Source organism: Domibacillus indicus (assembly GCF_023715895.1).
GTDB lineage: Bacteria > Bacillota > Bacilli > Bacillales > Domibacillaceae > Domibacillus > Domibacillus indicus_A.
Window position 1 is genome coordinate 457,361 of record NZ_JAMBOO010000002.1, and the last position, 107,758, is coordinate 565,118.

Below are 107,758 nucleotides of genomic sequence, written 5' to 3' on the forward strand. Positions count from 1 at the left end.
ATGTATCGACAAAATCGCCGTCTAAGTCTTCTTTGTTGGCAAACGCGATACAATGAGCAAGGCCGTGGATGACGCCTTCTTTTTCTTTAATGGCACGGAAGCATTCTTCAATCGCGGAATCATCTGTTACATCACATGGTAAAATGAACGGATCCTTTTGATTTTCAAGTGTTGCCGCCAGGTCACGAACGTTTTTTTCTAAACGATCGCCTGCATAAGTAAAAACAAGACGTGCTCCTGCTGCGTCCAGAGAGCGGGCAATTCCCCATGCAATGCTGCGCTTGTTGGCAACACCCATTACGACAAACGTTTTTCCTTCAAGTGAAAATAGCATAAATCCGTTCCTCCATTTATACAAGTTATTAGTACCTAGTGTTAATCTTATCATGATTGCCAAAAAAATCAACGAATATCAAGCCAGCTTTGCTCGGCTTTTAAATTTTCTCCAAACGGATTATACTAGTGCAGTAGACAAAAATGAATGGGGAGCGATTGAATGAAGCTGGATATTATCGGAGACATACACGGCTGTTTCGATGAGTTTCATATGCTTACGCATACGCTTGGATACAAATGGGACGAAGGTATCCCTATTCATCCGGATGGGCGGACGCTGGCTTTTGTCGGCGACTTAACCGACCGGGGCCCGGATTCGGTCCGGGTAATGGACGTTGTCTGCCGGCTGTTTGAAGAGCAAAATGCCCTTTTTGTGCCAGGCAACCACTGCAATAAGCTGTACCGGTATTTTCTTGGCAACAACGTTCAGGAAACACACGGACTGGAAACAACAGTGGCAGAGCTTGATTCCATGCCTGCCAATGAATACCGCCTGCTTAGAAAACGGTTCCTGTCTATGTATGAAGAGTCACCGCTCTATCACGTGCTTGAAGACCGGCGGCTTGTGATTGCTCACGCCGGGATACGTGCCGACTATATTGGCCGATTTGATGCGCGTGTAAAAACGTTTGTGCTTTACGGAGACATTACAGGTGAAAAACATCCGGATGGCTCCCCTGTCCGCCGCGACTGGGCAAAAAAGTACGTAGGAGATGCATATGTTGTGTACGGCCATACGCCTGTCAGCGCGCCGCGCGCGATCGGCAACACCATCAATATCGACACCGGCTGTGTATTTGGCGGCAAGCTGACCGCACTGCGCTGGCCGGAGCGTGAAATCCTATCGGTGGATTCCCAGCAGCCGCTCGTTCGAGAAAAATTCCGTTCATTCAGCGATGTTTCATAAAAAAACCCGGGTTCCATAGTGGAACCCGGTTTTTTCTATATAACCATATTTTTCATATCCATTGGCATGGGCATTGTAAGATCGACAGGCGCGCCTGTTACAGGATGGTGAAACGACAGCGATCCGCAGTGAAGTGCCTGCCTGTTTATACGGCTCCTGCTGCCTCCATATAAATCATCGCCTGCAAGCGGATGACCAACATGGGCAAGATGAACACGAATCTGGTGCGTCCGCCCGGTTTCCGGCTTAACAGCCACATGGGCAAAATCATCGTACTGCAGGATCACTTTGTAAACCGTCCGGGCATATTGGCCGTCCTCACGCACCATTCGTTCGATAATGCTGTCGTCCCGGCGGCCAATCGGCGCTTCCACAAAACCGGATGCCTGCTCAAAAACACCCTCCGCAAGTGCTTCATACTGACGGAACACCTTTTTTTGCTTTTGCATCTCAGACATTAAATGATGCACGTATCGGTTTTTCGCCGCAAGGACAATCCCTGATGTGTCGCGGTCCAGCCGGGTAACGACGTGTGCCGTTGCCTGCAGCCCCTGCTCCCTATACAGCCAGAGCAGGCCGGATGCAAGCGAGCCGGATGGATGCTCGCGGGACGGAATCGTGTTCATGCCCGCCGGCTTGGCGACAGCGATCAGCGCTTCATCCTCAAATAAAACCGGAAGATCGACCGGCTCCGCTTCGAGTCCGCCTGATGGTACTTCGGGCGGAAACACTACCCGTACGGCATCTCCTGCGGATAACACATGGCGGACATTTACTTCGCGGCCATTTACTTCAATCAGCCCGCCGGTAAATTTAATATCCGTTAAAGCACGCTTAGAGATCTCCTTTTGCGCTAAAAAGGTTCGGAGCAGTAGTCCATCCTCATCCGCAGTCCAGCACAATTCAAATGGCTTTCCATTAACTGCTGACAAAGGAATCATGCACCCTTTTCCAAAATGGGAACGGCCGGAAGCGGGCAAAACGGATTTTTTCTGTGGCAACACGATATTGAATGGATTTTACATCTTTATGCAAAATTGTTAAGTGATCAATGGTCACTAAAAAATCCGGCCGGTTAACCGGTTTTAAAATACACGTATGGTGAGCCGGCAAAATGAGCGGTGAGCCAACAGTCCGGAACACACGGTTGTTGATCGATGCCATTTCCGCCAGCTGCAGGGCACGGATTGACGGATGCAAAATAGCTCCGCCAAGCGCTTTATTGTAGGCTGTGCTGCCAGATGGCGTTGATACGCACAAGCCATCGCCGCGAAAACGCTCAAACTGCTCGCCGCGAATTTCCACATCCATTACGAGTGTTCCATCCACACTTTTGACGGTTGATTCATTCAAGGCCAAATAGCGTGTTTCTTTACCTCCATCCTGATAGCGGATAATCGCTTCAAGAAGTGGATATTCAATGATCTGATAGGGCGTCCGCGCAATGGCGATTACCAGCTTCTCAATTTCATCCGGTGTCCAGTCCGCATAAAAACCAAGATGCCCCGTATGTACCCCGACAAATGCCGTTTTATCAAGACGTCCATTATACCGGTGAAACGCGTAGAGAAGCGTTCCATCTCCGCCAACCGAAATGACGATATCCGGCTCGCTTTCATCGTATGTTAATTTAAAATCCGTCAGGTAATTACGGATTTTATGCATTAATGCATTGGACTTGGCGTCCCCTTTTGATGTAATCGCAAACTTCATTCTGCCTCACCCCTGCCGTTTAGTAGTCATTCTTTTTTCTTTGTGAAAAACAGCTGCGCTTCCTGGATCTCTTCTCGAATCAAGGACATTTCCTCGTCCAGCCGGAAAGCGGCCTCTGCCGCACGCTGCAGCCTTGTTTGAATTTCTTCCGGAAAATCGCCATTGTATTTATAATTCAGCGAATGCTCAATGGTCGCCCAGAAATTCATGGCAAGCGTTCTGATTTGAATTTCAGCGAGCAGCTTTCTTTCCCCGTGAATGGTCTGTACCGGATATTCAATGACTACATGATAGGATCTGTAGCCGCTTGGCTTTTTATGGGAAATATAATCTTTTTCTTCAACGATTTTAAAATCTTTCCGCTTGCGCAAAATCTCTACAACGATTTTAATATCATCCACAAACTGGCACATCATGCGCAGCCCGGCAATGTCCTGCATATCCTGCTGGATGCGTTCCCTTGGAATTCGTTTCGTTTCCATTTTATCTAAGATGCTTGGAACCGGCTTTACCCGTCCTGTCACAAATTCGATTGGTGAACGGTCGTCTTCCAGTGTAAACTGCTTGCGAATGCCGCGCAGCTTCACTTTTAATTCCTCTACCGCCTGCTTGTACGGTACTAAAAACTCATCCCAGTTGTCCATGCACGGTGTCCTCCATTAGCGCTGTTCGGCGAAAAAAACACGTTCCACTTTCTCTACCATTTCTTCGCCGTAGTTGCTGTTTCCTTCGATGTTGACAAGCAGATCGCTCATTTCCTCATGAAATGAGGCAAGCAGAAATGTACCGTCCGCTCCGGCTGCTTCAACCGGGTGTCCGCCGTCAATCGCTCTCTTTACTTCTTCCCACGTACTCTCGTGTACATATAGATAAACATAGCCCGGCTCTGCTTCCGCCAGATACACAAAAGCCGCGGCGTCTGAATCGGTAATCACCTGGGAGACCGGCTTTAAGTGTGTGACCTGTACCTCTTCCTCTGATAAAAGACGAAGCGTTTCGCCTGCCCATTCTGTTTTTGTAAAATGCCATTTCGTTCTCATTCTTCACTTCTCCTTTACAACAACCGTTCATTCAAAACTTCGTAAACATTTTACCACATTTTACTCTTTCAAACACGGTTCGAACAGGATACAATAAAAGAAGAACATTATGGAAAATGAGGCGGACACGATGAAGGAAGAAATTGAAATTGAATTTAAATGTGTGGTTACAAAAACACAGTTTGATCAGCTTGTCGCCGCTTTTAATCCAGGACCTTTTCAACAGCAGTCCAACCACTATTTTGATACACCAGATTTTTTGCTTAAAGAAGCCGGCGCCGCGCTTCGCATCCGTGAAAAGGGCGGACGAGCGGAAATGACGCTGAAAGAACCAGCAGATACAGGTCTTTTAGAATCAACGGTTTCATTATCACAACTTGAAGTGAAGGACGCCTTAGCCGGCACCCTTCCTGATAATAAAGTCATCAGCCGGGCGGCTGGCCGCGCTGGCGCGGCCGATTTCGCTCACTTTGGCACACTTTCAACAACACGGGCAGAGATGGCTTACGAAGGCGGCCTGCTCGTGTTTGACCATAGCACGTATCTCGGGCAGGAAGATTACGAGATTGAATATGAAGCAAAGGATGCTTCTGGAGAAGATGTTTTTTATCAGCTTTTGAAGAAATATGGCATCGACTACACACCGGCAGAAAATAAAATCCGCCGTTTCTATCACGCACTTACACAACATGGGGGAAACTAACAACGTGGATACAAACTTTTTCAACACGATGATCAACACGACTGTCGCTAAAGCCGCTGGAACAGGAACCACTTCTCCATTTTCTTCTGTCGCTGGGACAGGCAATGTGTTTGGCTCTATTTTGCAGCAGGCGCTTGCGCAGGGTCTTGAAATTATTCAAGCCGGGACCTCCGCTTCTGTAAGTGCCGCTTCTTCTGCAGCATCTGCACCAGCCCTCTTCACAAAAGCCGGCGCCGACATTGCAGCCGCACCTAAAACAGATTTTGATAATATCATTACTCGGGCTGCCGAGAAGTACAATGTTCCGAAAAAATTGATCCAATCTGTGATTAAACAGGAATCCAATTTTAACCCGAATGCCGTCAGCTACGCGGGCGCTTCAGGGCTTATGCAGTTAATGCCGGGCACTGCAAGCTACCTCGGTGTTAAAGATTCAATGAACCCAGAACAAAACGTATTTGGCGGAACGAAATATTTACGCCAAATGCTCGATATGTTTGATGGAGACATTTCCCTTGCGCTCGCTGCATATAATGCAGGGCCGGGCAACGTAAAGAAGTATGGCGGCATCCCGCCATTCAATGAAACACAAAACTATGTAAAAAAGATCACCGGCTACTACAATGCGTAGAGCCGGTTTTTTTAAAGAAAAGGAATGTTTTGGAGATATGCCCTCAATCCTATCATTTGTTTTATGTCGAAAGCCTTGTTAAAATGAAGATACATTACGAGGAAAAAGGAGTAACGTTTATGGCCGAGCAATCCAATGTTCCATACGACATCATTGGCGGGAAACAGCTTTCAGAACTGGTGGACGTTTTTTACAGCCGCGTTTCGCAGCATCCGGATCTTGCGCCGATTTTTCCCGACGATTTAACCGAAACTGCCCGAAAGCAGAAACAATTTCTAACTCAATTTCTAGGTGGACCAAGCCTTTATACAGATGAACACGGGCACCCGATGCTCCGGGCACGCCATTTGCCTTTCCCTATTACGCCAGCACGCGCAGAAGCCTGGCTGGAGTGCATGAATGCGGCAATGGATGATGTGCATTTAACCGGTGAATTGCGTGTTTTCTTTTTTGAACGACTTAAACAAACGGCGTTTCATATGGTGAACCAGCCGGATGATAAGGGTGATGCTTTGTGAATTCGATGCAACTGCCTGAACGTATTTGCTCTGCCCGGCAAAAGCCGCTCGAACTCTATGTATTTATTGATCCTTTGTGCCCGGATTGCTGGGCGCTCGACCCCCTTATTCGGAAGCTGCAAGTAGAATACGGCCATTATTTCAAGTTGAAGCAGGTATTAACCGGCAAGCTGACTGCCTTGAATACAGCTAAGCCTCTTCTTGCAGTCGAGCAAAGCGGGCTTGCCTGCGAGGAATCCGTCTGGGAGGAAGAGACTATCGAATCTCCTTTTCTTGCATCTATTGCCATCAAAGCAGCTGAGCTGCAAGGAAAACGGGCCGGCAGTAAGTTCCTCCGGAGAATCCAGGAGCAATTATTTTTAGATAAAGAGAATGTCGCAGATATAGCTGTGTTAACCCGCTGTGCTGAAGAGGCGGGGCTCGACAAAAGCGAGTTTTTAAATGATATTTATTCAGCTGGTGCCACAAAAGCCTTTCAAAGTGATTTAGCGGTCACATGTGAAATGGATGTGGACGAAGCGCCGACGATCGTATTTTTTAATGAACGCATTGAAGATGAAGGTATTAAAATTGCTGGCCTTTACTCCTATGATATTTACGTACAAATTTTGCAGGAAATTCTAGAAGAAATACCAGAACCGCTTGACCCGCCTTCACTTGAAGAATTTATGCAATACTTTCGCATTGCGGCTACAAGTGAAATAAGAGGCGTTTATGATTGGACCGACAGCCAGACAGAATGCGAAATGAAAAAACTGCTTCTGCAGCGAAAAGTCCGCAGGATCTATACGAAGCACGGCACTTTTTGGGAATATATTCAGTAAAAACGCCAGCATCGGATGCTGGTGTTTTTTTTGCATCCAAATAGAAAAAGCCCCGCCGAAGCGGAGCTCTTTCTTACGAACAAAGGGGATGGGAGAAATTTTTCACGGTCAAACAAAGGGGTATATGTTTGTTTGTGATCAACTTCACGACCTCATCGTACCATGTGTGGCACATTTTTTGCAAGGAATGACCCTTCAATTCACAAAATCGACATAATAATGGATTTGACAGCGTTAACTTACAAATTAACCCAGTAATTTCTCCATTTCATCCAGTGTTTCCTCAAACACACGGCAGGCTGCTTCAATTGGACCTGCTTCCGTCATATCAACGCCTGCACGCTTTAATACTTCAATTGGATCCGCAGAGCTTCCTGCTTTTAAGAACTCATTAATGTACCGCTGGGCAGCCGGCTCGCCATCTTTTAAAATTTGTGAAGACAGCGCAATCGCTGCACTTAAGCCCGTCGCATACTGATATACGTAATAGTTATAATAGAAATGCGGAATGCGTGCCCATTCAAGTGCAATTTCTTCATCAATAACCATATCATCACCGAAATACTTTTTATTCAGTGCGTAATAAGCTTCACTTAAGCCGTCTGCTGTCAGTGCTTCTCCCTTTTGCGCTTTTTCATGAATCAGGTGTTCAAATTCTGCAAACATCGTCTGGCGAAAAATCGTGCCGCGGAATGTTTCAAGAAAATGATTCAGCAAGTAAATGCGTTTTTTCTCATCGTCTGTTGCTTTCAGCAAATAATCATTTAAAATGGATTCATTGCACGTAGAAGCCACTTCTGCCACGAAAATAGAGTAGTCCCCATAAATATACGGCTGGCTCGCACGTGTATAATAGCTGTGAATGCTGTGCCCAAATTCATGAGCAAGTGTAAACAAATTGTTTACATTATCCTGCCAGTTCATCAGAACGTAAGGATTTGTGCCATAAGCACCGGAGGAGTAAGCCCCGCTTCTTTTTCCTTTATTCTCCACTACATCGACCCAGCGGCTTTCTAACCCTGTCGTTAAAATCTCGATGTATTCTTTTCCGAGCGGCTGTAAACCTTTTTGAAGAAGATCTTTCGCTTCGTCATACGTTACATCAAACTTGCCTTCTGCTACAAGCGGCGTATACAAATCGTACATATGCAGTTCATCAAGACCAAGTACCCGCTTGCGCAGCGCCACATAACGGTGAAGCAGCGGCAGATTTTTGTTAATGGTAGCCACTAAATTGTCGTATACCTCTTCAGGAATATGATTACGTGACAGTGCTGCCTCTCGCGCGCTGTTATAATGGCGTACACTTGCAGAAAAATTATCCCGTTTCACCTGGCCGGATAGCGTGGAAGCAAATGTATTTTTAAATTTTCCATAGGTGGCATACACGGCTTTAAAAGCTTCCTCTCGAACACGGCGGTCCGATGACTCAAGAAACCGCACGTAGTTGCCGTGTGTAATTTGTACACTTTCTCCGTTTTCATCCTGGATAACCGGAAATTCCAGGTCAGCATTATTCAGCATTCCAAATGTTGCACTCGATGAGCCTAATACATCTGATGCCTGCGCCAGTAAATTCTCTTCTGTTGCAGACAGAACATGCGGACGCTGCTTATTTAAGTCATCCAGCACTTTCTTGTACAATTGGAGCGGCTCATGGGATGCGACAAACCCGTTTACTTTTTCTTCGTCAATCGACAAAATTTCAGGATCGGCAAACGAAAGCGCTCCTGCAATTTGCGTATACAGCATTTTAGCCCGGTCATTCATGCCCTGGTAATGGGCGTTTTGAGTATCTTCATCGTAGCGCATATGCGCATACGTATATAGACGGCCCATCCGCTCAAGCAGAACATCCTGCCAGGAGAAAAAGGCATACATCTGCTCTGCACTTTCATCAAGGGTCCCTCTATAGGAAGAGGCTTCTCCTGCAAGTGTCTGAAGCGCTTTAAATTCCTTCTCCCACTCTTCATCCGTTACAAAAATATCTTCAAGACGCCATTTCAGCTCCTCCGGCACCTCAGAACGTGCCGGAAGCTGTTTTACTGCATTTTCTGCCATCTCCAAAAACCTCCTTTTATGTATATAACCATTCTCCTTCCTTATTATATAATCCTTTGTTTTTCATCTCAAAAAATCAGCTTGTCTAAAACAGTCTCCCCGAATACCTCTGTAAAGGCTTTTTCTTTTTCCAGCTTCACACCGAGCGAAGGGCTGTCCAAAGAAAGCGGATTTCTGATTACATCCAACAGCGCGGCATATTCTACAGCGGCCATCTCCGGTGTTTTTCCGCTGGCAAGCGGCAACGGCTGCTCTTTTATATGTCCAAGCTCGATTCGGCGTCGAATAATTTCTTTAGCCGGACGCTTCTCCAGCTCCAGCAAAAGATAAAACTGCCATTCAATCGGATGATTCCGAATCGCTATGCTGCTGCGGACAGGAAGCCCGATGTGTTCCGGCAGCAAATAAGGATTACGGCCGGATGCATAAACCGCTTGAAGAAAAGGGTGCCGCTGCCCCCGGTCAAACTAGCAGGTCTGATCGATCCATTTCCGCCTGTAATCAAAAAAGGTATTCAGGTCAGATACATCTCTTTCGCTGCCCGAAGCGGACGGAGGAAACGCCATGTCTTGAATAGGAATAAAGCGCTGGTGTGCTGCACAAAGTGTTACCGTAAGCGGAGTGATGTTTTTATATAACGTAAATCCTTTTCGTTCAGGGTCATACGACAAAAAATAAAAGCCCAGCTGAGGGTGAAAACGCAAAAACAGCCGCTGAAAAGGCGTCAGCTTTACGCAGCTCCCTTTCCGCTCAACCGGCTTGCCGCCATATATCCAAAACGGAATCATTCCACGCGCTGTATACTTCTCTGTCCGCTCCTTAAATAAAGCAGCGGAAATCGAAGAACACTGAAACTCAACCGCTATATTTCCTGTTAAAATGTCCGGGCGCTGATCTCCGCCTGGCAGACATGCTTCCAATTCTGCTTCTGCTGTTTGGGTAATCCATTGAAATAAGTCTGCTTTTCCGGTTAAATGCCTGGGAGATTCGTGTTCTGAAAATGATTGGCATAAAGTGTGGGAAATGTGGGCAAAATGTGGAATGTTAACATTCCCTGCTTTAATCATGACAGGGCTGCCACATTGCGGGCAGTAATGCGGAGTATTTTTTAAACGAAGAGCTAGTGACTTGGCTTCTGTCCCGGCCAATACGACCGGCTTTCCTTGTCGATTCACTGCCGACAGCATACAGATATCCTCTCCTTTCATTTTATACGATTCGACAAGCGGGAGGTCACTTCCTTTTTTTTGCAAAAAAAAGCATCCTCTTGACATGTCAAGAGGACGCTGGTTATGAAAAGTATTGACGAACGGTTTCGAATACATTTTCAGGCATGATGCATTTTCCGTATTCCTGAAGTGTATGGATCGTCATGCGGGATTCATGCGTATATTCAAGCAGAATGCTGAGCGCATCGTCAATTTCTTCTTCCTGGAAACGATCGTCCGCGAACTCAACAAACAGATAATAACGATTTTCGTGCGCATACAAGGAAGTGGTCAAGTAATCGAGACCGCCGCGATTGCTAAGCGCGATAACGTCTTCAAAATCACGGAATGCAAGAACAAAATCAAGCGGCGCATCGTCTTCTTCTGAACGGTCAAAATGTTCATCAAGCAAGTCTTCGATCTGCCCATTTACATCCATTTTATCGCTTGTAAATGGCAGTTCCAGACGCTGTCCGTCTTTTGTCAGATTTGCCTGGGTAACCAAAATTTCCAAACCTTTATCAAGTGCATGCACTTGAATCCAAAGAGGCCCATCCACTGTAAAATCTTCTTCATCGTGGACTTCCTCCATCATATCCCAGAACAGTTCTTCGCTGCGTTCCCGGTTGTACCAGATTTCCTCGCGGTCAAAGCCCCGTTCTTCTATATCAACATATGATATGAAAAACTTCACCGTGTTATCATTAATGCGTTCAATTTCCATTATGCGGTCTCTCCCTTCCATTTAGAGGGTTCACAGGGGTGCGGAAACATATCCCCATCCCTTCTTTATATTGTATGATAAACAAGGCGTAAATGAAAACAGAAAGACTTAGGTGTCTGCACATTCTAACTGAATTTTCTGCGTTCTTCAAGCTAAAACGGTTAAAAAAAATAAAAAATTCCTGCATACCGGGCAGGAATTTTTCTTTGTCAATTAGTTAACCATACGTTGTGCTTCAAGCAGCTGGAAAGTACGAACTTTCCGCGGTAAGAAACGACGAATTTCATCTTCGTTATAACCAACTTGCAGGCGCTTTTCATCCATAATAATTGGACGACGAAGCAATCCTGGGTTTTGGCGGATCAATTCAAACAAATCTTGAAGTGGAAGTGTTTCAAGATCAACATTCAATTTTTGGAAAATTTTCGAACGTGTTGAAATGATTTCATCCGTTCCGTCCTCCGTCATACGCAAAATTTCTTTGATCTCGTCAATGCTTAACGGCTCTGAGAAAATATTGCGTTCCACGTAAGGAATTTCGTGTTCCTCTAACCACGCTTTTGCTTTTCGGCATGAGGTGCAGCTTGGTGATGTGTATAGTGTAACCATTCCTCATTCACACTCCTTAAATAAAATATATAATACCTGTCAATTTGAGGAATCGAACGTTCATGGAGATTTCATAGATAAGTGAAACTCCTCAACAACCGGCTACATATGTATTATACCACGAAATGACAGCCAATTGAATATCGTTTTCAGTTGTATCAACAATTATCTTTTACTTACAAATACATTGTACCCGGTGAATGTGTCAACTAAACGTCAAAGCTGCACCTTTTTAAACTTTTTGTGAGGATTCAAACGGCTCAAGAATATTCTCACGCTCTTCTTTATCTATAAAGGAAAGGGTTTCGCTTACCGGTGCAAAAGGAGCTCCGTAAATTTCTTTGTCTTTATACTTATGAATATCACGATATGTCCGAACCATCGCTTCGTAAATATCTTCCTCATCTGCCCCGCTTGGGCTCCAATAAAGAATTTCCATCACCGTTTCCCGGCCGGTCGCAAGCGAACGCCGGCGGTAGCCGATTTTAGAAGCATGTTCAAATCCTTCACGGGCATAGAAGCGAAGTCTTTTTTCTGTATCCGTATCCTCATATTGAACCGGTTCAACCTCAAGAATGACCGGTTTGTTTTTCGACTTTAATCCATTAATCAGTTTTTTGCCTAGTCCCTGTCCCCTTGCTTGTTTGGACACAAAAAGATAGTCGACAAAAACAAACCCGTCAAACTCTACATAAATGAGTACGTGGTTCGGACCTTCATCTTTATGGTAAACATCGCCGCGTTCAGCGAGCAGTACATCGATTTGTTCTTTTGCCTTCATTTCTTCAATCGGAAAATATTGATTCAACTTTTCATACCAGTTCATGCATGTCTCCTTTGCTTACCTATATTAAGTGCTTCTTATATAATATAGACCGTTTTTTAACGCTTAAACCTATAATTTAAAAAAGCGGCCGCTTATCGGGCCGCTTCGTAGCTTTTTTGAAATTGATTCAATTCTTTTTCTGAACAGTAAACAAAATGACCCGGCGCCACCTCACGCATTTCCACCCGATCATCCGCTCCGTACTGATGAACATCCGGTGAGTACACTTTTCGTACTCTGCTGCGCTCATAGTCTGGATCCGGAAGTGGAATAGCGGACAGTAATGATTTTGTGTATGGATGCAGCGGATTTTTATATAGCACCTCACTCGGCGCAAGCTCCACCAGCTTACCGAAGTACATGACGCCAATTCGATCGGAAATATATTTCACCATTGACAGGTCGTGTGCAATAAACAAATACGTTAACCCTTTTTCTTTTTGAAGCTTTTTCATTAAGTTGACCACTTGTGCTTGGATGGATACATCCAGTGCGGAAATAGGTTCATCAGCAATAATAAAATCAGGCTCCACCGCAAGCGCACGAGCGATACCGAGACGCTGGCGCTGGCCGCCTGAAAATTCATGCGGATACCGGTTGGCATGCTCCCTGTTTAACCCAACTGTTTCAAGCAGTTCGTATACTTTTTTCATACGCTCTTCTTTCGACTTGGCTAACCCATGAATATCGATGCCTTCCGCAATAATATCTGATACTTTCATACGTGGATTCAATGAAGCATAAGGGTCTTGAAAAATCATCTGCATCTTTCGGTTAAACTGCATAAGTTCTTTTCGCGATTTTTTACCGTGCACATCCTGTCCGTTAAAGAGCACCTGGCCGCCTGTAGCGTCATACAGCCGGATCATCGTGCGTCCGGTTGTAGACTTTCCGCATCCAGACTCTCCGACAAGACCTAACGTTTCACCTTTGTAAATGTCAAAGCTAATATCGTCAACCGCTTTAACCATATTTGGTTTTCCTTCATTAAAGTATTGCTTTAATCCTTTTATTTCGAGAAGCTTTTCCATTACATTCCCTCCCCGGCCAGCACAGGCTTATCATAATTTCCCGGCATGGAGCGGCGCTGCATTTTTACGATTTCTGGCGGTTCAACCTTTGGTGCCTGTTCATGCAGCAGCCACGATTTCACAAAATGTGTATCTGATACTTGATAAAGCGGCGGCTCCTGTTCAAAATCAATCGCCATTGCGTAGTCGCTTCTAAGAGCAAATGCATCGCCTTTTGGTGGATTGATTAAATCCGGCGGGGTGCCCGGAATAGCCCGAAGTTCTGCTTCATGATCCGTATCCGGACTTGGCATGGAAGACAGAAGTCCCCATGTATATGGATGCCTCGGATCGTAAAAAATTTCATCAACGGTTCCCGTTTCTACAATCTGCCCGCCATACATCACGGCAACACGGTCCGCAACATTCGCCACAACACCAAGATCATGCGTAATAAAAATAATCGCTGTATCGATTTTCTTTTGAAGCTCCTTCATCAATTCTAAAATTTGAGCTTGTATCGTTACATCAAGAGCTGTTGTTGGTTCATCCGCAATCAATACTTTTGGATTGCAGGCGAGTGCAATGGCAATCACGATCCGCTGGCGCTGCCCGCCTGAAAATTGGTGGGGAAACTGCTTCATACGCATTTCTGGATTTTGCAGCCCAACAAGTGTCAGTAATTCGGCCGCCCGCTTGTACGCGTCCTCTTTACTCATTTTTTGATGCTTGATCAGCGGCTCCATAATTTGTTTGCCAATTTTCATCGTCGGATTCAATGAAGTCATCGGATCCTGAAAGATCATTGATATTTCCTTACCGCGAATTTTCTCCATTTCTTTTTCGGTCAGCTCGGAAAGGTCGCGTCCTCCAAACCAAATCTGCCCTTCTTTAATGCGGCCCGGCGGATTTGGAATAAGCCTCATGAGCGCTTTTGTGGTAACCGATTTCCCGGAGCCGGATTCACCGACAATGGCCAGTGTTTCTCCTTTCTCAAGGTGAAACTCCACTCCCCGCACCGCTCTTACCTCTCCTGCATGCAAATCAAATGAAACGTGTAAGTTTTTAACATCTAACACTTTCTCCATAAAAATGCCTCCTTTCTATTTATTTTTTCATTTGCGGATCCAGGGCATCGCGAAGTCCGTCTGCAAGCAGGTTAAAGCTTAAAATCAGCAAGCTGATAATAACAGATGGAATAATCAGCATATGCGGATACATCTGCATTGATTTAAAGCCGTCATTGACCAATGAGCCAAGCGAGGCTTCCGGCGGTGCAATCCCAAGACCGATAAAGCTCAAAAAGGCTTCGGTAAAAATAGCGGTTGGAATGGTAAACATCGTTGTAACGATAATCGGTCCGACCACATTTGGCATTAAATGCTTCCATATTAAACGGCCGCCTGAAGCACCGAGTGTTCTTGAAGCTAATACATACTCCTGGTTTTTCAGCTTTAAAAACTGCCCGCGTACAATCCGCGCCATGTTTACCCAGCCAGTGATGACCATGGCCATCGTGATGGAGAGAATACCTGGTTCAAATACGAGAATAAACAGGATAACCACAATCAGCTGCGGAATCCCCATTAAAATTTCAATAATTCGCTGCATTACATTGTCCAGGCGGCCGCCATAGTACCCGGAAATACCGCCATATGCAATACCGATTAACAGGTCAATGACTGCTGCCAGCACGCCAATGTAGATAGAGATGCGCGTGCCATACCAGGCGCGTGTCCATAAATCCCGCCCGAGGTCGTCTGTCCCGAACCAGTAATACTCTTTTACGCCTTTTGATTCATACACATCAAAGCCATCTTTATCGCGTCCATCAAACGGAAGCCAATGAACATTTTCGAGCGCTGCAATTTTTGGAGGCAGCTTAGCATGCTGAATATTTTGCTGTTTGTATGTGTAACCGCTCATCGACGGCCCGATAATTGCCATCAAGACAATTAACGCAATCAGCACCAGTCCGAAGATGGCACCCTTGTTGCTGCGAAGGCGCAGCCATGCATCATACCAGAAGTTTAAGCTTGGGCGGCCCATTTTTTCTGCTTCATGTGCGCGCGAACCTTGAATTTCAAATAGTTTTGGTTCCATTTGACTCATTTCCGTCCACCTCCACTTACACGAATGCGCGGATCCACTACGCCATAGAGTACATCAACAATAAAAACAACGACTACAAACAGCACACTATAAAATAAAGTGGTCCCCATAATAACAGTAAAATCATTTGTATTAATGGAGCGAACAAACTGATCACCCACTCCTGGTATCGCAAAAATACGCTCAATAACCAGCGAGCCAGTCATGATATTAACAGCAAGCGGTCCAAGCAGTGTAATAATGGGAATAAGGGCATTCCGAATGGCATGCTTGATCATAATCGACGGTGCACTGACCCCTTTTGCGCGTGCTAGTGTAATGTAGTCAGAATTTAAAATTTCCAACAGCTCCGAGCGCATATAACGTGCGACTGTAGCAATAACAAATACAGATAGCGCCAAAGTCGGCATAATCGTGTATTCAAAGCCTTCCCACGAAGCAACCGGCAGCCACTGCCATTGAACACCAACGAAATATTGGAGAAGGCCGGCGAACACAAATGAAGGAATCGAAATGCCAAGCACGGCGATCGTCGTCGCCGCGTAGTCGATTATGGTGTTGTGTTTTAGGGCTGAAATCACTCCAAGCAGGATACCAATAACGGTACCGAATATGATCGCTTGAAATCCGAGTTCTGCTGACGGCCCAATGCGTTCGCCGATCATTTGGGAAACCGGCCGATTATCATATGCAAACGACAAACCTAAGTCCCCTTTCAGCAAATTGGTCATGTAATTCACGTATTGAACAGGAACGGGGTCATTTAAGCCATATTTGTCTAAAATGATTTCCTGCTGCTCTGGAGATAATTTTTCCTGATTGGTAAGTGGCGAGCCAGGGAGGAGTTTCATTAAGAAGAAAGTGATCGTTGCGATAATAAACAGTGTCAGCACCATGTAAAAAAGTCTTTTTAATGTGTATTTCACCATGACTAGTCCCTCCTTCACTTTATTTTTTTAACAGGTAAAAAGAGAGCAGGCCCGCTTGCACCTGCCCTCCTCTGCTTACTTAACGCGTAACCTCTGCCCATTTCAATGAGTAATCTGGTCCGAATTTGTGATAGACGATTCCCTCCACATCCGGGTTGGTTAAATAAGCGCGTGCACGCTGATAAATTGGCGCAATAGCTGCGTCTTCAAGCATCAATTTTTCAACTTCAACAAGAGCATCCCAACGCGCCTGTTCGTCCGTTAGAAGTGTTGTTTTTGCTTGCTGAACAAGCTTGTCCACTTGTGGGTTTGAATAACCTGACTGGTTATGCGCACCTTCTGTTACATACATATCCAGGTACGTCATTGGATCTGGATAGTCAGGACCCCAGCCTGATAAAGACATTTCATAATCCATCGCCGTTTCAAGGTCAAGTTTTTGTTTAAATGGCTGCAATTTAATATTTACGGTTAGACCTTCAAGATTTGATTCAAGCTGTTCTTTTAAATATTCTGTTACTTTCTTTGACAAGTCATCGTCATAACTTAAAAGCTCAAGCTCAACCGTATCCTGTCCAATTGCTTTTTTTGCTTTTTCCCAATGCTCTTTTGCTGCATCAATGTCAGTTTCTAGATACGTACCTGCCGTTTCACGGAAATCTTTTCCGTCTGGGCCTTGAACAAATTCAGCCGGCACAAAATAATCCGCCGGTACAGAACCGTTATTTAACAGTGTATCTGTAATGCCTGTTTTGTCATAAGCCATGGCGATCGCTTTGCGCGCATCTACGTTTTTCAAGACGTCATTCGTTGTCTGGTTTAAACGGAGGAAGAAAACAGATGCTTCTTTTACGGTCTGGAAGCCTTCCTGCTCTTTGTATTTATCTACAAACTCAGATGAAAGCTTGACGCGATCCAATTCGCCGCTTTCATATAAATTCACATCCGTTTGTGTGTCTTTCACAATTTTTGTATTAATAGTTTCAAGCTTTACAGTATCTGCATCCCAATATTCAGGATTCTTTTTCATTACGAAACGGTCTTCATGCTTCCATTGAGCAAGTGTGAAAGGACCATTGTAAAGAACTGTATTGGCTTCAAGTCCATATTGATCGCCCTGCTCCGTCACGAACGCTTCATTTTGCGGAAGGAATGTAGCAAACGTCAGTAATTCTTTAAAATATGGAACTGGATTCTCTAATTGGATTTCAAGCGTTTTTTCATCGATGGCTTTTACACCCAATTCTTCCGGCTTCATTTTTCCGGTATTGACGGCCTGTGCATTTTTCAAGTCATACATGATATACGCATACTCTGCAGCTGTATCCGGATTTAATGCTTTACGCCATGCATAAACGAAATCATTGGCTGTGACAGGCTCACCGTTGGACCATTTCGCGTCCCGAAGTTTCACTGTCCACGTTCTACCGTCTTCGCTGATTTGCGGCTCCCCTTCTGCCATCCCCTCTACCGCTTTGTCGCCTTCACCGAGACGATAAAGCCCTTCCATAACACTATCCATTACAGCAAATGAAACAGCATCTGTGGCGAGAGCAGAGTCCATGTTCGGGATATCCTGCGTTTCTGATAAATTCAGTACATTTTCTTTCCCGCCGCCATCGTCAGATGTCTGACCACTGTTACCGGAATCGGACGAGCCGCCGCTACAAGCTGCGAGCACTGCACTGACTGCAAGCATCAAAACAAGGAAAATCGAAAGCTTTTTCTTGTGCATAGATGAATGCCTCCCCTTTTATAATATTTTGACCTTCCTAAGAATTCAGAAGATTTGTTAATATTATATACTGTCAATTCACTTTATTGCAATAACTTATTTACGTTTTATTTACAACCATTACATAAATTTAATAGTTTAGTGAAACAAAAAAAGCGCTCCAAAGAGCGCTTTTCCTTCAATCTATCCTATGAATCACTTACATTCCCATAGTAATTTTTAACTATATTGCTTTATAAATATAATATGTTTTGTATAATATACACAATGAAACATAACCGATTTATTTATAATCGAGTATATTCTTTATACTTTTTTACCTGATTTACGGAAGGAGTAAACATAAATGGGAAAAAATATTTTTTTAGCTTTTGTTCTTTTGGCAGGTTCACTTTTTTACAGTTTAACGAAGCCTTCCCATCTGATCGCTTTTGTAAATGCTGCTTTTATGGGCGGATTGTTTTTCTTTATCATAGGGGCAAGCATGCTGGTATTTGGAAAAGGATTTTTTAATGGCATTAGTTTTGGATTCAAACAGCTGCGCACCTCTTCAAAAGAAGGCGCTTATACAGCACGGTTTGATGACTTGGACAAAACGGGCGCACCCCATGAAGAATACAAAAAGCGTACATTCTCAAAATGGACCCTTCCACTTCTGTTAACTGGAGGTGCCGCTGCTCTTTTGACCCTGCTTTCTTCTTATTTCCTGTCATCTTGAATATTCAGTTTGTTTTATTTATAATGGAACACATATCAAGATGAAACGAAGTGAAGTGGACTAATGATGAAAACAATTTTTTCCGGCATTCAGCCAAGCGGCTCTGTTACATTGGGTAATTATATCGGCGCTATGCGGCAGTTTGTCGAATTACAGGAAGACTATGACTGCTTTTTTTGTATTGTAGACCAGCATGCCATTACCGTTCAGCAGGACCGCCTCGCGCTGCGCAAAAATATCCGCAGCCTGGCGGCGCTTTACGTGGCTATAGGCCTTGATCCTTCTAAAGCAACCCTATTTATCCAATCAGAAGTGCCTGCTCATGCACAGGCGGGCTGGATGCTTCAGTGTGTCTCTTACATCGGAGAGCTGGAGCGAATGACACAATTTAAAGACAAATCTGCAGGTAAAGAAGCGGTATCAGCCGGACTTCTTACATATCCTCCTCTCATGGCAGCGGATATCCTGCTTTACGGCACTGACCTGGTGCCGGTTGGCGAAGATCAAAAGCAGCACCTTGAGCTGACACGCGATTTGGCGGAGCGGTTTAACCGAAAATACAATGATATTTTCACGATTCCTGAAGTGCGTATTCCGAAAGAAGGCGCACGGGTCATGTCTCTGCAGGAACCAACGAAAAAAATGAGTAAATCCGATCCAAACCAAAAAGCATTTATTACGCTTTTGGATGAACCGAAGCAAATCGAGAAAAAAATCAAAAGTGCCGTAACCGATTCGGAAGGCGTAGTAAAGTACGACAAGGAAAACAAGCCTGGCATCTCAAACCTTCTGTCTATTTACTCAGCACTTGAAGGAATTTCGGTTGCGGATCTTGAACAGCAGTTTAGCGGAAAAGGCTATGGGGACTTTAAACAGGCAGCAGCCGATGTTGTCATCAAGCATTTAGCACCGATTCAGGAACGCTACTATGCATTAATCGAGTCTGATGAGCTAGACCAGATCCTAGACGAAGGCGCTGAAAAAGCCCGCTTTAGAGCCGGTAAAATGCTTAAAAAAATGGAAAATGCGATGGGTCTCGGCCGCAAACGCAAATAAAAAACGTTCCGGTTTATACCGGAACGTTTTTTATTTGCTTGTTACGACTTTCATTTCCTGCTCATACATTTTTTCAAAGAACGGGCGCCCTTTAATCATCTGGGCACACAGCTGTTCATGTGCAGAAGTCCAGCCGATTACAACTGATTCACTAAACATTTTCACTGCGGATGTCCAATCCATCTGCCGGATAATTTCATATTTTGCCGGCTTCCACTCTGTGAGCCAGTACTTCAACGCCGGCTCATGGTCGGATTCAATAAGCTGATCAACAGCCATTAACAGAAGCGTTTTTAGCTGCCGCTCTTTTCTTGTTAACCCAATCATCCATTCCGGCGCCGGCTCTGAAAGGCTGTATGTTTTTTCAGCCATATCCGGGAAGTAAAATGGTTCTGCCGGATGGCAGTCGGCCATTTCCCGGACAATTAACTCATGCTGAGGCATAATGCGGCTTTTTTTAATTGGCACCCGATATCCATTTGTATCAACAGCCATTGTCCGGTCTCCATCTGAAACAATAAAGCAGTACTCCATCATTTCACGTTTGCTTCCTTTACGGATAAACGCTTTGCTTTCTACTTTCTGCAGCAGCTCTTCCGGCAATTCACAAAGAGTTTTTTCAAAGAAATCCATTGCATTTTTACGTAAAATTAAAACCGGTACTTGATCAAGCAGCATCATCCCGTCGTCTTTACGCCATTCGTGATACGGGCATACATTGCATCCATTTTCTTCTCCTTCGAACCAGTTCACCCACACATCATGAAGGTACAGCATCAAATTCCTCCTTGATTACCGTTTTATGGGTTCATTATCGACACGTTTTTGTTACTTTATTCAATAAAACCGAAAAACATGAGCAGCCAGCCGACGAAAAATAAATAGCATTCCGGCCGGCGAATCGTAAAGGAAATGTATTCAGGCCATGTCATGCCTGCAGCAAGTAAATTCAAATACATAATAAAACTAATCCCGCCTGCTACGGCCAGGCCAAAGCCGGTTAAAAAAAGAACGAGTTTCATTCTATCACGCCCCCGCTGCTTGTCCTTCATGTATATGCAAAAATGAGCAAAAAAAAACAGGCCGAGGCCTGTTTTTTTAATCGTTGTATTGTTTCAGCACAATTGTCGCGTTATGTCCACCGAATCCAAGCGAGTTGCTCATCGCTGCGCGGACTTCACTTTTACGTGCTTCGTTCGGCACATAATCAAGGTCACATTCCGGATCCGGGTTTTGCAGATTGATTGTTGGCGGAAGTGTGTTTTCCTGAATGGCAAGCGCAGTAAAAATGGCTTCGACACCGCCAGCCGCACCAAGCAGGTGGCCCGTCATTGATTTTGTTGAAGAAACAGCCAATTGTTTGGCATGATCGCCAAAAACGGTTTTAATCGCCGCTGTTTCAAACTTATCGTTGTACGGCGTGCTTGTTCCATGTGCATTGATATAGTCGATATCAGATGGGGCAAGACCTGCATCATCAAGCGCCATTTTCATGGCACGAGAACCGCCTTCTCCTTCCGGTGCCGGTGCTGTAATATGGTGAGCATCGCCGGTTGAACCATAACCGACAATCTCAGCATAAATGTGAGCGCCGCGGGCTTTTGCATGTTCTAATTCCTCGAGGACCACAATACCTGCCCCTTCACCGATTACAAATCCGTCGCGTTCAGCATCAAACGGCCGGCTTGCTGTAGCCGGATCTGGATTTGTGGACAGCGCTGTGTTCGCACAAAATCCTGCAACCGACATTTGCGTAATCGGCGCTTCTGTTCCACCTGAAATCATCGCATCGGCATCGCCGCGCTGAATAACTTTAAAGGCATCTCCAATGGAGTTTGTTCCTGTTGCACAAGCTGTTACGGTACACGAGTTTACCCCTTTTGCTCCCAGGTAAATCGAGACTTGGCCCGCGGCCATATCCGGAATCATCATTGGGACGAAAAACGGGCTGACCCGGCGGTAGCCGCGTTCTAAAAATGTTTTATACTGTGTTTCAAACGTCTCCATGCCGCCGATGCCCGAACCGACCCAGACACCGATGCGCGGCGCATTTTCTTCTGTAATTTCGAGCTTCGCATCTGCTACCGCCATTTTAGCCGCCGCAACGGCAAATTGTGTAAAGCGGTCCATTTTGCGTGCTTCTTTTTTTTCTATAAACTGCTCCGGCTCAAAATCACGGATTTCAGCCGCCACTTTAGCAGGATAGTCATCTGCATTCAGGCGGGTCATCGGCTTAATGCCGCTTTTTCCTGCTGTAATACTACTCCAAGCTTCTTCTACTGTATTTCCAACCGGTGAAACAATGCCTAGACCGGTAATCACTACTCTTCGTTTTTCCACATTTTTCACCTCTTTATTAAATTGCTGTTAACGTCCCCATCTCATTGCAATGGCGCCCCACGTTAATCCTCCCCCGAAACCGACCATGACAATCACATCGTCATCTTTTACCCGCCCGTTTTCAAGCTCTTCTACCATTGTGAGCGGAATGGATGCAGATGATGTATTGCCAAACTGGTTCACGGTTACAGACATTTTTTCCGGAGGCAGTCCAAGGCGCTCCCGTGCCGATTCCATGATACGAATATTGGCTTGATGCGGCATAAGAAAATCAACATCTTCTTTTTGAAGACCCGCTTTTTCAATTACACTTATAGAGGATTCTCCCATTTGGCGAACGGCAAATTTAAACACTTCACGGCCATTCATTTTAACATATTTGTCTTCATACAAGTGCTTGCCGCCGCGTCCGTCAGCTCCAAGCTCAAAAGATAAAATTCCGCGTCCTTCTGATACCGGTCCAAGAACAGCAGCTCCTGCCCCGTCTCCAAACAGCACAGCGGTATTCCGGTCTTCCCAGTCAATCAAATTCGACAGCTTTTCTGCGCCAATAACGAGTACATGTTTGTATGCACCTGTTTCGATAAACTGTTTTCCCGTAATGATACCATACATAAACCCGGCACACGCAGCACTAATATCCATAGCGGCTGCATTGACTGCCCCAATTTCGTGCTGAATTTCACACGAAACAGATGGAAAGCTGTGATCCGGTGTAACCGTTGCTGTAATAATCAAATCTATTTCTTCTGGATGAATGCCTGCATGTTCAATGGCTTTTTGAGCTGCTTTTGCTGCCATATGGACGGTGCCGACTTCATCTCCCGCAATGCGGCGTTCCTCGATGCCTGTGCGGGTACGAATCCATTCGTCAGAAGTCTCCATTCTTTTTTCAAGATCGAAGTTTGTAATCACTTGATCCGGAATGTAACGTCCCATTCCCCATATTCCAGCGTTCAAAAAACGCACCTTCTTTCAACCGCATATTGTGATAGCAATTATTATGACTTGGTACTAATTTTACTGAAAAACACCCTTAAATGCAACGTCTAAAACGCCTAAATAGGAAAAAGCGAATTCCGCCTAGTGGGAACCCGCTTTCATTTTAATGCTTTTCAACTGGCTCGTCCGGAATCAATTTGATCACGATCACAAGCAGAATGGTCAGGACAACAGCAACGAAAACACCTGTTTCAAAGTGAAATGGCGCTCCGTTCATTGAAGAAACTACATACACGACCATTTCAGATAGCAAGAACGTCCAGACGAACATCATGATATACTGCATAGGGCAGCCTCCTTTGCTTCTTTTTATGTACTCTGTTCATAATAGTAGCATATTTATCGGCTCGTGCGCGCAAAAAGTGTTTCTTTTTCTTGACGATTTGCGCAGATTGAATAAAATGAAGGAAAGAACTGGCTGAAGCCAAAAAGGAGAACCTATAATGGAAAAAAATATGGAATTTATGCAAATCGCAATGAAATACCTGCCGGAAGCCCAGCAGAAAATGCAGGAAGCCGGCATTGAGTTTTCACCTGCAATGGCAGAGCCGTTTTTTGGCTTGTTTATGAAAGTCATGCAGGAAGCTTACGATCTGGGTAAAAAAGAAGCCTTGCTTGAAGAATAAAGAAATCCGCTGCATGTAAAATGTAGAAATGCGGCTATGTTCATGTTTTTAACATAAAGAAAGGGCGTCTTATAAGCCGGAAAACCGGCTTATAAGACAAGCCCTTTTTTTATGGCTGTACACAGCATGCGCCGGACATATTCTTGTTCACGAAAGCCGAAAAAAGATATTCCGGCCATCCTTGGCCCTTATCGCTTCAGGCAAGGTGACACTTCATCTTATTTCACAACAAGTTCGCCATTCACTACATCAACGACAGCTTCAGTTCCTGGCAAAACCGTTCCAGCAATAATCGCCCGGGCTGCCTGCGTCTCGATATTACGCTGAACAAACCGCTTAAGCGGCCGCGCACCGAAAACAGGATCATACCCTTCCTCTGCAATTTTCTCTTTTGCCGCTTCTGTTATCTGAAGTGTAACACCGCGCTCAAGCAGGCGTTCCGCCAACCCTTCAAGCACTTTGCCGGCGATACCTTTTAAGTTTTCGCGTGTAAGCGGCTTGAAAAGAACAATGTCATCTACCCGGTTTAAAAATTCCGGACGGAAATGGCTGCGCAGCTGCGCCATTACATTGTTTTTTGCTTCTTCTGGAATCTCTCCTTCTCCACCCGCTTCAAGCAGGAAGGATGAACCAATATTTGAAGTCATAATGACCACTGTATTTTTGCAGTCAATCATGCGGCCTTGAGAATCTGTAATGCGGCCGTCATCAAGCATCTGCAGCAAAATATTAAACACATCTGGGTGCGCTTTTTCCACTTCATCAAGCAGCACGACAGAATATGGACGGCGCCGGATCGCTTCGGTAAGCTGTCCGCCCTCTTCATAGCCAACGTATCCCGGAGGGGCGCCGACAAGTCTCGACACCGAATGCTTCTCCATATATTCAGACATATCAAGGCGGATCATCTGGTCCTCGCTGTCGAATAAAACATCGGCGAGTGTTTTAGCAAGTTCTGTTTTTCCAACGCCGGTCGGACCAAGAAACAGAAACGAACCAATCGGCCGATTCGGATCTTTAATACCTGCCCGTGCCCGCAGAACAGCATCGCTCACAAGAGACACGGCTTCATCCTGGCCAATTACCCGCTCGTGCAGAATGTCTTCAAGGCGAAGCAGTTTCTCACGCTCTCCTTCCACAAGCTTTGTTACCGGAATGCCGGTCCACCGGGCGACGATAGAAGCAATTTCTTCTTCTGTTACTTCTTCTCGCAGCAGACGGTCGTCTTTTTCAGACGAAGCGGCCGATTCAAGGGCAGCCAGCTCTTTTTCCACTGCCGGAATTCGACCGTGGCGCAGTTCGGCTGCCCGGTTTAAATCATATCTGCTTTCCGCATCCTCAAGCTCGCGGCGAAGCCGGTCCAGCTCCTCCCGCTTGTCTTTGACGCTCATAATGGCTTCTTTTTCACTCATCCACTGGGCCTTCATCGCATCAGCCTGCTCTTTTAAGTCGGCCAGTTCCCTTTGAATCTGCTCAAGACGCGCTGCGCTTTCACGGTCTTTTTCTTTTTGAAGGGCCGCTTCTTCAATTTCAAGCTGCATAACCCGGCGCATCACGGCGTCAAGTTCAGACGGCATAGAATCAATTTCGGTCCGAATCATCGCGCACGCTTCATCCACCAGGTCAATCGCTTTGTCAGGCAAAAAGCGGTCCGTAATATACCGATTTGATAATGTTGCCGCGGCTACAAGCGCCCGGTCATGAATATTTACACCGTGATGAATTTCAAACCGCTCTTTTAAGCCGCGCAGGATGGAAATCGCATCTTCAATAGTTGGTTCAGAGACGAGCACGGGCTGAAACCGGCGCTCTAAAGCCGGGTCTTTTTCAATATATTGGCGGTGTTCATCCAGTGTAGTGGCACCGATACAGTGCAGCTCTCCCCGCGCAAGCATCGGCTTCAGCATATTGCCGGCATCCATCGACCCTTCTGTTTTACCTGCACCGACAATGGTATGAATTTCGTCAATAAATAGGAGAATGCGTCCGTCGCTTTTTTTCACTTCATTCAAGACCGCTTTCAGCCGCTCTTCAAATTCCCCGCGAAATTTCGCGCCGGCAATGAGTGAGCTCATATCGAGTGAAAAAATAGTTTTGTCTTTTAAGCCATCCGGCACGTCTTTACGGACGATCCGCCAGGCAAGCCCTTCAACGATCGCTGTTTTTCCTGTGCCCGGCTCACCGATCAATACGGGATTGTTTTTTGTTTTCCGCGACAAAATACGGATCACATGGCGAATTTCCTCATCCCGTCCGATCACCGGGTCGATTTTTCCTGCTCGGACTTCTTCAACCAGATCCCGTCCGTATTTTGCTAATGCTTCGTAACCTGATTCCGGATTTTGTGTCGTCACTTTTTCATTCCCCCTTATTTCATGAATAGCCTCCAAAACGGCGTTCTCTGGCACGTTTTCCTGCTTCATAAAATCGGCTGTTTTCGTACCGGCTGAAAAGATCGCAGCGGCCATATGTTCAACCGATAAGTATGCATCTTCCCACTTTTTTTGCATCTCAGCCGCTCGTTGAAACCATGTATTCAGCCCGCCTGACAAGTAAGCACCGTATTGCACGTTTCCTGACACAGCAGGCTTTAGCTGGATTTCCTTTTGGACAAACTTAAGAAAGGCGGCTTTTGATAGGCCGGCGCGTTCAAAAATGCGGCTGAACAGGCCATCTTCTTTTGAAAGCAGCGCTGTCAGCATATGTACGGTATCCACGTCTGAATGGTTTCGTTCAACCGCGCTCTGCTGGGCAGCTGCCAGTGCTTCCTGCATTGTATACGTCATTTGTTCCATGTTCATATGCTTCAAAACCTCCTTGACCTTTTTTGACCTTTTGTTTCATTTTAAAATATCCTCCCCTTTTACGCAAAGAAAACGACATGAAAGAAGCGTATTTACTGCCAGACAAACAAGCTCCATCCAAGTTTACCCTTTTTCTGGCTTTCTTTTTGAATAAAAGTTTGCTCTCTTAAAGAATGCAGAATCAGGTTGAAACGTTGTAACATCCTGTTTTTCCCGTTAAAATAGTAGAAAAAGAGGTGAATACCGTGGCGTTTGAACCCGCTCTTGCACAAGCACTGGAGCAGTTATTTTCAGAAGAGCGGAAAGTACGTTCTTTTCAAAAAGGAGCCTATCTTTTCCAAGAGGGTGAGCCTGCTGATGATATTTTCTGGCTTCGCTCCGGAAAAGTACAAGTGGGCAAGATTGTGCCGGATGGGCGCGAGCTGACGATCCGCGTATCAAAAAAACAGGACATGCTTATCGAAATGACCCTGTTTGAAGAAGAAGCTGTTTATATGATGAATGCAAAAGCACTGGAATACGGGGAAGCCTGGACGGTTCCACGCCGTTTTTTAGAAAAGCTTTTATCCTCAAAGCCGGAATTGATGGTTTACTGGCTCCGTTACACACAAACTGAGCATTTGCGGACTCAGTCCAAGCTGCGTGATCTCGTACTGAACGGGAAAAAAGGCGGCGTTTATTCTACTCTCATCCGGATGGGCAATACGTTTGGCAAACAAACAGAAGACGGCCTTTTTCTTGATGTACCCTTGACCAATCAGGAAATGGCCAATTTATGCGGAACATCCCGGGAAGTTGTTAACCGCCTTCTCGCTCAGCTGAAAAAAGAAGGCGTCATTAAAATGAAACGAAACCAGATTACACTTTGTGATCTTGATTATTTAAAACGTGAAATCAACTGTGAAAATTGCCCGATTGATATTTGCCAAATCGATTAAAAAAGAAGGTTCCGTAACGGAACCTTTTCAGATTGTAGACAAGTAAAATCTTTTGCCAAAGAACCTCTTTATTTTTTCCTGCAAGGAGTCGGAAGGTTCAAATAAGAGCCGATAAGGCGGCGGGCGCACGGCTTCTCCTATCGGCTCTTTTTAAGAAGCGATGTTCCCGAAAAGTCTGCTGCCCGATTTCGGCTGTGAAAGTTTTCATAAAAAAAGACTGACGACAAAGTCGTCAGTCTCAGAAGGCTCCATAATGGAACCTTCTTTTTTACTGAATGCCTAAAGCGATTTTCGCGTAGCGTGACATCATATCACGTGACCAAACTGGCGTCCAGACGATATTTGTTTCAACGTCCGTTACTTCTGGAATATCAGAAAGCGCTGCTTTTACCTGGTCAACGATCACGCCGGCAAGCGGGCATCCCATCGATGTTAATGTCATCGTAACCGTTGTTTTTCCAGCCTCATCCATATCTACATCGTACACAAGCCCGAGATTCACAATATCAATGCCCAGCTCCGGGTCAACAACCTGTTCAAGCGCACCCATAATATTTTCTTTTAAATCCTGATCCATGTAAAACACTCCTTTCAATGTATGCGTATAGCTTTATCATAACAGACATTTCTTCGAATGATGAGTAAAAAGCCTGTTTCTTTGCAAACGGCACCCCAACCCTCTACACTGAAAGCAGAACCGACAAAGGAGTGACTCGCCTATATGGAAAAGCATTTAATCGTGTTAGACCTCGATGGTACGTTATTAACGGATCAAAAAACCATTTCCCCCCGTACAAAACGCACCCTTCAAAAAGCGATGGAGCACGGGCATGAAGTAATGATTGCCACAGGCCGCCCGTTCCGCTCAAGCGCTCCTTACTATGCGGAGCTCGGACTAACAACACCGATTGTCAATTTTAACGGCGCCTTCGTTCATCATCCCGGCAATCAAAAATGGGGCTTCTTTCACGAACCGATGGAGTTAAAAACCGCCATTGATATCGTTGAAGCATGCCATGATTTTGACTTTTACAATATTATCGCGGAAGTGCTCGATAACGTTTATTTTCATTATCATGATGAAAAGCTTATTGATGTTTTTAACATGGGCAATCCTGTAGTCACAACAGGTGACTTGCGCCAAAAGCTGACCGATCATCCAACAAGCATGCTGATTCATGCAACAGAAGAGCAGGTACCGGCTATCCGCCGCCATTTAAGCGATGTGCATGCAGAAGTGATTGACCACCGCCGCTGGGCCGCTCCGTGGCATGTGATTGAAATTGTCAAAAGCGGCTTAAGCAAAGCAGTCGGCTTAAAGCGTGTATCAGACTGGATCGGCATCCCGCCGGACCGGATTATTGCATTCGGTGATGAAGATAATGATCTTGAGATGATTGATTACGCCGGCACAGGTGTAGCGATGAGCAACGGTATTGATGCCTTGAAATCGATCGCCAATGACATTACCGCTTCAAACGAAGAAGACGGCATTGCGGTTTTCCTGGAAGAGCGCTTATCTTTAAAAACGTTCGCATAAAAAAGGCTTCTCAGCAAATTTGCTGAGAAGCCTTTTTTTACGATTGAGCTGCCCTTTTGCCGCGCTTCCATACCACATAAAGAAACAACACAAAGATAATCCAGACCGCTGACATAGCCGCAATAAAGGCATAATTTATGCCGGTTTTCTCCGCCAGTGCATAAATTTCCGCTTCCTCACGGTCAAGAATAATGGTAAATTCCCCATCTGCCGCACGCGACATGTCACCAGCAAGCAATCCTCTCAGCTCTTTGTTTTCATCCAGTTTAGAAGCTGGAATCGCAATGCTTTGTGTTTCGCTTGTGTTATTGATTGCCACAACAACTGTTTCATCCTCGTATTGCCGCTTAAACACCGTCATGCCGTTCCTATTAAAAATCGGCTCATAGGAACCACGTCTGAGCGCCGGGAGTTTCTGGCGTAAGGCTGCGATCTGCTTGATATAATCCACCAGCTCCTGGTCGGTACGGAAATTCATCAGTCCGTGCGCGTCCGGGCCGGTTTCTCCGTTTTGCGCGATTTCCGACCCATAAAAAACGGCTGGAGTTCCAGGAGATGTGTACAAATACGTAAGCGCCATCCGCCAGCGTGTGCCCGGAAACATATTTTCTTCCGCCATATCCCTTGTAAACCGGTCTGTTACGACAGAGTCTGTTAAATGAACCGTTTCCAACGGATGCTCCAGTATGTTTTCTTCCTGGAGAAGGAGCTCTTCTACCACATTCGAAGAGTGGTCTACTGTCGCAAACTGCTTGCGCAGCGGCTCCTGCATCCAGGAAGAAGTCACCGCATCAAGCCCGGCTTTTTCATAAGCGGCGGCTCCCTGTATGGTGGTTTCCGTCATTTCTCCTATTAAGTGCAAATTAGGCATAGCCTCATGAAAAGCGTTCCAAAAAGCAGGCTTTGCTGTGGAAGCATTGCTGAAAAAATACCCATCAATACCGGTCCGGCCGGCCAGCTTCACAGCTGCTTCTACAAGCGCCGCCTGTACATCTGGATTCTCTGTGTTTAAAAGAGCCATTTCGCCAAGCCAGTCCGGCTTCTGCAAAACAGAGACGTTTGTAAACCAGTTCTCTTTGCCGGCTTCACTTAGCCATACGTGCTTCGTGCTTACACGTACAGCCGGAAAATCCACTAAAACACGAATATTTTGTTTATGTGCACTGTCAACGAGTTCTTTTAACTGCTGCTCATTGCCAAATTGCGGGTTTAGCTTTGTGTAGTCCGTTATGCTGTAGCCATGGTAAGCACCCGCTTCGTTTTCAAACACAGGTGAAATCACGATTGACGTCATGCCCAGCTCTTTCAGATAATCAAGCTGATCTTGAATTCCTTTAAAGTCACCGCCCTGGTAAGCAGATGCATCATCATTATTCGTTTGTTTATCATTTGAACGATCCCCGTTCATAAACCGGTCGGTCATTAAAAAATACATCGTTTCATCCTGCCAGCCTTCCTTCTTTTCTTCGGCAGAAACCATACCTCCAGATAAAAGAAGAAGCGGAATGATAAGTGAAAGAAATTGTTTTCTCACTGCTCGTTTCCCCCTGCGCCAAAATGTCCCATCCTCATTTAGAGTACGCTTTTTCCCACATGACGTCAATGAAAGCAGGGATTGTTCAAGAAAACGACACGGTTCCATACCCGCTGTTTCTGAAATAAACGCGAGAATTTCTTTTGTTAAAACGGGAAACCACATACACAGCTGAAGCAAGCCTGCCTGGCCCCGCTCCAACAACTGCGATTCTTTTTGGCATAAACGCCACCCTCTCTTTTATATGAACAAATATTACACAAAAAACATACACAAGTGTCAGATTTGGCGCAGCTTTCGATATGTATATAAAAAATAACCGTCGCCCCTTTACGGGAATGACGGTTATCGGGGGGATGAACCCTCTTTTTCTTCTATTGGCACTAATTCACTTGCTTCCTGCGGGCCGGCTTTTTTCATATAAACTGAAACAGTCTGCACTGACACAAAAAACGAAACAAAAACAAGAATCCATAAAATCACGGGAAACACAAAGACGCCTCCTTTTCGTCATTATAACAAAAAAAAGCTGCGCTTTTTGCACGCAGCTCTTTCCATGGCTCTTTTATTAAGCAATGCCTGGGAGGGCAAAACCTAAAATAACCGTCAGAACAAGCACAATAAACGCGCCGGCCAAAACACCGCCGTTTTTTTTGCCTTTTTTCTTCCGTACGAGCGTCATTTCCATTAATCCGATTGTGACTATGCCTAAAAGCATTTTGATGCCATACAGGGCTTGATTCAAGCTGTCGAACGTGGTAAATAGCGCAAAGCCGGTAATTAAAATCAGCACATAAAACAGGCGAAGCCCCATATGTACACTGGTTGATGGCTTTCTTACTGCGATCAAAAACAGTACGAGCGCAATGACCCACGTTGTAATATGTACGTGTGTGGATTGTGTTAAAAAGTCCATAAAAGATCCCCTCCTTTTTCTTTCTTATTCTACCATACTACTCTTGAACGGTATTCGACAACGTTCCAACGCCCTCAACTGTAATTTCAACCGTATCTCCTTTTTGCAATGTACCTTTCGGCTCCATCGCAAATCCTACTCCCGCCGGTGTTCCCGTTGCGATAATATCGCCCGGCTCGAGTGTCATGCCTTTTGAAAGAACATGAATCACTTCATCAATAGGAAAAATAAAGTGAGAAGTGCTGGACTGCTGTCTTATTTCCCCATTTACCATCGTTTGAATCGCTAAATTGTGAGGATCGGCAATTTCATCTTTTGACACAATCCAGGGTCCTATCGGGCAGCTGCCATCCAGGCTTTTACCGATAAAAAACTGTTTATGGCGGCTTTGCAGATCGCGTGCGGTAATATCATTCAGCACAGTGTAGCCAAACACATAGTCAAATGCCTCTTCACGAGCAATTTCTTTTCCTTTTCTGCCGATAATAACAGCCAGTTCTCCTTCATAATCCAATGAATCGGTCAATGACTCATAAGCAGGAATAGGTGCTCTATGTGCACTGACTGCGGTCGGTGCTTTTGTAAAAATCATCGGATGCTCCGGTACACTTGCTTCTCCACCCATTTCAATGGCATGATCCCGATAGTTTTTCCCCACGCACATGACATTTTTAAGCGGGCGCGGGATAGGTGCCAGCCATTCAATAGATGCTTCTTCTACGGAAGGTACGGATTCCGGATTACGGCAGACAGATGCTAAAAACTGTTCTTCTTCAATGGCAGCCGCCAGCGTGATTGGGGCACCATTTATATCTGAAACAGCAGCTACTGCCTGTTTTTCTGCCAAATAAAAACCATACTTTTCTTTTCCCTCATGTTTAAAGCTCATCCACTTCATTTTCTCATCCCCTTTTTTCCGTAAGTAACAAACCGCCAGATGGCTTCCATCGGTCCGCGCTGAAACCGGCTCAGCCACAGCCCGGAAACCATTACTTGCAGGGCAAAAATAGTGACGCAAAGCAAAATGCCTGTCGTGACCGTAACCTGTCCGTAAAAACCGAGACCATATGCATAAAACAAAAGCGAACCGATCACCGACTGCATCAAATAGTTGGTCAGCGACATTTTACCGGCCTGTGCAAAGGGCAAAAGCAGCTTGGACGGACGAGTTAAGGTACACAAATAAACAACGAGCATCGCATAAGAAGCTGCAAGTACCGGGCCTCCAAGAGAATCCTGCACATACATATACGCTATATGACTTGGACCGAGCAGATGCGGAACACCTTTAAGCAGGAGCCCTGCCCCGAAAAAAAGTACAAACATCCGAAGTGTTTTTTTCGGATGAGCGGCCCATTTTTGGATAAGGCGCTGCTTGTATACCCCCGCGCCAATAAGTAAAAATGGAAAAATCGTCATTGTCTGAAACCCAAAGGCACCGTCAAAAATGTTATTGTTCGTCCAATCATGAATACGCTGCTCCGTTACCTCTGCGTACGACCCGCTTCCGTAGGCTGCAATCGAATCGGAGACAGAGGTAATATCCGTCCAAAACAAGGCATTATACGGGTCGGATTGAGCAGATACAAAAAGAAGCACGCTGAACAAAACAACTGGTACAAGCAGGAGAATAAGCCCCATTCGAAGAAGCGTTCCTGCGGAAAAACGCAGAAAAAACAAAAGCAAAAAGCCGCATACTGCGTAATTAAATAAAATGTCCCCCGGCCAAATAAAGATAGCGTGAGCAATACCTAAAATAAGCAAAAACGAAAAACGCCGCACGCCTGTCCAGGCAAATGTCCCCGTTCTCTCGAGCGCTTTTTCACGCTGCATAGCGGCGCCGAATCCAAACATAGCCGCAAAAATCGGATAAAAGCTCGCCTGCACAAGCACGTCAATCCAGGAAAACGCCAGTTTATCCTGAGGGGCTTCCCACCATTCATACGGGTTGTAATAAAAATAAGGAGAATGAAACGACAGCATATTCACAAGGAAAATACCGAAAAGAGAAATACCTCTCAAAATATCGATGGACGCAATCCGCGCCGTTTCATTCTGCTTTACAGACTGCAACCAATCACACCCTTTCCTTTTATGATTACTTGCTTATCATAACAGAAAAGGAACAATTTACGTATATTCCACTACATGGGCGCCATCTAAGAAAAAGACAAATTTCCCGTCAATTGGGCGCTTCCAAATTCGCTCGACCGCTTTGGCATAAAGCCCGATTTGTACGTTGTACCGCTTAGCCAGCACCGGCTTCGCTTCCTCGAAGCCGCCGGCAAAACGATCCGTGACCCGGTCTGTTTTATAGTCGAGTAAATACAAGCGGCCTTTGTATTCAAACAAGCAGTCAATAACACCTTGAATCAAAACAACTTCCTCGGATTCACCCAGACCTGCTTCACGTGCAGTCATGCCCATATTAAAAGGCAGTTCCCGCTGAACGTGATCAGCAGCGAGAAGCATTCTGCCCGGCTCGGTGGCAAAAAACGCCACAATCTCTCCCGCATCAACTGCTTCTGCCTGCTCAATCGTAAGCAGCTCTTTTCCGATCAATTCATCCAAAAGCCGTTCTACCGACACTTCAGATGGAGCGCGGTTTAAATCGATGTGCTGCATAACGGTATGAACGGCTGTCCCTATTTCTGCCGGTGACAGCTGCTTTTCCTGAACAAAGCGGGGACGGCGGAAAATAGGACGGCGGTAGGATCGGGCTGCTTCATTGGACGCTCCTTCACTGTAAATATCATTTGATCTTTTAAGGTCAGACACGGATTGTTTGGAACGGAGCCGGACGGCTTCAGGGAATTGGTATTCCCATGTCATCCGCTCTTTAATTTCTTCTTTTGCCGGTGACTGCTCTGGGGACGGCTTTCGTTCTTTCAATAAATCCAGCCAGGACTCTTCCTGCTCTTCACTTTCTGCATGGGAAGCAATAAGGCTTTCAGCCGCTGTAACCCTAAGTTGAAAGCGGGATGGATGATCTGCGAAAAACGGATGGCCGCCTTTCACGTCACTGTGCCGCATCAGTGCCGGGCCAATCCAGTCAATGTAAGAACCAGCCGAAGCCCGGACCGCGTCCCCGAGCAGCCGTGACGGGTGCTCTCCTGACAGTGCCCACGCCTCCATCTTTTTCTCTAATTTTTTCACGGACGCTGTGACGACCAGCCGTTCTTTTGCCCGGGTCATCGCCACATACAAGACGCGCATTTCTTCTGCCAGAAGCTCCAGCTTCTTTTTGCGCTGAAAAGCAAGCTGCACAAGCGACGGCCAGGCAATTCGTTTCTCGGGATTCATATATTTCACAGCAATGCCGTAATCCTTATCAAACAGCACACGCCCGTTTAAATCCATCATATTAAAACGGCGGCCGGCCGCTGCTGTAAATACAACAGGAAACTCCAGCCCTTTACTCGCATGAATCGTCATAATGCGGACGACGTCTTCCTGCTCAGATAAAGCACGCGCTGTGCCCAAATCATCTCCCCGCTCACGCATCCGCTCAATAAAGCGCAAAAAGCGAAACAGGCCGCGGAATGATGTTTCTTCGTACTGCCTTGCCCGGTCGTACAGAGCCCGCAAATTAGCCTGGCGCTGCTTTCCGCCCGGCATTCCACCCGCAAAAGCATAAAACTGTGTGTCGCGGTACAAGACCCAGATTAAATCAGACAGAGCGCCACTGCGCCCAATGGAGCGCCACGTCTCAAGTTTTTCCATAAATGGCGCTACTTTCTCCATTAACGCCGCATCGCCCCGGCCGTTTTCCATAAAAGCAAGCAGCGCTTCAAAGTAGCTTCCTTTTTTCGAAGCAAGCCGGATCGTAGCCATTTCATCTTCTGTACAGCGGACAATTGGCGAACGAAGCACGGCTGCAAGCGGAATATCCTGAAATGGATTATCGATAACATGGAGCAGCGACAGCATCACGGAAATTTCGGTCGCCCGGAAATAGCCGCCAGATGTATTGGCATAGACTGGGATGCCCGCATGCTTAAATTCTTCGATCATTTCTGGAACCCATGTAAGAGAGCGCATTAAAATGACGATATCCCGGTATTGAACCGGTCGCATGGAATTGGTTTTCGAATCCCAAATTGGATGTCCGGATTCGATCAGCTCTTTGATTTTTGAAGCAATGAAGCGGGATTCCAATTGAGACTGTTCTGCATCTTCACGGTCCATTTCGTCCCCGTCTGTTTCTTCCGGAGCGTCGCTGTCAATAATGGCTACTTCAATTGGATAATCTGCTTCCGGATAAGACGCCCCTAAAACAAGTGCTTCTTCTTCTCCATACTCGATTTCCCCTACTTCCGTTCCCATGATTTGCTCGAAAATATAGTTTGTTCCATCGAGCACTTCCCTGCGGCTGCGGAAATTACGAGATAAGCTGATTTTCAAGCCGGCATCTGCGCCTTCTGGATGAAAACGATTATACTTGCCAAGGAAAAGACCTGGCTCTGCGAGGCGAAAACGATAAATAGATTGTTTAACATCGCCTACCATAAAGAGATTGCCCGACTGTTCCTGATCATGGGAAACAAGGCGGACAATCGTTTCCTGAACCATGTTTACATCCTGGTATTCATCTACGAGTACTTCTTTAAAACGGCGCCGATAAGCCTGGGCTGCTTTAGAAGGCTGGCCGCCTTCCGTTAAAATAGCCAGCGCATAGTGCTCAAGATCGCTGAAATCTGTCAGGCCTTTTTCCCGCTTCGCTTCGGCATACCGGGCTGAAAACGTCAGAACAAGCTCGGACAATCGTTTCACAACTGGCTGCATTTCCGCCAAATCCTTCAGCCAGTTTTCAGGCTTCCGGCTAAAAAACGTGTCTTTTAATTCGGTTACTATTTTTTTCGCTCTGTCCCGAACACCTTTAGACCGCTCCTTCAGCTCTTCATCGTAGTCATCGCCTTTGCACGTTTTTAAAGTCGGAAATTTAACCGACTGAAATGCACTGTACCATTCCTCCCACGTTTTACACTCGAGCAGTGCGGTTACTATGGCGAGGTCTGCAGTGAAATTTTCTGCTCGCGGCAACGGACCGCCGGGCATTTCTGTCATTTCCAGCCCTTCGCGAAGCAGCGCCTCGGCACTTTGAAGCTGAAACCGAATATCTTTCTTCAATGGTTTTATAAAAGGAAGATTGTCAATTGCTTCAGCCGGTTCATATAAAGAAGGGAGTTCACTCAGCCAGCGTTCCGGATCTGGATGGGACCGCGCAAAATTAAATAATTGAATAACGGACTGCTGAAGCTCTACATCGCTTCTGTCTCCTGAAAAGGTATCAACCAATGCGAAAAAAGCTTCGTTGTCCGGGCGGGCATACTCTTCCTCAAGCAAATCCTCGAGTACTTCATCCCGAATCAGGACGGCTTCTGTATCGTCAGCGATACGAAAGCCTGGATCAATATCAATTAAATAGTAATACTTTCGAATAACCTCCAAACAAAAAGAATGGAGAGTAGAAATAGATGCTTTGTTTAATAATCGAAGCTGGCGGCGGAGCCGGCTTGAAGCAGGATCCTTTTCAATCTCTTCTTCCAGTGCTTCGCCGATCCGCTGCCGCATTTCTGCTGCTGCTGCATTGGTGAACGTGACAACTAAAAGCTCATCTACATCCACCGGTGCTTCCTGACGAATCATCTTTTGAATGATCCGTTCTACTAGAACAGCGGTTTTGCCAGAGCCGGCTGCCGCAGCGACCAGAATGTCGCTTCCTTCTGCATAAATCGCTTTCCACTGATCGTCCGTCCAGCGGGCTCCGTCCGGTTTTTCGGGAACTTTATAGCTGTTCATCGCTCTCCTCCTTCATCATTTGAATAATCTCTTCATTTTTTTTCGGCCGGATGATCCGGTAGTTGTTTTCATCCAGTGTATCGTCAAACTGGCATACCTGCCGGTAAGAACAAAATGTACATGGCGTTTTTTTATTGTAACGGTATGGCGTAATGTCCACGCGGCCGGATACAATGGCATTGCCCGCTTTTTCGTACAAGCCGCGGACATGCCCTCTCATCGCGCTGAACTCGCTGTCATCAGCTGTTTTTGAGCGTGCGGACAAGGAACCGTCTTTTTTAAAGCCCGCTGGAATAATCAGTGAGTCTCCTGTTTCAAGCTGCTTGTCCATTAAATGAATGGCCTCGTCTTCCTCCAGCACCAGCCCTTTCATTCGGAAGCTTTTCATCATTTCTTTTTCAATTTCATCAATCGTCATAAATTTTTTCGTATTTAAGAACGGATTGTGGACATGAAAATATAATACGCCCCCCGGCCGTGCTTTCGTGCCGGTTAAAAGCGGTGAATGCGTAACGACGATATCAAGGTACGTCAGCATCTGCATCGCAAAGCCATAGTAAATCTCGGTCATATCCACATCCCGTGTGCCGGATTTATAATCGATAACGCGTAAATACGTATCGTTCTCCCCATGCGCACGGTCAACCCGGTCAATACGGCCGGCAAGCGACATGCGTGCTCCATTTTTTAATTCAAAAACGAGCGGCGGCAGTTCAGAACGCGGTCCAAATGCAAGCTCAATCCCAAGCGGTGAAAACCCGCTTATTTTTGCTTGTTCACTTAAAACGGTTGAGGCACGGGCAATAATCTGCTCAAGCTTATTCTGAATATAAAGGTGCCGGTGGGAACTCATTAAAATACGATTTTGAAGCTTCGGAGCGAGCTCCTCTACTGCTGTTTTGGCAAACGTCCGGCATTGTTCCGGTGTAAGCTCCGGCCATTTCATCCCTCTTTTTTCTACTTCTTCTGCAATCCATTTGAGTGCACCATGGAAAAGGTCGCCAATATCTGGCGCTTCAAGACGGTACACAAGGCGGTCACGCAGCTTTAAGCCATGGCTGGCAAAATGGCTGAACGGACATGAGTGAAACGTCTCCATCCGCGAAACGCTGGCAATCATATCCGTTCCATACAAATCAAGGCTTGTTTGATCTTCCAACGGTGTTGTTTTATTTTCATAGGCGAGGCTATCAAGAACGAAGCCTGCTTTTTTTCTGCTGCTTTCCAGATACAGGTTATATACATCCCACCAAAATGGATAAACCGGGTATCCCCGCTTTTTCATTTGAAGCTGGGAGGTTAAATAAGACAAAGTCGGCTCCGGATGGCAAATGTATGCAAGCTGCTCCTCCGCCGGCAGATCAGCCGGATCGTTGGCAACGACTGTTTCCTCCATTTGTTCAAACCATTCCCGCATTCTTTTTAAATAAGGAGACGGCTGTAGGGACTTTCCTTCCGCATCCGCAATAGGCCATGAAACGTACAAGCGGTGTGATGGAACAGTAAAAGCCCGGTAAGCAATGAGTTCTTCATCAAGCAGTTTCGTTTTGCTGCCTGGTGCCACATGCATCCCGGAAGAAAGAAGCGCCTCTCTTTCTTCATCATCTAAAATGCCGTCCTCCATCTGACGAGCGGGAAAAACGCCATCATTCATGCCGACAATAAAAGTGGTATGAATATCGGCGAGTCTGGATTTATCCGGGTTGGCTACAATCACTTGATCGGCTGCCGGCGGCACAATCGAAAATTCAAGTGCTTCAAGCCCGGCATCGAGCACGGCAGCGAATTTTTTGGCATCCATTTCTTCACTGCCAGCTACCTCTGCATACTCATCGAGCATCCCGATTACCGCATCCCATGCCTGGTTGTGCTGTGCTGCTTCAGCCAGCTCACCGCGTTCCTCCGCTTCAATAGAGAGCTGCTCTATTTTCTGGGGTATATCCAGCTCTTCAATATACTGATAAAGAGCACGGCAGCATTCCATCGCATTTTTGGCGCGTTTCATCCGCTTTTCAAGCCGGAAAAGCGGCGCTGCAATCGTTTCTTTCATTACGTTTAAACGTTCTTCAAATGCCCGTTCCTCATCCGTCTGGGCAACAGCGGTAAATTCAAGTCCCATGTAACGGCGGTAGGTCCAGCGTTCGCCGTTCGTCCAGCGCTCGCCATAAATTCCATGAGCCAGCACATAGTTTTCAAGCAGGTCCATTCCGCGCCGGACCTGTTCGCGCGGCTGGTCAAATGAAAAAAGCAAATCGGTTTTAACTGCACGAAAAACTGCTTCGTAACGCCAGTTTCCGCCGATTACTTCCAATGAAGAACGAATAAGCTCAACGAGCGGATGATTAAGCATCGGTCTTTTTTGATCGATAAAAAACGGGATACTGTAGTCATCAAAGACGGTCTCGATAATAGACCGGTAGTCTTCCCCGTTTCGTGCAAGGAGCGCCATTTGCTTGTAACGCAGTCCTTCTGTGCGGGAAAGGCGGCGTATTTCACGCGCTGCTGCCTCAACCTCCGCCCGTCTGCTTGCCGCCTGCCAGAGAGTGGTGCCGCTGCTGTGGGCCAGGGCTCGTGCCGGACGTTTATCGAACTGCATTTCAAGATGAATAAGAGAAGCCTCTTTCTGGCGTTTATGGCCATACAGGATCAAATCTTTTTTTATATCGATTTCCTCTTCTGCCGCAATCCGATACAAATCATGATACGCACGTCCCGGCTGGCGGAACAAATGCGTGTCCTCGGGCGCCTCATCCCGGAACGGACGGTCAGTTGTCAGGGCAATCGTGACTTCATTGGCTGTTTTCATTAATACTCTTATTACGTCATATTCCTGCGGCGTAAAGCTGTGAAATCCATCTATATATATATCAGCTTCCCGCACATAAGACGAGGAAGCGGCCATTTGGGCAAGGAGCCTCAAATAATCCTCGGCATCTATATATTTGCCGGCAAGTGCGCGCTCATATGACGTATAAATCATTTGCAGGTCACTCAGTTTGTCTGCGAGAGCAGCCGGTACATGCTTGCGGTGCTCTTCCATTTCTTCAGGCACAATTAAATACTGGCGAAATTCTGTCAGCATCTGTTCAACCGTGCTGACAAACCCTGTTTTATCGGCTGCTTTTGCAAAAACGGCTAAATCTTGGCGGTTCTCTTCAATAATTTTTCGAATTAAGATATTGCGCCCGGCTGGCGTTATATGCTGCCTGCTCATGCCGCCTTCCTGCTGCAGAACACGCCAGGCAAGACGTGTCAGGCTGTATACCTGCGCCCGGATAATGCCGCCGACTTCCTGGTCAGACGCCAGGCGGTACTCTGACAAGAATGACATTTGCTCAGGTACAATATAAATAAGCGGCTTTCCGTCTGGCTGCCGGATAAGACGTTCTTTTATTTCATTTATAATATGCTCTGTTTTTCCCGAACCGGAACGTCCGATAATAAATTGTAAAGCCATCCGGATTCCTCCTTTTACTTCCTTTCAGTATAACAAAGATCATACGTTCGGTCAAAAGAACAAAATAAAAACGGCCCTTAGCCGTTTTTATTTTTGCAGACGCTTTTCCAATTGTTTTCCTGCTGCCCATAAAAGAGCAATCGCTGCGATAATAACAGCCGTTCTTCCCGGCTGATGAATAAGAGCGAAAAGATCGTGGCCGACGTAGCTGATCGTAAAAATCATGACAGTTTTTCCCGCCATAACGGCAAATAAATATTGAACCACACTAATATGAGACAGGCCCGCTACGATATTAACAATCGCAGAAGGCGTGAACGGGAAGCACAGCATCAAAAAAATGGGCGCAAAGCCATGCCTGTCCATCCAGTTCATCATTTGTGCAACCTGCTTGTTCCGCTGCAGGAAATGTAAAATACGCTGCTGTCCCAATCTTCTTACAAGCAAAAAAACAAGGAAAGACCCGGTGACGGCCCCTCCCCATGAAATTAAAAAGCCGAGCCAGAGCCCAAACGCATTTACATTTGCAAGAACAAAAGCAAAAAGCGGCAAGAAGGGCAGGAATGCTTCAAGCAGCGGAAGCAGGAAGCCCGGCAGCGGCCCAAATGACTCGTACCGCTGAATCCATTCCATAATATGATCTATTGAGAAATTCATTGACTTGTTCCCTTTCGTTATCCATCCTTGTTGTGCTCATTCCCTGTTTCGGGTATAAAAAAACGAAATGATATTTTCTTTTACACCGACAACATATTGAGCACGAGTGACTTTTTCGGTTTGTATAGAAGGTGAGCTGGCATTACCCCTTTCATAAAGTTCTTTTGTCATCATAATCTGATTATGAACAGCAAGAGGCGAGACCGGCACCATAATGGCTTGATCGTCTGTAAATGTTACTTTTGTTTGTTTTTTATCGATTTTTTCCAAGAATTTTAAATGGGAAAGTGTAATCCATATACATTCAGGTTTTAAATGAGAAATCGTCGGGAATAGATAAGTACCTTTCAAATGATCCACATTAACCGGAACTTTTCGATTGATGCCAAGGACTCTGGTAGACGCTTCTCTCCGGCCGTCATAGGTTGAAAGGTAGCGAATGCAGCTTTGCCGAATAATTTTCAGCGGCGTTTTCTTTATCATAACCGGTTCTTTGTTTTTTTCATACACTTTTGTGTATTCTCCAAAACGAATCGGTTCTAGGGAAAGAGTACGTTCATTGATAATATATTCGCTGTTTACATCATTCGGCTGGTTGTTCACTTGATCGACTCACCCGTTTCTTTCATTTATTTGAACGACTTTATTCTATCATTTAGCAGTAAAATTGTCCCATTTGCCACGAGAAATAATTTTCTAAAAATTTTAAACTTTCTGTTGATTAGTTGTTTGGAATCCCATATAATAAAAAAAAGGTATCTGAGGTGATTAAAAATGGAAAACAACAATTACTTTGCTGAGATGATGAAGTCCCCGATGCCCCGTGAAAAAGAAAAAACAGTAATGAGCGAATTTATTGACAGCTTTTTAAGCGATATTCTATACAAAAAAGAAAAAGCCGCATTAATGGAAAAAATCGATCTTTCACTTGATAAAGGCGACCGTTCCGCTTTTATTGCCCTATCTGATGAATTAAACCGTTTGGAGAAAACCTATCGCGCATCTTGATGCTTCCCTTCACACTGGTTTCCCCAAACGACAAAATCCCATACTTAACCTAAAAGCCCCCGTATCCTTCTAGATACGGGTGCTTTTGAGCGTGCATTTCCCCTCTCACATTGAAAAAACGGATAAAACCGTTAAAATTCCAATTGACCCAAGAACCGTAATAATAATGTTAGCGCCTGTAAACGCAAGAATAAAAGCTGCCGCTGTTCCAATTAAAGCAAAGGCCGTGTTTTCATGAAAGGTTAAAATTCCTGGAAAAATAAGCGCGCCTAGAGTAGCATACGGAACGTTCTGCAGTATTCCCTGCCAAAAAGAAGGCAGCTCTTTGCCTTTAAACAAAACAAATGGCAGCATCCGCGGAATATATGTTACGAGAGTCATCCCAATCACAATCGCCGCAATCGTTATACTCATTCTCTGCTCCCCTTTCTTTTGGCCTGGTCAGCTGCTTCAATACTGATCGCGGCAATAAGCGTCGACACAATAATAGACCAGCCGCTTGAAAGAGCATCCGAGTACGTAAAAACACAGTTTAATACCGCTGCAGTAGAAGCCAGCAGGACCGCTTTTGCGCTTTTTTTAAGCGACGGCACCAAAAGACCAATAAACATGGCGTATAAGGCAATGCCCATACTTTCCTGAACAACAGGCGGCATGGCACTTCCTGCCAGATAGCCGACTCCCGAGGCGAGCACCCAGCTGGAATAAGAAATAAGCACAAGACCTGCCATAAAAGAGGAATGAAGCGTTCCGCTTTTCATTGCCGCCACTGAAAATGTTTCATCTGTCACGCCAAAGGCATAAGCGGCTTTTTTCCAGAGAGGCTCTTCTTCCGCTTTTTCATTTAAAGCAGTTGACATTAGAAAGTGGCGGATGTTCAGAATAAAGGTCGTCAGCACAATTTCAAAAATCCCTGTGCCGATCGTGATCAAGCTTAAAGCTATATACTGAGCGGCTCCGGCAAAAACAAAGATGCTCAATGACATCGCCTCGGCCAATGTTAATCCCGCACTTTTAGCGAGCAGGCCATATGTAAGAGCTGCCGGCACATAACCAATGGCAATGCCTATGCCGGCTGCGAGCCCCTCTTTAAATTCGCTTTGCGCTGCCGCTGTTGTTTCCACTTCGTCCCCTCCATTTTCTCATTTTTCAACAAATTATACTCTTTTACGTGGAGTCCAACAATAAAAAAATGCGCCGGCAGCAGGCTGGCGCGTGTATTATCTCTGTTTTTCAATTTGTTTTTTAAGAGATCTTCTTAAAATTTTTCCAGTCGTGTTTTTCGGCAGCTCTTTTAAAAACTCTACGGATGATGGTACCTTATACGAAACAAGTCTTTCTTTGCAATATGTCCGGATCTCTTCTTCGGTTAGGGAATCTCCATGTTGAACAACAAAAGCGAGAACCGCTTCTCCATAATCGGGATCCGGGACACCAAGCACAGCGGCTTCCCTAATACCGGGGTGCTCATATAAGACTTCTTCTACTTCACGCGGATATACATTGTACCCGCCTACTAATATCAGATCTTTTTTCCGGTCTACAATATAAAAATAGCCTTCATCGTCCTGGCAGGCCAAATCCCCGGTATACAGCCAGCCGTCCCGAAGAACAGCCGCTGTTTCTTCCGGCATTTTATAATATCCTTTCATCACATTTGGCCCTCTCACAATCAATTCACCTACCTGGCCAAGTGCTATTTCTTCGCCGAGTTCATTGACGATTTTGTTTTCAACGTTCGGAATAGAGCAGCCAATCGAACCGGCTTTACGTGGACGGTCAAGCGGGTTAAAACAAGTAACCGGGCTTGCTTCTGACAGTCCGTACCCTTCTGAAACGCGCACATAAAATGTTTCCTCGAACTGCTTCAAAAGGGAGACAGGCATAGGCGCTCCGCCGGAGATACAAAGGCGAACAGACGAAAAATCAGCCGGTTGTGCCTTTGAATGCTGTATTAAAAAAGAATACATGGTCGGCACACCAGCAAACACAGTCGCTTTGTGTTCTTTAGCTGCCTGAAACACTTCTTTCGGGCTGAATGACGGCAGAATAATGATTTCGGCTCCGCAAATAAGAGGCGTATTCAGCATGACCGTTAAGCAAAAAATATGAAACATCGGCAGAGCGGTGATGACAATATCTGAATTCGTCATAGATAAGTATTCGGCAATATCCCTCGCATTTGAATATATATTTTTATGCGTCAGCATGACACCTTTCGGATGTCCGGTTGTACCAGATGTATATAAAATCACAGCTGTATCTGCTTCGCACAAATCAAGCCTGCAAAGGGGATTTCCACACTCAGCTAATTCAGAAAACGTTTTCAATTTTAAAGAAATAGAAAAATCCGGCTTATTAGGTTCATATGTAAAGGGATGATCAGATGTACAGAGAATAAACTGGCTGACAGACGGAAGTTCCTGATGCATACTCTCCATAACGGGAAGCAGCTTGTCCGTTGTCACAACTGCTTTTGTATCACTATTTTGTAAGATATAAAGCAATTCATTTTGTGTATAAGCTGGGTTGATTGGAACCACGATGAGACCCGCCCGCAGCGCCCCATACAATGAAACGATAAACTGCGGTGAATTGCCCAGCAATAAAGCAATGTGGTCTCCCTTTTGAAAACCAAGTGACTGCAGGCCGGCCGCAAATCGTGTAGCATTCTCGTTCAGCTCCCGATAAGTCGCAGACGTATTTAAAAATGCATATGCTCTTTTGTTCGCTTGAATAGACGCCATTTGTTCAAGTGCCCATGATACATTCACCGTTTCGTCCTCCCCCATGTCAAACAAATAACAAATCTGTTTTCTCTATTATATAAAACAACAAAAAAGCCGCAAGTGCGGCTTTTGGGCTGCCAGCAAATGCCCGCTTTCAATGTTGCCTGCCCACTGTGAATGCTCATGCCTCTAACCGCTTCCCATCCGGCAGCGTTCCTTGAAGGACAAGTGTTTTAAATCAGCCTGCTTTCTATATTTTAAAAACCAATTTCCAAGTTTTCTCTTGCGAGCATAATAGGGCCGCTAAATTCTTCGCCGGCTTCCTGGACAAGCTGATCAAGTTCTCCAAAGTGAGGCAAATGAGTCAGCACTAATGTTTTTACCTGTGCTTCCCTGGCAAGGATGCCGGCTTCCTGCGCTGTCATATGCCCGGCCGAAGAGCCATCCATTCCTTTATATAAGTTGCTTTCAGCAAGCAGTACATCTGCACCTTGTGCAAAAGATGCAAGCTCCCTTTGAAAGGCGGTATCCGCTGTATAGACCACCGTATCTGTTCCGTCTGTCATTTTGATGGCATAGCAGGGCGCCGGGTGATTTGTTTTGAAAAATGAAATCGAAAAAGGCCCGGTTTGAAGTATATCCGAAGGATTATAAGCAACGCCCTTCGTTATATTTTTGTACGTCAAGGTTTGGAATCCGTCTGCTTCATTATGTCCGTAAATAGCAAGAGGCTCTTCCCTCGTTTTACTTGTAAAAGAATCAATTAAAAGCGCATGCTGCAATACGCCAATATCCGCTACATGATCTGCGTGATAATGGGACAGAATAACAGCATTAAGATCTGCTGGCTTTAAATGATTTTGCAGTTTCGATAAAACAGCGCTGCCGCAGTCTACAAGCAGCTTGAAACCATCATGTTCAACCAGATATCCGCTGCTGGCCTCATTCGCTTTCGGAAAGCCGCCCCAGCAGCCTAGTACAGTTATATTCATGTATGTATGCTCCTTTCTTTTTTCATTGTATTCCCTTATTCCGAAAAAATAAAATAAATTTTCAGAAAACGGTTGACGATTTGGTTCTGTTATAATACACTGTTAATAACAAATCAATCAGTTATATAACAAAGGAGAGACAAACATGATCACAGACATCGTTGAATTTTTCAAAAACCTTCCGCCAAAACAATGCACAAGCTGCGGTTCTCATATCGAAGAACAGCATGACTGCTACAGCAATACATGCTCAACTTGCGCATCAAAGGATCTGTAACCCTGTCGCCTGCGTCATAAAAACCCCCTGCCTCAACCGGCAGGGGGTTTCATTTACGTTTTTATTGCGCTTCTTTACCCGGCTGAGCCGGCGTGGCAACATTGCCGACAGAAAAAGCCGATTTTGGCATTGTGTGCAGTCCTCGTGCTGTAACGTGCACCTGTACATAATAGACAGCTTCTTCGTTAAATGTTTTGGAAAGAGTATATACTCCATTTCCTTTTGAGACTGCATCGAGCATTTCGCTGTTTTCTTTATGTCCATCTTTCCAAATTTCATATTTTACTTCATCGGGATTATCAACTGGTTCTCCGTCTTCGGTAATGGTAGTAGAAACCGTGACTTCTTCGCCTGCATCCACTTTTTCCGGTACATGAAGAACAGCTTCAACCGGCTCGGGAAGCGGAGGCGGCTCGTTTTTTTCAGGTGCACAGGCGGCCAGCAACAATCCAAGCATCATCATGCATACTGCTTTCCAGTTCATGTTTCCTCTCCTTCTTCCATCAGCGCCGGCAGAGTAACCGTAACGGTTGTCCCTACTCCTGCTTCGCTTTGTATGTTAAGCTCTCCTCCATGGCGTTCAACAATCTGCTTCACAATCGACAAACCCAAACCTGATCCCCCGTCTTCACGGGTACGCGCTTTATTGATACGGTAAAATTGGTTTGTGACCTTCGGAATTTCTTCCTCAGGCATGCCGGCTCCAATATCACGAACGATCCATTTAACTTGATCTTTTTCTTGTCTGAGCGTAATGTAAATGGGCTTATTTTTTTGCGAATACCGCACCGCGTTGTCAATAATATTGGTCATCACTTGACTCAGCCTGTCTTCATCCCCATATACAATCGTTTCCTCGTCTATGTCAAGCGCAAAACGGTCATGCTTCAGCCGAAACGTGTCGACAGTCCGGTAAACAAGATCGGCAAGCGGAAGAAAGGTTTTTTCTATGTTCATTTTATTCGAATCGAGCCGGATTAATTCAAGCAGATCGTTTACAAGGCGCTCCATTCGGGCGGCCTCGCGCTGAATAATACTGAGCTGCTGTTCCGGGCGGCCGATACCGTTTATCATTGCTTCACTATAGCCCTTTATATAACTGAGCGGAGTACGAAGCTCATGTGAAACAGTTGCCAAAAATGTTTTCCGCTGTTCGTTTTCTTTTTGAATCGCTTCAGCCATTTCATTGAACGTACGCGCAAGCTGGCCAAACTCATCCTTTGATTCAGCCGGTACGCGTGCCATATAATCCCCTTTTGATAAGCGGACGGCCGCTCCTTTCATCTCTTCAAGCGGCTTGACTACATGGCGGGTCCACCTCATGCCTCCATACAGGAGAACAGCCGTCAGCAATGCAGCCCCCGCTGCCCAGAACAAGATCAGGCTCGACACAAGCTCTTCAATTCGTTCGAGGGGTATATACAAATAAAGAATGCCTTTTAACTGCTTGTCGTCCAAAAGTGGATAAATAACGGAAATAATCTGCCGGTCAAACCGCTCGGAATAACCGGTTTCTTCAATCATTTTATTTTCCAGCAGCTTTTCTCTTTCTTCCGGCCCGATCAGTGTTTCATAATCCGCTTCATATGGAATACAGGCAGCAAGCTCTCTCGGGTTATGTACGGCGAAAGCTTCAAATGGTGACTTTTCACTGAACCAGGCGACGCGCTCTACAAATGCAGCGTTCAATTCTCCTCCCTCATAATCGTCCGACAGGTTTTCTGCTGCGGCTTTCAGTTCGTCTTTAACGCTTTCTACATACAGCTTTTCATACAGCGTATAAGCGAGGCCAAATGCAGATCCAACCGCAAGAAGAACAAAAATAAACAGCGTCACCCACAGCTTTTTCCGAAATGTCATATTGTGCCGTCCACAAATTTATAGCCAATTCCCCAAACGGTTTCAATGGAGGCTCCTTCGTGCTTCAATTTCATCCGCAATGTTTTAATATGTGTATCTACTGTTCGGGTGCCGCCCCTGTACTCTGTTCCCCAGACGGTTTCAAGCAGTTCTTCCCGCGAAAAAATCCGCCCCCGGTTTTTTGCAAGAAGAACGAGCAAGTCAAATTCTTTCATTGTCAGCCCGACGGCTGTACCGTCTACCTTTACTGTCCGGGAATGAATATCGATCAAAAGAGTTTGATAGTGGATCGTTTCCCGTTTATCCGTCGAAGAGCCGAATCGCCGAAGCACTGCTTGAATACGGGCAGTCATTTCTCCAGGAGAAAAGGGCTTCACAATATAGTCATCTCCTCCAAGCGAAAAGGCGCGCACCTTGTCCCACTCTTCTCCGCGTGCGCTCAAAAAAATAATGGGGATGTCGCTGTAAGAACGGATGGCCTCGCACACGGCAAAACCATCGCGCCCGGGCATCATAATATCCAGCAGTATAAGGTCCGGCCGAAGCTCTTTTAATTTTTCTTCCGCTTCTTCTCCATTTAAAGCTGAGCTGACGGTGTACCCGGCATTTTCCAGATACATCGTGACCAAATCCACCATATCCTGCTCATCATCTACAACTAATAAATGCGTCATCTCATTCACCTTCTTCAACAAAAATCATAAATGGTCCTTTACCTATATTAATATTCTTGCGTTTTTCAAGTGTTTTTTCTTCATACAAAGAAAGTGTCCCGCTGTCATAGCCGGCTGAAAGAATCGTTTTTCCAAGTACGGCAATGGCGAATGGATTGGCCGGCGCGTCCGTTTGCGCCGCCAATTTTCTTTCGGGATCAAAAGCAAACAGCTTATTCGATCCATGGCTCGCGGCATACATAAACCCGCTTTTTGAAGCAAAAGCAATGGGCATGACCGGTGCATCTGCTGTTCCAGTTAATGAACCAGTTTCAAGTGAATAGACACGAATGGTTTCACCGGCACGAGCCCCAACCCCATGGCCGCCAACCCACAGCTCGTTTTTTTCTTTATTTACAGCTAAGCCAGTCGAAGACGTTGGGATGGCAAATTCCCGGGTAATGCGGTGTGTGTGTACATCCAATTCTGATAGTACCGTATCCCGGTAATTAATAATATACAATTTCCCTTTATATTCAAGCATGGTCATCGGGTAATGCCCCGTTCGTGTTTTTTGTGTTTCCCGGCCTTCGCTATTTAAAAAATGGACCGCTCCGTCTTCCTTTACTGAAAGCGCCACTTCATTTGTTTCTTTAACATAAGCCGCACCTGTCACTCCTTTTGGCACTTCCCACTCCGCAAGCTCTTTGCCCGTCTCAACCGAGTAAAGCCTGGCATGAGTAAGTTCTGTGCCGTACAAAAGCATTTTATCGTCAAACAGAAGACTGCCTGTGTATGGTTCGTCAAACGCCCACTCAGCAAGTATGGTCCCGTCGGGTGAGATAAAGGTTATGCCCGGCTCTTTAATGGTTAAAACAGCGGCAAACTTATCTGCATGAACCGGCTCAAATGCTGCGCGGCCGCAGCCGGCAAGCAGCAAAAGCATGACCAGTATAATACTCTTCACTTTTATGCGCCTCCCTGCTTTTCCTTTCATTATAGGGATTGGGTGTGAAATAAGTGTGAAGATTATTCGAAAAAGACGGCTGAAGCCGTCTCATGCTGCTTCAAGCCGCCCATACTGCTTTTTGTACTGGCCGCGGAAATACAAAGCAGTTACCGTTATATTAAACAGGGCAAATCCAATTAAAACAGCGGCATTCTGCCACATAAATGTATAATCGCCACTTGAAATAACGGCTCTAAACGCATTGATCGAATAAGCCATTGGCAAAAAGCTGGTCAAGTGCTGCAGTGCTTTCGGAATAAGCTCGAGCGGGAACGTTCCGCCGCTTGCTGTCAGCTGGCTGATCAAAATCAGCACTGCTACAAAACGGCCTGGATTGCCGAGGATCGTGGCCAGCATTTGAATGAGCGTCATAAAAGCAGCGCTCGCGATAAACGCCAATATAAAAAAGCGCGGTACGCTTTGCACATGCAAATGAAGCACACCGAGCAAAAAGATCGATGCAGCTGCTGCCTGACACGCACCGACAAGCAGAAAGATACCAAGCTTTCCACGAAACCAGGCAAGTCCGCTTTTCGGCTGCTCCGGCGTCTCTTTGAGCGGGAAAATAATCGTCAGCATAATCGCGCCAACAAACAAGCCGAGTGACAGCATATAAGGCGCCATGCCTGTTCCGTAGTTTGGCACTTTGTGTAAGGACTCTTTTTCTACCTGCACCGGTTCTGCCATCATATTATACGTATCATCATCAGCTTTCATATCTCCTGCTTCACCCGCTGCTTTTGACAATTCCGCCTCCAATTTTTTTGTTCCTTGTTCCAGATCAGCAGATCCTTTGGCGAGCTCCGCAGAACCATCAGCCAGCTTCCCTGCCCCGTCAGATAACTGATGGGACCCGCCGGCAAGCTCCGATAATCCAGTTGAGAGGTCACCCGCTCCTTTTGCCAGTGTATCGGCTCCTGATTTCGCTTCGGCTGTTTTTTCGGTCATCGTGTTTAATCCGGTTACGAGTGTCCCGCTGCCTGATTGAATATTTTTCGCGCCTTCATTTAGTGCAGCGGCTCCCGACTGGAGGTTCCCAAGACCCGCCTGCAGCTGCTGCTGGCCTTTTTGTATCTCTCCAAGTCCAGCCGATAATTCATCCAGCTTGCCAGGCATCGTCTGTGAAACTGATTTATTTAATTCCCGTGCTCCTGATCCAATCTGGCTGCTTCCACTTTGCAGCTCATCAACCCCCGCTGAAATGCCTTCATTCAACTTTTCCTGCTGCGCAGCCATTTTTGTTTGCATAGTAGCAATCTGTTCTTCCGTCATCACCTGTGATAACACCGGCAGCAGCTCATCCATTTGGGCTTTTTGCGCTGCACTGATTTGACTTTTCAACTTTGCTTCAAATTGATCCATGCCAGCGTTTAATTCATCTGCGCCTGAAGCAAGAGAAGCGGCTCCATCCGCCAGGGCTGGAACCTGTTCGCGAAATTGGTCTACGCCGCTTTTTGCAGCAGTGGTTCCGTCTATCAGCTTCGGCATACTGTCATTTGCTGATGCAAGACCGTCTTTAAGAGAAGCCGACCCGGCAGCAAGCTGATCGATGCCCGCCTGCAGATTCTGTCCTCCGTCTGCAAGCTTTGCCTGTCCGTCTGTAAGCTGACTAAGGCCGCTGGAAAGAGAAGCCGCTCCGCTTGCGACCTGCTTCGACCCTTCCGTTGCTTTGTCTACTCCCGAAGCAAACGAAACCGAATTATTCGCAAGATCGGCCAGATTTTTTTTCAATTCACTCGTCCCTTTTGTTATGTTCAGCGCGCCTTCGTCAAGCTTTTCGGCTCCTTTTCCAGCTTCTGTATAACCGTCTCCCATTTTCTTAACAGCGTCAAACATCGACTTTGCGTACGTTTTTGTGACGTCCTTTTGAATAGATGCCCGAATTTCTTTCATCGCAGACTGGCCAATTTGCGAGGAAACAAAATTGTAGCTTTCATTTGGCGTATAAATTAATTCAAGCTTTTCCGGTTTTGCATCCATTAACGTCGTAGCGTTTTGAGAGAAGTTTTCAGGTATTTCGATCATCATATAATATTCCTGCTGTTTTAAACCGTCGAGTGCTTCTTTTTTGGTGACGATGTGGAAATCAAAATCATTGCTTTTTTGGAGCTCTTTTTCGAGACCATCCCCAATATGAAGGCTTTCTCCTTCGTAATCCGCTCCCTTATCGTTATTGACAACTGCAACCGGCAGCTGATCCAAATGTCCGTATGGGTCCCAAAATGCCCATAAAAAAATACCGGAATACAAAAGTGGAATCAGCATAATGGCAATGATCGAAATGCGCAGCATTCGATTTTGGCCGATTTCTTTTATTTCTTTCCAAAACATATGATTACCTCCGTATTGACCAAATCGTTCATTTGGTCATTTTATTTCAAAAAGAAAGCCCCTTACCGGGACAATCCTTTAAATATAAACAGCTCAAACAGTTTAGCAATTTCTTCTTTTGACAGCGTGCGGCCGCGCCGCTCCCAGTCCGCTACGAGCGTAACATAAAGCTTCAGCATCACAAAAGCCGCTATCTCAGGATCCGTCTGCTCAATTTCATTTTTCTCCATCGCTTCTTTCGCTTTAGCGGCAATATAAGCGACAATGGCATCTTCCATTTTTTTTAATGCCTCGGCTGCTGCGGGTGTTCCCATTTCCTTTTCTTCCTGGAACAGCTTGATCGCAAGTTGATGCTTTGTGCGGAAAACAAGCATTTCAAACAGCGCCAGATGAACATTTTCCTGAAAGGAATGTGCCGGGTCAATGACGGCTTCTGCCGCTTCTTTCATTTCTTCGATCAATGTCACCCAAATATCTTGAAATAATTCATCTTTGTTTTTAAAAAAGGTATAAATAGTGCCTTTGCCGACATTGGCCAGTTTCGCCACCTGATCCATTGTGGTGGCCTTGTAGCCAAACATTGTAAACGATTTTGTTGCGGCTTCAATAACATCTTTTTTCCGTCCCGACGCCACTTCTCCACCTCTTTTTGACCAAAATAACAATTTGGTCATTTAGTTCTGATGCTTATTTTATGCTTCTCGTCTTTTCTTGTCAATAAAAAATCCCACCGAAGAACGGCGGGATAGATATTATAGTTTTCCTTCTTCCTTTAAGTGCTTCATAACTACAGCACCAAGCGCCTCAATAAATTCCGGACGGGCGTTCGGCATGGCTGGACGGTAGTATTCAGCACCAATTTCATCTGTAACAACCCGGCATTCATAGTCATTATCGTACAGCACTTCAAGATGATCCGCCACAAATCCGGCCGGCACATACATAAACGCTTTATAGCCGTTTTGCTTATATAAATCACGTGTTAAATCCTGAACATCCGGCCCAATCCATGGCTCCGGTGTATTGCCGGCACTTTGCCAGCCAACAGCATACTGCTCAACGCCCGCTGCGCCGGCAATTAAGTCGGCTGTTTCTTTCAGCTGCTGTGGATACGGATCACCCGCTGCAATGATTTTTTCCGGCAGGCTGTGCGCGGATACAATCAGTACAAAGTTCTTTCTTTCTTCCTCGCTCATCGTTTGAAGCGTCTCTTCAATTTGATCTGCCCAGTATTGAATAAATTTAGGCTCCTGATACCAGCTTTCAATTGACGTAATGGAAGGTCCGTTAATATTCGCTGACTCTTCAGCCGCCCGCTCATTATATGACTTCACACTAAACGTAGAAAAGTGCGGCGCCAATACGATTGAAACAGCTTCCTCAATGCCGTCCTGCTCCATTTGATGTACAGCATCTTCAATAAAAGGCTCGATGTGCTTTAAGCCAATATACAGCTTGAATTCGATTTCCTGCTGCATATTGTTTAAGAAATCTGTAAGCTTCTGCGCCTGCTCTTCGGTAATTTTAGCAAGCGGCGAAATACCGCCAATGGCTTCATAGCGGCTTCGCAAATCTTCCAGTGCTTCCTCTGACGGCTTGCGGCCGTGCCGGATATGCGTATAGTATCGTTCAATATCTTCTTCTTTATAAGGCGTTCCGTACGCCATCACAAGAAGGCCCATCTGTTTTTTAGTCATGCTGCTTCCACCTCGTTTGATTCATTGCTTCTTTTATCTAGTATGACATGAAAAAAAGATTCGTTAAAATAAATGGCTTATCGTGCTGTATATTCATGAACAAATGCCGTCAGACGCTTTAACGTATCCGGATTTACTTCCGGGAATACACCGTGCCCAAGATTGAAAATATGGCCCGGTGACGCCAGCCCCTGATCTAAAATCGCCTTCGTGCGCTCTTCAATGACTTCCCACGGAGCCAGTAAAATGGCAGGGTCCAGGTTCCCCTGCAATGTTTTAGTCAAGCCCATTTCCCTTGCTTCAGCGATTTGGGTGCGCCAGTCGAGTCCGACTACATCAAGCGGAAGGTCATGCCACTCTTTTGCTAAATGGCTCGCACCTACTCCAAACATAATCATCGGTACCCCTTCTGAACGAAGCTCGCTGAAAATCCGTTCCATCACCGGTTTAATAAACGTCCGGTAATCAGATACGTTTAGCGCACCTACCCACGAATCAAAAATCTGTATGGCTTTGGCGCCTGCTTTAACTTGGGAACGAACATATGTAATCGTCATGTCCGCCAGTTTATCCATAAGCGCGAACCATGCTTTTGGCTCCGCGTACATAAATGCTTTTGTTTTATTGTAGTTTTTGGATGGCCCGCCTTCGATCATATAACTGGCCAGCGTAAAAGGCGCACCGGCAAAACCAATTAACGGGACGTTCAACTGCTCTTCTGTCAGCAGCCGGATGGTCTCAAGCACATAAGGCACGTCGCTTTCCGGGTCGATCTCTCCAAGTTTTTCCACGTCTTGCAGCGAGCGGATCGGATTTGATATCACCGGGCCGATGCCAGATTTTATATCTACATCCACTCCAATAGACGGAAGCGGGGACATAATATCTTTATAAAGAATCGCTGCATCAACATCGTACTGCTCAACCGGCAGGCGTGTAACATACGCACAAATTTCCGGATGGTGTGTAATTTCAAACAGCGAATATTTTTCCTTCAGCTTCCGGTATTCCGGCTGTGAACGTCCTGCCTGGCGCATAAACCAGACAGGTGTATAGTCTGTTTTTTCTCCCCGTGCCGCTTTTAAAAATGTATCATTCAAATGCCTCATATGGATTGAGAGCCACCTTTCAACTATGACAGATTAGAATTACTATTATGTATTATAGCTTACAATATGGTACTTTTCACTAAAGAGGTGTACTGTTCGCAAATTTGCCAAAATAATGTGTGGAAATTGGAAAGAAGGGTACAAAAAAAGATATACTAGAACGTGAGGTGATTGGAGATGAATGTGTTTATTACAACCGGAACGTATGACTTTTTAAAAACCATCCAGAAAAAGCACAGTAAAGAAAATATTTTACTGATGGACGGTGCCCAGGGTGCGGCCCTTGTTCATGAAACAAGCGGCAAAACGGTTTTTTCAACCCCGCGCCGCTATGAAGTCGTGGATGCTTCTGGAGAACTGGTAAACCGCGGTTATGTTGTTTTAAACAATATCCCTGTAACGGACGAAGGCCGCCCTTTATTTGAACACCGCTTTAAAAACCGGGCAGGTGCGATTGAGAATCAGCCAGGATTTCTCTCAATTAGAGTTCTGCGCCCAATTAAATCAGATACGTACGTTATTTTTACACAATGGGAAGATTCGGCGTCGTTTGAAAATTGGAAATCCTCCCAGGCATTTAATGAAGCACACAAAAAGCGTGGTACCGAAGGCGGGCTTGATAAAAAGCCAAATATCTTTTCCGGTGAATCTTACGTAACAACCTTTACTATTCCAAACGAACAATAACAGCCAGGGGGTACCCCCTGGCTGTTACTATAGACAAAGTAAGAAAGCAGGCTGATTGAAAGCGGGCGTTTGCCGGCTGCCTGAGCCAGGGGTATCCCCTGGCTTCTTGCCGTTTTTATGCTTGAAGGCGGCGATTAAGCCGCTTGTTTAAGAAAAAAGCAATCAGCAGAAAAATTCCGCCGCCCAGCAGCCAGCCAGCTGCTACATCCGTTGCATAGTGGGCATGACCCGCTACCCGGCTGGCGCCTGCTAAAAAGGCAAGCAGCAGTGCAGCCGCATAAAAAGACGTGGTTTTTTTCACATATAAGCAAAGAAAGTAGGCCACAAACAAATAAAAAATAAGACCGATCATGGCATGGCCGCTGACAAAGCTGAACCCATCTTCTCCATGCGGAAAGGGCGGCCGCTCGCGGGCGACCCATTCTTTCAATGCTTTATTTAGTACATTTCCGAGCCCTACACCAATTAAAACGGCCGTCATACCTGCTATGTTTCGCTTCCAGAACAGAAACACAATAAGCAGAATAGCCCCTCCGCTTAAAACAGCTTGAGAGCCGAGCACGCTGAAATAGGCAAAAAAGGAATCTCCATCAAAAGCATCGAGCATGGCACGGTCGATGCCCGATGCCCAGCCGGAATCAAATCCCAACAATAAAACCGCAAATAAAATCAAACAAACTAAACTAATCCAGAGCAATCTCTACACCTCTGTATGTTTTTCAACAGTGTAGCATGACCAATGAACCAGTGCCATACAAAATCCTTTTTTAAAAGCGATTCATTTTTTTCAACCGACCTGGTGTGTATATCCAAACAAAGAAAAGCGTGAACGTAACAGACGCAGACAAAACAATAGCGCCTTCCAGCCATCCGCCTGAAAGAGCGGCAATGCCGAATACACCCGATTGAATCAGCAGTACACGCATCAACAAAAGCTGAAGTGCCCTTTGCTTTCCTTCTTCCCCTTGCGGATAAAGCTTCGGCCAGATCAGATAGCCGTGTTTGGCCCAAATAGGCAGTAATTGAAATCCGGTTAAGTACAAAAAGAGCAGCGCAGAAATGAGCTGAATCGGCAGCAGGCCACTTAAGGTGATAATCAATGCAGCGATCACAGTCAGCCGGACAAACAATCCAATATATTCATTCATCCGCACAAAGGTCCGGAAAAGCAGATACGTGTACGTGCCCTTTTCTGGTCCCGGCAGCAGGCCATCCAGCCAGGCACGGCGCTTTACCGTTCCACGCAAATGCGGCACATCTGTAAACATATTCGCCAGCCGGTAAAAAGCCGCCATTCTTTTTCCTTCAAGCTCAGCCAGCAGTTCCCATTTTAAAGGACGGTTTCCGAGCCGTCTTATATAAAACAGCCATAGCAGTCCAAGCAGCACAGCGGCACCGGCCCATACATACTTCGTTAAAAAAACAGCCGATAGAAAAGAGACGTTCAGCAGAAAACGAACTGCTATATCCATTGTTCGTGTTTGGCCTGTCAGCGTGTTTAACGCACGAAAACGACAAAATAAATTCCAGATCTTCGCGGCCAAAACAGCGCCTAAAAATACAAAAAAGTTTTCATATCCTGTTCCCGCGGCTTTTGCATACATCGGCATAGCAAATGCTAACAGCGCAATGAGTACATAGCTTTGTGCTGCAAAGCTCGTCCACACCGCTTTTTGAAAATAAGCTTTCAACTCACTTTCAAGCGGAAGCAGATACACTGTATCAGGCGGCTTTATATAGGTGTAAACGGGGCTCCAGGCAAGCACGGCACCGAGCACAGCCGCCATAATAAAAGGGGCCGGAAATGATTCATCAATGGTGCGTATCCAGCCGCTGTAATAATACAAAAGCGCCCCTAGCGCAAAAACGAGCACAAAAGCCAGATGATCATTAAACATATAACGTGTATACTTGCGGATTTCCGTATAATAAGCGGAAGCACGTTCTTTAAACAAATCGTTCGCTGAAAACTTCATAGTGCTGCTTCCTTCGTCAATTCTACATAAATATCATCCAGTGCAGCGCCCGGCATACTGAAATTACGACGCAGCTCTTCCATTGTGCCTTTCGCACGCACGTGCCCTTCATGTAAAATCACAAATCTGTCACAATACCTTTCCGCCGTCGCCAGGATGTGAGTGGACATTAAAATGCCCGCACCGCTTTTTTTCATGTTATCCATTAAATCGAGAAGCGAACGGATACCGAGCGGGTCAAGTCCTACAAACGGCTCGTCGATAATATAAAGCGCCGGCTCCGTTAAAAACGCGCCCATAATCATCACTTTCTGTTTCATTCCTTTTGAAAAGTGAGCCGGAAACCATTTCATCTTTGCATCCAGACGAAATTCTTTTAAAAGCGGGCCAATGCGTTTTTCATACTCTGCTTCTGATAAGCCATAAGCAGCGGCTGTTAACCGCATATGTTCCTCAAGTGTCAGCTCATCATAAAGCACCGGTGTTTCCGGTATAAATGAAAACTGGCGCCGGTACACGGATGGATTTTCTTCAAGAGTGCGCCCATTGATCGAAACGCTTCCTTTCGTCGGCTCCATTAAGCCAATAATATGCTTGATAGCTGTACTTTTACCGGCTCCGTTTAATCCGATCAGCCCGACAAGCTCGCCCTTGCCGACTTGAAATGAAACGTCGTGCAGTACTGGTTTCCGGGTATACCCTCCGGTAATATTTTCCACAGATAATAATGACATTCGAAAACGTCCTTTCTCCTCAAATCGTTACCCGTATCATATCAAAATTATCCCTTTTGCACATAGTTCCCTGCACCTGGAATGTATGCTACACTTTTCTTAGCCAATACATAAAAGGAGTGCTGAATCATGGACAACTGCATATTTTGTAAAATTATAAAAGGAGACATTCCGTCAGCAAAAGTATACGAAGACGAAAATGTCTATGCTTTTCTCGATATCAGCCAGGTAACAAAAGGCCATTCACTGGTGATCCCAAAAGCGCACCATGAAAATCTTTTCGAGCTTCATCCAGAAACAGCCGGCCCTTTCTTCGAATCGGTACAGAAAGTAGCGAAGGCCATTCAAGCTGCTTTCTCTCCTAAAGGGTTGAATTTATTAAACAACAACGGTGAAACAGCCGGACAGACGGTTTTCCATTACCATATGCACTTAATTCCACGTTACGGAACAGACGATGGCTTCCATCCTTCATTTAAAGAAAGTAATGGCCAGTACGATTTAGCGCAAATTGCTTCTTTGATCCATTCTCGCCTTTAAGAAGAAGCTGCTGACCTATGTTTGTCCGATTCTTTTTTCGGGAACGATAATTCATATATGTATGAATAGATACGAATAACATGACTAAAGAGGTGGAAAACATGAATAAGAAAGCCCTATTTGCAGGATTTGCAGCTGGACTTGCCGGCGGTGCGGCGGCAACGCTGTTGAATGCACCGGCAAGCGGACAGGAAACACGTAAAAATTTAAAAAACAAGCAAGTGTCCGCCAAGCTGGCTTCGATGGAAATCAAGGATAATGCCGGCCAGGTAAAAGAGTCCGTTAAGCGTCTTGTTCAAACAGCGAAACAGGAAGTGCCTGAAAAAGTAAATAGTTTAAAAACAAATGCGGCTCTTTGGAAAGAAAGTATTGAGCCAAATGTTAAAACACTTCAAAAAGAAATTTCCAATATTCAACATACCGTTGAAGACCTGCAGGAAACTCTGCCGCAGCCGCCGGGCTCAGGCAAATAAAATAAACGAAAAGGGAATTCCCTTTTCGTTTATTTTATTTTTCAGCTTATTCAAAAATTTTCGTTAATTTCCTCTTTCTATTTTTTTATTTTATTGGCATAATATAAAGCAATGAAATAATAGATTTGAGGTGGACGACATTCATAAAGCAAACGATTCTGCATCGACCCATCATTATACAATGAAAGAAGCATTTATGTTCAGCCAGCGGATGGCCCAGCTTTCAAAAGCGCTATGGAAAGCAGTCGAAAAAGACTGGCAGCGCTGGATTAAACCTTATGATTTAAATATTAACGAACACCATATTTTATGGATTGCTCATCATTTACAAGGGGCTTCTATCTCCGATGTGGCTAATTTCGGTGTTATGCATGTATCTACAGCGTTTAACTTCTCAAAAAAACTAGAAGAACGCGGTCTTTTGACGTTTTCTAAAAAAGAAGATGACAAACGAAATACATATATCGAAATTACGCCTGCCGGCCAAGAATTAATTTTTGATTTAATGGAGCAGTATGATCCTGAATCCAACCTCGTCTTCTCTGGTACTGCGCCGCTGCGTGAATTATTTGGAAAGTTCCCCGATATGGTTGAACTAATGGCGATTATTAGAAATATTTACGGGGATGATTTTATGAATATTTTCGAGACCTCTATTCACAATATCGAACGGGACTTCGATGAAGAAAACGGAGAGTTAAAGCGGGCTAAACGTTCACAGGCGTCCGAGTAAGCAGACTGCTGGCCGGATGCTTTTTAATGCGGGAAAAGCGGTTCGTTCTTTTTCTCCGGATCCGTTCAAACAAACAGTTCCCCGCTTTTTATCCTGATTGGTCCAGCCTGCCGCAGACGTCCTGGCCGGCCAATCTTAACACCCTGTTCTCTTTCAAAGCTGTTTCGCTTAAAGGAATCGTTTTTGATATGACCGTGTAAAAACCGCTGCCCGTCTATGCCAGCAAGGTTCTGCTTGAATTTCTTTCTGAGGAGCTTCGTCTTCTTCCCTCGATCATGCAATGATTAGGCATTAATGGAAGTACTGGTATCGAAATAAATGGATTCATAGAAGCATTATAAGCGGGTTCTATTTTCAATTTTTTCGACCTTTTGATATAGTTAAAGGTACAGAGCTTACAGAGGGGGCATCATATGGCGGCATTAATTATTACATTTATTCTTTTCTCCGTCTTTATTTTGTATCATATAAATCGAATGACAAACTTACTGTGTATTCAAAAGGAAATTCCGGAAGAGCGGCATGAAAAAATATTCCGGACCGTAAATATTTTAATGGTTATTTTACTTTGCTCTTCTTACATTGAAATATTATATGTATAGGCCTGTTCTTTTTCAGAAGACGGGTCTTTTCTTTTCCCAAGCCGGCAACTGTGTTATAGTTGTCTGTGGAATAGAGATTAAATGAACATTAGGGAGTTGTTTTTTGCATGAAGAAATGGGCATTGCCATTATCGCTTGCAGCAGGCGTGCTGGCGCTTTCCGGCTGTGGAAACAGTGAAGGAAACGTTATCGCTACATCAAAAGCTGGCGACGTAACGGACATGGAGCTTTACGCAGAAATGAAAGAAAAATACGGCCCGCAAATGGAACAGGCCCTGCAGGAACTAATGCAGAAAAAAGTTCTTTCCGACAAATATGAAGTAACGGATGAAGAGCTTGATAAAGAAGTGAAAACGGCAAAAGAACAGCTGGGCGACCAGTATGAAATGTTCTTGGCTCAATACGGACTTGATGAAGATGGCTTTAAAGAATTCCTAAAGCTCGAGCTTCTTCGTGAAAAAGCAGCGCTTGCCGATATAAAAGTAACGGATAAAGAAGTCAAAGAATATTACGATTCATGGCAGCCGGAAATTCAAGTCAGCCACATTCTTGTAGAAGATGAAGCCAAAGCAAAAGAAGTAAAGCAGAAATTGGCTGATGGCGGCGACTTTGCGGAACTTGCGAAAGAATATTCAACGGATACCGGATCTGCCGAAAATGGCGGCAGCCTTGGCTGGATCGACAATGCCGGCCGCGCGCAATTTGTACCTGAATTTACAAAAGCACTGAGCACTTTGAAAGTAAACCAAGTAAGTGAGCCGGTTAAATCAGATTACGGCTACCATATCATTAAAATTACGGATCAAAAAGAAAAAGCTTCATTTGAAAAAATGAAGAGCCAAATGACAGAAGAACTGAAAAAATCTAAAGTAGACTCTGCAGCGCTTCAAGAAAAGCTGGATAAAGTGATGAAAGACGCTGATGTAGAAGTGAAAGACGAAGACTTTAAAGGCGCTTTTGACACGGAAGACGCTACAACGACAGAGGAAACTCTTCCAACTGAAGAAGGAACCACAACAGAAGATACAACAAACAGCGATGCTGCTCAGACAGAAGAAGCAAAATAACAAAAAAGCACCCGTACGGGTGCTTTTTTCTTAATTCGAAAAGCGCGGCTTGTAAAAAGTTCGGTTATCCAGCGGAAAAATCCGTTCAGTAAACTCGCCCGGTTTCGTCCGTTCAAGCGCACGGTCGAGCATATTCATTTTAGCGTCAAGATTGTCAATGTAGTGAAGTATTTCCGCTTCTTTGATCATCGGAGGCTTCGGACTCCCCCATTCTGCTTTTCCATGATGAGACAGCACAATATGCTGAAGCACCATCACTTCTTCTCCTTCAATACCAAGCTCTTTTGCCATTTGGCCGATTTCATTGACCATAATGGAAATATGGCCGATTAAGTTCCCTTCTGCTGTGTACGTTGTTGCTACCGGTCCTGAAAGTTCAATGACCTTGCCAAGGTCATGTAAAATCACACCCGCATACAGCAAGTCGCGGTCAAGCGATGGATAAAGATCGGCAATGGATTTTGCCAGCTGCAGCATTGATACAACATGGTATGCAAGCCCAGAAACAAATTCGTGATGGTTTTTTGTTGCAGCCGGATACTCTAAAAACGGCTGATGGTATTTTTTCAACAGCGCGCGTGTAATACGCTGAATATGAGGATTTTTCATTTCAAAAATAAACTGGGTAATCGTTTCCGTCATCTCTTCCTGGCTGAGCGGTGCTGTTTCAACGAAGTCACCCGCATCCATTCCGTCCTGTGGAGAAGCTGGACGAATCTGCCGAAGCTTCAGCTGCATACGGCCCCGGTAATTTTGAATATCTCCCGCCACTTTTACGATCGTCTGCGGCGTATACATTTTGATCGTTTCTTCTTTTGCATCCCATAGCTTTGCTTCAATTTCTCCGCTTGTATCTTGAAGCATAAGCGTTAAATACGGATTTCCATTAACCGCTGTGCTTTTTACCGCTGAGCGGATCATCAGAAAGCAGTCAACACTTTCTCCTGCTTCATACTGTGTAATGCCTTTTCCCATTGCACCGTCCTCCTTATTCCCTGCATCGTTTCTTTCTATTATACCACAGATCATATGTTCTTTCTTGTTCCTGCCTCTTTTTTGTTTCATCCTTATTTTATACAATGATTGAAACAACATAAAGGGGGATTAAAGCTGAACATGTATAAGCTGACCGTCTTCGAAAAAAACGGAAAAAAGCTGCTCGATCAGTCCTTTGAAACGGATTCAGACGAAGCGGCAAAAACACACAGCTTTGAGCTGATTCAAAAGCTCGCCGGTGAGGATAAAACATATCGTTGTACGTCTTCGGACGGGAGATTGCTGCTTTTTCATACTGAGCAAGCAGAAAGCGCATTCAATTAATGAATGCGCCCTTTGTCCGCCGGTTAAATACCGGCTTTCTTTTTTCTAAAAATGCCGCTATCCCTTCTTGATGGTCGGTGCTTCTCCGCATTTTCAACTGCCCCTGCTTTTCAAGCTCTAACGTTTTTAACAGCTGCGGCCTGTTCATATCTGCCATAATTTTCTTTGTTTTGATCATGGCTTGAATAGGCTTTTGCTGTAATTCTTTAATTAAATATTCCACTTCTTTCCTAACAGTGCCAGGCGTGACAGAACGATCTGCCAGTCCGATCTCCGCTGCTTCCGCTCCGCTGATTACTTTGCCATCCCAAATGATTTTCTTGGCTTTTGCAGCACCAAGCCGGTTCTCAAGCATAAAATGCCCGCCTCCGTCTGGTATAAGACCCATTTCAATAAAATTCACAGCAAGCCTGGAATCCGTTTCGCATAAAACAAAATCCGCTGCCAAAGCAATGCTTAATGCAAGCCCAGCAGCTGCTCCATGAATCGCTGCGATCGTCAGCTTCGGCATGGTGTAAAAATAAAGGGCGATGTCTGAGATAAGTTCCATAACGGGCTCAAATGGCATTTCATTCGCTGCCGACAGCATTTCTTTTATGTCTCCGCCTGCTGAAAACACGGAGCCTGTCCCTGATAAAACGACTATATCCACATCATCATTCCGGCTGATTTCTTTTAAACAGCAACACAGCTCTTTCAGCATTTCCACGTTGAGGGCATTCAGCGCATTCGGACGATTCAAATCAATATAAGCTGTTTCGTGCTCAATGGAACAAAGTACGTATCTCATTTTGCCGCCTCCCCTTTTTCACTTTTATCATACCGAAAAGGCGCCAAAATTTGAAGTATTTTGAATAAACAGACGTTCCCTTTATAAAGGGAACGCTGACATAATCAAAGCCTGCAAAATGCCGATTAAGCCGCCAAGCAGAGCTCCGAGCCATGTAATCATTTTTAATTCGCGATGAGCAATTTCAAGAACAATTCTTTCAAGCCGTTCGGTTGAAAATGCTTCAATCTGGCTGCGGACAATGCTGTCAATTTTCAGCTTTTGCATGATAAAAGGAACGCGTTTTGCTGCTCTTGCCAGTCCTTCCTCCGCAAGCTTTGGGACAAAGTCATGTATAAGCTTGTTTTCATATGGCGCCAAATAAAGAGATACTGGCCGGTTCAATAATTCTGCTATATTAAGCTGATTTAAGATAAACACTTTCGTTTTTTGAAGCGCTTTTTCATCTGAAAAATGTTCAAGTACGTCTGACCATTTCCAGTCAATCATTCGTTCCCATTCGTTTTTCAGCATGGTATTGACCAAGTCTTTTGCTCCCGGACTTGTAAAAAACTTTACAATCTCCAGACGAATTTTTTCCTCAAGGGATGTATTGCCTACCACCATCCGAATCATGCTGCCGATTCGTCCCCATTCTGATAAAAAATCGTTTGTCATCCGTTTTACCCGGTGCCGTCCTTCATCACTGGAAAAATAATCGGCTCCTTTTGTTAAAAGGTATGATGAAATGTCGGGTATTTTTGCTTCTGCCCGGTCCAGCCACTCAGCCGGCAGTGATTCTTTAACAGGCTGATCTGTGTAAAAATCTTTTATATTTGTGTACTTTTCATCCACCCATTTTTGAAGATGTGCTTCTATTTTTGCCTCTGGCTGTGAAATGTGTGTTTTCTGAAAAATCTCAGCAATTGTTATCTCCGATCGAAGCCACTTTTTCGCCTCTGTCTGTACAACCGCCCCTATTTCTTCCCGGAATTCAGGTTCTATCATCTTTTGTTCAATACTGCTTGGAGTAAGCAGATGTTCATCCACCACTTTTCCAATCTGCCTGGCAAGCTCCGCTTTTCTTTTTGGAATCAATCCTGGCGTAAAGGGAACTCGCCATTTGCCAATGTAGTATTCCTTGTATGGCCGAAACAACATACGGATCGCTATAGCATTTGTTATACCGCCGATCAGCGCCCCAATTACACCCACAAACAATACCAGCCACAATATGCCCAACGTTTTCCCGCCTTTCTTTATAAAAAACGATGCCGTTCCATTGGGAGCCGGCATCGTTTTTTCATCTGCTTTTTACAATCATATTCACTGCTGCTTGAATGGCATCATCGGCTTTTTCGCCGTTTTCATGGGCACTACGAATACATGCTTCCAGGTTTTGCGCGACAATTAAGCCTATTGAACGGTCAACTGCGGAACGAATGGCGGAAAGCTGCGTGACAACTTCACGGCAGTCTTTGTCTTCCTCCACCATTTTCATAACTCCGCGCACTTGGCCTTCAATACGGCTTAGCCGATTTTTCACATCACGATTGTATGTTTTCATCGTCCATCTCCCCGTTCTGCTCTCCTTTTTACTTTATAAGCCAGTTTTTTTGTATCCATAGTATAGCACAGCCCTTTCCAAAACGCTTGCCACAGCCATTTTCCTTTAGTGGAAACAACTACCTACAAATATTACGGATAAAGAAAAGAGTTCAATCCATACTAGGATTACAATCAACAACGGGTCTTATCCGGCAGTCCGGACGATTTATCGTAGCGGTGCAACTCCGTTAGTACCCGGCCAATTAAAAAAAGGGAGATGAACAGTTATGGCAAACAACAACAGTTCTAACCAATTACTTGCACCAGGAGCACAACAAGCTATCGACCAAATGAAGTACGAAATCGCTTCTGAATTTGGTGTACAGCTAGGTGCTGACGCTACATCACGCGCTAACGGTTCAGTTGGTGGCGAAATCACAAAACGTTTGGTGCGCATGGCTGAACAGCAACTAAACGGCTTCCAAAAGTAATAGGGTAATGACCCAGCAATCCGCCTCAAATATTGAGGCGGATTGCTTTTTATTTCTTTTTCGGCAGATTTACCATTTTCGCCGGGTCAATCCACTGCTCATATTGCTCCTCGGTTACATAACCGGATGCAAGAGCGGCTTCTTTTAAAGTGGTTCCCTTTTGGTGAGCGGATTTCGCAATACTTGCTGCTTTTTCATAACCGATGTGCGGGTTTAAAGCCGTTACAAGCATCAGCGACTGCTCCATTAAAGATTGGATACGTCCCATATTCGCTTCAATACCGACTGCACATCGTTCATCAAATGAGACAATACCGTCAGCTAAAAGACGAATCGACTGCAGCGTATTATACACAATAACTGGCTTAAATACATTTAGTTCAAAGTTTCCCTGGCTCGCTGCAAATCCAACCGCAGCATCATTGCCAAATACCTGGACAGCAGCCATCGTCAGCGCTTCGCTCTGGGTCGGGTTTACCTTTCCAGGCATGATCGAGCTTCCCGGCTCATTCGCCGGAATCGTCAGCTCCCCAATACCGCTTCTCGGCCCGCTGGCAAGCCACCTTACATCATTGGCAATTTTCATTGCATCTGCTGCCAGTGCTTTTAATGCACCGTGAAAAAAAACAATTTCATCGTGGCTTGTCAGTGCATGAAATTTATTAGAAGACGAAATAAACGGATAGCCCGTTTGTTTTTCCAGCTGTTCGGCTGTTTTTTCACCAAATGATGGATGGGCATTAATACCGGTACCAACCGCTGTACCACCAATTGCCAGGTAAAGCAGCTCCCGCTGGGCCAGTTTAATCATATCGATACTGCGGACGATCATGTACCGCCAGCCGGATATTTCCTGCCCAAGAGATAAAGGTGTTGCATCCTGTAAATGGGTACGGCCGATTTTGATTACATCCATAAATGCTTTTTCTTTTTTCTTTAATGTTTTTTTAAATTGCTTTAGGGCCGGTTTTAAACGTTTTTCTGTTTCATCATACAAAGCAATATGCATGGCGGTCGGAAACGTGTCATTCGAACTCTGTGACATGTTTACATCATCATTTGGGTGAATAAATCCTTCTTTCCCTGCGATTTCAGAGGCGCGCCGTGCTACAACCTCATTTACGTTCATATTCGATTGCGTGCCGCTTCCGGTCTGCCAGACGACCAGCGGGAAATGCTCGGGACCAATATCACCATTCAGAATATCGTCACAAGCTGCCGAAATCGCACTCATTTTTTCTTCGGACAGCTTTTCAAGACTTTCGTTTACGATGGCAGCCGCTTTTTTTAAGTGAGCAAAGGCATAAATCATTTCTATTGGCATTTTTTCTGTGCCAATCGGAAAATTTTCTAAGCTCCGCTGTGTTTGTGCTCCCCAATATTTATCAGACGGAACCTGTATTTCACCGATCGTGTCACGCTCTACTCGGAATTCCATTATGTATCCCTCCTCAAAATTGTTCCTCCCTACACTTTTCCCGAATTTTCTTTCTTCATGCTCAGGAAATAAAAAAAAGCGTTCCGTCCTTACGAAACGCTTTTTTTATCAGTCGATTAATCCTTCTTCCTTTAAAAACTCTTCTGCTACTTCTTCATACTTTTTGCCATCAATATCAACCCGCTTATTTAACTCCTGCATCCGCTCATCATCAATTTTCCCGGCAAGCATATTTAATACTTTTTTAAGCTCTGGATGCTTTTCCAGCACTTCTCCGCGTACAACTGGAATCGCATAATAAGGAGGGAAGAATTGCTTGTCGTCTTTTAATACTTTTAAATTAAATGCCTGAACGCGTCCATCAGTTGTATAAGCATCCACCGCGTCTACTTCATTATTTTTAATGGCACTGTATATAATACCGCTGTCCAATGTTTCAGTAGAAGCAAAATTGAGTCCGTATACTTTTTGAAGACCCGGATAGCCATCAGCACGCTCTAGAAATTCGGGCTCTGAGCCGAAACGCATGTTTTTGGCATAAGGCTGAAGCTGGGAAATGGTCTCAATCCCATACCGCTTTGCATCCGCCTCGCGAATCGTGACAGAGTACGTATTATTGAATCCAATTGGGTCAAGCAGCTGCAGATCAAATTCCTGATCAAATCTTTTCTTTGTATAATTATATACGTCATCTGGGTTGTTGCTGTTTATTTTTTCTTTTAAGTAGTTAATCAAAATGGTTCCCGTATACTCAATCGAAAGATCGTATGAACCCTGTTTGAGGCCATTAAATACACCTGCTGATCCGCTAATAAAGGATTCATATTTCACATTTAGGTCCGTTTCTTCTTCAATTAATTTTCCATAAACATGAACGAGAATTTCCTGTTCCGTAAATGACTTTCCGGTAATAGTGATGGTATTATTCGACTGGCTTCCGGTAATAAACGGCCAGACAATCATCCCAACAAGCAGCAAAGCTGCTGTACCGGCAATTGCGTATATCATTCGACGGCTTCGCTTTCCTTTTTTCTGAAGTGCTTCAGTCGACGAATTGTACTCAATCCGCTTTAAGACAAAATCAAGAATAATGGCTATTAACGCTGCTGGAATGGCTCCTGCCAAAATAAGCCCAGAATTATAAGTTTGCAGGCCGCGGAAAATCAAATCGCCAAGACCGCCCGCACCAATCAGGCCTGCAATGGTCGCAACCCCGACAATTAATACCGCGGCAGTTCGCACTCCCCCCATAATCACTTTTAAAGCAAGGGGCAATTCTACCATCCATAATACTTGACGGCTTGTCATTCCCATTCCGACTCCAGCTTCAACTGTAGATCGATTAACACCCGTAATACCAAGATATGTATTTCTTAAAACAGGCAGCAGTCCATAAATCGTCAATGCAATAATTGCTGGTGCTTTTCCCGTGCCGATAAAAGGAACAAGAAATACGAGTAATGCTAAGCTGGGGATTGTTTGAAATATGGCCGTAATACCGATAATGGGCTCGGCAATTTTTTTATGGCGGGTTAGATAAATCCCTAGAGGGACGGATATGAGGATCGCAAGACCAATGGAAATCAATGATAAATATAAATGCTCAAGGATAAGCTGCCATATTTCAGCCCACCTTGTTTGGAACGCGTTTATTGTTTGTGTAATTAAACTAAATGTAAAAATAGGTCATCCCTTCCTCTTAAGCAAATTGATTTGATATATGGCGGACAATACTGGCACGATTAATAATTCCCTGTACCCGATTCTCCTCATCGGTCACAACAATGAAGCTGAGAGGAGACTGATTAATCATTTCGAGGGCTGTTTCCGGGTCTTCCAGATGGTTGATAACCGGCACTTTTACTTTTTCAATGCCGCCAAGCATTAATCCCTCATCTGCATAGGATCTTTGAAGATCCCAAATACCGACGACACCATGATAATGACGCTGGTTGTCAATAAGAATTAAACTGTCAACACGTTTTTGGCGCATTAATTTAAGTGCGGCAGCAATTCCTCGATCCGGTGAAACGGTAACAGGTGACGTCATTAACTGCTCAAGCGCTGGAAGAGACATCGAGTCTTGAATACGGTCTTCGCCGATAAATTGGCGGACAAACTCATTGGCTGGATGCCGCAAGATGCGCTCTGGTGTATCGAGCTGTACAACAACACCGTTTTGCATAATGCAAATCCGATCCGCAATTTTCAGTGCTTCATCCATATCGTGTGTAACAAACACAATGGTTTTTTTCATCTCACCTTGCAGCCGGACCAGCTCATCTTGCAGCTGCTCACGGCTGATGGGATCAAGTGCACTAAACGGTTCATCCATAAGGATAATACTTGGCTCCGCAGCCATTGCCCGAACTACGCCAATCCGCTGCTGCTGGCCGCCTGAAAGCTCAGCCGGATACCGGTCGCCAAAAACAGCTGGATCGAGTCCTACAAGCTTCATTAGTTGATTTACTTTCTCAGCATACTTTTCTTCTTCCCATTTTTTCAGCTTCGGTACAAGTCCAACATTTTCTTTAATCGTCATATGCGGCATTAAGCCGATTTGCTGAATGACATAACCGATATCCCGTCGAAGCTGCACAGGATTAATCTCCGAGATATTTTTCCCGTCAATTGTAATAGAGCCGCTTGATGGATCGATTAAACGGTTAATCATTTTCATCGTCGTAGTTTTTCCACAGCCACTAGGCCCGATTAATACAAAAAGCTCTCCTGTATGTATTTTTAAATTAATTTGTTTGAGTGCTTCAAATCCGTCTGGATATTTTTTTGCTACTTCCTTGAATTCAATCAAAATATACACCTCCCTGTATTTCCATTTCCCTATCTTGATATAGTAAAAACATAAAACGTTAATTTTTTTTCATTTTCTTTTCCTATGTTTAAGGTTGCTTGTCTATGGGAACTTTATACGTAACAAATCAAAGTACGAGGTGAACGGAATGTTAAGGACGATCTTAATGATTATTGGTGCCATTGTTGTCATATCATGGATTGTTTCCATGCTGTAATAAACAACAAAAAGACCTTTCCTAAATAGGAAAGGTCTTTTTGTTTTAGCTGTATTGCTTCCCGTATACTTTTTCTTCAAATTGGCGAATGCGTTCTTCAGCTGTTAACGTAACCGAGATCTCATCCCAGCCATTCAACAACATTTTCTTCCAGTAAGGATCGATGTCAAAGTGAGCTTTAAAGCCGCTGTCATCACTTACTGATTGCTCTTCAAGGTTAATATGAAGCTTAAAGCCTGGTGTAGAAGATTTTTGAAGCAGGGTTTCTACTTCCTCATCCGTCAGCTTTACGGCAAGAATTCCGTTTTTAACACTATTGTTGTAGAAGATGTCCGCGTAGCTCGGTGCAATAATAACGCGGAAGCCATAATCAAGCAAAGCCCACGGAGCATGCTCACGTGAAGAGCCGCATCCAAAGTTTTCACCGGCCACTAGAATTTCAGAATCCGCAAATTGCGGGTCATTTAAAATAAAATCCTCTCGTTTGCTGCCATCATCATCAAAACGCCAGTTGTAAAAAACAAATTGGCCAAAACCTTGACGCTCAATGCGCTTTAAAAACTGTTTCGGAATAATTTGATCCGTATCGATATTTGCCCGGTTAATTGGGCACACTGTTCCTGTAAATTGATTGATCGGTTCCATAACGGCTCCTCCTTCTTATTGGTTTACGCCTGCTAGTTCACGTACATCTGTAAAACGGCCCATAACCGCCGCAGCTGCCGCCATTGAAGGGCTGACAAGGTGCGTGCGGGCGCCGCTGCCTTGACGGCCTTCAAAATTACGGTTAGATGTAGAAGCACAGCGTTTGCCCGGAGGCACAATGTCATCATTCATAGCAAGGCACATTGAGCAGCCTGACTCACGCCACTCAAATCCGGCATTGATAAAAATTTGATCCAGTCCTTCTGCTTCCGCCTGCTGTTTAACCGTTTGAGAACCAGGAACAACAATAGCTGTTACATGATCCTGTACTTTGCGGCCTTTTGCCACTTCTGCAGCAGCACGCAAATCGCTTAAACGAGAGTTTGTGCAGGAACCAATAAATACATAATCAACCGGAATTTCAGTTAATTTCGTACCCGATTCAAGTCCCATATACTCAAGCGCATGGCGTACAGATTCTTTGTCCGCTTCTCGTTCAAAGTTATCCGGTGACGGAACAACACCTGAAATACCGCTGCCCATTGACGGATTCGTTCCCCATGTCATTTGCGGCTCAATTTCTGCAGTGTCGATTTCCAGCGTTTTGTCATATTCTGCACCTTCATCAGATGCAAGAGCAAGCCAATTTTTCGCTGCTTCTTCAAACTCTTCACCCTGCGGTGCATAACGGCGGCCGCGTAAATATTCAACGGTCGTCATATCCGGGCTGACAAGACCTGCACGTGCTCCGGCTTCGATGGACATGTTGCAGATTGTCATGCGCTCTTCCATAGAAAGAGAACGAATAGCTTCACCTGTGAATTCCATTACATAGCCTGTACCAGCATTTACACCAAACTTTGCAATAATCGCTAATATAATGTCTTTCGCTTGAACACCAAAACCAAGCTTGCCATTTACTTTAATTTGCAATGTTTTGGGCTTCTTTTGCCAAATCGTCTGGGTAGCAAGTACGTGTTCTACTTCACTTGTTCCGATACCGAAAGCAAGTGCACCAAACGCACCATGCGTTGATGTGTGGCTGTCGCCGCAGACGATTGTTTTGCCCGGCTGTGTAAGACCAAGCTGCGGTCCGATAACGTGCACAATCCCTTGGTCTGGGTGATCAATATCGGCTAATTCAATGCCGAACTCACGGCAGTTTTGTTTTAATGTTTCCATCTGTGTTTTGGAAATTGGGTCATTGACAATGTGGCGATTGATTGTTGGAACGTTGTGATCCATAGTGGCGTATGTTAAATCGGGCCGTCTGACACGGCGTCCGTTCATACGTAATCCTTCAAATGCCTGTGGTGATGTCACTTCGTGGACAAGATGCAAATCGATGTAGAGCAGATCCGGCTTCCCTTCTTCTCTGCTTACAACGTGATTTTCCCAAATTTTTTCGATAACCGTTTTTTTCGTCATTGTACAGCCCCCCTCTTATGTGCATTTTGATAAAAAACGAGGACCCCGCCTTCTTCTGCAAATGTTACAGAAGAAGGTTGAATCCACGTGGCGTTTGCTTTACATGTATACAACTTCGCCGGCCGATGCTGTTGTTTCTTCAGCGATGCGGCTTGTAACAAGCTCAATCATTTTATCTGTTCCTACCACTGTGCTGCCTTCCATTTGCAAGTCTGGTGTGCAATAGCCGTCATTTAAAACAGATTGCACAGCCCGCTCAATGGCTTCACCTTCAGCGCGCATATCCAGTGAATATTTCAGCATAAGAGCAGTGGACAGGATCATAGCCAGCGGATTGGCTTTGTTCTGGCCGGCAATATCTGGTGCCGAACCGTGAACCGGCTCATACAGCCCAAGGCCGCTTTCCGATAAACTTGCCGATGGCAGCATGCCAAGTGAACCTGTAATCATGGACGCTTCATCGCTTAAGATATCGCCGAATAAGTTTTCTGTTACGATAACGTCAAACTGGCCTGGACTAGAAATCAGCTTCATAGCTGCCGCATCAACGTACATATGGTCAACTGTAACCTCTGGATAGTCCGCTGCTTTTTCATTGACAATTTCACGCCACATCCGGCTCGACTCCAGCACGTTGGCTTTATCAACGGATGTAAGCCGCCCATCACGTGCTTTTGCGAATTCGAATGCTTTAATAACGATGCGCTCGATTTCCGCCCGTGTATATTGAAGAGTATCCACTACGACTTCGTTGTTTTCACCGCGGCGTTCGCTCGGTTTCCCGAAGTACAGGCCGCCCGTCAATTCACGCACGATGAGCATATTGACCTTTCCGGCAATTTCAGGCTTTAGCGGAGAAGATTGCACAAGCGTTTGGAATGATGGAATCGGACGCAGGTTGGCAAATAAGCCAAGCTCCTTCCGAATGGCAAGCAGGCCGCGCTCCGGGCGTTGGGCCGACGGCAGGCTGTCCCATTTAGGACCTCCTACCGCACCGAGCAAAATCGCGTCACTTTCTTTGGCAAGTGCCAGCGTTGATTCTGGCAGCGGCGTCCCGTGCGAATCAATTGCAGCACCCCCAATATCAGCGTATTCTATCTCAAATTCGTGGCCAAAGCGTTTACCGACTGCTTCAAGAGCAGACGCGGCACCTGATGCGATTTCCCGGCCGATTCCATCGCCCGGCAAAATGGCAATTTTCTTCTTCACGTAAATCCCTCCGTTGCTTGAAATAACTTCTTTAAACTAGTTGAAAAACGCTTAGTTTTTCACGCTTTCCGCTTTTTGGTTTTGCTTGATGAATGGCATTAGGGCACGAAGCTCTTTTCCGACTACTTCAAGCTGGTGCTCGCTTTCACGACGAGTAATGGCTGTAAACTCAGGACGGTTCAATTGGTTTTCTTGCAGCCAGCCTTTAGCGAACTTACCTGTTTGAATATCTGTTAATACGTCTTTCATGCGTGCTTTTGTTTCAGCTGTGATAACGCGTGGTCCTGATACGTAGTCACCCCATTGAGCTGTATCAGAGATTGAGTAGCGCATACCTGCAAGACCGCCTTCGTACATAAGGTCTACGATCAATTTCAATTCATGCAGGCACTCGAAGTAAGCAATTTCCGGCTGATATCCAGCTTCTACAAGCGTTTCAAAACCGGCTTTTACAAGCTCAGCTGTACCGCCGCAAAGAACGGCTTGCTCACCGAACAAATCTGTTTCTGTTTCTTCACGGAATGTTGTTTCCAAAATACCTGCACGGCCTGCCCCAACACCTTTAGCGTAAGCAAGAGCAATGTCTTTCGCTTGGCCTGTGTAGTCTTGGTAGATCGCGAACAATGCCGGTACACCAGCACCTTGCTCATACGTACGGCGAACTAAGTGGCCAGGACCTTTTGGTGCAGCAAGGAATACGTCTACGTTTGCAGGCGGTGTAATTTGGTTAAAATGAACGTTGAAGCCGTGAGCGAATGCAAGCGCGTTGCCTTCTTCTAATACTGGCTCGATTTCTTCTTTGTATACTGCTGTTTGATATTCATCTGGAAGAAGGATCATAATGATATCCGCTGCAGCACTTGCTTCGCGAACTGTTTTTACATCAAAGCCGTCAGCTGTTGCTTGATCAAATGATTTCCCTGGACGAAGACCTACTACAACATTTACGCCGCTTTCACGAAGGTTCAATGCATGTGCATGCCCTTGTGAACCGTAACCGATGATAGCTACTGTTTTGTTTGCAAGTACCGCTTCGTTGATGTCACCATTGTAATAAACTTTTGTCATTTTTTTCATCCTCCAAGATTGTTTTTTGTTTTTTATTTTAATTTAAAATAGAAACCTGTTTTGAGTCTGACACAAACCGCTGGGAACCGCGTTTAATCGCTGTTTGTCCCGTACGCGCCACTTCTTTGATGCCGTAAGGGCGAAGAAGTTCAATCATTGCTTCGATTTTCTCGAAGTTTCCGACAACTTGAATGGTCACACTGTCTCGTGCAACATCAATAATGGTCGCCCGGAATGGTTCAATGATTACGTTGATTTCAGCCCGCGTTTGCGGAGTGGTCATCACTTTTATAAGAGCAAGCTCGCGTGTAACAATTGCCTGTTCAGTAATGTCACTGACTTTTAACACGTCAATTTGCTTATGCAGCTGTTTGACAACTTGCTCTACCATGCGGTCGTCTTCCACTTGGACAACGAACGTCATTTTTGATACGCCTTCTGTTTCAGTCGCACCTACTGTAATGCTTTCAATATTAAATTGGCGGCGTGTAAACAGTCCGGCGATACGGTTTAAAACACCGCTTTGGTTCAACACAGTTGCTGTTACAATTCTTCTCATTGCGGTTTCACTCCGATCATTTCATGAAGTCCTTTGCCTGGTGCGATCATCGGATAAACCATTTCTTTCGGTTTAATGCGGCAATCGATCAATACAGGCTCGTTATCTGTCAGCGTTTCACGCATAACTTTTTCTGCTTCTTCCTCTGTTGTAACGACATAGCCGCGAATGCCATAAGCATCGGCCAGTTTAACAAAGTCCGGCTGAACCGGAATCAATGATTGAGAATACCGCTCTTCGTAGAATGTTTCCTGCCACTGGCGTACCATACCAAGCGCCTGGTTATTATAAATGACAATTTTAACCGGCAGCTTCAATTCTGCAACAAGTCCAAGCTCCTGCAAAGTCATTTGGAAGCCTGCGTCACCGGCTACCGCCACGACTGTTTTATCCGGCTTTGCAATTTGCGCGCCGATCGCAGATGGGAAACCAAAGCCCATTGTTCCAAGCCCGCCTGATGTTACCCATTGGTCTGGTTTTTTGAATCCGTAGTATTGTGCTGTCCACATCTGGTGCTGACCAACATCCGTTGTGACTACTGCATCTCCATTCGTTACATTATGAATAATGCGCATTAACGATTGAGGAGAGATGCCTTCCCCGCCTTCTGTATTCCAAAGCGGATTTTCTTCCTTGTCTTTTTGAAGCTTTTGGCGCCATTCTTCTGCCTGCGGCACTTCTAGATCAAGGCTGAGAATTTTTTTCAATGCTTCTCTTGCATCCGCTACGATTGGGATATGGGTCGGCACGTTTTTGCCAATCTCTGCCGGGTCGATATCAATATGCGCGACCGTTGCATTCGGAGCAAAATGAGCCAGATTTCCAGTTAAGCGGTCATCGAAGCGAGCGCCGATATTGATCAGCAGGTCTGCTTCATAAAGAGCTGTGTTGGCCGCGTATGTTCCGTGCATTCCGCCCATTCCAAGGAACAGTGAATGGTCAGCTGGAAATCCGCCAAGGCCAAGCAGTGTGTTTACAACCGGAATTTGCATTTTTTCGACAAATTCGAGCAATTCTTCAGATGCTTTTGCAAAAAGAACGCCTGCCCCTGCTAAAATAACCGGCTTTTTCGCTTTTGCGAGCGCACCACGAAGCTTTTTCACCTGCAGGCTGTTTGGTTTAAAGTTCGGCTGGTATCCCGGCAGATTCAGTTCATCTACAAATTCCGCATTTCCGATTGTCGTTGCAATGTCCTTTGGAATATCGATTAAAACAGGACCCGGACGGCCGGTTGTGGCAATATGAAAAGCTTCATGGACGATTCTTGGAAGATCTTCCATTGAGCGAACCTGATAGTTGTGTTTTGTAATTGGCATTGTAATACCGATTACATCGGCTTCCTGGAATGCATCTGATCCGATGACGCCAGTGGCTACCTGTCCTGTAAAGATCACAAGCGGCAGAGAATCCATCATGGCATCCGCAATACCCGTTACAAGGTTTGTTGCTCCAGGACCAGATGTGGCCAATACAACACCTGGTTTGCCAGAAACACGGGCATATCCTTCTGCTGCATGGATAGCCGCCTGCTCATGCCGGGCAAGAATGTGACGGATCGGGTTTTTATAAAGTGCATCATATAATGGAAGAACCGCACCGCCTGGATAACCAAACATCACTTCTACATTTTCATTTTTCAATGTTTCGACAAATAGGTCGGCACCATTCATTGGCTCTGTTCTTTTAACCGGTTCATTTTCAAATTTCAATTCCGGTGCTTTAGCATTTTGACTCATTTTTGATCTCCTCCAAATAATGGTTTATTGTCCGTATTGGCAAGAGGGTTCTTCTTTACAAAGGTACAAATACCCGTTTTAAAGCAAAAAGAAAAGTCCTTTCACGCCTGCGACTGCCGAAACAGCAACGCAGGGGTGAAAAGACTTCTCCTTTTCACGGTACCACCCTGATTCACGAATTTTCTTACAAAAATCCGCCTTATGAACCGATAATCGGCTCGTTTTGGTAACGGGTAGCTCAGCACCCGGCTTTTCCTACTGGATGACGTTCAGAAAAGCACTCAGAGGGGATGTCGCGATTAGGATGCACTCCCGGCTCTCAGCTATAACCGGTTCTCTGTGAAATGCAGTTCCTAACACTTTTTCCTCGTCAACGATTTATATGCAATACATATGTTAAATTTTCATAATTCCGCCGGTATTGGCAGAAGTAACAAGCTTAGAATAACGAGCAAGCCAGCCTTTTTTAATTTTCGGCTCCGGCTGTACAAAATCTGCACGGCGTGCTGCCAGCTCTTCTTCTGACAAGTCAACGTTCAGCGTACGATTTGTCAGGTCAATTTTGATTTTGTCGCCATTATGGATAAAAGCAATTGGTCCGCCTTCAGCTGCTTCTGGTGAAACGTGTCCGATTGAAATACCACGTGATGCACCAGAGAAACGGCCGTCTGTCATAAGCGCGACTTTTGTCGAAAGTCCACGGCCAGCGATCGCTGATGTTGGAGTCAGCATCTCCGGCATACCCGGTCCGCCTTTTGGCCCTTCATACCGGATTACGACGACGTGGCCTTCTCTAACGGTTCCATTATTGATGTTCTCAATAGCTTCTTCCTGCGAGTCAAATACGATCGCTTCTCCATCAAATGTTTTAATGGATGGATCAACGGCTCCTACTTTAATAACTCCGCCAAGCGGGGCAATATTTCCGTATAGAATGGAAAGGCCGCCGACTGGGCTGTATGGATCTTCTTTCGTCCGAATTACGTTTGTATTCGTGATATGGGCATCTTTAACATTTTCATAAACGGTTTTGCCCGTGATCGTCAAGCGATCGCCGTCAATGCCATTTTCAAGCTCGCACAGTTCACGGATAATCGCGCTGATGCCGCCTGCTTTATTAACATCATCCATTGTGTAATCTGATGCTGGACTTATTTTTGCCAAATATGGAATTCTATTGGCTACTTCATTTATACGATTTAAATCATACTCAATTTCTGCTTCATTTGCAATGGCTAATGTGTGAAGAACTGTATTTGTTGAACCGCCCATCGCCATATCAAGAGCAAAAGCATCATCAATCGCCCGTTCTGTTACGATGTCACGCGGTTTCAAATCATTTTCAATTGCGTTCATCAAGTATCCGACTGCTTCTTTAATTAAACGGTGACGTTCAGGACTAGTTGCCACAATCGTTGCGTTTCCAGGCGGTGTAAGCCCGAGCATTTCCATCAATGAGTTCATGGAATTAGCGGTAAACATCCCTGAACAAGACCCACAAGTCGGACAAGCATTCGACTCGATATCGAGCAGCTCTTCTGCTGACATTTTGCCGGAAAGGTGAGCTCCGACTCCTTCAAATACAGACGTCAGCGTTAATGGTTTCCCTGTTGAAGAAACGCCGCCTTCCATCGGTCCTCCTGACACAAACACAGCTGGTACGTTTGTCCGCACAGCGGCCATAAGCATACCTGGTGTAATTTTGTCACAGTTTGGAATGTAAAATACTCCGTCAAACCAATGCGCATTAATGACTGTTTCAGCTGAATCGGCAATCAGTTCGCGGCTTGGAAGAGAATAACGCATGCCAATATGGCCCATTGCGATACCGTCATCTACGCCGATTGTATTAAACTCGAACGGAACGCCGCCAGCTTCACGAATCTCTTTTTTTACGACTTCAGCAAATTTGTTTAAGTGAACGTGTCCTGGAATAATATCTATATAGGAATTACATACGCCGATAAATGGCTTATGTAAATCCGCCGTTTTTACACCAGCAGCATACAACAAGCTACGGTGCGGGGCACGTTCAACCCCTTTTTTAATCATATCACTGCGCATTGTATCTCCCCCATGATGACTTGCCTTTCAAATTGCCCAATAATCTGTAAGAATCATTTATTTAATCTGAAAATTAAGTTTATATTGTGGTCACAATAATACCGCTCTTTTCGACTTTGGTCAACACCTTTTCTGTCAAATTTTCTGACAAGACTAAATTATTTTTAAAGTTTCTTTTTTGTGAACGCTTCCCACTATGTATATGTAAAAAGCCAGGCGAATAATCATCCAGATTAGAACGGCAGAAAAATAAATGATTTGTTAGAGAATCTTTTTGTTTTTTGCATGCTAGAAGCGCGGGATGTTTTGGGCGCACGGGCTCGCTTTTGCATAGGGCAGGTATTGGATTCGTATCCGGCGTTATGCGGCTAAATCGGCTTGAACTGGCCTGCTAGTCCAATAGGTAGCTGCCCCTTTTCGACAATGGAAACATTCATAAAAAAAGACTGACGACAAAGTCGTCAGTCTTAGGCGGGATGAATAAACATCCGGCTTTCGTTTAAAACCATTCGTTCCATTTTTCTACGATTCCATCATACCAATGTTCCTCTTCGGGCTTTACATTGTCATCAATGGCGTCTACATCAAACGAAGTTTCTCCGATGTAAGGAAGAATCTTAGACACAACTTCACCAAATAGCGGTACAGCCCCGTCCGAACTGTTGGTTGTCATGTAATTTGTTTTACTTACTTCTTCTACGCCAACCCAGACAGCCCCTACCAGGTTCGGTGTGTATCCGACAAACCATTGGTCTTCAGTGCCGTCAATGCCTTCGATCGGCACTTGTGTAGAACCGGTTTTCCCGGCAATATCTACCCCATCTACCTGGGCGCGTTTGCCGGATCCCCTCTCTACTACCCCGAGAAGCATGGATGTCATTTCGTCTGTTACTTCTTTTGACGTTACTTTAACTTCCTTCGGCTCCCATTTTGGCTTGATTTCTCCTTCAGGGCCGATAATTTTTTGAATGAAAAATGTTTCTTTTCGAACACCGTCATTTGAAAATGCTGAATAGGCTTCAGCCATTTGAAGGGGGGACACACCTGGCGTAATATCACCAAGGGCTAACCCCAGCTTTGGATCTTTTGCCTCAAGGCCAAACCGCTCTAAGGAATTAACGCCTTTTGACAGGCCAATTTGGTCTAAGAGCCAGACGGCCGGCACGTTCGCTGACTTTTCAATCGCCCGGTACATTGGCATTTCTCCTTCATACGTATCACTGTAGTTAGACGGAGAATACGCACCTTCACCTTTTCCAAAAGACATTTTTTCATCCACCAGCATATCGGTCGGTTTATAGCCTTCTTCAAGAGCAGGCGTATATACAGCCAGCGGCTTGATGGTGGAGCCTGGTGACTTTTTCATCTGAGTAGCAAAGCTGAAGCCGCGGAAAACGTGTTCGCCCCGCCGGCCGACAACACCTAAAACGCCGCCGCTTTTCGGATCCATTAACACAGCCGCGCTTTGTGTATCTTCCCCGTTGACTGTTTGAGGGAAAACTGTACTGTTTTCATATACGTCTTCCAGCCCGGCCTGTACGTTTTGGTCCATCGCTGTATAAATATTGTAACCTTGCGACAGGAGATCGTCCTGCGTTAAACCGTAGCGTGAGATCGCTTCATTGATGACAGCATCGGCGTAATGAGCGTACTTTCCTTTCAGCGGATCACCGCTTGCATCCTCAAGCGTTACTTCTGTATTGGCAGCTTCGTCTGCTTCATTCTCGGTAAGATAACCGTATTTCACCATCTGATTTAACACAACCTGGCGGCGGTCGACTGCATTATCCATGCTGTCGATCGGATTGTAACGTGATGGCGCCTTTACCATTCCGGCAAGCATAGACGACTCCGCAAGAGTCAGCTCGGAAACGTCTTTTCCAAAATATTTTTTAGCTGCGTTTTGCACTCCCCAAGCTCCATTTCCGAAATAGCTTGTATTCAAGTACATTTCTAAAATCTCTTCTTTTTTGTATACTTTTTCAATCTCAATGGCGAGAAACAATTCTTCTATTTTCCGCCGGTATGTTTTTTCCGGCGACAGAAGCGCGTTTTTCGTCAGCTGCTGCGTCAGCGTGCTGGCTCCCTGTACCCTTGAACCTGCCATAAGGTTGGTAAAGGCAGCACGGAAAATGCCTTTTACGTCAAACCCGCCATGTTCGTAAAAACGATTGTCTTCCACTGCCACAATCGCTTCCTGCAGATGCTCCGGCATTTTTTCGATCGATACACTGTTCGTTCGGTTTGCAGAGAGCTTACTTGCTTTGTCTCCGTCTCTATCATAAATAATGGTTGACTGTGAGAGTCCTTGCTTTAATGTTTCCACGTCGGCGGATTTCATAAAATAAAAACCTGCACCAAGGCCTGCCAAAACAACGATTGCAGCAAGCAAAATAGCAATTTGGGTCAGGTGAAACTTTCGCCAGAGAGTTTGGATCATTCTCATAACTACTTTCATTTTGTTTGGTTCCCTTCTTTGTGATACATGCGGCCTTTTCTCATTTTAAGCACATTTCGCTAAATTGCAACGAATATGCTAAAACAGGCCCTGTTTTCTAGTACGGATGAGAGGCTCAAAAGTTACATGCCTTTTTTTGGTACATAAAGCAGCTATCTGGCTGTCTCCATAAAAAAACAAGCAGTGCGCACGGCCCTGCTTGCTTATTTTGAATCTATTTTCTTTTGCTCATCTGTATCGTCGTCGTCCATAACGTTTTTCATGCCGCGCTTAAATTCATGAAGCGTCTGGCCGGCGGCGCGTCCAAGCTGTGGCAATTTCTTCGGTCCAAATAACAACAAGGCGACAATCAAAATAATGGCAACTTCGCCAAATCCAAGGTTCATGTGTTTAGCCCCTTTTCTTTGTTGATATGTTTATTATAAAGGATAAACGGCCCTTTGAACGAAAAAAGAGAAACAGATTTGTGTCTATTTCCCTCTTTACTCGTTCCTATGCGCGGCCAACCGCTTGAAGGTTTCTGTTTTTTTCTGTTTCCCCAACGTACAGAGCGCATGCTGCATCACCTGTGATATTAACAGCCGTCCGTGTCATATCAAGCAGGCGGTCAATTCCGATAATTAAACCAATTCCCTCAACCGGCAGTCCGACACTACCAAGCACCATCGCCAGCATAATAAGCCCGACGCCGGGTACACCAGCTGTTCCAATGCTGGCCAAAACAGCTGTGAGAACGACAGTCGCCAGTTCCCCCATTGTAAGATCAATCCCATAAGCCTGGGCAATAAACATCGTTGCTACGCCCTGCATGATAGCGGTTCCATCCATATTAATGGTGGCGCCAAGCGGCTGTACAAATGAACTGATCGGCTCAGGCACTTTCAGATCTCTTTGGGCTACTTCCATGGAAACAGGCAGCGTCGCATTACTGCTTGATGTACTGAATGCGACTCCCATTGCCGGAGCAAACTTTTTAAAAAACCAAAGAGGATTTTTCTTCGCCAAGAAAGCAACGGTGCCCCCATATGTGATGGCGCTGTGGATAAACAATGCCGCTAATACAACAAGCATGTATGAGCCCATTGCCAGAATGGCATTCCAGCCTTGTGTGCCAATGGCTGTAGCAATTAAAGCAAAGGTTCCATATGGCGCAAACCGCATAACAAGCCCTACCAAATACATCATAATTTCATTTCCCTGATTCACTAAACTGAGGATGCCTTTTGTTTTTTCGCCAAGTGCAGTCAGGGCAAAGCCGATAAAAACGGCAAATACAATTAGCTGAAGCATATTTCCTTCTGCCATCGCGTTGATAGGATTTTTCGGAATAATATTCATAAGCGTTTCACTGACAGGCGGTGCTTCTTCTGCTGAGAACTCAGCGCCTGCCGTATCAAACTCTCCGGCTGCGCCCGGCTGAATCACAGCAGCAAGGGTCAAGCCGATGATAACCGCGATACACGTCGTAACTAAAAAATAGCCTATCGTCTTTGCACCAATACGACCCAGCTTTTGTGGATCGCCAAGACCTGCCGATCCAAGCACAATGGAAAAGAAAACAAGTGGTACAACAAGCATGTTGATCAGGCTCAGGAAAATCTGCCCGACCGGTACGAATAAATACGTATTCAGTACTTCAAATACATTTGGTGCAGTCAAGTTTAACAGGAGACCGACAATTGCTCCGAGGACAAGCGCTGCCACAATCTTGGTAGTTAAATTCATTTTTTTCATTTACTCACCCCTTTTTCACTGTGCAAATCCTTGCCTTTTTTCTACTAAAACCACGTAAAATAACAGCGGTATTTTAAGAAGTAACATACCACTCCTTTTAAAGATCTAAACCCCTGTTTTTATTCTTTGGTACCTTGTCGTTTTTACTTCTTTTTCGGTTAGCGCAAGTCTTTGGAACTATGCCTTAATATTCACTTTGTGCAACAAATTTTACAGGAGCGCTTATCATTATGAAAATCGGGGTATAAAAGAATATAACCACCACGTCAAAGGGGTCAACCGGTATGAAAAATAAAACCATTTTATTTCTGTCACCGTTTAATCATTTGAGCATGATGGCGGAAGGGTGGGCGGCAAGATTAAATGAGCCCTCCTGGAATGTAATCAGCGCCGCTTGCTCACGTGCAGACTATGACGCCCTTCCTGTTAAGGCGATGAAAGAAGTAAACATTGACATCGAGAGTAAAACACCGCATTCGCTGAAGCCTCAGCTCGTGAATGAGGCGGACATCGTGGTTGCTATTTATGATTTTCAACGTGATAGCCTCCCTGCTCTTTTGAATGAATCCGAGCAGAAAGTGTTACGATGGAATATATTCAATCCAATACATTGTGATCATTTAACAGATCGATGGGCCGCTTATCAGGAAGTATGCGATGAGCTTGCTGTAAAGATACAGGAGCTTAAAAAACAACTCATTTAAATCTTTACGCCTTTGCGGTTGGACCAGCGAGGGCATTTTTTTTTGAAACTAAATTATTTAGCATCCGTATAACTCATTTAGAGAGGCAGGGATTATAACTATGGAAACAAAACAAACACTGATCGAACAGCTGCAGCAAATTGGGCAGTGGGAAAAGGATCAAAAAGGATTGTGGATTTGGGACCGTGCAGCCCGTCTTCCTTTTGCTATCCTTGATAAACTGACTCCTTCTTTTATTCAGCGAAAAATTGGCTCGCTGCTGGACGAACTCGGCTATTATATTCAAAGCGGCGGCAAGTATTTAACGAGGCAGGACAGCATCTTAAAAAAGCTGGAGCGCAACGCCGAAATACCTGTTCACTCTATAGAAGACGTAAAAAAACTGCCGATTTCCGTTATGGACGAAACTGCTTTTTCGATTCAAAAATCGCATGCGGGCGCCGCTACCGTTCAAGGTGCTGCAACAGGCATTGGAGGCATTTTTACGCTGGCAGTTGATATCCCTGCCACGTTGGCGATCTCTCTAAAGATGCTTCAAGAAATCGCTGTGGCTTATGGATACGATCCTAATGAGCGGGAAGAACGGATTTTCATTATTAAATGCCTGCAATTTTCTTCCTCCGATATTGTTGGGAAACGAGCTATTTTAAAAGAAATTGCGAATTATGCCGATCGGGGAAGCAGCAAAGAAATGATTTCGCAAATGCAGGGCTGGCGGGAAGTGGTGCTTTCCTACAGAGAGCAATACAGCTTAAAGAAAGTGTTTCGCCTTGTACCCGTAGTGGGCATTGTTTTCGGAGCGCTGTCAAACCGCTCGATGATTGAAGAATTGTCCGATACCGCCATCATGCTTTATAAAAAACGGCGTATTTTAGAGAAACTAGCAGAAACCGAATCAGACATCCGCCTTTAATGCGGATTGTCTGATTCGGTTTCTTTTGTAAGCATCTCAATCACCTTTTTATTTCCGTATAAGTACAGCTTGTCACCTGCCTGAATCGTTTCCTCCGTTAAATCTTCGCGTACATTTACTTCTCCTCTTTTAATGAATAACAAATTGGCATCATGCCCATGCTCAAAGACATCCTCCACCTTTTTTCCATCAAGCTTGGTGCCTTCTTCTACTACTACATCTGTTACAATGTCATCTTCTTGAAGAAAAAGCGCTTCTTTCACCGGGAGTTCAGAAATATCCAGGTTTTTTTTCATCTCATGTTTAAATCGGTGCTGAAGAAGCTTTTTAGTCACTGGTGTTTTGCCGAGAATGTAAATGGCCAGCAGTACGGAACTAATGATGATCAATTCCTTTAAGCGCAGGTCATTGGCTAAAATATTGGTAATCGCTGAGATAATAACGGCCAATGAAAAAGCACCGAACAGAATGAGAAACATACTGATTCGGCGTCGTATAGGATGATCAATAATAAGCTGTGATTCATCTGTTGTAAATCCGGTGCCTGTCAGCATGGAAATCGCCTGATACCGGGCCACCTCTTTTTCAAGTCCTGTTAAGTGAAACGCGATTACAGATATTTCAATGACAAGCACCACGATCACCAAATAAAGTAAAATAAAAACAAATCCCATATCTTGCTGCCTTCTTTCCGGAACGGCTTTTCTTTCATTGTTCCCGAAGGCATTAACCGGTAAACATGCCGCCATACTTCCTCTTTAAGCCGTCTTTTCCATAGGTGAAAATTGTTGTTCGCCCATCAATAACGGTTGTTAAATGAACGGGTTTGCCCCATAGCGTATAGAGATTTGGAATGGTTTGCTCCAAATAGCCAACGTCCAGTTCTTTTCCTTCATACGAATGTAAAATATGCAGGTCTTCTTTTCCATCTGTGACGTAAAGAGACGGGAATCCTCCGTTTACCTTTGAGGAAACAAGCTGATCCTGCACCGACGCCCATTCCTTATCAGTGATCGTCCAGTGGGCTCCTTTTTTCTCAAACAAATACAGATCCTCCTGCTCAACAAATTCTTTCGTCAAGTAGTTGCGCAGAAAAGAAATATCGGATTCTCTAGCACGGATATCAAATAAAATTTCGCGGTTTCCATATTGTTTTTCAATATACTCATATAATTTAACCCCAAGATAATAGGGGTTGATGCCCATTTTAGACGGCTGCACAACATCCGCATTCAAACGCGCATATTCAATGGCCTCAGATTCTGTTAAGGACAGCTCTCTCATAATCTTCATATGCCAGTAAGAGGCCCAGCCTTCATTCATAATTTTTGTTTCCATCTGCGGCCAGAAATAAAGCATCTCCTGGCGGATTAACATGACAATTTCACGCTGCCAGTCTGTTAAAATCGGACTGTTCGCAGCGATAAAAGCAAGAAGGTCTTTTTCAAAAAATGTTTCCTCTACTTGCTTGGGAGCCGATTCTTTTTCCCAGAGATCGTCGTATTCGTAACGGTGAGTGAATGGCTCGTCGATTTGATGAGAGCCGATGTGTGCCAGGGGATCTACATGCTCCTCAATGGATAAAACGGCGTCAAGAAAAGCTTCCACTTGCTCAATTCCATGTTCATCTGTTAACTGGCTGATCCGCTCTGCTGCAGAAGCCATTGATTTTTCCATTTGGTTGTTTGTTTTTTCAAAGTGGACATTATTTTTAAAAAAGTCCGAGTGGGCTAAAACATGGGCAACAATAAGCTTGTTTTGAACGAGTGAGTTTGTATTGAGCAAAAAAGCCTGGCACGGATCTGTATTCATTACCAGCTCGTATATTTTGCTGAGCCCCATCTCATAGTGGAGCTTCATTTTGTAAAATCGCTTCCCAAACCGCCAATGCGAAAAACGGGCAGGCATTCCATAAGCACCAAAAGTGTAAATAATATCTGCCGGGCAAATTTCATAACGCATTGAATAGAAATCAAGCCCGAATCCTGCAGCAATATCTGTAATTTCTTCGATTGCATATTGAAGATCAGCATGCTTCATCCGAATCCCCCCTGAATCTATGTGTATGCGTACGCCCATTAAACATGAAAAAAGAGGCGGATTTCATCCGCCTCTTTTTTATATGCTGCAGCCCAAAGAAGCCGCCAGCTCTTGATCATTATTTCAACATTTCATTTACACGCGCCATGAAATCTTCTTGAACGAGTGCAAGCTTTTCCGTTACTTCTTCCAACGAATCCGCTTTTACCCCAAAGTAAAATTTCACTTTTGGTTCTGTTCCCGATGGACGAGCGCACACCCATGTTCCATCTTCAAGGAAATATTTTAATACATTTGAAGAAGGCAGCTTGATCGACTGTTTTTCATTCGTAGCAATGGCCGTCCGTTCCCCTGTCTGATAATCTTCTACGGCTTCGACCCGGATGCCTGCAATTGATTCAGGCGCCTGCGCGCGGAAAGAAGACAGCAGCCCCGCAATTTGCTCTGCCCCGTCTTTTCCTTTTAACGTCAAAGACTGAAGGCCTTCCTTGAAGTAGCCAACACGCTCATATAAATCTATCAATGCTTCATGCAGCGTTTTCCCCTGCTTTTTGAAGTACGCGCATGCTTCAACAGCCAGAAGCGCTGCCTGCACTGCATCTTTATCACGGGCAAAATCGCCAATTAAGTATCCATAACTTTCTTCATAACCAAACAAGAATGTAAATTCGCCTGATTCGTTATACTGCTCAATTTTTTCACCGATAAATTTAAAGCCGGTTAACACGTCTTCGCATGAAACACCATATTGAGCTGCTGCTGCACGTCCCAGCTCAGACGTTACAATGGTTTTGAAAATGCGGCCATTTTCAGGCAGTGTGCCTTTTTCTTTTTTGCGAGCCAAAATATAATCCACCAGCACAGCGCCTGTTTCATTTCCTGTCAGCAAAACATATCCGCCGTTTCCGTCTTTTACAGCGACACCAAGGCGGTCTGCATCCGGATCTGTCGCAATCAAAATGTCCGCATCCACTTTTTGTCCATCACGGATAGCCAGTTCAAACGCTGCTTTTTCCTCAGGATTTGGAGATTTTACGGTTGAAAAATTGGCATCTGGCTGCTCCTGTTCAGCTACAACAGTCACATTTTGATAGCCAAGCGCCTCAAGTGCCTGGCGTACAGGCTTATTACCAGTACCGTGAAGAGGAGAAAACACAATATTGACGTCAGATTCTTGTGCTGCTTCCGGCCACTCTGAAATAGTCACAAGATTGTCCACATATGCCTGATCGATTTCTTTCCCGATCACTTGAATTAGTCCCTGTTCTTTTAACAGTTTCTCATCTTTTACCCCGATCTGGAGTTCATCACCTGCTGCGTTCACTTTATCGATGACACGATCAGCTGCTTCCGGAGCAAGCTGGGCACCATCCGGCCCGTACACTTTATAGCCGTTGTACTCAGGCGGGTTATGGCTTGCTGTAATCACGATACCAGCAAAAGCATTCAGCTCACGTACGGCAAAAGACAATTCCGGTGTTGGGCGAAGCTCGTCAAAAAGATATGTTTGAATACCTGCTGAAGCAAGTGTTTTCGCACTTTCAAGTGCAAACTCCGGTGATTTATGGCGAGAGTCATAGGCAATCGCTACACCGCGTTTTTTCGCTTCTTCTCCTTGTTCTGTTATGTAAGCTGCCAAACCTGCAGATGCTTTTCGAATCGTATATACATTCATCCGGTTCGTGCCAGCGCCAATTTCGCCGCGCATGCCGCCCGTACCAAATTCAAGATTTTTGTAAAAAGCATCTTCTAAACTTTTTTCATCTTCTTCGATTGAAAGAAGCAGTTCACTTATTTCTGCATCAAGTTCCGAATAGTTTTTCCATCTTGTATATTCTTCTTTCCAGGCCACAGGCATTCCCTCCAAAACTATGATTTCCTATATCATACCATCTGTTGTTCTTATTTCACAGAATTATTAACGGTAAACCTCATTCATTTCCAACCAAAAACAACCAGGATATAGGAGACGCTCAGAATGTTTTACTTTTCTTCTTTATTCAGACTATAATGCTAATGTTCAGCAATTATTTTGATGATAGGCGGGGATCTCATGCAAAAAAAAGAAAACCTGCTTTTCACCGCATGGGCTGCTTCCTTTACAGCCATGCTAGGCAGTCTTTATTTCTCAGAAATTGCCGGCTATGAACCTTGTGAGCTTTGCTGGTATCAGCGTATTTTGATGTACCCTCTCGTATTGATTCTTGGGATTGCGATCGCCAGAAGGGACACGAAAGCCGCTGTTTATTCGCTCGCAATGTCTGGTATTGGCGGTCTTATTTCCCTTTACCATTATGGCATTCAAAAAATCGATTTTTTATCGGATGCTGCTCCTGCCTGCGGCCGGGTGCCGTGCACAGGGATGTATATCAACTGGTTCGGATTCGTTACCATCCCGTTTCTCGCGTTGACTGCATTTACGATTATTTTCGTGGCCAGCTTGATGATTTTAAAAAGAAAAGGGGCGTAAATCATTGAAGAAAGTGATTATTTTTGCGGTGGTTCTCGTTGCTGTTTTTGGCGCGATTGCCTTTGTAACGCAATATCAAAAAGAAGAAGCATCGAAAGGAAATCCATATGGTAAGGATGACCTTCATACTGAAACGGTCAAGCAGCTGGATGACCCAAACTACCAAAATATTATCCTGCCTGATGACCTTGAGAAAAAATTAGAGGACGGCGAAGATGCGGTTGTTTATTTTTACAGCCCGACCTGCCCACACTGCCAGGAAACCACGCCTGTTTTAATGCCCATTGCGGATGATGAAAATGTAGAAGTACTTCAGTATAATCTGCTTGAATTTGAACAAGGCTGGACAGACTATGGGATTGAATATACACCGACACTTGTTTATTTTGAAAACGGGGTAGAAAAAGACCGCCTTGTCGGCAGCCAGCCTGAAGCGGAATGGACTGCGTTTTTAAACCAGACAAAAGAAAATAACCAATAAAAAAAAGCGGCCTTCCCTAAATGGGAAAGCCGTTTTTTATTTTGAAAAAGTCGTCCGCTTCTGTTCAATAAAAAAGGACAGCGGAAATGGAAAAGAAATCTGATAACTTTGTAATGTATGAATACTTTCCGTAAATAATGCTTCATATTGAGTAGAAAGAGATGAGGTTTCTAGGATGGAAATAATCGTATTGAGTGCTGTGATTACACATGAAGCATCGTGCAGCGATTCTACTTGTTCAAGTTGTTTATCATCCAGTGAAAAAAGTTTTTCTGCTTCGATCTTTTCAATAAGATCAGACTGAATGTAACGTGGAAATACCTGTTTCGACAAATAAGAGCACAATGTTTTAATTTTCTCTTCTTGTTCAATGGTTGAAGACATAAGTATGGACATGGTTTACAGCCACCTTTAGTTGCAGTCTCCTATCAGAATACCATACAATTCTCAGAGAGAAAATAACTATTTATTAGAAAAGGATGAACTTCATGCATACAATTCGACAAAATCAGCACTGGGTAATGTATATAAATGCAGAGCTGGATGGTTCAACCATTGAAGCCATTCTTTCAGAAAAATGGCAGCTTCCGAAAAAAATGATTCATTTATGGCGAATGGACCGTTCTATTCTTTTGAATGGACAGCCTGCAAATTGGCGCCAGCCGCTTGAGCAGGGCAGCTCTTTGGCCTTTCCTTTTTTCAAACCCGGTTCATTCGGCGCTGAACCTGTGCCTCCCTCGCCTTCCATTTTATACGAGGATGATCATTTGGTGGTTGCGGATAAACCGGCCGGAATCAAGACCCATCCGAATGACCCTGGTGAACGCCATACGCTGCTCAACGGTGTAAGCTATCACATGTCAGTGAAAGGAGACTCTCTTCCTGTGCGGCATGTCCACCGCCTCGATGAAGGAACAAGCGGAGCTGTTTTGTTTTCAAAACATGAAGCGGCTTATGCCATGCTCTCCCGCCTGCTTGAGCAAAAAGAAATTTTCCGCACGTACTATGCAGTAGTAGACGGGGATGTTACTCAAAAAAGCGGCACGGTTCGAAAGGCGATTGGAAAAGATCGCCATCATCCGACAAGACGGCGGATTTCTCCGAACGGCCAGGCAGCGGTTACTCATTTTGAACGGGTGGCCGTGCAGGATGGCCGCTCCTTGCTAAAGTGCCGGCTCGAAACAGGCCGCACTCACCAAATTCGTGTCCATCTGTCCTCGATCGGCCATCCGATTTCTGGAGATGCATTGTACGGCGGAAGCGGGATTTCTCCCCATCCACTGCTGCATGCAGCAAAATTAACAATTCCTCACCCATTTGTAAATGATTGCGTAACCGTATCGGCTCCTGTGCCGGATTCAATAAAAAAGCTTTTTTTAACGACATGTTTCGAGTAAAATGGGAAAGTTGAGATTATTTTTAACTATTTCAGGAGGTTGTGAACGTGTTTAAACAGAAAAAAGATAAATTTTCAATGCTGCTTGAATCTATTGCATTAAATTTAAAAGAAGGTGCAGACTATTTCGCTGAATATAAGCTGAAAAATGCTGGAGATTTAAAAATCTTTTCAGATGAAATGAAACGCTTTGAAACAAAAGGCGATGACCTTATGCATGAAGTGATTAAAGAGTTAAACCACACTTTCATCACACCAATTGAACGTGAAGACATTCTGGCGCTGGCAATGAGCATGGATGATGTGATGGACGGGCTTGAAGCAACTGCCGCTATGTTTGAAATGTACTCTGTCATTAATGCAGACGAATACATGCTGAAATTCGTTGATGCAATCCGTTCTTGTGCAGAGGAAATTGTCTCAGCCGTTGAACTGCTTACTGTTAAAAAGCTGCAGGTGATCCGCACACATGCTATTAAAATTAAGGAATATGAAACTGTTTGTGACGGAATTCTTCGTCAATCAATCAAACATATTTTTACAATTGAGAAAGATCCGATCCGCTTGATCAAGATGAAAGAAATTTACGAAAACCTTGAAGAAATTGCGGACTATTGCCAAGACGTCGCCAATACACTTGAAACCATTATTATGAAAAACGCATAAGGGGTCTTGACCGTTGGATACATTATTTCTTATTACTATTTTGATTGTTATTTTCGCGCTTGCGTTTGATTTTATTAACGGGTTCCATGACACGGCTAATGCAATTGCGACAGCCGTATCAACAAAGGCCCTTACGCCGCGGCGTGCTATTATACTGGCAGCTTTTATGAACTTTTTAGGCGCCATGACATTTACTGGGGTAGCAAAAACGATCACAAAAGATATTGTGGATCCGTTTATGCTTGAAAACGGACTGGTTGTCATTTTAGCCGCTTTAACCGCTGCTATTTTTTGGAACCTGCTTACATGGTACTACGGTATTCCAAGCAGTTCATCGCATGCTCTTATCGGTTCGGTTGCCGGAGCGGCAATTGCTGCAGCCGGATTCCAGGCATTAAATTACGGCGGATTTTTCAAAATTCTTCAAGCGCTTATTATCTCGCCGCTTCTTGCTTTCGCGATCGGCTTTATCGTGTATAGTATTTTTAAAGTCGTATTTAAAAACAACAATTTGGCGAAAACAAACCGGAATTTCCGTCTGATCCAAATTGCGACTGCTGCCCTGCAGTCTTATACACACGGTACGAATGATGCGCAAAAAGCGATGGGGATCATTACAATGGCATTAATTGCCGGAAACTACCAGCAGTCAACAGATATTCAGCTGTGGGTACAGGTTTCCTGTGCGCTGGCAATGGGGCTTGGTACGTCAGTCGGCGGTTGGAAAATCATTAAAACCGTTGGCGGCAAGATTATGAAAATCCGCCCAGTCAACGGTGTAGCGGCCGATCTTTCATCTGCGATGATCATTTTTGGCGCCACGCTTATTCATTTGCCGGTCAGCACAACCCATGTGATCTCTTCTTCTATTCTTGGTGTTGGTACTGCCCACCGTGTTAAAGGAGTTAAATGGGATACTGCTCAGCGCATGCTGATCACCTGGGTCATCACACTGCCGATAACTGCTACTATCGCAGCCATCAGCTACTATATACTGAATATCTTTCTCTAAGCTGAACCAATTTTTGGTTCAGCTTTTTTATACAAAATCCGATTTCTTGACGAATGAACATATATTGATTAAAGTGAAAAGCGAATATCACTTACGAAAAGTAATAGACGAACCATTTTTCCGCTTTTATGGCGAAAAATGACGATATAGGGGGATTTTTGTTTATGTCAGATTTTTTTGAAGTAGCCCTTGGCCGCCGTTCGGTAAAGGTATACGATCCAAATGCACGTATATCAGGGGAAGAGTTAACAGAATTGCTTCAAGTAGCAGGACGGGCACCATCTGCGTGGAATCTACAGCAATGGCACTTCCTTGTTTTTCACGGAAAAGACGTGCAGAAAAAATTATTGCCAATCGCCTACAATCAGCAGCAAATTGTGGATGCCTCTGCTGTTATTTGCATCATGGGTGATTTGCAAGGCAATTTAAACGTGGATCCGGTTTTTGATCCACAGGTTGAAAGCGGCGAAATGACACCTGAGCTAAAAGAAATTTTAGCCGGCCAAATTAACGGAGCTTACAACCGCGCTGAGTACCCGCGCGACGGGGCCATTTTAAATTCATCGCTGGCTGCGATGCAGCTTATGCTGGCTGCACGGGCAAAAGGATATGACACATGCCCAATTGGCGGCTTCAATGCTTCCGGGCTGGCAGAGGCGTTTAACGTGCCTGCACGTTACCTGCCAACGATGCTGATTACAGTCGGTAAAGCCCTTCAGGAAGGCCGCCCTACTGACCGTCTTCCGATCAACCAGCTGATTACCTACGCAGAATAATTCAAAAGCCGCTTCTCGTAGAGAGCGGCTTTTTGAATTGCCTCTTGCACCTCCTGCAGAAAACGTCTAGTATTAACAAGGGATTTTAATGCTTGTTTGTGGAGGAATGAAGAAATGTTTAAATTGAATGAACATGGCACGACCGTTAAAACGGAACTGCTTGCCGGCTTAACAACCTTCCTGACAATGGTGTATATCGTGGTAGTTAACCCGATTATTTTGTCAGATGCCGGTGTCCCATTTGAGCAGGTGTTTACGGCGACAATCATTGCAGCGGTTGTCGGAACACTTTGGATGGGCTTGTTCGCCAACTACCCAATTGCGATTGCACCTGGTATGGGAATGAATGCATATTTCGCTTACTCAGTTGTCGGGTCGCATGGCGGCATTACGTATGAAACAGCATTTGCAGCTGTTTTTATTTCGGGGCTTCTTTTTGTGGTTTTGTCTTTAACGCCGCTTCGTGAAAAGTTAATCGAAGCCATACCCGAAAATTTAAAGCACGGTATTTCTGCCGGTATCGGCTTGTTTATTGCTTTTATTGGGCTTCGCCTGACTGGCATCATCGGCCCGGATCCAAGCAACCTTGTGAAGCTGGGCGATTTGCAGAGCCCGTCCGCGCTTTTGGCTTTGTTCGGCCTTGCGGTTACCATTGTGTTAATGGTTCGCGGTGTGAACGGTGCCCTATTCATAGGTATGGTCATTACGGGGCTTGCTGCTTTTTTTACCGGCCAGCTTTCGTTTAAGGAGGGCTTTGTCGGCATGCCGTCCATGCCGGATGGGCTGTTAGCTTTAAATCCTATTACAGCCTTTGGTGACGTTGTCAGCCACAGCTTATATGCGGTTGTTTTTTCTTTCCTGCTCGTCACGATTTTTGACACAACCGGCACAATGGTTGGTGTTGCCCAGCAGGCTGGTTTGATGAAAGGAAACAAAATGCCCCGAGCGCGCCAAGCGCTTTTAGCGGACTCTGTTGCTACATCCATCGGTGCGATGGCGGGTACGAGCCCGACCAGTGCTTATATTGAATCATCAACAGGCGTTGCAGCCGGAGGAAGAACCGGACTTACATCGGTAACCGTTGCTGGATTGTTTATTCTGGCTGCTTTCTTTGGCCCGCTCGTTTCAGCTGTATCCGGTATTTCTGCCATTACAGCTCCCTCGTTGATTATCGTGGGCTGCTTAATGATGCAAAATGCTGCGAAAGTAAATTGGAAAGAGCTTGATGAAGCGTTCCCTGCGTTTCTGATTATTTTAACCATGCCGCTTACATCAAGTATTGCAACAGGAATTGCCCTTGGCTTTGTATCGTACCCGCTTGTGAAAATCGCACGGGGACGCTATAAAGAGGTTCATCCGCTTGTGTATATTTTTGCGGTGCTGTTTTTCTACCAGCTGTTATTTTTGCCGCACTAAAAAATCCGCCCCATACGGGCGGATTTTTTTATAAAGAGGATAAAGCGCTGGCAATGGAAACAGTACGCTTCGCCTGGTGCTTGACTGCGGCTTCTACATTTTCTTTCATGCCGTCTCTTCCTACTGATACACTTGTACCATATGGATTTCCTCCTGCTTCAAACAGAACAGGATCTGTGTAGCCGGGAGCTGCAATAATGGCGCCCCAATGATACATGGTTGTATACAGCTGAAGAATCGTCTGCTCCTGTCCGCCGTGAGCGTTTTGAGCTGATGTCATAGCGCTGACTACTTTATTAGCCAGCTTTCCGGTTGCCCACAGGCCGCCGGTTGAATCAATAAATTGCTTGAATTGGCCGGGTACATTGCCGTATCTTGTCGGAACGCTGAATACAATGGCATCTGCCCATTCTAAATCATCCAGCGTTACCTCTGGAATATCCTTTGCTTCTTCTACGTGCGCCTTCCAGGCATCGTTTTTTTCAATGGCCGATGCGGGAGCCGTTTCTGGAATTTTAAGAACTTTTACATTCGCTCCTGCTTCTTCTCCCGCTTCTTTCGCCCAGTTCGCCAATTGAAAATTCGTACCGGTCATGCTGTAATAAATTACGGCTAAATTTGTCATCTCTTACTCTCCCCCTTATGCGTGGTTTCCTCTTACTGAGTTTGCCCGCTGGAGAAAAAAACAAAACCTTTTCATTTATCCGGCTGAAAAAAGTAGGAAAGTGCCGGATAGACGTCTTCCCTTTTACGAATGACGTAGGATTTAAACAGTGGGTTTTGTACTTTTCGAAATGCGGACATCAGTGGTGTGGTCCGGTTGTACTGATTCACTTCCCCATAGCCGAACATGCGGCAGTGCGGCAGTATTTTTTCGAGCAATGCAACACACTGGGGATTGTCTGAAGCAAGATTATCGCCATCAGAAAAATGAAATGGATAAATGTTGTACCGTTCCGGCGAATATTTTTTTTCCATCAGCTCCAGCACAAGCCGGTACGCAGATGAACAGATGGTTCCGCCGCTTTCTCCTTTAGTGAAGAAATCATTTTCTTCCATCTGGAGCGCTTCTGTATGATGGGCAATAAATACAATATCAACCGTTGTATATTTTTTTCTTAAAAAGCGGGTCATCCAGAAAAAAAAGCTGCGGGCGATATATTTCTCAAACGGCCCCATACTTCCACTCGTATCCATCATCGCAAAAATCACGGCTTTAGACTGAGGCTTTTTCTCTTCGGTAAAAGAGCGAAAACGACGGTCTTCCGGGCGGACAGGGAAAAAAGACATCTCTCCCGCCAGTGCGTTTCGCTTAAACGCTGCCATTAATGTTTTCTTTTTATCAATTCGTGCCGTTACACCTGTTTTACGGATGTCATTAATAGTCCAGTCCGTAATAACCGATTCCGCTTTTTCTTTTTCAGCGAGGTTTGGCAGGGCCAGCTCAGAAAACAGAGCATCTTCAATTTCAGCCATGCTGACTTCCGCTTCATAAAAATCCTCCCCGCGCTGGTTTCCTGCTTTTTTGCCCTGCCCAGCCGCACTTTTCTCATCTCCGCCTGCCCGGGCGATCGCGTCTCCAACTTCTCCTTTTCCCTGCCCGGTATGCTTGGATTTTTCATCGGAATAACGAATTTTATATTCCTGAAGCGAACGGATCGGCAGTTTCACTGTCCGCTTGCCGTCCGACATAATAATTTGCTCTTCAGTCACCATATCAGCTAAATTTTTTTTGATCGCTTCTTTTACTTTTTGCCGATGGCGTTCCTGGTCATCATAGCCTTTTCGGTGGAGTGACCAGTCTTCTTCTGATAAATGATAGGATGTGTCCATTTCATTTCCTCCCCAGGTTTTATTTCAATCAAAAAGGGTAAACAAGTATAAAAGAATAATGAGGTGACTCATGATGAATTTAAAGAAGCGTGAAGAACAGCCTATGAATTCAATGGTCACAAGCTTTGAAGACATGGAAATCCTTGGCCGTCAAATGGAGCGCCAGCGGACAAATGAAGAGCTGAAGCAGCATGAACGACAGCCTGATCCGATTCAATTTGACGAATCAACCGATGGAAAATAATAACCCGGCTGCCTGCAACCGGGTTTTTCTTTTGGTTATCGGTTTAAAAGTCCTCCAACATAGCGAAGCAATTCATTGGCTGAAACAGAATTGTAGCCGCATTCGTCAATTAAGCGTGCTGTGACTTCATTCATCTTTTTCAACTGCTGTTCATCCGGCGTAACAGACGAAGTGGTAATTTTAACAATGTCTTTTAAGTCGGAAAACAGCTTTTTCTGAATCGCTTCTCGAAGCCGATCATGCTCCCGGTAATCAAATTTTTTCCCTTTGCGTGCATAAGCGGAAATTCGAATCAGCATTTCTTCGCGGAATGCTTTTTTAGCGTTTTCTGACACGCCAATCTGTTCTTCGATCGACCGCATTAAACGCTCGTCCGGACTGACTTCCTCACCTGTGAGCGGATCGCTTAATTTCACCTTGTTGCAGTATGCTTCCACATTATCCAAATAGTTGTCCATTAATGCCCGGGCCGATTCTTCATACGAGTAAACAAAGGCTTTTTGAACTTCTTTTTTCGCCGTTTCATCGTACTGCTTTCTCGCTTCGGAAATAAACTGCAAGTATTTCGTGCGCATTTCCTTTGTAATGGACGGATGTGAATCCAGGCCGTCTTTTAATGAGCGCAGCACATCCAGTGCATTGATCGAATTGGTTCCTTTTTTAATAATGGCTGCAGAAATGCGGTTCATTACATACCGTGGATCGATTCCATCCATTCCTTCATCCGAATGTTCTTTTCGGAGTTCAATAGCATCAAGCGGCGTTAATCCTTCTACCACTGCTCCGTCATAAAGCTTCATCTTCATCACAAGATCAACGTTTGCCCGGCTCGATTCTTTTAAGCGCGTTAAGATGGTGAACATGGCTGCAGTACGGAACGTGTGCGGTGCAAAATGAATGGAAGCCGCTTCACTTTCGTGTATCATTTTTTCATAAATTTTTTCTTCTTCAGTCACCTTTAGGTTGTATGGCACCGGCATAACAATCATACGGGAATGAAGAGCTTCATTCTTTTTATCTGCAATAAAGGAACGGTACTCTGTTTCATTGGTATGGGCAATAATCATTTCATCTGCCGAGATTAAGGCAAACCGGCCGGCTTTGAAATTCCCTTCTTGGGTTAGTGAGAGCAGGTGCCATAGAAACTTCTCATCACACTTCAGCATTTCCTGGAATTCCATTAATCCCCGGTTTGCAATGTTTAATTCTCCGTCAAACCGGTAGGCGCGCGGATCAGACTCCGATCCAAACTCGGCGATCGTTGAAAAATCGATGCTGCCGGTTAAATCCGCAATGTCCTGTGATTTCGGATCGGATGGACTGAACGTTCCAATGCCGCGGCGCCGGTCTTCTGAGAAGAAAATACGCTCAACCGGCACTTCTTCAATGCGGCCTCCAAATTCATGCTCAAGCCGGTAGGCATTTAGCGGTGACAATGATCCTTCAATGCGGATACCATACTCTTCATAAAAGTCATCCCGAAGATCCCGTGGAATTAGATGAAGTGGATCTTCTGCCATCTGGCAGCCTTTAATGGCATATACGGCGCCGGCATCTGTGCGGGTGTATTGCTCCAGTCCCCGCTTAAGCATTGATACAATTGTGGACTTCCCTCCGCCAACTGGCCCCATCAGCAGCAAAATCCGTTTGCGTACATCTAGCTTTTTCGCCGCCGGATGAAAATACTCTTCTACAAGACGCTGGATCGGTTCTTCAAGACCAAAAAGCTCGCGGCTGAAAAAGTCATAATTTCCATCTGTCATACCGAATGAGCGAATCATATTGTATATACGCGCATGCGCTGGCATTGCAATATGCGGCTTTTCTCTAAGAAGCTCCAAATACTCCCGGAATGTTCCTTCCCAGCGTAGCTTTTCTTCTTCGGCACGGCTTGATTGAATTTTATCGAGTATCGTCATAATTGGCTCCCTCCGCTCCGCACTCTAATGGGCGTATTTATCGGATTTTATGCGCCGGCGAAACCATTTATGAGAAAAAGAAACGTTCACATTCAATATTGCATCCGGTATAATAGGGAAAAATGAATGCGTTTACGCTACAGAAAGGGGCTTCTTTCCATGAGATTATTAGGTGTTCTTTTCGTATGTATTGCTTTTTTATCAGCGATTTTCACAGCGGGCTACAACGACAAACCAGGCGCGAAATAAAAAAAGCTGTACCGATTTTTTCGGTACAGCTTTTTTTAAAAAGATATGTGATTATAACCAGCATTCAACTTAGAGCGTCTTGCACTTTTTTGCTCCAGCCGGCCAGCCCCTCGGTCATAAGCTGCCCCGCCTTTGCGGCAAAAAGCGCCGCCAATGCAGTTCATCTTATGCCTGCCGGGCCTGAACGGCCGACTTGCGCTTTTCTTTAATACAGGTCTGGGAAGCCTTGCTGGCGAAGTGCCTCGTATATAAGAATGGCTGCCGTGTTGGACAAGTTAAGCGAGCGGACATGCTCATTCATTGGAATGCGCAGGCAGCGGTCCATATTGGCCGCGATCAAATCTTTTGGAAGACCCGTTGTTTCTTTGCCAAACATAAAATAATGATCCTGTTCTGTATCGCTGTAGTCAAACTTAGCGTGATCCTGTTTACCGAACTTTGAAAGATAATACATATTTCCATCTGGATTTTTTTCAAAAAACTCTTCAAGAGAATCATAATACGTAATATCAACAAATTCCCAATAATCCAGCCCGGCACGCTTAAGCATTTTATCGTCAGTTGAAAATCCAAGCGGGCGGATTAAATGAAGCGGTGTACCGGTCGCCGCACACGTCCGCGCAATATTTCCGGTATTGGCCGGGATTTCCGGCTGGTATAGCACTACATGAACTGCCACAAAACTTCACTCCTTTTCAACTCATCATTATAACACGGAACCTATCTGTCCGAGTGCTTTTTTAATTTCATCCACCACTGTCTCATCTTCTTCGCGCTCTAGTGCTTTGAACAGCTGGGACTCTGCTTCTATGCCGCCAATCTGCCCAATAGCATAAGCTGCTGTACCACGAAGAACTGGACGTGGATCGTTGTGAAGCAGAGCAGCAAGGGCCGGCAGCGAAGATGGCTCCCTGAAATGAGCCAATGCAATGACTGCATTTCGCTGAATCGGCTTTTTGCCGCGCCATGAACCAGACATCGCGCCAAACCGCTCCTTAAATTCCTTGTTGCTCATCGATAAAAGCGGCTCTAACAGCGGCTTTACTTCTTCCAGTGCCGGTGTCATTTCTTCATGGTTTAATGTGTGTTTCCCTTTATTGGCCGGGCAGACGGTCTGGCACGTATCACAGCCGTACAGCCGGTTTCCGAGATGTTTACGGAATTCCTCCGGCAAAAAGTCTTTTGTCTGCGTTAAATAAGCGATACACCGCTGAGAATTAAGCTGTCCTCCTTGAACGAGTGCACTTGTTGGGCAGGCGTCAATACATTTCGTACACGTGCCGCACTGGCTTTCCATCGGCGTGTCCGGTTCAAAAGGAATATTGGTCAGCATTTCACCTAAATACACGTATGAACCAAACTCCGGTGTAATAATCGCACAGTTTTTTGCACTCCAGCCGATGCCAGCCCGCTCCGCCACCGCACGGTCAGACAGCTCACCTGTATCAACCATTGATTTCGTTTGGACATCTGGCATTTTTTCTTTTAAAAACACTTCCAGCTGTTCCAGCTTTCTGCGCAGAACGAGGTGATAATCTTCTCCCCAGGACGCTCGGCAAAACAAGCCGCGCCGCTCTCCCTTTTTCCCTTTCGGAGCTCCTTCCAGCTTCGATGGATACGCAAGCGCAATGGCAATAATCGAACGCGGACTATCCATCAAGAGTGCCGGGTTTGTCCGCTTCTCAATATCTTTTTCCTCAAAACCGGATGCATATCCTAGTTCTTGCTGCTGTACCAGTTTTTGTTTTAATTCAAGAAACGGATCGGCCGCAGCGAATCCGATTTTATCGATGCCAATTTCTTTGCTGTAGTCAATCAGTTCCTGCTTTAACTGCCGGTACATTTCTTCTCCTCCGTTCCATAGAAAATAGGCAAACGGGAATCCCGTCTGCCTGTTTGTCGTTTTTCTTATTATTTCACAAAAATGCGATAAAGTCGAGCATGTCAGCTGTAAATATGGCTTCCTGTTTCTACAAATTCCTTCGACTTTTCTTTCATGCCTTCTTCGGCTGCCTGCTTACGCAAATCATGAGAAATGCGCATCGAGCAGAATTTTGGTCCGCACATTGAACAGAAATGAGCCGTTTTTGCTCCTTCTGCCGGCAGGGTTTCATCATGGTATTCGCGCGCCCGGTCCGGGTCAAGCGATAAATTAAACTGATCATGCCATCTGAATTCAAAGCGCGCTTTTGATAAAGCATCATCTCTTTTCTGAGCTCCCGGATGGCCTTTGGCAAGATCCGCTGCATGAGCAGCAATTTTGTAGGCAATGACCCCTTCACGAACGTCATTTTTATCCGGCAGGCCAAGATGCTCCTTCGGTGTCACATAACAAAGCATCGCCGTGCCATGCATAGCAATCATCGCTGCACCAATCGCAGAAGTGATATGGTCATATCCCGGTGCAATATCCGTTGTAAGCGGACCAAGTGTGTAAAACGGCGCGCCCTGGCAAATATCAATTTCTTTATCAATATTTTCTTTGATTTTATGAAGTGGTACATGTCCTGGTCCTTCGATCATTACCTGCACATCATATTCCCAGGCAATTTTCGTCAGTTCGCCAAGCGTTTCAAGTTCCGCAAATTGAGCTTCGTCATTTGCATCGGCAATCGATCCCGGACGAAGGCCGTCTCCCAAAGAAACCGAAATATCGTACGCTTTTAAAATTTCACAAATTTCTTCAAAGTGTGTGTATAAGAAATTTTCCTGGTGATGAGCCAGGCACCATTGCGCCATAATGGAACCACCGCGTGAAACAATACCGGTTGTCCGCTTAATTGTCATTGGAATATAGCGAAGTAGTACGCCGGCGTGAATTGTAAAATAATCGACTCCCTGCTCAGCCTGCTCAATGAGTGTATCCCGATACACTTCCCACGTTAAATCTTCTGCTATGCCTTTTACTTTTTCAAGAGCCTGGTAAATCGGCACAGTGCCAACCGGTACCGGCGAATTGCGGATGATAAATTCCCTTGTCGCATGAATATTTTTTCCTGTAGACAGATCCATAATCGTGTCCGCACCCCAATGCGTTGCCCACGTCATTTTTTCTACTTCTTCTTCAATAGATGAACTTACTGCCGAGTTACCAATATTCGCATTGACTTTTACATGAAAACGGCTGCCAATAATCATCGGCTCATTTTCAGGGTGGTTAATATTGGCCGGAATAATCGCACGGCCGGAAGCAACCTCCTCACGAATCGTTTCTGCGTCCATGTTCTCACGAATCGCTACATATTCCATTTCCGGTGTGATTATGCCTTTTTTCGCATAATGCATTTGAGTTACGTTCTGGCCAGGAAGCGCCCGTCTTGGTTTATGGGCAAAATCCGCTTGAAACATCGATTCCGCTTCTTTGACCCCATTGTCTTCCGGCTTTACTTCTCTTCCTTCATAAAGCTCTGTGTCTTCTCTGGCTGCCACCCACTGCTCTCTTACACGCGGCAGGCCTTTATGTACGTCTGCAATAAAACCGGGTTCTGAATAAGGACCGCTTGTGTCATAAACGGTGATCGGTTCGTTTGCATGGGTTCCTGCATCTGTTTTCGTTTCGCTTAATTTAATTTGCCGGAATGGAACCCGGATGTCCGTTTGACTTCCTTCCACATAAACTTTTTCACTTGCTGGAAATTGTGCCTGCAGATCGATTTTTTCACTTTTCAAACGATTCATCTTATTTTCCTCCCTGGACTGCTGAAACCGATCTGGACACACACACGTAAAAAATAAAAACGGGTTCTTTTAAAATAAAAGAACCCGTGAAATAGTTTAATGGACGGCTTAAAAACCGTGTCCCTACTTCCCTACGCTGGTACTGGCCAGATCAGGTTCGAAGGGTTAAAGAGCCTTAAAGCGCGCTCTTCTCTCAGTCCGGCTAACGGACACCCCTAGCAGTTGTAAATTATGAAGCTGTGTACAAAATGTAACACGATAAAAATGATCTGTAAAGCATTTTTTCCATGTAATGCTATTTATTTGCCCCAAAAACCTTTAAATGCTACGCTTATAACTAGTTTTTTATCAGGCGAACGGAGGCAATGCAATGCAGACTATTTCTTTAGCAGAAGCGGTAAAGTTAAAAAGTATTTTAACTAAAAAAGTGCATGAATTGGAGGAAGAATTACGCCGCGTTGCTTACACAACGATTGAAAAAGGTGATTCTATTCCAACTGCTGTACGGACCGTAAGCGCTGTAGAAGCAGAACTTCAAGAAGTTCGAAAAGACGCGCGCACACTGGACCGGCTCATGTACAAAGCCAATAGCGAAAACACCGTTTCCTTTAAAAACGAAACCGTTCCCCTTGTAGAAGCAATTGAATGGGCGACTCAGCTTCGTGCAGAAGCACGGCTTTGCAAGGAAATGGGCGCTTCTCCAAAGGAGGAAATCCAATACGGTTATGCGGAGAGCACCACTGTTTATAAAGTAGCTCTGTTCGAGCCTGAGGACTATCGGCAAAAAGCGATTCAGCTTGAACGGGAAGCTCATAAGCTTTCTAATTTAATTAATGCAAAAAATTACACAGTTACCATTGCCTTTAATGACGAAAAATATTTTTAACCTTGAAAAAGTGAGACTCTTTTTCAAGGCGCAGGATTGGGAACCTCACTTTTTGAATAGAAAAGCAAACCAATCCCCGTTTTCCATTCACCTTGTGACCGATAACCAATCCCCATCTAATGCGATGGCAATCCGCCCTTTGGATGTTTTTAAACGGTTTCTCCCTGCGAAACAGCCTCTTCTCTTCGAAGAGGCTGTTTATTTAAAGAGAAGCATTCTGAATGACAGACAGCATATTTTGGTTTGGATAATTCACTTCTTTGTATTGATTCATCACTTTGTCCGCATCAAATTCCACCCGTTCAATGGAAGTGCTGATCCGGTGTCCGTCTGTTTCTACAATAGCGTATGAAGCTTTTTTAACGCCGTCAAACGGGAGGCCGACGCTGCCGATATTTATGACGATCTTTCCTTTTATATACCGAATATAAGGCTTATGAATATGAGCATAGATATATACGTCATTACTTTCAGAAAGCATTAATTTCGTTTCTAACACCTCGTCAGGCTCGGAAGAAGAAACTACGGTAAATAAGCTGTCCGGCGCTGCATGAAAAGCATGAACCGCCACACCGTCCAGATCGAGATGAAGCTCTGTTGGAAGAGCGTTTAGGTAATCGATATCCGCTTCTTCTAACTGTGATACAGTCCAGTCACGCTCTTGATTCATCAGCTCCAGCGCTGCTTCTGCTACTTCTCCTTTGTGAACACCTCGCACAACCCATTCATCCGCATTCCCTTTAATCACTTCTGTTTGAAGCCCTTGAATCAGCTCCAGTGACCGCTTCGGTTCCGGCCCGCGGTAACAAAGGTCGCCCAGTACATAAATTTTATCTACCTGCTTCGTTTTAAGATCATTTAACACAGCTTGAAGCGCCACTGCATTCCCATGAACATCAGAGATAAAAGCTGCTTTCATTTTCAACATCCTTTTCTTTATAATTTTAAAGCAGAGAACCGATATGTATAAAAAAATTATGACAAGCAGGCTTTTTACTGTAAAGAAATAAGCTCACCAATAAAGGTGAGCTTTAGGTTTTACCGAAGGTTATTTTTTTCTTTTTGCGGAGCGGAAGAATCAGATCCCTCGGCTTCTTCAAGTGCTTTTAATTCGGCGTTTGTCTGCGGAAACCCGTTTGCCTGCCATTCATCGCGGTACTGGGCATCTAATCCCGTCAGCCCTTCATATTCTTTTGCTTTTTCTGAATCAACACTCTCCACTTCGTCTTTTTTAAGTTCAGTGGACTTGTCATCAATAAATTTTGTTTTCTCAACGACCATGGTTTGCTCATTTTTCTTAGAAGCAATACCATTTTTAATGCCTTTTACCACTTTTGTCGTTCCTGCTTTTAAACCATTGCCGATTTTACCCACTGTACCAGAGTCCGTATCTCCTGATTCTTGTTTTTGCTGAAATGCATTTAAAGCTAAAACGATTCCAGTAGTGAGTAATGCGGTAGAACCAACTACTACACCCATCGTCATTTCTTTTTTCTGAAGAGAGGAATTCATCCGGTCAAGCATCTCTTTTTCTTTCTCCATCATTTTTTGCTGTGCTTCAATTCCAGTTTTTACTCCCTGGATGGTTTTATTAATACCGCCCTTGATCATCTCTTCTTCGGTTTCAACGCCTGTTTTAATAAGGTCTGCTGTTTTTCCGGTACCAGCTTTTACCCCATTTTTAATTCCTTTTTTCACTTCTTTTACTGCACTAAATTTTTGGTTCCGGTTTTCAGCCATTTGTTTCTTATTGCTATACCCTTTTGTCATTTTTACAGCCCCTGCTGATGCCAAAGCTGAAGAACCGATAATGATACCCATAGTAGATGTTTTCATACATACCCCTCCAGTTTAAGTTTTAAGTTAATAAGGATATTACCGATTTGAAGGGATTTTAAACAATATCCATCACAGTTGATACTATTTATCTAGATGAATAACCGTAAACGTGTCATTAGAAGCGATGTAATCACAAACGGATTTTTTATTTAGTTAAGAACGCAGCGGTTTTAAACACGAAAAAACCCTTCAACAAATGTTGAAGGGTTACGCCGTTTAATACCGGCGGCCGGGGTCGAACCGGCACTCCCGTGAAGGAACTGGATTTTGAGTCCAGCGCGTCTGCCAATTCCGCCACGCCGGCAAATACATAATGGAGGCGGCAACCGGACTCGAACCGGTGGTAAAGGTTTTGCAGACCTTGGCCTTACCGCTTGGCTATGCCGCCTTTATAAAAATGTTGGAGCGGAAGACGGGATTCGAACCCGCGACCCCCACCTTGGCAAGGTGATGTTCTACCACTGAACTACTTCCGCAAAATAATGGCTGGGCTAGAAGGATTCGAACCTTCGCGTGACGGAGTCAAAGTCCGTTGCCTTACCGCTTGGCTATAGCCCAAAAATATGGGGCGATCGAGGGGAATCGAACCCCCGAATGTCGGAGCCACAATCCGATGCGTTAACCACTTCGCCACGACCGCCATAATAAAATTTTATAAAATTGATCGAATTGGCAGGGGCAGTAGGAATCGAACCCACACCGGAGGTTTTGGAGACCTCTGTTCTACCGTTAAACTATGCCCCTGTATAAACTGGTGGAGGGGGGCAGATTCGAACTGCCGAACCCGAAGGAGCGGATTTACAGTCCGCCGCGTTTAGCCACTTCGCTACCCCTCCATCATGCATAAGCAAAATGGTGCCGGCAAGAGGACTTGAACCCCCAACCTACTGATTACAAGTCAGTTGCTCTACCAATTGAGCTACACCGGCAGCATAATGGCTCAGGACGGAATCGAACCGCCGACACAAGGATTTTCAGTCCTTTGCTCTACCAACTGAGCTACTGAGCCTTTCTTACAAGATTTCTATGTATAATGGCGGTCCGGACGGGACTCGAACCCGCGACCTCCTGCGTGACAGGCAGGCATTCTAACCAACTGAACTACCGGACCAAACAATTGCGGGGGCAGGATTTGAACCTGCGACCTTCGGGTTATGAGCCCGACGAGCTACCGAGCTGCTCCACCCCGCGATAACAATATGGTGGAGGATGACGGGATCGAACCGCCGACCCTCTGCTTGTAAGGCAGATGCTCTCCCAGCTGAGCTAATCCTCCAAATGGTGACCCCTACGGGATTCGAACCCGTGTTACCGCCGTGAAAGGGCGGTGTCTTAACCGCTTGACCAAGGGGCCAATATGTATGTTTGATAGAGTATACTGGCGGAGAGCAAGGGATTCGAACCCTTGAGACAGCGGTAACCGTCTACACGATTTCCAATCGTGCTCCTTCGACCTCTCGGACAGCTCTCCATAAATGGCTCCGCAGGCAAGACTCGAACTTGCGACCGATCGGTTAACAGCCGATTGCTCTACCACTGAGCTACTGCGGAATAATCATATAAAATCCTTCCGCCAGGCGGCGTCCTGCTCTCACAGGGGGAAACCCCCAACTACCATCGGCGCTGAAGAGCTTAACGGCCGTGTTCGGGATGGGAACGGGTGTGACCTCTTCGCTATTGCCACCTGACTTATTTGCGACATTTATTATTATAGCACAATAAATGAAATTTGCAAGAAATTTTTTGTTCTTTCAAAACTGGATAGAAGCGTTATTGTATGGGCAAAAACCTTTCGGTTACACGCCAAGTGTACATTGATTAAGTCCTCGATCGATTAGTATTCGTCAGCTCCATGCGTCGCCGCACTTCCACCTCGAACCTATCTACCTCGTCATCTTCAAGGGATCTTACTTACTTGCGTAATGGGAAATCTCATCTTGAGGGGGGCTTCATGCTTAGATGCTTTCAGCACTTATCCCGTCCACAC

The 107,758-nt window shown here is 45.1% G+C and carries 106 protein-coding genes, 15 tRNA genes, 2 rRNA genes, 1 pseudogene and 1 riboswitch (1 of these 125 only partly in view); of the genes and pseudogenes, 31 read left to right on the forward strand and 93 right to left on the reverse strand.

From position 1 onward, the window contains the following. Positions 1-334, reverse strand: the 5' portion of a protein-coding gene (fabI, locus tag M3221_RS05660; protein WP_251270533.1) for an enoyl-ACP reductase FabI. The gene continues 446 nt to the left of window position 1, outside the view; the window shows 334 of its 780 coding nt (coding positions 1-334); it begins with the start codon at positions 332-334; its stop codon lies beyond the left edge, outside the window. 162 nt (positions 335-496) lie between these two features. Between fabI and prpE the strand changes: the two genes are divergently transcribed. Continuing rightward, positions 497-1,243 (forward strand): bis(5'-nucleosyl)-tetraphosphatase PrpE, encoded by a 747-nt coding sequence (prpE, locus tag M3221_RS05665; protein WP_251270534.1) that lies wholly within the window; start codon positions 497-499, stop codon positions 1,241-1,243. Between the two features lie 35 nt (positions 1,244-1,278). Here prpE and M3221_RS05670 read toward each other — a convergent pair whose 3' ends face one another. The 4 genes from M3221_RS05670 to M3221_RS05685 are packed head-to-tail and all read right to left on the reverse strand — an operon-like array spanning position 1,279 to position 3,996. Next, the gene (locus M3221_RS05670; protein WP_251270535.1) at positions 1,279-2,184 is read right to left on the reverse strand and encodes an RluA family pseudouridine synthase; all 906 of its coding nucleotides are present in this window, start codon (positions 2,182-2,184) and stop codon (positions 1,279-1,281) included. Next, complete coding sequence (locus M3221_RS05675; protein WP_242232363.1) at positions 2,162-2,956, reverse strand: NAD kinase; 795 nt, start codon at positions 2,954-2,956, stop codon at positions 2,162-2,164. Before M3221_RS05675 ends, M3221_RS05670 begins: the two co-directional genes overlap by 23 nt. 26 nt (positions 2,957-2,982) lie before the next feature. After that, positions 2,983-3,600, reverse strand: a complete 618-nt coding sequence (gene yjbM, locus M3221_RS05680) for a GTP diphosphokinase (RefSeq protein ID WP_251270536.1) — start codon at positions 3,598-3,600, stop codon at positions 2,983-2,985. Between the two features lie 15 nt (positions 3,601-3,615). After that, a complete protein-coding gene (locus tag M3221_RS05685; protein WP_251270537.1) occupies positions 3,616-3,996 on the reverse strand; it encodes a UPF0738 family protein in 381 nt (126 codons plus the stop codon). Between the two features lie 130 nt (positions 3,997-4,126). Between M3221_RS05685 and M3221_RS05690 the strand changes: the two genes are divergently transcribed. The 4 genes from M3221_RS05690 to M3221_RS05705 all read left to right on the forward strand — a co-directional run bounded on the left by M3221_RS05690 (position 4,127) and on the right by M3221_RS05705 (position 6,672). Further along, positions 4,127-4,699, forward strand: coding sequence for a CYTH domain-containing protein (locus M3221_RS05690; RefSeq protein WP_251270538.1), 573 nt, complete (start codon positions 4,127-4,129; stop codon positions 4,697-4,699). A gap of 4 nt (positions 4,700-4,703) precedes the next feature. Continuing rightward, positions 4,704-5,330, forward strand: a complete 627-nt coding sequence (locus tag M3221_RS26240) for a lytic transglycosylase domain-containing protein (RefSeq protein ID WP_311316124.1) — start codon at positions 4,704-4,706, stop codon at positions 5,328-5,330. Positions 5,331-5,449: 119 nt separating this feature from the next. Continuing rightward, positions 5,450-5,848, forward strand: coding sequence for a globin domain-containing protein (locus M3221_RS05700; protein ID WP_242232367.1), 399 nt, complete (start codon positions 5,450-5,452; stop codon positions 5,846-5,848). Positions 5,849-5,853: 5 nt separating this feature from the next. Next, a complete protein-coding gene (locus M3221_RS05705) occupies positions 5,854-6,672 on the forward strand; it encodes a ClpXP adapter SpxH family protein (RefSeq protein ID WP_251270630.1) in 819 nt (272 codons plus the stop codon). Between the two features lie 246 nt (positions 6,673-6,918). On the opposite strand, the gene pepF is transcribed toward M3221_RS05705, so the two are convergent. The 11 genes and pseudogenes from pepF to M3221_RS05760 all read right to left on the reverse strand — a co-directional run bounded on the left by pepF (position 6,919) and on the right by M3221_RS05760 (position 17,886). After that, positions 6,919-8,733: an oligoendopeptidase F gene (pepF, locus tag M3221_RS05710; RefSeq protein ID WP_251270539.1), complete on the reverse strand. Its 1,815-nt coding sequence runs from the start codon at positions 8,731-8,733 to the stop codon at positions 6,919-6,921. 68 nt (positions 8,734-8,801) lie between these two features. Beyond that, positions 8,802-9,167, reverse strand: a pseudogene (locus M3221_RS05715) (hypothetical protein); the annotation flags it as partial. A 33-nt stretch (positions 9,168-9,200) separates the two neighbouring features. Beyond that, a complete protein-coding gene (locus M3221_RS05720) occupies positions 9,201-9,986 on the reverse strand; it encodes a competence protein CoiA (protein WP_251270541.1) in 786 nt (261 codons plus the stop codon). A 37-nt stretch (positions 9,987-10,023) separates the two neighbouring features. Then, positions 10,024-10,665, reverse strand: a complete 642-nt coding sequence (mecA, locus tag M3221_RS05725; RefSeq protein ID WP_242232370.1) for an adaptor protein MecA — start codon at positions 10,663-10,665, stop codon at positions 10,024-10,026. Positions 10,666-10,878: 213 nt separating this feature from the next. Further along, complete coding sequence (gene spxA / locus M3221_RS05730; protein ID WP_045850634.1) at positions 10,879-11,274, reverse strand: transcriptional regulator SpxA; 396 nt, start codon at positions 11,272-11,274, stop codon at positions 10,879-10,881. Positions 11,275-11,506: 232 nt separating this feature from the next. Beyond that, complete coding sequence (locus tag M3221_RS05735) at positions 11,507-12,100, reverse strand: GNAT family N-acetyltransferase (RefSeq protein ID WP_242232371.1); 594 nt, start codon at positions 12,098-12,100, stop codon at positions 11,507-11,509. A 92-nt stretch (positions 12,101-12,192) separates the two neighbouring features. Further along, positions 12,193-13,131 (reverse strand): ABC transporter ATP-binding protein, encoded by a 939-nt coding sequence (locus tag M3221_RS05740; RefSeq protein WP_251270542.1) that lies wholly within the window; start codon positions 13,129-13,131, stop codon positions 12,193-12,195. Further along, positions 13,131-14,198 (reverse strand): ABC transporter ATP-binding protein, encoded by a 1,068-nt coding sequence (locus tag M3221_RS05745; RefSeq protein ID WP_251270543.1) that lies wholly within the window; start codon positions 14,196-14,198, stop codon positions 13,131-13,133. The genes M3221_RS05740 and M3221_RS05745 overlap by 1 nt, the downstream gene beginning before the upstream one ends. 19 nt (positions 14,199-14,217) lie before the next feature. Further along, on the reverse strand, positions 14,218-15,222 hold the full coding sequence (opp3C, locus tag M3221_RS05750; RefSeq protein ID WP_251270544.1) for an oligopeptide ABC transporter permease: 1,005 nt from the start codon (positions 15,220-15,222) through the stop codon (positions 14,218-14,220). Beyond that, positions 15,219-16,151 (reverse strand): oligopeptide ABC transporter permease, encoded by a 933-nt coding sequence (gene opp3b, locus M3221_RS05755; protein WP_251270545.1) that lies wholly within the window; start codon positions 16,149-16,151, stop codon positions 15,219-15,221. Before opp3b ends, opp3C begins: the two co-directional genes overlap by 4 nt. A 79-nt stretch (positions 16,152-16,230) precedes the next feature. Beyond that, positions 16,231-17,886 carry a peptide ABC transporter substrate-binding protein gene (locus tag M3221_RS05760; protein ID WP_251270546.1) on the reverse strand — a complete coding sequence of 552 codons (1,656 nt, stop codon included), beginning with the start codon at positions 17,884-17,886 and terminating at the stop codon, positions 16,231-16,233. A gap of 346 nt (positions 17,887-18,232) precedes the next feature. Here M3221_RS05760 and M3221_RS05765 point away from each other — a divergent pair, with 346 nt between their 5' ends. Both M3221_RS05765 and trpS read left to right on the forward strand, forming a co-directional pair. Next, entirely contained in the window at positions 18,233-18,604 is a 372-nt protein-coding gene (locus tag M3221_RS05765; RefSeq protein ID WP_251270547.1) for a DUF3899 domain-containing protein, read from the forward strand. Between the two features lie 63 nt (positions 18,605-18,667). Continuing rightward, positions 18,668-19,660 carry a tryptophan--tRNA ligase gene (trpS, locus tag M3221_RS05770; RefSeq protein WP_251270548.1) on the forward strand — a complete coding sequence of 331 codons (993 nt, stop codon included), beginning with the start codon at positions 18,668-18,670 and terminating at the stop codon, positions 19,658-19,660. A 30-nt stretch (positions 19,661-19,690) separates the two neighbouring features. Here the strand turns inward: trpS and M3221_RS05775 are convergent, their stop codons facing one another. The 5 genes from M3221_RS05775 to M3221_RS05795 all read right to left on the reverse strand — a co-directional run bounded on the left by M3221_RS05775 (position 19,691) and on the right by M3221_RS05795 (position 23,288). Further along, positions 19,691-20,437: a DUF3603 family protein gene (locus M3221_RS05775; protein WP_242232373.1), complete on the reverse strand. Its 747-nt coding sequence runs from the start codon at positions 20,435-20,437 to the stop codon at positions 19,691-19,693. A 56-nt stretch (positions 20,438-20,493) separates the two neighbouring features. Continuing rightward, positions 20,494-20,682: a YuzI family membrane protein gene (locus M3221_RS05780; protein WP_242232374.1), complete on the reverse strand. Its 189-nt coding sequence runs from the start codon at positions 20,680-20,682 to the stop codon at positions 20,494-20,496. A 76-nt stretch (positions 20,683-20,758) separates the two neighbouring features. After that, positions 20,759-22,000 (reverse strand): beta-ketoacyl-ACP synthase II, encoded by a 1,242-nt coding sequence (gene fabF / locus M3221_RS05785; protein ID WP_251270549.1) that lies wholly within the window; start codon positions 21,998-22,000, stop codon positions 20,759-20,761. Positions 22,001-22,027: 27 nt separating this feature from the next. Further along, positions 22,028-22,960: a beta-ketoacyl-ACP synthase III gene (locus M3221_RS05790; RefSeq protein ID WP_242232376.1), complete on the reverse strand. Its 933-nt coding sequence runs from the start codon at positions 22,958-22,960 to the stop codon at positions 22,028-22,030. A 145-nt stretch (positions 22,961-23,105) separates the two neighbouring features. Beyond that, positions 23,106-23,288 (reverse strand): YjzD family protein, encoded by a 183-nt coding sequence (locus tag M3221_RS05795; RefSeq protein ID WP_242232377.1) that lies wholly within the window; start codon positions 23,286-23,288, stop codon positions 23,106-23,108. A gap of 157 nt (positions 23,289-23,445) precedes the next feature. On the opposite strand from M3221_RS05795, the gene M3221_RS05800 reads away from it, so the two are divergent. Next, the gene (locus tag M3221_RS05800; RefSeq protein WP_242232378.1) at positions 23,446-23,628 is read left to right on the forward strand and encodes a ComZ family protein; all 183 of its coding nucleotides are present in this window, start codon (positions 23,446-23,448) and stop codon (positions 23,626-23,628) included. A 218-nt stretch (positions 23,629-23,846) separates the two neighbouring features. Here M3221_RS05800 and clpB read toward each other — a convergent pair whose 3' ends face one another. Then, entirely contained in the window at positions 23,847-26,429 is a 2,583-nt protein-coding gene (clpB, locus tag M3221_RS05805) for an ATP-dependent chaperone ClpB (protein ID WP_251270550.1), read from the reverse strand. Positions 26,430-26,677: 248 nt separating this feature from the next. Here clpB and M3221_RS05810 point away from each other — a divergent pair, with 248 nt between their 5' ends. Then, positions 26,678-27,370, forward strand: coding sequence for a Crp/Fnr family transcriptional regulator (locus M3221_RS05810; protein ID WP_251270551.1), 693 nt, complete (start codon positions 26,678-26,680; stop codon positions 27,368-27,370). Positions 27,371-27,638: 268 nt separating this feature from the next. Here the strand turns inward: M3221_RS05810 and M3221_RS05815 are convergent, their stop codons facing one another. Beyond that, positions 27,639-27,947, reverse strand: coding sequence for a metal-sulfur cluster assembly factor (locus M3221_RS05815; protein WP_251270552.1), 309 nt, complete (start codon positions 27,945-27,947; stop codon positions 27,639-27,641). Positions 27,948-28,091: 144 nt separating this feature from the next. Here M3221_RS05815 and M3221_RS05820 point away from each other — a divergent pair, with 144 nt between their 5' ends. Next, entirely contained in the window at positions 28,092-28,910 is an 819-nt protein-coding gene (locus M3221_RS05820; RefSeq protein ID WP_242232382.1) for a Cof-type HAD-IIB family hydrolase, read from the forward strand. Positions 28,911-28,947: 37 nt separating this feature from the next. On the opposite strand, the gene M3221_RS05825 is transcribed toward M3221_RS05820, so the two are convergent. From M3221_RS05825 to M3221_RS05865, 9 genes are all read right to left on the reverse strand, one after another. Further along, the gene (locus tag M3221_RS05825; protein ID WP_251270553.1) at positions 28,948-30,444 is read right to left on the reverse strand and encodes an alpha-amylase family glycosyl hydrolase; all 1,497 of its coding nucleotides are present in this window, start codon (positions 30,442-30,444) and stop codon (positions 28,948-28,950) included. A 345-nt stretch (positions 30,445-30,789) separates the two neighbouring features. Next, complete coding sequence (locus M3221_RS05830; RefSeq protein WP_251270554.1) at positions 30,790-30,936, reverse strand: hypothetical protein; 147 nt, start codon at positions 30,934-30,936, stop codon at positions 30,790-30,792. A gap of 76 nt (positions 30,937-31,012) precedes the next feature. Continuing rightward, a complete protein-coding gene (locus M3221_RS05835) occupies positions 31,013-31,360 on the reverse strand; it encodes a DUF1516 family protein (RefSeq protein WP_251270555.1) in 348 nt (115 codons plus the stop codon). Between the two features lie 37 nt (positions 31,361-31,397). Continuing rightward, a complete protein-coding gene (locus M3221_RS05840; RefSeq protein WP_251270556.1) occupies positions 31,398-32,258 on the reverse strand; it encodes a fumarylacetoacetate hydrolase family protein in 861 nt (286 codons plus the stop codon). Beyond that, positions 32,255-33,433 carry a DUF418 domain-containing protein gene (locus tag M3221_RS05845; protein WP_251270557.1) on the reverse strand — a complete coding sequence of 393 codons (1,179 nt, stop codon included), beginning with the start codon at positions 33,431-33,433 and terminating at the stop codon, positions 32,255-32,257. Before M3221_RS05845 ends, M3221_RS05840 begins: the two co-directional genes overlap by 4 nt. Positions 33,434-33,490: 57 nt before the next feature. After that, a complete protein-coding gene (addA, locus tag M3221_RS05850) occupies positions 33,491-37,162 on the reverse strand; it encodes a helicase-exonuclease AddAB subunit AddA (protein ID WP_251270558.1) in 3,672 nt (1,223 codons plus the stop codon). Continuing rightward, a complete protein-coding gene (addB, locus tag M3221_RS05855) occupies positions 37,149-40,619 on the reverse strand; it encodes a helicase-exonuclease AddAB subunit AddB (RefSeq protein WP_251270559.1) in 3,471 nt (1,156 codons plus the stop codon). Before addB ends, addA begins: the two co-directional genes overlap by 14 nt. 87 nt (positions 40,620-40,706) lie before the next feature. After that, positions 40,707-41,276, reverse strand: a complete 570-nt coding sequence (locus M3221_RS05860) for a TVP38/TMEM64 family protein (protein WP_251270560.1) — start codon at positions 41,274-41,276, stop codon at positions 40,707-40,709. 36 nt (positions 41,277-41,312) lie between these two features. After that, positions 41,313-41,879 (reverse strand): competence protein ComK, encoded by a 567-nt coding sequence (locus M3221_RS05865; RefSeq protein ID WP_251270561.1) that lies wholly within the window; start codon positions 41,877-41,879, stop codon positions 41,313-41,315. 171 nt (positions 41,880-42,050) lie between these two features. Between M3221_RS05865 and M3221_RS05870 the strand changes: the two genes are divergently transcribed. Next, positions 42,051-42,284, forward strand: coding sequence for an IDEAL domain-containing protein (locus M3221_RS05870; protein ID WP_242232392.1), 234 nt, complete (start codon positions 42,051-42,053; stop codon positions 42,282-42,284). 105 nt (positions 42,285-42,389) lie between these two features. Here the strand turns inward: M3221_RS05870 and M3221_RS05875 are convergent, their stop codons facing one another. The 4 genes from M3221_RS05875 to M3221_RS05890 form a co-directional block, all read right to left on the reverse strand. Next, entirely contained in the window at positions 42,390-42,698 is a 309-nt protein-coding gene (locus M3221_RS05875) for an AzlD domain-containing protein (RefSeq protein WP_251270562.1), read from the reverse strand. Next, positions 42,695-43,408, reverse strand: a complete 714-nt coding sequence (locus M3221_RS05880) for an AzlC family ABC transporter permease (protein WP_251270563.1) — start codon at positions 43,406-43,408, stop codon at positions 42,695-42,697. The genes M3221_RS05875 and M3221_RS05880 overlap by 4 nt, the downstream gene beginning before the upstream one ends. Before the next feature lie 96 nt (positions 43,409-43,504). Next, a complete protein-coding gene (locus M3221_RS05885; protein WP_251270564.1) occupies positions 43,505-45,058 on the reverse strand; it encodes a fatty acid--CoA ligase family protein in 1,554 nt (517 codons plus the stop codon). A gap of 212 nt (positions 45,059-45,270) precedes the next feature. After that, positions 45,271-46,005, reverse strand: coding sequence for an MBL fold metallo-hydrolase (locus M3221_RS05890; RefSeq protein WP_251270565.1), 735 nt, complete (start codon positions 46,003-46,005; stop codon positions 45,271-45,273). Between the two features lie 145 nt (positions 46,006-46,150). On the opposite strand from M3221_RS05890, the gene yhfH reads away from it, so the two are divergent. Further along, entirely contained in the window at positions 46,151-46,282 is a 132-nt protein-coding gene (gene yhfH, locus M3221_RS05895) for a protein YhfH (protein ID WP_242232397.1), read from the forward strand. 61 nt (positions 46,283-46,343) lie between these two features. Here yhfH and M3221_RS05900 read toward each other — a convergent pair whose 3' ends face one another. The 8 genes from M3221_RS05900 to hemE form a co-directional block, all read right to left on the reverse strand. After that, on the reverse strand, positions 46,344-46,766 hold the full coding sequence (locus tag M3221_RS05900; RefSeq protein WP_251270566.1) for a FixH family protein: 423 nt from the start codon (positions 46,764-46,766) through the stop codon (positions 46,344-46,346). Further along, positions 46,763-48,142, reverse strand: a complete 1,380-nt coding sequence (locus M3221_RS05905; protein WP_251270567.1) for a sensor histidine kinase — start codon at positions 48,140-48,142, stop codon at positions 46,763-46,765. Before M3221_RS05905 ends, M3221_RS05900 begins: the two co-directional genes overlap by 4 nt. Further along, complete coding sequence (locus M3221_RS05910; protein WP_251270568.1) at positions 48,139-48,816, reverse strand: response regulator transcription factor; 678 nt, start codon at positions 48,814-48,816, stop codon at positions 48,139-48,141. The genes M3221_RS05905 and M3221_RS05910 overlap by 4 nt, the downstream gene beginning before the upstream one ends. A gap of 1 nt (position 48,817) precedes the next feature. Continuing rightward, positions 48,818-49,762: a YncE family protein gene (locus M3221_RS05915; protein WP_251270569.1), complete on the reverse strand. Its 945-nt coding sequence runs from the start codon at positions 49,760-49,762 to the stop codon at positions 48,818-48,820. A 90-nt stretch (positions 49,763-49,852) separates the two neighbouring features. Next, positions 49,853-52,135: a YhgE/Pip domain-containing protein gene (locus M3221_RS05920; RefSeq protein WP_251270570.1), complete on the reverse strand. Its 2,283-nt coding sequence runs from the start codon at positions 52,133-52,135 to the stop codon at positions 49,853-49,855. 62 nt (positions 52,136-52,197) lie between these two features. After that, positions 52,198-52,770 carry a TetR/AcrR family transcriptional regulator gene (locus M3221_RS05925; RefSeq protein WP_251270631.1) on the reverse strand — a complete coding sequence of 191 codons (573 nt, stop codon included), beginning with the start codon at positions 52,768-52,770 and terminating at the stop codon, positions 52,198-52,200. A gap of 117 nt (positions 52,771-52,887) precedes the next feature. Next, entirely contained in the window at positions 52,888-53,832 is a 945-nt protein-coding gene (hemH, locus tag M3221_RS05930) for a ferrochelatase (protein ID WP_251270571.1), read from the reverse strand. Between the two features lie 77 nt (positions 53,833-53,909). After that, positions 53,910-54,941 (reverse strand): uroporphyrinogen decarboxylase, encoded by a 1,032-nt coding sequence (gene hemE, locus M3221_RS05935; RefSeq protein ID WP_251270572.1) that lies wholly within the window; start codon positions 54,939-54,941, stop codon positions 53,910-53,912. A gap of 177 nt (positions 54,942-55,118) precedes the next feature. Between hemE and M3221_RS05940 the strand changes: the two genes are divergently transcribed. Next, positions 55,119-55,628 (forward strand): antibiotic biosynthesis monooxygenase family protein, encoded by a 510-nt coding sequence (locus tag M3221_RS05940; RefSeq protein ID WP_242232406.1) that lies wholly within the window; start codon positions 55,119-55,121, stop codon positions 55,626-55,628. Between the two features lie 115 nt (positions 55,629-55,743). Here the strand turns inward: M3221_RS05940 and M3221_RS05945 are convergent, their stop codons facing one another. The 3 genes from M3221_RS05945 to M3221_RS05955 form a co-directional block, all read right to left on the reverse strand. Beyond that, positions 55,744-56,325, reverse strand: coding sequence for a phosphatase PAP2 family protein (locus M3221_RS05945; RefSeq protein WP_251270573.1), 582 nt, complete (start codon positions 56,323-56,325; stop codon positions 55,744-55,746). A gap of 70 nt (positions 56,326-56,395) precedes the next feature. Then, positions 56,396-57,604 carry an ABC transporter permease gene (locus tag M3221_RS05950; protein ID WP_251270574.1) on the reverse strand — a complete coding sequence of 403 codons (1,209 nt, stop codon included), beginning with the start codon at positions 57,602-57,604 and terminating at the stop codon, positions 56,396-56,398. After that, positions 57,601-58,338 (reverse strand): ABC transporter ATP-binding protein, encoded by a 738-nt coding sequence (locus tag M3221_RS05955; RefSeq protein ID WP_251270575.1) that lies wholly within the window; start codon positions 58,336-58,338, stop codon positions 57,601-57,603. The genes M3221_RS05950 and M3221_RS05955 overlap by 4 nt, the downstream gene beginning before the upstream one ends. Positions 58,339-58,467: 129 nt before the next feature. On the opposite strand from M3221_RS05955, the gene M3221_RS05960 reads away from it, so the two are divergent. The 5 genes from M3221_RS05960 (at position 58,468) to M3221_RS05980 (ending at position 61,753) form a co-directional block, all read left to right on the forward strand. After that, positions 58,468-58,878, forward strand: a complete 411-nt coding sequence (locus tag M3221_RS05960) for an HIT family protein (RefSeq protein WP_251270576.1) — start codon at positions 58,468-58,470, stop codon at positions 58,876-58,878. 101 nt (positions 58,879-58,979) lie between these two features. Beyond that, positions 58,980-59,351, forward strand: coding sequence for a YtxH domain-containing protein (locus M3221_RS05965; protein ID WP_251270577.1), 372 nt, complete (start codon positions 58,980-58,982; stop codon positions 59,349-59,351). Between the two features lie 139 nt (positions 59,352-59,490). Further along, the gene (locus tag M3221_RS05970) at positions 59,491-60,084 is read left to right on the forward strand and encodes an HTH-type transcriptional regulator Hpr (RefSeq protein WP_396120256.1); all 594 of its coding nucleotides are present in this window, start codon (positions 59,491-59,493) and stop codon (positions 60,082-60,084) included. 413 nt (positions 60,085-60,497) lie between these two features. Continuing rightward, the gene (locus M3221_RS05975) at positions 60,498-60,686 is read left to right on the forward strand and encodes a hypothetical protein (protein ID WP_242232413.1); all 189 of its coding nucleotides are present in this window, start codon (positions 60,498-60,500) and stop codon (positions 60,684-60,686) included. A 107-nt stretch (positions 60,687-60,793) separates the two neighbouring features. Beyond that, a complete protein-coding gene (locus M3221_RS05980) occupies positions 60,794-61,753 on the forward strand; it encodes a peptidylprolyl isomerase (RefSeq protein WP_251270578.1) in 960 nt (319 codons plus the stop codon). 30 nt (positions 61,754-61,783) lie between these two features. Here the strand turns inward: M3221_RS05980 and yhaM are convergent, their stop codons facing one another. After that, positions 61,784-62,728, reverse strand: coding sequence for a 3'-5' exoribonuclease YhaM (yhaM, locus tag M3221_RS05985; RefSeq protein ID WP_251270579.1), 945 nt, complete (start codon positions 62,726-62,728; stop codon positions 61,784-61,786). A gap of 141 nt (positions 62,729-62,869) precedes the next feature. On the opposite strand from yhaM, the gene M3221_RS05990 reads away from it, so the two are divergent. After that, positions 62,870-63,073, forward strand: coding sequence for a YhzD family protein (locus tag M3221_RS05990; RefSeq protein ID WP_251270580.1), 204 nt, complete (start codon positions 62,870-62,872; stop codon positions 63,071-63,073). Here the strand turns inward: M3221_RS05990 and M3221_RS05995 are convergent. From M3221_RS05995 to M3221_RS06005, 3 genes are all read right to left on the reverse strand, one after another. Further along, positions 63,066-63,863: an enoyl-CoA hydratase gene (locus tag M3221_RS05995; RefSeq protein WP_251270581.1), complete on the reverse strand. Its 798-nt coding sequence runs from the start codon at positions 63,861-63,863 to the stop codon at positions 63,066-63,068. The two genes, M3221_RS05990 and M3221_RS05995, sit on opposite strands and share 8 nt — an antisense overlap. 81 nt (positions 63,864-63,944) lie before the next feature. Then, complete coding sequence (locus M3221_RS06000; protein WP_251270582.1) at positions 63,945-65,084, reverse strand: DUF445 domain-containing protein; 1,140 nt, start codon at positions 65,082-65,084, stop codon at positions 63,945-63,947. A 61-nt stretch (positions 65,085-65,145) separates the two neighbouring features. Further along, positions 65,146-65,409: a metal-sensitive transcriptional regulator gene (locus M3221_RS06005; RefSeq protein WP_242232419.1), complete on the reverse strand. Its 264-nt coding sequence runs from the start codon at positions 65,407-65,409 to the stop codon at positions 65,146-65,148. Positions 65,410-65,677: 268 nt separating this feature from the next. Between M3221_RS06005 and M3221_RS06010 the strand changes: the two genes are divergently transcribed. After that, positions 65,678-65,881 (forward strand): alpha/beta-type small acid-soluble spore protein, encoded by a 204-nt coding sequence (locus M3221_RS06010; protein WP_242232420.1) that lies wholly within the window; start codon positions 65,678-65,680, stop codon positions 65,879-65,881. A 49-nt stretch (positions 65,882-65,930) separates the two neighbouring features. On the opposite strand, the gene fumC is transcribed toward M3221_RS06010, so the two are convergent. The 13 genes from fumC to M3221_RS06080 form a co-directional block, all read right to left on the reverse strand. Continuing rightward, complete coding sequence (gene fumC / locus M3221_RS06015; RefSeq protein WP_251270583.1) at positions 65,931-67,319, reverse strand: class II fumarate hydratase; 1,389 nt, start codon at positions 67,317-67,319, stop codon at positions 65,931-65,933. 108 nt (positions 67,320-67,427) lie between these two features. Beyond that, the gene (locus M3221_RS26245; protein WP_285879261.1) at positions 67,428-68,906 is read right to left on the reverse strand and encodes a glycine betaine ABC transporter substrate-binding protein; all 1,479 of its coding nucleotides are present in this window, start codon (positions 68,904-68,906) and stop codon (positions 67,428-67,430) included. Between the two features lie 112 nt (positions 68,907-69,018). Further along, positions 69,019-70,131 (reverse strand): ABC transporter ATP-binding protein, encoded by a 1,113-nt coding sequence (locus M3221_RS06030; protein WP_251270584.1) that lies wholly within the window; start codon positions 70,129-70,131, stop codon positions 69,019-69,021. Positions 70,132-70,393: 262 nt separating this feature from the next. Then, positions 70,394-70,993 carry a 3-isopropylmalate dehydratase small subunit gene (gene leuD, locus M3221_RS06035; protein WP_251270585.1) on the reverse strand — a complete coding sequence of 200 codons (600 nt, stop codon included), beginning with the start codon at positions 70,991-70,993 and terminating at the stop codon, positions 70,394-70,396. Positions 70,994-71,008: 15 nt separating this feature from the next. After that, entirely contained in the window at positions 71,009-72,421 is a 1,413-nt protein-coding gene (gene leuC / locus M3221_RS06040; RefSeq protein ID WP_251270586.1) for a 3-isopropylmalate dehydratase large subunit, read from the reverse strand. Positions 72,422-72,520: 99 nt separating this feature from the next. Beyond that, a complete protein-coding gene (gene leuB, locus M3221_RS06045) occupies positions 72,521-73,630 on the reverse strand; it encodes a 3-isopropylmalate dehydrogenase (protein ID WP_251270587.1) in 1,110 nt (369 codons plus the stop codon). A 51-nt stretch (positions 73,631-73,681) separates the two neighbouring features. Then, entirely contained in the window at positions 73,682-74,698 is a 1,017-nt protein-coding gene (gene ilvC / locus M3221_RS06050; protein WP_251270588.1) for a ketol-acid reductoisomerase, read from the reverse strand. A gap of 37 nt (positions 74,699-74,735) precedes the next feature. Beyond that, positions 74,736-75,257, reverse strand: a complete 522-nt coding sequence (ilvN, locus tag M3221_RS06055; protein ID WP_242232426.1) for an acetolactate synthase small subunit — start codon at positions 75,255-75,257, stop codon at positions 74,736-74,738. Then, positions 75,254-76,993: an acetolactate synthase large subunit gene (ilvB, locus tag M3221_RS06060; RefSeq protein ID WP_285879266.1), complete on the reverse strand. Its 1,740-nt coding sequence runs from the start codon at positions 76,991-76,993 to the stop codon at positions 75,254-75,256. Before ilvB ends, ilvN begins: the two co-directional genes overlap by 4 nt. 396 nt (positions 76,994-77,389) lie before the next feature. Beyond that, entirely contained in the window at positions 77,390-79,057 is a 1,668-nt protein-coding gene (gene ilvD, locus M3221_RS06065) for a dihydroxy-acid dehydratase (RefSeq protein WP_242232427.1), read from the reverse strand. Between the two features lie 499 nt (positions 79,058-79,556). Then, the gene (locus M3221_RS06070; protein ID WP_251270589.1) at positions 79,557-81,515 is read right to left on the reverse strand and encodes a transglycosylase domain-containing protein; all 1,959 of its coding nucleotides are present in this window, start codon (positions 81,513-81,515) and stop codon (positions 79,557-79,559) included. Between the two features lie 203 nt (positions 81,516-81,718). Then, entirely contained in the window at positions 81,719-81,901 is a 183-nt protein-coding gene (locus M3221_RS06075; RefSeq protein WP_251270590.1) for a twin-arginine translocase TatA/TatE family subunit, read from the reverse strand. A gap of 106 nt (positions 81,902-82,007) precedes the next feature. Continuing rightward, entirely contained in the window at positions 82,008-83,240 is a 1,233-nt protein-coding gene (locus M3221_RS06080) for a dicarboxylate/amino acid:cation symporter (protein WP_251270635.1), read from the reverse strand. A 293-nt stretch (positions 83,241-83,533) separates the two neighbouring features. Between M3221_RS06080 and M3221_RS06085 the strand changes: the two genes are divergently transcribed. Together M3221_RS06085 and M3221_RS06090 are read left to right on the forward strand one after the other, a co-directional pair. Continuing rightward, positions 83,534-83,953 carry an arsenate reductase/protein-tyrosine-phosphatase family protein gene (locus tag M3221_RS06085; RefSeq protein WP_242232430.1) on the forward strand — a complete coding sequence of 140 codons (420 nt, stop codon included), beginning with the start codon at positions 83,534-83,536 and terminating at the stop codon, positions 83,951-83,953. 94 nt (positions 83,954-84,047) lie between these two features. Next, positions 84,048-84,866 (forward strand): EcsC family protein, encoded by an 819-nt coding sequence (locus M3221_RS06090; protein ID WP_251270636.1) that lies wholly within the window; start codon positions 84,048-84,050, stop codon positions 84,864-84,866. Here the strand turns inward: M3221_RS06090 and M3221_RS06095 are convergent. The 3 genes from M3221_RS06095 to M3221_RS06105 all read right to left on the reverse strand — a co-directional run bounded on the left by M3221_RS06095 (position 84,863) and on the right by M3221_RS06105 (position 88,758). Next, positions 84,863-85,615, reverse strand: coding sequence for a TrkA C-terminal domain-containing protein (locus M3221_RS06095; RefSeq protein ID WP_251270591.1), 753 nt, complete (start codon positions 85,613-85,615; stop codon positions 84,863-84,865). The genes M3221_RS06090 and M3221_RS06095 overlap by 4 nt on opposite strands. Then, entirely contained in the window at positions 85,593-86,906 is a 1,314-nt protein-coding gene (locus M3221_RS06100) for a SpoVR family protein (protein ID WP_251270592.1), read from the reverse strand. The genes M3221_RS06095 and M3221_RS06100 overlap by 23 nt, the downstream gene beginning before the upstream one ends. A gap of 118 nt (positions 86,907-87,024) precedes the next feature. Next, positions 87,025-88,758 (reverse strand): phospho-sugar mutase, encoded by a 1,734-nt coding sequence (locus M3221_RS06105; RefSeq protein ID WP_251270593.1) that lies wholly within the window; start codon positions 88,756-88,758, stop codon positions 87,025-87,027. Positions 88,759-88,959: 201 nt separating this feature from the next. Between M3221_RS06105 and M3221_RS06110 the strand changes: the two genes are divergently transcribed. Continuing rightward, the gene (locus tag M3221_RS06110; RefSeq protein WP_251270594.1) at positions 88,960-89,376 is read left to right on the forward strand and encodes a disulfide formation protein C; all 417 of its coding nucleotides are present in this window, start codon (positions 88,960-88,962) and stop codon (positions 89,374-89,376) included. 4 nt (positions 89,377-89,380) lie between these two features. Beyond that, on the forward strand, positions 89,381-89,857 hold the full coding sequence (locus M3221_RS06115; protein WP_251270595.1) for a thioredoxin family protein: 477 nt from the start codon (positions 89,381-89,383) through the stop codon (positions 89,855-89,857). 36 nt (positions 89,858-89,893) lie between these two features. On the opposite strand, the gene M3221_RS06120 is transcribed toward M3221_RS06115, so the two are convergent. Then, a complete protein-coding gene (locus M3221_RS06120; protein WP_251270596.1) occupies positions 89,894-90,253 on the reverse strand; it encodes a DUF5365 family protein in 360 nt (119 codons plus the stop codon). A 92-nt stretch (positions 90,254-90,345) separates the two neighbouring features. On the opposite strand from M3221_RS06120, the gene M3221_RS06125 reads away from it, so the two are divergent. The 5 genes from M3221_RS06125 to M3221_RS06145 all read left to right on the forward strand — a co-directional run bounded on the left by M3221_RS06125 (position 90,346) and on the right by M3221_RS06145 (position 95,123). Then, positions 90,346-91,254: an RluA family pseudouridine synthase gene (locus M3221_RS06125; RefSeq protein WP_251270597.1), complete on the forward strand. Its 909-nt coding sequence runs from the start codon at positions 90,346-90,348 to the stop codon at positions 91,252-91,254. A 77-nt stretch (positions 91,255-91,331) separates the two neighbouring features. Next, positions 91,332-91,919: a DUF47 domain-containing protein gene (locus tag M3221_RS06130; protein WP_251270637.1), complete on the forward strand. Its 588-nt coding sequence runs from the start codon at positions 91,332-91,334 to the stop codon at positions 91,917-91,919. A 13-nt stretch (positions 91,920-91,932) separates the two neighbouring features. Continuing rightward, the gene (locus tag M3221_RS06135) at positions 91,933-92,931 is read left to right on the forward strand and encodes an inorganic phosphate transporter (RefSeq protein WP_251270598.1); all 999 of its coding nucleotides are present in this window, start codon (positions 91,933-91,935) and stop codon (positions 92,929-92,931) included. A 164-nt stretch (positions 92,932-93,095) separates the two neighbouring features. Then, positions 93,096-93,707, forward strand: coding sequence for a nitroreductase family protein (locus tag M3221_RS06140; RefSeq protein WP_251270599.1), 612 nt, complete (start codon positions 93,096-93,098; stop codon positions 93,705-93,707). A 114-nt stretch (positions 93,708-93,821) separates the two neighbouring features. Continuing rightward, the gene (locus tag M3221_RS06145; protein ID WP_251270600.1) at positions 93,822-95,123 is read left to right on the forward strand and encodes an NCS2 family permease; all 1,302 of its coding nucleotides are present in this window, start codon (positions 93,822-93,824) and stop codon (positions 95,121-95,123) included. A 28-nt stretch (positions 95,124-95,151) separates the two neighbouring features. Here the strand turns inward: M3221_RS06145 and wrbA are convergent, their stop codons facing one another. Then, positions 95,152-95,748, reverse strand: coding sequence for an NAD(P)H:quinone oxidoreductase (wrbA, locus tag M3221_RS06150; protein WP_251270601.1), 597 nt, complete (start codon positions 95,746-95,748; stop codon positions 95,152-95,154). A 71-nt stretch (positions 95,749-95,819) separates the two neighbouring features. After that, entirely contained in the window at positions 95,820-96,956 is a 1,137-nt protein-coding gene (gene yhbH, locus M3221_RS06155; protein ID WP_251270602.1) for a sporulation protein YhbH, read from the reverse strand. A 70-nt stretch (positions 96,957-97,026) separates the two neighbouring features. Here yhbH and M3221_RS06160 point away from each other — a divergent pair, with 70 nt between their 5' ends. Then, complete coding sequence (locus tag M3221_RS06160; RefSeq protein WP_251270603.1) at positions 97,027-97,200, forward strand: hypothetical protein; 174 nt, start codon at positions 97,027-97,029, stop codon at positions 97,198-97,200. 35 nt (positions 97,201-97,235) lie between these two features. On the opposite strand, the gene M3221_RS06165 is transcribed toward M3221_RS06160, so the two are convergent. From M3221_RS06165 to thiC, 4 genes are all read right to left on the reverse strand, one after another. Then, positions 97,236-99,119 (reverse strand): PrkA family serine protein kinase, encoded by a 1,884-nt coding sequence (locus M3221_RS06165; protein WP_242232445.1) that lies wholly within the window; start codon positions 99,117-99,119, stop codon positions 97,236-97,238. Between the two features lie 454 nt (positions 99,120-99,573). Next, the gene (gene trmL / locus M3221_RS06170) at positions 99,574-100,047 is read right to left on the reverse strand and encodes a tRNA (uridine(34)/cytosine(34)/5-carboxymethylaminomethyluridine(34)-2'-O)-methyltransferase TrmL (protein ID WP_251270604.1); all 474 of its coding nucleotides are present in this window, start codon (positions 100,045-100,047) and stop codon (positions 99,574-99,576) included. Positions 100,048-100,074: 27 nt separating this feature from the next. After that, positions 100,075-101,211: a tRNA epoxyqueuosine(34) reductase QueG gene (gene queG, locus M3221_RS06175; RefSeq protein ID WP_251270605.1), complete on the reverse strand. Its 1,137-nt coding sequence runs from the start codon at positions 101,209-101,211 to the stop codon at positions 100,075-100,077. Between the two features lie 101 nt (positions 101,212-101,312). Next, positions 101,313-103,046 (reverse strand): phosphomethylpyrimidine synthase ThiC, encoded by a 1,734-nt coding sequence (gene thiC, locus M3221_RS06180; protein ID WP_251270606.1) that lies wholly within the window; start codon positions 103,044-103,046, stop codon positions 101,313-101,315. A 111-nt stretch (positions 103,047-103,157) separates the two neighbouring features. Then, positions 103,158-103,273, reverse strand: a riboswitch (TPP riboswitch). Between the two features lie 143 nt (positions 103,274-103,416). Between thiC and M3221_RS06185 the strand changes: the two genes are divergently transcribed. After that, positions 103,417-103,932: a hypothetical protein gene (locus M3221_RS06185; RefSeq protein WP_251270607.1), complete on the forward strand. Its 516-nt coding sequence runs from the start codon at positions 103,417-103,419 to the stop codon at positions 103,930-103,932. Positions 103,933-104,134: 202 nt separating this feature from the next. Here the strand turns inward: M3221_RS06185 and M3221_RS06190 are convergent, their stop codons facing one another. The 19 genes from M3221_RS06190 to M3221_RS06280 all read right to left on the reverse strand — a co-directional run. Continuing rightward, entirely contained in the window at positions 104,135-104,851 is a 717-nt protein-coding gene (locus M3221_RS06190; protein ID WP_251270608.1) for a metallophosphoesterase family protein, read from the reverse strand. A 119-nt stretch (positions 104,852-104,970) separates the two neighbouring features. Next, on the reverse strand, positions 104,971-105,768 hold the full coding sequence (locus tag M3221_RS06195) for a hypothetical protein (RefSeq protein ID WP_251270609.1): 798 nt from the start codon (positions 105,766-105,768) through the stop codon (positions 104,971-104,973). A gap of 223 nt (positions 105,769-105,991) precedes the next feature. Further along, positions 105,992-106,075 (reverse strand) — tRNA-Leu (locus tag M3221_RS06200). A 10-nt stretch (positions 106,076-106,085) separates the two neighbouring features. Continuing rightward, positions 106,086-106,159: transfer RNA gene (locus M3221_RS06205), tRNA-Cys, on the reverse strand. 13 nt (positions 106,160-106,172) lie between these two features. Beyond that, a tRNA-Gly gene (locus M3221_RS06210) sits at positions 106,173-106,247 on the reverse strand. Positions 106,248-106,254: 7 nt separating this feature from the next. Further along, positions 106,255-106,329: transfer RNA gene (locus M3221_RS06215), tRNA-Gln, on the reverse strand. A 6-nt stretch (positions 106,330-106,335) separates the two neighbouring features. Continuing rightward, positions 106,336-106,411: transfer RNA gene (locus tag M3221_RS06220), tRNA-His, on the reverse strand. Between the two features lie 30 nt (positions 106,412-106,441). Beyond that, a tRNA-Trp gene (locus M3221_RS06225) sits at positions 106,442-106,515 on the reverse strand. Between the two features lie 8 nt (positions 106,516-106,523). Next, a tRNA-Tyr gene (locus M3221_RS06230) sits at positions 106,524-106,607 on the reverse strand. Between the two features lie 17 nt (positions 106,608-106,624). Continuing rightward, positions 106,625-106,700: transfer RNA gene (locus M3221_RS06235), tRNA-Thr, on the reverse strand. A 7-nt stretch (positions 106,701-106,707) separates the two neighbouring features. Beyond that, positions 106,708-106,780 (reverse strand) — tRNA-Phe (locus M3221_RS06240). A 25-nt stretch (positions 106,781-106,805) separates the two neighbouring features. Further along, positions 106,806-106,882, reverse strand: a tRNA-Asp gene (locus M3221_RS06245). Positions 106,883-106,888: 6 nt separating this feature from the next. Beyond that, positions 106,889-106,962 (reverse strand) — tRNA-Met (locus M3221_RS06250). A 9-nt stretch (positions 106,963-106,971) separates the two neighbouring features. Continuing rightward, positions 106,972-107,047: transfer RNA gene (locus tag M3221_RS06255), tRNA-Val, on the reverse strand. A 3-nt stretch (positions 107,048-107,050) separates the two neighbouring features. Further along, positions 107,051-107,125, reverse strand: a tRNA-Glu gene (locus M3221_RS06260). 25 nt (positions 107,126-107,150) lie between these two features. Then, a tRNA-Ser gene (locus tag M3221_RS06265) sits at positions 107,151-107,242 on the reverse strand. A 5-nt stretch (positions 107,243-107,247) separates the two neighbouring features. Continuing rightward, positions 107,248-107,322: transfer RNA gene (locus tag M3221_RS06270), tRNA-Asn, on the reverse strand. A gap of 21 nt (positions 107,323-107,343) precedes the next feature. Then, positions 107,344-107,459 (reverse strand): 5S ribosomal RNA (gene rrf / locus M3221_RS06275). A gap of 126 nt (positions 107,460-107,585) precedes the next feature. Next, positions 107,586-107,758, reverse strand: a 23S ribosomal RNA gene (locus tag M3221_RS06280); the annotation flags it as partial.

Coding starts and splice junctions, on each gene's coding strand:
- M3221_RS06010 (WP_242232420.1), top strand. CDS start 65,678: ATGGCAAACAACAACAGTTCTAACCAATTACTTGCACCAGGAGCACAA.
- M3221_RS05700 (WP_242232367.1), top strand. CDS start 5,450: ATGGCCGAGCAATCCAATGTTCCATACGACATCATTGGCGGGAAACAG.
- M3221_RS06100 (WP_251270592.1), bottom strand. CDS start 86,906: ATGAAGCATGCTGATCTTCAATATGCAATCGAAGAAATTACAGATATT.
- M3221_RS05765 (WP_251270547.1), top strand. CDS start 18,233: ATGGGAAAAAATATTTTTTTAGCTTTTGTTCTTTTGGCAGGTTCACTT.
- M3221_RS05775 (WP_242232373.1), bottom strand. CDS start 20,437: ATGCTGTACCTTCATGATGTGTGGGTGAACTGGTTCGAAGGAGAAGAA.
- M3221_RS05940 (WP_242232406.1), top strand. CDS start 55,119: ATGAATGTGTTTATTACAACCGGAACGTATGACTTTTTAAAAACCATC.
- M3221_RS06130 (WP_251270637.1), top strand. CDS start 91,332: ATGCTGCTTGAATCTATTGCATTAAATTTAAAAGAAGGTGCAGACTAT.
- wrbA (WP_251270601.1), bottom strand. CDS start 95,748: ATGACAAATTTAGCCGTAATTTATTACAGCATGACCGGTACGAATTTT.
- opp3C (WP_251270544.1), bottom strand. CDS start 15,222: ATGAGTCAAATGGAACCAAAACTATTTGAAATTCAAGGTTCGCGCGCA.
- yhbH (WP_251270602.1), bottom strand. CDS start 96,956: ATGGACACATCCTATCATTTATCAGAAGAAGACTGGTCACTCCACCGA.
- ilvN (WP_242232426.1), bottom strand. CDS start 75,257: ATGAGAAGAATTGTAACAGCAACTGTGTTGAACCAAAGCGGTGTTTTA.
- pepF (WP_251270539.1), bottom strand. CDS start 8,733: ATGGCAGAAAATGCAGTAAAACAGCTTCCGGCACGTTCTGAGGTGCCG.
- mecA (WP_242232370.1), bottom strand. CDS start 10,665: ATGGAAATTGAACGCATTAATGATAACACGGTGAAGTTTTTCATATCA.
- M3221_RS06075 (WP_251270590.1), bottom strand. CDS start 81,901: ATGAACCTTGGATTTGGCGAAGTTGCCATTATTTTGATTGTCGCCTTG.
- M3221_RS05975 (WP_242232413.1), top strand. CDS start 60,498: ATGGCGGCATTAATTATTACATTTATTCTTTTCTCCGTCTTTATTTTG.
- M3221_RS05740 (WP_251270542.1), bottom strand. CDS start 13,131: ATGGAAAAGCTTCTCGAAATAAAAGGATTAAAGCAATACTTTAATGAA.
- M3221_RS05900 (WP_251270566.1), bottom strand. CDS start 46,766: ATGAACTGGAAAGCAGTATGCATGATGATGCTTGGATTGTTGCTGGCC.
- M3221_RS06005 (WP_242232419.1), bottom strand. CDS start 65,409: ATGAAAACATACAATCGTGATGTGAAAAATCGGCTAAGCCGTATTGAA.
- M3221_RS05905 (WP_251270567.1), bottom strand. CDS start 48,142: ATGACATTTCGGAAAAAGCTGTGGGTGACGCTGTTTATTTTTGTTCTT.
- M3221_RS05840 (WP_251270556.1), bottom strand. CDS start 32,258: ATGAAGTGGATGAGCTTTAAACATGAGGGAAAAGAAAAGTATGGTTTT.
- ilvD (WP_242232427.1), bottom strand. CDS start 79,057: ATGCGCAGTGATATGATTAAAAAAGGGGTTGAACGTGCCCCGCACCGT.
- M3221_RS06110 (WP_251270594.1), top strand. CDS start 88,960: ATGCAAAAAAAAGAAAACCTGCTTTTCACCGCATGGGCTGCTTCCTTT.
- opp3b (WP_251270545.1), bottom strand. CDS start 16,151: ATGGTGAAATACACATTAAAAAGACTTTTTTACATGGTGCTGACACTG.
- M3221_RS05800 (WP_242232378.1), top strand. CDS start 23,446: ATGGAAAAAAATATGGAATTTATGCAAATCGCAATGAAATACCTGCCG.
- M3221_RS06085 (WP_242232430.1), top strand. CDS start 83,534: ATGAAAAATAAAACCATTTTATTTCTGTCACCGTTTAATCATTTGAGC.
- M3221_RS06190 (WP_251270608.1), bottom strand. CDS start 104,851: ATGAAAGCAGCTTTTATCTCTGATGTTCATGGGAATGCAGTGGCGCTT.
- addB (WP_251270559.1), bottom strand. CDS start 40,619: ATGGCTTTACAATTTATTATCGGACGTTCCGGTTCGGGAAAAACAGAG.
- hemH (WP_251270571.1), bottom strand. CDS start 53,832: ATGACTAAAAAACAGATGGGCCTTCTTGTGATGGCGTACGGAACGCCT.
- M3221_RS06160 (WP_251270603.1), top strand. CDS start 97,027: ATGATGAATTTAAAGAAGCGTGAAGAACAGCCTATGAATTCAATGGTC.
- thiC (WP_251270606.1), bottom strand. CDS start 103,046: ATGAATCGTTTGAAAAGTGAAAAAATCGATCTGCAGGCACAATTTCCA.
- M3221_RS05955 (WP_251270575.1), bottom strand. CDS start 58,338: ATGTCATTATTATCTGTGGAAAATATTACCGGAGGGTATACCCGGAAA.
- M3221_RS05685 (WP_251270537.1), bottom strand. CDS start 3,996: ATGAGAACGAAATGGCATTTTACAAAAACAGAATGGGCAGGCGAAACG.
- ilvC (WP_251270588.1), bottom strand. CDS start 74,698: ATGACAAAAGTTTATTACAATGGTGACATCAACGAAGCGGTACTTGCA.
- M3221_RS06195 (WP_251270609.1), bottom strand. CDS start 105,768: ATGAAAACATCTACTATGGGTATCATTATCGGTTCTTCAGCTTTGGCA.
- M3221_RS05675 (WP_242232363.1), bottom strand. CDS start 2,956: ATGAAGTTTGCGATTACATCAAAAGGGGACGCCAAGTCCAATGCATTA.
- M3221_RS05820 (WP_242232382.1), top strand. CDS start 28,092: ATGGAAAAGCATTTAATCGTGTTAGACCTCGATGGTACGTTATTAACG.
- M3221_RS05870 (WP_242232392.1), top strand. CDS start 42,051: ATGGAAAACAACAATTACTTTGCTGAGATGATGAAGTCCCCGATGCCC.
- M3221_RS05960 (WP_251270576.1), top strand. CDS start 58,468: ATGGACAACTGCATATTTTGTAAAATTATAAAAGGAGACATTCCGTCA.
- M3221_RS06080 (WP_251270635.1), bottom strand. CDS start 83,240: ATGAATTTAACTACCAAGATTGTGGCAGCGCTTGTCCTCGGAGCAATT.
- M3221_RS05835 (WP_251270555.1), bottom strand. CDS start 31,360: ATGGACTTTTTAACACAATCCACACACGTACATATTACAACGTGGGTC.
- addA (WP_251270558.1), bottom strand. CDS start 37,162: ATGAACAGCTATAAAGTTCCCGAAAAACCGGACGGAGCCCGCTGGACG.
- M3221_RS06185 (WP_251270607.1), top strand. CDS start 103,417: ATGCAGACTATTTCTTTAGCAGAAGCGGTAAAGTTAAAAAGTATTTTA.
- yhaM (WP_251270579.1), bottom strand. CDS start 62,728: ATGGGAAAAGGCATTACACAGTATGAAGCAGGAGAAAGTGTTGACTGC.
- leuC (WP_251270586.1), bottom strand. CDS start 72,421: ATGACGAAAAAAACGGTTATCGAAAAAATTTGGGAAAATCACGTTGTA.
- queG (WP_251270605.1), bottom strand. CDS start 101,211: ATGTACCGGCAGTTAAAGCAGGAACTGATTGACTACAGCAAAGAAATT.
- M3221_RS05670 (WP_251270535.1), bottom strand. CDS start 2,184: ATGATTCCTTTGTCAGCAGTTAATGGAAAGCCATTTGAATTGTGCTGG.
- M3221_RS06145 (WP_251270600.1), top strand. CDS start 93,822: ATGTTTAAATTGAATGAACATGGCACGACCGTTAAAACGGAACTGCTT.
- trpS (WP_251270548.1), top strand. CDS start 18,668: ATGATGAAAACAATTTTTTCCGGCATTCAGCCAAGCGGCTCTGTTACA.
- M3221_RS05745 (WP_251270543.1), bottom strand. CDS start 14,198: ATGGAGAAAGTGTTAGATGTTAAAAACTTACACGTTTCATTTGATTTG.
- M3221_RS05705 (WP_251270630.1), top strand. CDS start 5,854: ATGCAACTGCCTGAACGTATTTGCTCTGCCCGGCAAAAGCCGCTCGAA.
- leuD (WP_251270585.1), bottom strand. CDS start 70,993: ATGGAACCGATCAATCAATTTACAGGAACAGTGTGCCCAATTAACCGG.
- M3221_RS05690 (WP_251270538.1), top strand. CDS start 4,127: ATGAAGGAAGAAATTGAAATTGAATTTAAATGTGTGGTTACAAAAACA.
- spxA (WP_045850634.1), bottom strand. CDS start 11,274: ATGGTTACACTATACACATCACCAAGCTGCACCTCATGCCGAAAAGCA.
- ilvB (WP_285879266.1), bottom strand. CDS start 76,993: ATGAGTCAAAATGCTAAAGCACCGGAATTGAAATTTGAAAATGAACCG.
- M3221_RS05890 (WP_251270565.1), bottom strand. CDS start 46,005: ATGAATATAACTGTACTAGGCTGCTGGGGCGGCTTTCCGAAAGCGAAT.
- yjbM (WP_251270536.1), bottom strand. CDS start 3,600: ATGGACAACTGGGATGAGTTTTTAGTACCGTACAAGCAGGCGGTAGAG.
- M3221_RS05735 (WP_242232371.1), bottom strand. CDS start 12,100: ATGAACTGGTATGAAAAGTTGAATCAATATTTTCCGATTGAAGAAATG.
- M3221_RS05920 (WP_251270570.1), bottom strand. CDS start 52,135: ATGTTTTGGAAAGAAATAAAAGAAATCGGCCAAAATCGAATGCTGCGC.
- M3221_RS05995 (WP_251270581.1), bottom strand. CDS start 63,863: ATGAGATACGTACTTTGTTCCATTGAGCACGAAACAGCTTATATTGAT.
- hemE (WP_251270572.1), bottom strand. CDS start 54,941: ATGAGGCATTTGAATGATACATTTTTAAAAGCGGCACGGGGAGAAAAA.
- M3221_RS06120 (WP_251270596.1), bottom strand. CDS start 90,253: ATGTCCATACTTATGTCTTCAACCATTGAACAAGAAGAGAAAATTAAA.
- M3221_RS05980 (WP_251270578.1), top strand. CDS start 60,794: ATGAAGAAATGGGCATTGCCATTATCGCTTGCAGCAGGCGTGCTGGCG.
- M3221_RS05875 (WP_251270562.1), bottom strand. CDS start 42,698: ATGAGTATAACGATTGCGGCGATTGTGATTGGGATGACTCTCGTAACA.
- M3221_RS06095 (WP_251270591.1), bottom strand. CDS start 85,615: ATGGCGGCATGTTTACCGGTTAATGCCTTCGGGAACAATGAAAGAAAA.
- M3221_RS05795 (WP_242232377.1), bottom strand. CDS start 23,288: ATGCAGTATATCATGATGTTCGTCTGGACGTTCTTGCTATCTGAAATG.
- yhfH (WP_242232397.1), top strand. CDS start 46,151: ATGATCACAGACATCGTTGAATTTTTCAAAAACCTTCCGCCAAAACAA.
- M3221_RS05965 (WP_251270577.1), top strand. CDS start 58,980: ATGAATAAGAAAGCCCTATTTGCAGGATTTGCAGCTGGACTTGCCGGC.
- fumC (WP_251270583.1), bottom strand. CDS start 67,319: ATGGAATTCCGAGTAGAGCGTGACACGATCGGTGAAATACAGGTTCCG.
- M3221_RS06165 (WP_242232445.1), bottom strand. CDS start 99,119: ATGACGATACTCGATAAAATTCAATCAAGCCGTGCCGAAGAAGAAAAG.
- M3221_RS06125 (WP_251270597.1), top strand. CDS start 90,346: ATGCATACAATTCGACAAAATCAGCACTGGGTAATGTATATAAATGCA.
- M3221_RS05815 (WP_251270552.1), bottom strand. CDS start 27,947: ATGGATCAGGATTTAAAAGAAAATATTATGGGTGCGCTTGAACAGGTT.
- prpE (WP_251270534.1), top strand. CDS start 497: ATGAAGCTGGATATTATCGGAGACATACACGGCTGTTTCGATGAGTTT.
- M3221_RS05950 (WP_251270574.1), bottom strand. CDS start 57,604: ATGAAGTTTTCAGCGAACGATTTGTTTAAAGAACGTGCTTCCGCTTAT.
- M3221_RS06070 (WP_251270589.1), bottom strand. CDS start 81,515: ATGAAAGTAGTTATGAGAATGATCCAAACTCTCTGGCGAAAGTTTCAC.
- M3221_RS05760 (WP_251270546.1), bottom strand. CDS start 17,886: ATGCACAAGAAAAAGCTTTCGATTTTCCTTGTTTTGATGCTTGCAGTC.
- M3221_RS06140 (WP_251270599.1), top strand. CDS start 93,096: ATGTCAGATTTTTTTGAAGTAGCCCTTGGCCGCCGTTCGGTAAAGGTA.
- M3221_RS05860 (WP_251270560.1), bottom strand. CDS start 41,276: ATGAATTTCTCAATAGATCATATTATGGAATGGATTCAGCGGTACGAG.
- clpB (WP_251270550.1), bottom strand. CDS start 26,429: ATGAACATGGAACAAATGACGTATACAATGCAGGAAGCACTGGCAGCT.
- M3221_RS05780 (WP_242232374.1), bottom strand. CDS start 20,682: ATGAAACTCGTTCTTTTTTTAACCGGCTTTGGCCTGGCCGTAGCAGGC.
- M3221_RS05990 (WP_251270580.1), top strand. CDS start 62,870: ATGTATAAGCTGACCGTCTTCGAAAAAAACGGAAAAAAGCTGCTCGAT.
- M3221_RS05910 (WP_251270568.1), bottom strand. CDS start 48,816: ATGACGCATTTATTAGTTGTAGATGATGAGCAGGATATGGTGGATTTG.